This window comes from Oleidesulfovibrio vietnamensis (assembly GCF_055388115.1).
In genome coordinates this window covers 3407226-3521088 of sequence record NZ_AP042419.1, presented here as the reverse complement: position 1 = coordinate 3521088, position 113863 = coordinate 3407226, and the positions used below count along the sequence as shown (strand labels likewise).

At 59.7% G+C, this 113863-nt stretch carries 95 protein-coding genes, 4 tRNA genes and 3 rRNA genes (2 of these 102 only partly in view); 51 read left to right on the top strand and 51 right to left on the bottom strand.

The genetic code is table 11. The annotated features are described in order from the left end of the window. Both ACZ5D1_RS15765 and ACZ5D1_RS15760 read left to right on the top strand, forming a co-directional pair. Positions 1–1575, top strand: the 3' portion of a protein-coding gene (locus ACZ5D1_RS15765; protein WP_027182621.1) for an amino acid kinase family protein. It extends 252 nt beyond the left edge of the window; the window shows 1575 of its 1827 coding nt (coding positions 253–1827); its start codon lies beyond the left edge, outside the window; its stop codon occupies positions 1573–1575. Positions 1576–1686: 111 nt separating this feature from the next. Then, positions 1687–2076 carry a Fur family transcriptional regulator gene (locus tag ACZ5D1_RS15760; RefSeq protein WP_011369338.1) on the top strand — a complete coding sequence of 130 codons (390 nt, stop codon included), beginning with the start codon at positions 1687–1689 and terminating at the stop codon, positions 2074–2076. Between the two features lie 568 nt (positions 2077–2644). Here the strand turns inward: ACZ5D1_RS15760 and ACZ5D1_RS15755 are convergent. The 4 genes from ACZ5D1_RS15755 to potA are packed head-to-tail and all read right to left on the bottom strand — an operon-like array spanning position 2645 to position 6444. Further along, positions 2645–3691, bottom strand: a complete 1047-nt coding sequence (locus tag ACZ5D1_RS15755; protein WP_011369337.1) for an ABC transporter substrate-binding protein — start codon at positions 3689–3691, stop codon at positions 2645–2647. Continuing rightward, on the bottom strand, positions 3688–4458 hold the full coding sequence (gene potC / locus ACZ5D1_RS15750; protein WP_011369336.1) for a spermidine/putrescine ABC transporter permease PotC: 771 nt from the start codon (positions 4456–4458) through the stop codon (positions 3688–3690). Before potC ends, ACZ5D1_RS15755 begins: the two co-directional genes overlap by 4 nt. Beyond that, positions 4458–5336 (bottom strand): spermidine/putrescine ABC transporter permease PotB, encoded by an 879-nt coding sequence (gene potB / locus ACZ5D1_RS15745; protein ID WP_027182619.1) that lies wholly within the window; start codon positions 5334–5336, stop codon positions 4458–4460. The genes potC and potB overlap by 1 nt, the downstream gene beginning before the upstream one ends. Next, positions 5323–6444, bottom strand: a complete 1122-nt coding sequence (potA, locus tag ACZ5D1_RS15740; RefSeq protein WP_011369334.1) for a spermidine/putrescine ABC transporter ATP-binding protein PotA — start codon at positions 6442–6444, stop codon at positions 5323–5325. The genes potB and potA overlap by 14 nt, the downstream gene beginning before the upstream one ends. Positions 6445–7190: 746 nt before the next feature. Between potA and ACZ5D1_RS15735 the strand changes: the two genes are divergently transcribed. Together ACZ5D1_RS15735 and ACZ5D1_RS15730 are read left to right on the top strand one after the other, a co-directional pair. Then, on the top strand, positions 7191–7637 hold the full coding sequence (locus ACZ5D1_RS15735; protein WP_011369333.1) for a flavodoxin: 447 nt from the start codon (positions 7191–7193) through the stop codon (positions 7635–7637). Between the two features lie 25 nt (positions 7638–7662). Continuing rightward, on the top strand, positions 7663–7875 hold the full coding sequence (locus ACZ5D1_RS15730; protein ID WP_464555439.1) for a hypothetical protein: 213 nt from the start codon (positions 7663–7665) through the stop codon (positions 7873–7875). Between the two features lie 554 nt (positions 7876–8429). Here ACZ5D1_RS15730 and ACZ5D1_RS15725 read toward each other — a convergent pair. The 3 genes from ACZ5D1_RS15725 to ACZ5D1_RS15715 form a co-directional block, all read right to left on the bottom strand. After that, positions 8430–8606: a hypothetical protein gene (locus ACZ5D1_RS15725; RefSeq protein ID WP_011369330.1), complete on the bottom strand. Its 177-nt coding sequence runs from the start codon at positions 8604–8606 to the stop codon at positions 8430–8432. Positions 8607–9374: 768 nt separating this feature from the next. After that, entirely contained in the window at positions 9375–9791 is a 417-nt protein-coding gene (locus ACZ5D1_RS15720) for a 2-thiouracil desulfurase family protein (protein WP_464555438.1), read from the bottom strand. A 296-nt stretch (positions 9792–10087) separates the two neighbouring features. After that, on the bottom strand, positions 10088–12019 hold the full coding sequence (locus ACZ5D1_RS15715; protein ID WP_464555436.1) for a lysophospholipid acyltransferase family protein: 1932 nt from the start codon (positions 12017–12019) through the stop codon (positions 10088–10090). Positions 12020–12245: 226 nt separating this feature from the next. On the opposite strand from ACZ5D1_RS15715, the gene ACZ5D1_RS15710 reads away from it, so the two are divergent. Beyond that, positions 12246–12626: a TraR/DksA family transcriptional regulator gene (locus ACZ5D1_RS15710; RefSeq protein ID WP_049753918.1), complete on the top strand. Its 381-nt coding sequence runs from the start codon at positions 12246–12248 to the stop codon at positions 12624–12626. Between the two features lie 327 nt (positions 12627–12953). Here ACZ5D1_RS15710 and ACZ5D1_RS15705 read toward each other — a convergent pair whose 3' ends face one another. The 10 genes from ACZ5D1_RS15705 to ACZ5D1_RS15660 form a co-directional block, all read right to left on the bottom strand. Beyond that, a complete protein-coding gene (locus ACZ5D1_RS15705; RefSeq protein ID WP_011369326.1) occupies positions 12954–13778 on the bottom strand; it encodes a carbohydrate ABC transporter permease in 825 nt (274 codons plus the stop codon). Then, a complete protein-coding gene (locus tag ACZ5D1_RS15700; protein WP_011369325.1) occupies positions 13778–14896 on the bottom strand; it encodes an ABC transporter permease subunit in 1119 nt (372 codons plus the stop codon). Before ACZ5D1_RS15700 ends, ACZ5D1_RS15705 begins: the two co-directional genes overlap by 1 nt. 67 nt (positions 14897–14963) lie before the next feature. Beyond that, entirely contained in the window at positions 14964–16232 is a 1269-nt protein-coding gene (locus tag ACZ5D1_RS15695; RefSeq protein WP_464555434.1) for an ABC transporter substrate-binding protein, read from the bottom strand. Between the two features lie 155 nt (positions 16233–16387). Next, entirely contained in the window at positions 16388–17488 is a 1101-nt protein-coding gene (locus ACZ5D1_RS15690) for an ABC transporter ATP-binding protein (RefSeq protein ID WP_027182617.1), read from the bottom strand. A gap of 44 nt (positions 17489–17532) precedes the next feature. Next, complete coding sequence (locus ACZ5D1_RS15685) at positions 17533–18588, bottom strand: aldose epimerase family protein (protein ID WP_464555433.1); 1056 nt, start codon at positions 18586–18588, stop codon at positions 17533–17535. A gap of 194 nt (positions 18589–18782) precedes the next feature. Then, positions 18783–19787: a LacI family DNA-binding transcriptional regulator gene (locus ACZ5D1_RS15680; protein ID WP_464555432.1), complete on the bottom strand. Its 1005-nt coding sequence runs from the start codon at positions 19785–19787 to the stop codon at positions 18783–18785. 111 nt (positions 19788–19898) lie between these two features. Further along, positions 19899–21203: a galactokinase gene (locus ACZ5D1_RS15675; protein WP_464555431.1), complete on the bottom strand. Its 1305-nt coding sequence runs from the start codon at positions 21201–21203 to the stop codon at positions 19899–19901. Continuing rightward, positions 21200–22276 (bottom strand): UDP-glucose--hexose-1-phosphate uridylyltransferase, encoded by a 1077-nt coding sequence (locus ACZ5D1_RS15670; protein ID WP_464555429.1) that lies wholly within the window; start codon positions 22274–22276, stop codon positions 21200–21202. The genes ACZ5D1_RS15675 and ACZ5D1_RS15670 overlap by 4 nt, the downstream gene beginning before the upstream one ends. Positions 22277–22459: 183 nt before the next feature. Then, the gene (locus ACZ5D1_RS15665) at positions 22460–23716 is read right to left on the bottom strand and encodes a toxin-antitoxin system YwqK family antitoxin (protein WP_464555427.1); all 1257 of its coding nucleotides are present in this window, start codon (positions 23714–23716) and stop codon (positions 22460–22462) included. 55 nt (positions 23717–23771) lie between these two features. After that, complete coding sequence (locus tag ACZ5D1_RS15660) at positions 23772–25358, bottom strand: peptide chain release factor 3 (protein ID WP_011369317.1); 1587 nt, start codon at positions 25356–25358, stop codon at positions 23772–23774. A 281-nt stretch (positions 25359–25639) separates the two neighbouring features. Between ACZ5D1_RS15660 and kdsB the strand changes: the two genes are divergently transcribed. The 10 genes from kdsB (at position 25640) to gltA (ending at position 38523) form a co-directional block, all read left to right on the top strand. Continuing rightward, positions 25640–26389 carry a 3-deoxy-manno-octulosonate cytidylyltransferase gene (gene kdsB, locus ACZ5D1_RS15655; protein ID WP_011369316.1) on the top strand — a complete coding sequence of 250 codons (750 nt, stop codon included), beginning with the start codon at positions 25640–25642 and terminating at the stop codon, positions 26387–26389. Further along, positions 26386–27513, top strand: a complete 1128-nt coding sequence (gene carA, locus ACZ5D1_RS15650; protein ID WP_011369315.1) for a glutamine-hydrolyzing carbamoyl-phosphate synthase small subunit — start codon at positions 26386–26388, stop codon at positions 27511–27513. The genes kdsB and carA overlap by 4 nt, the downstream gene beginning before the upstream one ends. Positions 27514–27534: 21 nt before the next feature. Beyond that, on the top strand, positions 27535–28335 hold the full coding sequence (locus ACZ5D1_RS15645) for a tetratricopeptide repeat protein (RefSeq protein ID WP_027182612.1): 801 nt from the start codon (positions 27535–27537) through the stop codon (positions 28333–28335). Positions 28336–29311: 976 nt separating this feature from the next. After that, complete coding sequence (locus ACZ5D1_RS15640) at positions 29312–31438, top strand: SulP family inorganic anion transporter (protein ID WP_273193056.1); 2127 nt, start codon at positions 29312–29314, stop codon at positions 31436–31438. A 58-nt stretch (positions 31439–31496) separates the two neighbouring features. After that, on the top strand, positions 31497–32930 hold the full coding sequence (locus ACZ5D1_RS15635; RefSeq protein WP_027182608.1) for a transferase: 1434 nt from the start codon (positions 31497–31499) through the stop codon (positions 32928–32930). Between the two features lie 265 nt (positions 32931–33195). Then, entirely contained in the window at positions 33196–34035 is an 840-nt protein-coding gene (locus tag ACZ5D1_RS15630) for a fumarate hydratase (RefSeq protein WP_011369311.1), read from the top strand. Beyond that, entirely contained in the window at positions 34035–34580 is a 546-nt protein-coding gene (locus tag ACZ5D1_RS15625; RefSeq protein WP_464555422.1) for a FumA C-terminus/TtdB family hydratase beta subunit, read from the top strand. The genes ACZ5D1_RS15630 and ACZ5D1_RS15625 overlap by 1 nt, the downstream gene beginning before the upstream one ends. An 18-nt stretch (positions 34581–34598) precedes the next feature. Next, complete coding sequence (locus ACZ5D1_RS15620; RefSeq protein ID WP_464555421.1) at positions 34599–35918, top strand: malic enzyme-like NAD(P)-binding protein; 1320 nt, start codon at positions 34599–34601, stop codon at positions 35916–35918. 339 nt (positions 35919–36257) lie between these two features. Beyond that, positions 36258–37106 carry a sulfide/dihydroorotate dehydrogenase-like FAD/NAD-binding protein gene (locus ACZ5D1_RS15615; RefSeq protein ID WP_011369308.1) on the top strand — a complete coding sequence of 283 codons (849 nt, stop codon included), beginning with the start codon at positions 36258–36260 and terminating at the stop codon, positions 37104–37106. Continuing rightward, positions 37093–38523, top strand: a complete 1431-nt coding sequence (gltA, locus tag ACZ5D1_RS15610) for an NADPH-dependent glutamate synthase (protein ID WP_011369307.1) — start codon at positions 37093–37095, stop codon at positions 38521–38523. The genes ACZ5D1_RS15615 and gltA overlap by 14 nt, the downstream gene beginning before the upstream one ends. 348 nt (positions 38524–38871) lie before the next feature. Here gltA and pal read toward each other — a convergent pair whose 3' ends face one another. The 6 genes from pal to ACZ5D1_RS15580 form a co-directional block, all read right to left on the bottom strand. Continuing rightward, on the bottom strand, positions 38872–39405 hold the full coding sequence (gene pal, locus ACZ5D1_RS15605; protein ID WP_011369306.1) for a peptidoglycan-associated lipoprotein Pal: 534 nt from the start codon (positions 39403–39405) through the stop codon (positions 38872–38874). Positions 39406–39641: 236 nt separating this feature from the next. Next, positions 39642–40967, bottom strand: coding sequence for a PD40 domain-containing protein (locus ACZ5D1_RS15600; protein WP_027182604.1), 1326 nt, complete (start codon positions 40965–40967; stop codon positions 39642–39644). A gap of 83 nt (positions 40968–41050) precedes the next feature. Continuing rightward, complete coding sequence (gene tolA, locus ACZ5D1_RS15595) at positions 41051–42031, bottom strand: cell envelope integrity protein TolA (RefSeq protein ID WP_464555418.1); 981 nt, start codon at positions 42029–42031, stop codon at positions 41051–41053. 18 nt (positions 42032–42049) lie between these two features. Then, positions 42050–42490 (bottom strand): protein TolR, encoded by a 441-nt coding sequence (gene tolR, locus ACZ5D1_RS15590; protein ID WP_011369303.1) that lies wholly within the window; start codon positions 42488–42490, stop codon positions 42050–42052. Between the two features lie 11 nt (positions 42491–42501). Next, on the bottom strand, positions 42502–43188 hold the full coding sequence (tolQ, locus tag ACZ5D1_RS15585; protein WP_011369302.1) for a protein TolQ: 687 nt from the start codon (positions 43186–43188) through the stop codon (positions 42502–42504). Between the two features lie 114 nt (positions 43189–43302). Next, positions 43303–44388, bottom strand: coding sequence for an efflux RND transporter periplasmic adaptor subunit (locus ACZ5D1_RS15580; protein WP_011369301.1), 1086 nt, complete (start codon positions 44386–44388; stop codon positions 43303–43305). Positions 44389–44548: 160 nt separating this feature from the next. Here ACZ5D1_RS15580 and ACZ5D1_RS15575 point away from each other — a divergent pair, with 160 nt between their 5' ends. Further along, entirely contained in the window at positions 44549–45910 is a 1362-nt protein-coding gene (locus ACZ5D1_RS15575; protein WP_011369300.1) for a TolC family protein, read from the top strand. A 199-nt stretch (positions 45911–46109) separates the two neighbouring features. Here the strand turns inward: ACZ5D1_RS15575 and ACZ5D1_RS15570 are convergent, their stop codons facing one another. From ACZ5D1_RS15570 to ACZ5D1_RS15555, 4 genes are all read right to left on the bottom strand, one after another. Next, on the bottom strand, positions 46110–47459 hold the full coding sequence (locus tag ACZ5D1_RS15570; protein ID WP_011369299.1) for a cyclic 2,3-diphosphoglycerate synthase: 1350 nt from the start codon (positions 47457–47459) through the stop codon (positions 46110–46112). 25 nt (positions 47460–47484) lie between these two features. After that, positions 47485–51540, bottom strand: coding sequence for an AAA family ATPase (locus tag ACZ5D1_RS15565; RefSeq protein ID WP_464555415.1), 4056 nt, complete (start codon positions 51538–51540; stop codon positions 47485–47487). Then, positions 51540–52877: a metallophosphoesterase family protein gene (locus tag ACZ5D1_RS15560; RefSeq protein ID WP_027182599.1), complete on the bottom strand. Its 1338-nt coding sequence runs from the start codon at positions 52875–52877 to the stop codon at positions 51540–51542. Before ACZ5D1_RS15560 ends, ACZ5D1_RS15565 begins: the two co-directional genes overlap by 1 nt. Before the next feature lie 150 nt (positions 52878–53027). Further along, entirely contained in the window at positions 53028–53453 is a 426-nt protein-coding gene (locus ACZ5D1_RS15555; RefSeq protein WP_011369296.1) for a DUF3568 family protein, read from the bottom strand. 183 nt (positions 53454–53636) lie between these two features. Here ACZ5D1_RS15555 and ACZ5D1_RS15550 point away from each other — a divergent pair, with 183 nt between their 5' ends. Further along, positions 53637–54818 carry a DNA polymerase IV gene (locus ACZ5D1_RS15550; RefSeq protein WP_464555413.1) on the top strand — a complete coding sequence of 394 codons (1182 nt, stop codon included), beginning with the start codon at positions 53637–53639 and terminating at the stop codon, positions 54816–54818. Positions 54819–54823: 5 nt separating this feature from the next. On the opposite strand, the gene ACZ5D1_RS15545 is transcribed toward ACZ5D1_RS15550, so the two are convergent. Genes ACZ5D1_RS15545 through ACZ5D1_RS15520 form a run of 6 tightly spaced genes read right to left on the bottom strand, consistent with a single transcriptional unit; the run spans position 54824 to position 59713 of the window. Beyond that, a complete protein-coding gene (locus ACZ5D1_RS15545) occupies positions 54824–55660 on the bottom strand; it encodes a substrate-binding periplasmic protein (RefSeq protein WP_464555412.1) in 837 nt (278 codons plus the stop codon). Then, positions 55657–56457, bottom strand: coding sequence for an aminotransferase class IV (locus ACZ5D1_RS15540; RefSeq protein ID WP_455696595.1), 801 nt, complete (start codon positions 56455–56457; stop codon positions 55657–55659). Before ACZ5D1_RS15540 ends, ACZ5D1_RS15545 begins: the two co-directional genes overlap by 4 nt. Continuing rightward, positions 56454–57722, bottom strand: coding sequence for a chorismate-binding protein (locus tag ACZ5D1_RS15535; RefSeq protein WP_464555410.1), 1269 nt, complete (start codon positions 57720–57722; stop codon positions 56454–56456). The genes ACZ5D1_RS15540 and ACZ5D1_RS15535 overlap by 4 nt, the downstream gene beginning before the upstream one ends. Positions 57723–57777: 55 nt before the next feature. Further along, positions 57778–58326, bottom strand: a complete 549-nt coding sequence (locus tag ACZ5D1_RS15530; RefSeq protein WP_011369291.1) for an aminodeoxychorismate/anthranilate synthase component II — start codon at positions 58324–58326, stop codon at positions 57778–57780. Between the two features lie 8 nt (positions 58327–58334). Continuing rightward, complete coding sequence (locus tag ACZ5D1_RS15525) at positions 58335–59096, bottom strand: purine nucleoside phosphorylase YfiH/LACC1 family protein (protein WP_011369290.1); 762 nt, start codon at positions 59094–59096, stop codon at positions 58335–58337. Next, entirely contained in the window at positions 59087–59713 is a 627-nt protein-coding gene (locus ACZ5D1_RS15520) for a 5-formyltetrahydrofolate cyclo-ligase (protein ID WP_464555409.1), read from the bottom strand. Before ACZ5D1_RS15520 ends, ACZ5D1_RS15525 begins: the two co-directional genes overlap by 10 nt. 91 nt (positions 59714–59804) lie before the next feature. Here ACZ5D1_RS15520 and ACZ5D1_RS15515 point away from each other — a divergent pair, with 91 nt between their 5' ends. The 3 genes from ACZ5D1_RS15515 (at position 59805) to infA (ending at position 60973) form a co-directional block, all read left to right on the top strand. Then, a complete protein-coding gene (locus ACZ5D1_RS15515) occupies positions 59805–60476 on the top strand; it encodes a metallophosphoesterase (protein WP_027182594.1) in 672 nt (223 codons plus the stop codon). A 121-nt stretch (positions 60477–60597) separates the two neighbouring features. After that, positions 60598–60674: transfer RNA gene (locus ACZ5D1_RS15510), tRNA-Met, on the top strand. Between the two features lie 80 nt (positions 60675–60754). Further along, positions 60755–60973, top strand: a complete 219-nt coding sequence (infA, locus tag ACZ5D1_RS15505) for a translation initiation factor IF-1 (RefSeq protein WP_011369287.1) — start codon at positions 60755–60757, stop codon at positions 60971–60973. A gap of 124 nt (positions 60974–61097) precedes the next feature. On the opposite strand, the gene ACZ5D1_RS15500 is transcribed toward infA, so the two are convergent. From ACZ5D1_RS15500 to ACZ5D1_RS15485, 4 genes are all read right to left on the bottom strand, one after another. Continuing rightward, complete coding sequence (locus ACZ5D1_RS15500; protein ID WP_464555407.1) at positions 61098–63548, bottom strand: glycosyltransferase; 2451 nt, start codon at positions 63546–63548, stop codon at positions 61098–61100. Between the two features lie 227 nt (positions 63549–63775). Then, positions 63776–64825 (bottom strand): glycosyltransferase, encoded by a 1050-nt coding sequence (locus ACZ5D1_RS15495; RefSeq protein WP_455696600.1) that lies wholly within the window; start codon positions 64823–64825, stop codon positions 63776–63778. A 160-nt stretch (positions 64826–64985) separates the two neighbouring features. Continuing rightward, a complete protein-coding gene (locus ACZ5D1_RS15490) occupies positions 64986–65894 on the bottom strand; it encodes a TIGR00269 family protein (RefSeq protein ID WP_011369284.1) in 909 nt (302 codons plus the stop codon). 78 nt (positions 65895–65972) lie between these two features. Next, entirely contained in the window at positions 65973–66194 is a 222-nt protein-coding gene (locus ACZ5D1_RS15485) for a ubiquitin family protein (RefSeq protein ID WP_011369283.1), read from the bottom strand. Positions 66195–66772: 578 nt separating this feature from the next. On the opposite strand from ACZ5D1_RS15485, the gene ACZ5D1_RS15480 reads away from it, so the two are divergent. The 5 genes from ACZ5D1_RS15480 to rfaE2 all read left to right on the top strand — a co-directional run bounded on the left by ACZ5D1_RS15480 (position 66773) and on the right by rfaE2 (position 70328). Next, positions 66773–67141 (top strand): response regulator, encoded by a 369-nt coding sequence (locus tag ACZ5D1_RS15480; RefSeq protein ID WP_011369282.1) that lies wholly within the window; start codon positions 66773–66775, stop codon positions 67139–67141. A gap of 146 nt (positions 67142–67287) precedes the next feature. Then, on the top strand, positions 67288–67962 hold the full coding sequence (locus tag ACZ5D1_RS15475) for a site-2 protease family protein (RefSeq protein ID WP_011369281.1): 675 nt from the start codon (positions 67288–67290) through the stop codon (positions 67960–67962). Positions 67963–67987: 25 nt separating this feature from the next. After that, positions 67988–68977, top strand: coding sequence for a tryptophan--tRNA ligase (gene trpS / locus ACZ5D1_RS15470; RefSeq protein WP_011369280.1), 990 nt, complete (start codon positions 67988–67990; stop codon positions 68975–68977). Between the two features lie 59 nt (positions 68978–69036). Then, positions 69037–69822 carry a YkgJ family cysteine cluster protein gene (locus ACZ5D1_RS15465; protein ID WP_011369279.1) on the top strand — a complete coding sequence of 262 codons (786 nt, stop codon included), beginning with the start codon at positions 69037–69039 and terminating at the stop codon, positions 69820–69822. After that, the gene (rfaE2, locus tag ACZ5D1_RS15460; protein ID WP_011369278.1) at positions 69822–70328 is read left to right on the top strand and encodes a D-glycero-beta-D-manno-heptose 1-phosphate adenylyltransferase; all 507 of its coding nucleotides are present in this window, start codon (positions 69822–69824) and stop codon (positions 70326–70328) included. Before ACZ5D1_RS15465 ends, rfaE2 begins: the two co-directional genes overlap by 1 nt. 144 nt (positions 70329–70472) lie before the next feature. On the opposite strand, the gene ACZ5D1_RS15455 is transcribed toward rfaE2, so the two are convergent. Continuing rightward, a complete protein-coding gene (locus tag ACZ5D1_RS15455; RefSeq protein WP_464555405.1) occupies positions 70473–73304 on the bottom strand; it encodes an FAD-binding and (Fe-S)-binding domain-containing protein in 2832 nt (943 codons plus the stop codon). A gap of 177 nt (positions 73305–73481) precedes the next feature. After that, the gene (locus ACZ5D1_RS15450; RefSeq protein WP_464555403.1) at positions 73482–76442 is read right to left on the bottom strand and encodes a DEAD/DEAH box helicase; all 2961 of its coding nucleotides are present in this window, start codon (positions 76440–76442) and stop codon (positions 73482–73484) included. A gap of 173 nt (positions 76443–76615) precedes the next feature. Between ACZ5D1_RS15450 and ACZ5D1_RS15445 the strand changes: the two genes are divergently transcribed. Further along, positions 76616–77422 carry a type 2 periplasmic-binding domain-containing protein gene (locus ACZ5D1_RS15445; RefSeq protein ID WP_011369275.1) on the top strand — a complete coding sequence of 269 codons (807 nt, stop codon included), beginning with the start codon at positions 76616–76618 and terminating at the stop codon, positions 77420–77422. Positions 77423–77496: 74 nt separating this feature from the next. Here the strand turns inward: ACZ5D1_RS15445 and ACZ5D1_RS15440 are convergent, their stop codons facing one another. The 6 genes from ACZ5D1_RS15440 to ACZ5D1_RS15415 form a co-directional block, all read right to left on the bottom strand. After that, on the bottom strand, positions 77497–77841 hold the full coding sequence (locus tag ACZ5D1_RS15440) for an amphi-Trp domain-containing protein (protein ID WP_464555401.1): 345 nt from the start codon (positions 77839–77841) through the stop codon (positions 77497–77499). 22 nt (positions 77842–77863) lie between these two features. Next, positions 77864–79039, bottom strand: a complete 1176-nt coding sequence (locus ACZ5D1_RS15435) for a GAK system CofD-like protein (protein WP_273193130.1) — start codon at positions 79037–79039, stop codon at positions 77864–77866. Positions 79040–79249: 210 nt separating this feature from the next. Then, positions 79250–80629, bottom strand: coding sequence for a sigma-54-dependent transcriptional regulator (locus ACZ5D1_RS15430; RefSeq protein WP_011369272.1), 1380 nt, complete (start codon positions 80627–80629; stop codon positions 79250–79252). Between the two features lie 12 nt (positions 80630–80641). Beyond that, positions 80642–82081, bottom strand: a complete 1440-nt coding sequence (locus ACZ5D1_RS15425) for a sensor histidine kinase (RefSeq protein WP_011369271.1) — start codon at positions 82079–82081, stop codon at positions 80642–80644. Positions 82082–82084: 3 nt separating this feature from the next. Beyond that, the gene (locus ACZ5D1_RS15420; protein ID WP_464555398.1) at positions 82085–83437 is read right to left on the bottom strand and encodes a glucose-6-phosphate isomerase; all 1353 of its coding nucleotides are present in this window, start codon (positions 83435–83437) and stop codon (positions 82085–82087) included. Positions 83438–83534: 97 nt separating this feature from the next. Continuing rightward, the gene (locus ACZ5D1_RS15415; protein WP_464555396.1) at positions 83535–84707 is read right to left on the bottom strand and encodes a pyridoxal phosphate-dependent aminotransferase; all 1173 of its coding nucleotides are present in this window, start codon (positions 84705–84707) and stop codon (positions 83535–83537) included. Between the two features lie 192 nt (positions 84708–84899). Between ACZ5D1_RS15415 and sfsA the strand changes: the two genes are divergently transcribed. Beyond that, the gene (gene sfsA / locus ACZ5D1_RS15410; protein ID WP_011369268.1) at positions 84900–85643 is read left to right on the top strand and encodes a DNA/RNA nuclease SfsA; all 744 of its coding nucleotides are present in this window, start codon (positions 84900–84902) and stop codon (positions 85641–85643) included. 105 nt (positions 85644–85748) lie between these two features. On the opposite strand, the gene ACZ5D1_RS15405 is transcribed toward sfsA, so the two are convergent. After that, positions 85749–86018 (bottom strand): hypothetical protein, encoded by a 270-nt coding sequence (locus ACZ5D1_RS15405; protein WP_011369267.1) that lies wholly within the window; start codon positions 86016–86018, stop codon positions 85749–85751. Positions 86019–86173: 155 nt separating this feature from the next. Between ACZ5D1_RS15405 and era the strand changes: the two genes are divergently transcribed. The 10 genes from era to fliQ all read left to right on the top strand — a co-directional run bounded on the left by era (position 86174) and on the right by fliQ (position 93211). After that, entirely contained in the window at positions 86174–87100 is a 927-nt protein-coding gene (gene era, locus ACZ5D1_RS15400) for a GTPase Era (protein WP_011369266.1), read from the top strand. 168 nt (positions 87101–87268) lie between these two features. Beyond that, entirely contained in the window at positions 87269–88015 is a 747-nt protein-coding gene (locus ACZ5D1_RS15395; RefSeq protein ID WP_049753966.1) for a YggS family pyridoxal phosphate-dependent enzyme, read from the top strand. A gap of 22 nt (positions 88016–88037) precedes the next feature. Further along, a complete protein-coding gene (locus ACZ5D1_RS15390; RefSeq protein ID WP_464555393.1) occupies positions 88038–88802 on the top strand; it encodes a flagellar motor protein in 765 nt (254 codons plus the stop codon). A gap of 71 nt (positions 88803–88873) precedes the next feature. Continuing rightward, the gene (locus ACZ5D1_RS15385) at positions 88874–89794 is read left to right on the top strand and encodes an OmpA/MotB family protein (RefSeq protein ID WP_011369263.1); all 921 of its coding nucleotides are present in this window, start codon (positions 88874–88876) and stop codon (positions 89792–89794) included. 2 nt (positions 89795–89796) lie between these two features. After that, complete coding sequence (locus ACZ5D1_RS15380) at positions 89797–90525, top strand: OmpA/MotB family protein (protein ID WP_027182583.1); 729 nt, start codon at positions 89797–89799, stop codon at positions 90523–90525. A gap of 27 nt (positions 90526–90552) precedes the next feature. Beyond that, entirely contained in the window at positions 90553–91029 is a 477-nt protein-coding gene (locus tag ACZ5D1_RS15375) for a flagellar basal body-associated FliL family protein (RefSeq protein ID WP_011369261.1), read from the top strand. Between the two features lie 55 nt (positions 91030–91084). Continuing rightward, positions 91085–91612 carry a flagellar motor switch protein FliN gene (gene fliN, locus ACZ5D1_RS15370; protein ID WP_027182582.1) on the top strand — a complete coding sequence of 176 codons (528 nt, stop codon included), beginning with the start codon at positions 91085–91087 and terminating at the stop codon, positions 91610–91612. 13 nt (positions 91613–91625) lie between these two features. Then, positions 91626–92132, top strand: coding sequence for a flagellar biosynthetic protein FliO (gene fliO, locus ACZ5D1_RS15365; RefSeq protein WP_464555389.1), 507 nt, complete (start codon positions 91626–91628; stop codon positions 92130–92132). 76 nt (positions 92133–92208) lie between these two features. After that, positions 92209–92907 carry a flagellar type III secretion system pore protein FliP gene (gene fliP / locus ACZ5D1_RS15360; protein WP_464556562.1) on the top strand — a complete coding sequence of 233 codons (699 nt, stop codon included), beginning with the start codon at positions 92209–92211 and terminating at the stop codon, positions 92905–92907. Positions 92908–92941: 34 nt separating this feature from the next. Next, on the top strand, positions 92942–93211 hold the full coding sequence (fliQ, locus tag ACZ5D1_RS15355; RefSeq protein WP_011369257.1) for a flagellar biosynthesis protein FliQ: 270 nt from the start codon (positions 92942–92944) through the stop codon (positions 93209–93211). A 79-nt stretch (positions 93212–93290) separates the two neighbouring features. Here fliQ and rlmB read toward each other — a convergent pair whose 3' ends face one another. Next, a complete protein-coding gene (gene rlmB / locus ACZ5D1_RS15350; RefSeq protein WP_148204183.1) occupies positions 93291–94043 on the bottom strand; it encodes a 23S rRNA (guanosine(2251)-2'-O)-methyltransferase RlmB in 753 nt (250 codons plus the stop codon). A 181-nt stretch (positions 94044–94224) separates the two neighbouring features. Between rlmB and ACZ5D1_RS15345 the strand changes: the two genes are divergently transcribed. From ACZ5D1_RS15345 to ACZ5D1_RS15315, 7 genes are all read left to right on the top strand, one after another. Next, positions 94225–95859 (top strand): LysM peptidoglycan-binding domain-containing protein, encoded by a 1635-nt coding sequence (locus ACZ5D1_RS15345; protein WP_011369255.1) that lies wholly within the window; start codon positions 94225–94227, stop codon positions 95857–95859. Between the two features lie 523 nt (positions 95860–96382). Then, positions 96383–97924 (top strand): 16S ribosomal RNA (locus ACZ5D1_RS15340). Positions 97925–97990: 66 nt separating this feature from the next. After that, positions 97991–98067, top strand: a tRNA-Ile gene (locus ACZ5D1_RS15335). Between the two features lie 14 nt (positions 98068–98081). Further along, positions 98082–98157, top strand: a tRNA-Ala gene (locus ACZ5D1_RS15330). A 205-nt stretch (positions 98158–98362) separates the two neighbouring features. Next, a 23S ribosomal RNA gene (locus tag ACZ5D1_RS15325) occupies positions 98363–101293 on the top strand. Between the two features lie 119 nt (positions 101294–101412). Then, positions 101413–101527: ribosomal RNA gene (rrf, locus tag ACZ5D1_RS15320) — 5S ribosomal RNA — on the top strand. Together the 16S, 23S and 5S rRNA genes with 2 tRNA genes alongside form the textbook arrangement of a ribosomal RNA operon. A 1320-nt stretch (positions 101528–102847) precedes the next feature. Continuing rightward, a tRNA-Leu gene (locus ACZ5D1_RS15315) sits at positions 102848–102934 on the top strand. 584 nt (positions 102935–103518) lie between these two features. Here ACZ5D1_RS15315 and ACZ5D1_RS15310 read toward each other — a convergent pair. Next, positions 103519–103884: a hypothetical protein gene (locus tag ACZ5D1_RS15310; RefSeq protein WP_455697007.1), complete on the bottom strand. Its 366-nt coding sequence runs from the start codon at positions 103882–103884 to the stop codon at positions 103519–103521. A 190-nt stretch (positions 103885–104074) separates the two neighbouring features. Here ACZ5D1_RS15310 and ACZ5D1_RS15305 point away from each other — a divergent pair, with 190 nt between their 5' ends. The 7 genes from ACZ5D1_RS15305 to aroE all read left to right on the top strand — a co-directional run bounded on the left by ACZ5D1_RS15305 (position 104075) and on the right by aroE (position 112187). Next, positions 104075–105466 carry an alkaline phosphatase family protein gene (locus ACZ5D1_RS15305; RefSeq protein ID WP_049753964.1) on the top strand — a complete coding sequence of 464 codons (1392 nt, stop codon included), beginning with the start codon at positions 104075–104077 and terminating at the stop codon, positions 105464–105466. A gap of 13 nt (positions 105467–105479) precedes the next feature. Beyond that, a complete protein-coding gene (locus ACZ5D1_RS15300) occupies positions 105480–107639 on the top strand; it encodes an ATP-dependent helicase (protein ID WP_011369252.1) in 2160 nt (719 codons plus the stop codon). Between the two features lie 57 nt (positions 107640–107696). Continuing rightward, positions 107697–108716 carry a thiamine-phosphate kinase gene (locus ACZ5D1_RS15295; protein ID WP_011369251.1) on the top strand — a complete coding sequence of 340 codons (1020 nt, stop codon included), beginning with the start codon at positions 107697–107699 and terminating at the stop codon, positions 108714–108716. A gap of 26 nt (positions 108717–108742) precedes the next feature. Then, positions 108743–109741, top strand: a complete 999-nt coding sequence (gene tsaA / locus ACZ5D1_RS15290; RefSeq protein ID WP_011369250.1) for a tRNA (N6-threonylcarbamoyladenosine(37)-N6)-methyltransferase TrmO — start codon at positions 108743–108745, stop codon at positions 109739–109741. A gap of 166 nt (positions 109742–109907) precedes the next feature. Further along, complete coding sequence (gene hisI, locus ACZ5D1_RS15285; protein ID WP_011369249.1) at positions 109908–110300, top strand: phosphoribosyl-AMP cyclohydrolase; 393 nt, start codon at positions 109908–109910, stop codon at positions 110298–110300. After that, positions 110300–111184 carry an ATP phosphoribosyltransferase gene (gene hisG / locus ACZ5D1_RS15280; RefSeq protein ID WP_011369248.1) on the top strand — a complete coding sequence of 295 codons (885 nt, stop codon included), beginning with the start codon at positions 110300–110302 and terminating at the stop codon, positions 111182–111184. Before hisI ends, hisG begins: the two co-directional genes overlap by 1 nt. A gap of 163 nt (positions 111185–111347) precedes the next feature. Then, entirely contained in the window at positions 111348–112187 is an 840-nt protein-coding gene (aroE, locus tag ACZ5D1_RS15275) for a shikimate dehydrogenase (RefSeq protein WP_455697011.1), read from the top strand. Positions 112188–112272: 85 nt separating this feature from the next. Here aroE and ACZ5D1_RS15270 read toward each other — a convergent pair whose 3' ends face one another. From ACZ5D1_RS15270 to ACZ5D1_RS15260, 3 genes are all read right to left on the bottom strand, one after another. Further along, the gene (locus ACZ5D1_RS15270; protein ID WP_011369246.1) at positions 112273–112716 is read right to left on the bottom strand and encodes a copper resistance protein NlpE; all 444 of its coding nucleotides are present in this window, start codon (positions 112714–112716) and stop codon (positions 112273–112275) included. A gap of 15 nt (positions 112717–112731) precedes the next feature. Further along, positions 112732–113184 carry a DUF302 domain-containing protein gene (locus ACZ5D1_RS15265; RefSeq protein ID WP_011369245.1) on the bottom strand — a complete coding sequence of 151 codons (453 nt, stop codon included), beginning with the start codon at positions 113182–113184 and terminating at the stop codon, positions 112732–112734. 272 nt (positions 113185–113456) lie between these two features. Then, positions 113457–113863 carry the 3' portion of a methyl-accepting chemotaxis protein gene (locus ACZ5D1_RS15260; protein WP_464555385.1) on the bottom strand. Its footprint extends 1615 nt past the window's final position, so only the last 407 of its 2022 coding nucleotides appear in the window; its start codon lies off the right edge, out of view — the gene reads right to left on this strand; its stop codon occupies positions 113457–113459.

Sequence of the window (113863 nt, the reverse complement as noted above, 5' to 3'; positions counted from 1 at the left end):
GGGTTGTGCCGTATGCTCGGCCTGCCAGAAATGGACGTGTTCGACCTGCTCTACCGTTATCACGGGCAGTATCACCTGACGGGGGCGCGTCTGCTTTCGCACTGGGCCGATGCTGCTTTTGTGCCGCACGGCACGGCCGTCGTGCATTACTGGCATCAGCGCGAAGCTGCGGCCCATCCTGTTTTTTCTTTTCTGGGTATTTTGCGCAGTGCGGCATATATGCACGGCGCCCGGCTGCTGGAGCATCCCGTCACGTCACATGGCTCCGTGCTGGAACACGGCTGGAAGCGGGCTTTGCGTCTGGCTCTTGCACCGCGCAGGACTTTGCAGCGCCTGAGGGCCGCCGCCGAAGGGCGGCGGGGGGTGCGGCTGCACCGCGGTCGCTCGCTGGCTGTGGTCTTTCAGCCTGAAAAGCAGCTTGGCGGCATGTTTGCCCGCCATGCCGATACTGTTCTTGTGTGGCCGCGCGAAGGAGTGCGTCCGGTGCGGGGAATACCTGCCACCGGCCGCACGTTGTGGGCGGACGCCGCGGAGTATGTGCGCAGGTCGGCCCCGGGGGTGCCCGGCGGATCGGCCGGCGGGCCTGTGTTTACGGGTACGGACAGGCAGGCGCTGCAGGATCGCCTTGTTGCCGATTTTACCGCACGGCTGGCTTATTTCATGGCGCCTGCGGTGCACATGCAGCGGATTCATGACTGCTACGGGGTGACCGCGGCCGGCTGGACAGTGCCGCTGGTAGGCACTCCCTCGCGGCTTGCCTCGGAAGCTCTTATGCGGCAGGGCGTTCCTGTGGCGGGGCTGCAGCACGGCGGCTGTTACCTTTCGCAGCATCTGGGCGAAAAACATTTTATGACCGATTTTGCCGCCTGCACCCATTTTATCAGTTATGCCGCCGATCAAGAATGTTTTGAAGACGCCTACAGCGCCGGTGAACGTCGTGCTTACGGCGCGGTAAGGTGCTGCACGGTACTGCCGGGGGGCAATGCCGATCATGCATCGCCCCGTCAGGGCGCCGAGCCTGTGGATGTGGTCTTTCCCGTCACTAACGCGGTGGATCTTTTCTGGACGTGCCGTACCGGAGCGGACAGGCTTGCCCGTGCGCAGTGTGCCGTGCTTGAAGCACTTGAAGCGCGCACCGACCTGCGCAGTATCGTCAAACCTTTTCCCCATGCTTCACGCGACAGCATTGCCGTGACATCCGCACTGCGCGGGCTGCGTCATGCTCAGGTGGTGCAGATGGGCTGGCGCGATTTTCTGGAGCGCTACCGGCCCTCTCTGGCGGTCATTGAATTTCCTTCCACGCCGCTGTATGAGGCTCTGGCGTATGACATGGATATTTTTCTGCTGACAGACCCTACGGCACCGTTCACCGAACGGGCGCTGCGGCTGCTGGAGCGCAGAGTTCACGTGTTTCATACGGCGGATGAGCTGACACAGGCTCTGTTGCGATATTCTCCGCAGCAGGGCGGCAAGCTGCGCGATACGGCATTCAGCCGCGCCTATGTGAACACCGCTTGCCCGCTGTCAGGCATAGAAAGCCATCTGGCGGCCATGATGGCGGGGCAGGGGCGCTGAAGAGCTTTTGTGGCGGACAGTATTTTCTGCGGTCGCGAGACCGCCGGTCCTTGACATTGCAGCGGCACTACTTTAGGAATGGTTATTATTAATTAGTTGCTGGAGGCTTCCATGGCTGCACAGACAAGAATGACAAGGCAACGCAAGGTGATCCTTGACGAGTTGCGTAAAGTGACGAGCCACCCCACCGCAGATGAGATTTATGAGATGGTCCGCCCCATTCTGCCGCGTATCAGCCTGGGTACGGTATACCGCAATCTGGATCTGCTGGCGGAAACCGGTGAGATTCTGCGGCTTGAGCACGCAGGCGCCCAGAAACGCTTTGACGGCAACACGGCGCCGCATCAGCATGTACGCTGCACAAAATGCGGCCGTGTGGGTGATGTGATGAAGCCGCTTGACGTGCCTGCTTTCAACCGCCTTGATGTGCCCGGTTTTACCGTGACCACAGCGCGGGTGGAGTTTGAGGGTATCTGCGACGAATGCATGACGAAAAACTGATGCCGCGGCTGCGCTGCAGCCGGCTGTGAACGGCTGCTGCGCAGCCCCGCGGTCATTGTCGTTTTCCGCACACCGGTCACGGCTTTTTGCCGTATAAGGCCGCACAGTGCCGGTTTCCCGCAATGGCAGACCGGTGCCGCCTAAACGGCGGTGAACGGCCGTGACTCCGCTGCATACCGCCCACATGTCCGGACCACTGGGCTGCAGGGCTGCGGCGTATGGTGCATACGAGCGCCATCCTTTTTCCGCCTTCCGGCGGTCTTTCTGACAACTTGCACATGCCGGTTTTGTGTTGCTCCGTCCGGGTGCTGCTTCCGGACCGTGTACCGGCCCGCCTTTTCTGCCGCCGGAACGGCTGTGTCTCTGCTCCGGCGGGGTGCGGTTCCGGCAGGCGCTTTTGCACCCGCGGCGGACCGTGCTCCGGCTTTGTGCGTGCGCGCGGCAGCGCGCCTGTTCCGGCTTAGTACCGTCCTGCGGAGAGCCTCCGCAGGTTTTTTTGTCAATGCGCGTATGAAAAAAAGCCCGCAGGCTTATGCCTGCGGGCTTTATGTGCGGGTGGCGCAATGCGTTAACTTCTGGTTTTCAGCATCTGCCAGTATTTTTCATATATCTGCAGTGCGGGGCCCACTGAGTCGCAGAATTCGCTTTTTTCGAGATCCTGCGCTGTGGGGGAAACCGCCCGGCTGTTTTTCAGGTCTTCGGGCAGCAGTTCCCACGCGGCTTTGTTGGGGGTGGAATACAGATATTCTTCCACTATGCGCTTGGCAATGTCGGGCCGCAGCAGAAAGTTGATGAACGTATGGGCGTTGTCTTTGTGCTCGGCATTTTTGGGAATGCACAGGCTGTCCAGCCACAGGGGGGCGCCTTCTCGGGGATAGATGTACTGCAGATTGGGCATTTCCTGCGTCAGCACGGTGGCATCGCCGTTCCATGACATGCCGATGATGACTTCCTCGCTGGCGAACGCCTGCTTGGTGGCAGTCACATCAAACACGCGTACGGAAGGGTAGAGCTGTTTCAGAAACTCGTACGCTTCTTTGAGCTCTGCATCGCTGCGGCTGTTCACCGAATGGCCGGTGGCCAGCAGAGCCATGCCCATGGTGTCGCGCAGATCGTCCGACAGAATGATCTTGCCCTTGAATTCCGGACGCAGCAGGTCGTGCCAGCTGGTTACGGATGCGGGATCGACATGATCGGTATTTACCAGCAGGCTGGTGGAACCCCACATGTACGGCACGGAATATTCGTTTTTCGGGTCAAAGGGCTGGTGCAGGACAAACGGGTCAATATGCTTGAAGTTATCCAGCTTGCCGGTGTCTATTCTGGCCAGCAGGCCCTGTTCGCGCATCAGCGTGACAAAATAGGTAGAAGGCACCACCACATCGTAGCCTTTGCCGTCCAGCAGTTTGAGCTTGGCGTACATGGCTTCGTTGGATTCAAACGTGGTGTAGTTGATTTCGATGCCGGTTTCTTCCGTGAACTGCGTCAGCACATCCTGCGGAATGTATTCCGACCAGTTGTACACATTGAGGATTTTTTCATCCTGCGCCAGAGCGTTCTGGGCAAAAAACGGACACAGCATGACCGTCAGGATGACGGCGAAGAGCTTTTTCATGGGCGTCTCCTTGCCTTGCTAAGGGTGTGGGCCAGCAGTACCAGTACGATTGTCAGGCAGAACAGAACCGCGCTCAGCGCGTTGATGTCGGGCTTTACGCCCAGCCTGACCATGGAATAGATGCGCAGGGGCAGAATATCAAAGTTCGGCCCCGTTACAAAGAAGCTGATGAGCACGTCGTCCATGGAAAGTGTGAAACTGAGCAGCCAGCCTGCCATGACGGCAGGCATGATAAGCGGCAGAATGACATGGCGGAAGGCCTGTCCTTCTGATGCGCCGAGGTCTTTGGCTGCAGCCACCACATCTTCATCGAATTCCGAAAAGCGGCCCAGTACCGTCACCGTGACAAAAGGCAGGCACAGCGTGATGTGCGCTGCCAGCAGCGTGCCGAAACCAAGCTCGATATGAAAGAAAATGAAAAAGATGAGAAGCGAGATGCCCATGACGATATCGGGCGACACCGTAAGCACATACGTGAGGCCGTGCAGCACCTTGCGTCCGGTAAAGCGGTAGCGGTGTATGCACAGGGCGGCCAGCGTGCCCAGCACGGTGGCGCAGGTGGCGGCAACGGTGGCCACCATGAGCGAGTTTGCGGCGGCGTCCATCAGCTGCTGGTTGCTGAACAGCTGCTGATACCACTTCCATGTAAAGCCTTTCCAGTCTGTGGTGTATTTCGCGTTGTTGACGGAATAGGCAATGACCACCAGAATGGGAATGTACAGAAAGGCGTAGACCGCCCACATGTAGGTCCGGCGCAGGATTTTCATCACATGCCCTCCCCGTACAGTTCATCATCCTTGTGATGCGTGGCGCTGCGTTTTTTTGCCATATAGTACAGCAGAATAAGTACCACGAGAATAAGAGTCATCACTATGCTGGCAGCGGAACCCAGCGGCCAGTCGCGGGCCACCAGAAACTGGTTTTTGATAAAGCTGCCCATGACCAGCGTTTTGGAACCGCCCAGTATTTCCGGCACATAAAAACAGCCCAGCGCAGGCAGAAAAACCAGCATGCAGCCGGCCACTATGCCCGGCATGGTCAGGGGCAGCGTGACGGAAAAAAATGTCTGCCGCGTGCTGGCGCCAAGGTCGCGTGCGGCATCCAGCAGGCGCATGTCCAGCTTTTCGATGGAAGCGAACAGCGGCAGAATCATGAACGGAAGCGACGTGTAGGCAAAACCGGCCACCACGGCTATTTCGCTGTACATGAGCGATATGGGGGCATCAATAAGCCCCGCCGCCATGAGCACTTTGCTCAGCACCCCGTTGGATTTCAGGATAATGATCATGGCGTAGGTGCGGATGAGCGAGTTTGTCCAGAAAGGAATGATGACAAGCAGCAGCAGCCACGGGCGCAGGTGTTCGCGGGCTGTGGCCAGCAGAAAGGCGAACGGATAGCCCATCAGCAGGCAGAAAGCCGTGGTGATGCCCGCCAGCCTGAACGATTCCAGAAATATTCTGACGAACATGGGATCGAACAGACGGATAAAGTTGTCCAGAGTGAGTTGCGGCGCAACAAAGCTGCCGGGGTCGCGCGTCAGAAAAGACGCTCCCACCAGCATAAGGTGCGGTACCAGCGCAAAAAGCCCCAGCCACAGCGCAACGGCGGTGATGCTGAACCGGCGGAAAAACTTACTCCCCATCATCTCCCAGCACTACCTCCCAGCCGTTTACCCAGGTGACGGCCACGCGTTCGCCCGGAGTGTAGTTGATTTCTTCGTCATCCTCGTTGAAGAATTCTGCAACCAGCAGCTGTTTGCCGGGCTGTCCTTCGCTGGGGCTGTCCAGCCGCACCACAATATCAACGGTGGCGCCTTTGTACACGGTTTCTTCAATGGCGCCGGTAAAGTATTCACCATCCGGCAGGTCGTGCATCATGTGCAGGCGGATGTCTTCGGGACGCAGCAGAACCTTGACGCGGTCGCCGGTTTCAAACTGCTTTCCGGTCTGCACGGGAAAAGGCACGCCTTCCAGCGTGGCGTCATACAGCACGCCGTTGCGGCGGGCGGTTATGGTACCGTCCAGTATGTTTATGTCGCCCACAAAACGGGCCACATACAGGTTGGCCGGTTCTTCGTATATTTCCTGCGGCGAGCCTATCTGTTCAATGCGGCCGTCATTCATCACCACCACACGGTCGGACATGGCAAACGCCTCTTCCTGATCGTGTGTCACAAAGACAAAGGTGATGCCCAGCTGACGCTGCAGATGCTTGATTTCCAGCTGCATTTTTTTGCGCAGCTTAAAATCAAGGGCGCTGAAGGGCTCGTCCAGCAGCAGCACATAGGGGTTGTTCACCACTGCGCGGGCAATGGCCACACGTTGCTGCTGCCCGCCGGAAAGCCGCGCGGGCTTGCGGTCGCCGAACTGCTCCAGATGCACCATCTTCAGTGCTTCGCGCACACGTCTGGCTATTTCATCCTTCGGACGTTTCTGCATTTTCAGCCCGAAGCCCACGTTATCACGCACCGTCATATGCGGAAAAAGCGCATAATTCTGAAACACGGTGTTTACCTGACGCTGCTCGGGCGGAACGTCGTTCACCACACGGCCGCTCAGGATGACATCGCCCGATGAGGGCGTTTCGAATCCGGAAAGAAGACGCAGAATGGTTGTTTTTCCGCAGCCCGAAGGGCCCAGCAGCGTAAGGAACTCGCCGTTTCTGATCTGCAGATCTATATTTTCGAGCGCACAGGTGTCGTCGAAGTATTTTGATACTCCGCGCAGCTCGAATATGTAATCCTGTTCAGCCATCGTCGCACCCCCGATAAAAAAACATGATGCCAACCCGTCGGACGGGCCGGTACGCGCGGCCAGTGCAGGAGCATGTCCTGCGATGGTACTCGATTTTACTGGATTTGGGAAAGTTTGGGCAGAACCTGCCCAAGACAACAAGAGGCCGGTAACACTGCGGAAGTCCGGCCGGGGCTACCCCCTGCCGGTTAAACCGCAGCCCGGCGTTCGGGCATCGCCCGCGTAGTGTACGCGGTGCAGCGCATGATAAGAAGGGGCGCTGCTGCAGTGGTGGAGGGTTTGCATAGTCCCGCCGCTCCCTTGCGATGATCTGACGCGTGTACGCGCCGCTGCAAAATGCAACGCGCGTTACTTGCCATGATCTTTCTGTCTTCACAAGAAAAAAAACACCCCTTTAAAGGGTAATATACTGCGGCAACCATAACATATCGCGGTTGCGATGCAAATTGTGACGGGCCCCGGCAATATTTTTTTGAGAATAGAATTGACAATGAATTTCATTTTCACATACAAGAGGGGCAACCGAGAAAGGAACGACACGCATACCGAAATGAAACGCATGCTCCTTACCAGACCGGCGGCGCGCAGGGCGCCCGAACTGACAGGCTCCGTGGCACAGCAATCAGCCCGTCATGTCCTGCGCGCGCGGCCGGCACCTTTGTTCATCTGTTCCGCCGTTGTGCACAGCCACTGTAGCATGCCCCCGATTGGCGGGGGCGTACAAACTGTCACACGAGGTTTGCGAGATGGCTAAAGTGCTTATCGTTTACGGTTCCACAACCGGAAACACCCAGACCACAGCCGAGATTGTGGGCACCGAACTGAAAAATGCAGGCCATGATGCCGTGGTAAACGATGTTACCGCAGTTGAGGCGGAAGGTCTGTGCGAGGGCTACGACGCTGTGCTCTTCGGCTGCTCCACATGGGGTGACGAGGAGATTGAACTGCAGGACGATTTCATCGACCTGTATGATGAACTGGACAAGGCCGGCCTGAGCGGCGTCAAGGTGGGCTGCTTCGGGTGCGGCGACTCCAGTTATCAGTGGTTCTGCGGCGCGGTGGACGCCATTGAAGAACGTGCAAAGGAAAACGGCGCGCGCATTATCTGCGATTCACTGAAGATTGACGGCGATCCCGGTTCGTGCCGCAGCGAGATAGCAGACTGGGCGTCGGCCGTCGGCGCAGCCCTGTAACAGATACCACAGCACAGGAGGCATCATGCAGCCCAAGTTGAGCATTCATTCCCGGGGAACCGCAAAAGGCTTTTTGCGGAGCGTTCTGCGCGGCGTTCTGACCGATGATTCCGGCCATCTTGCCCGCGCCATGGCCGAACAGGAGCATGCGGCCGGAGTTCTTTCCGAAGGTGCCGCCCCGTCCGGCGCCGCTGCCGGTTCTTCCGCAGGAGATGCCCGTAGTGCCGCAGGCCGGTAATTCCCCCCGGAAACTGCAGGCACCCGTCGGCAGAAAAAAGGGAATGTTCCGCAAAGGCTCGGAAGTGCGTGATGTGATGCTGTGCCTTGTCACTGTTCTGCTGCTGGAAATGCTGCTGGGCACTCTTGCCGGTTAGCGGCAGCAGATGAAAAGGCGCCATGCGGCGTATTCTGCGGCAGGGTCTGCCGTGTTGCGCTGTTCCGGCAGCCGGAAAATATCTGAACCGCCCTGTAGCCGGCACACAGCCGAAAGCTGCGTTGCGCAGTTGCAGGGCAGCAGGCCGCCGTATCGGGCTGGCATGTATCCGTAAGGGCGCTCCGGCGCCCTTTTTGTGTGCGGCTATGTGTGTTTTGGTTTCTGCCCGTACACGGCATGCCCGTCTGCCGGTCACGTCTGCCGATTACGCCCGCCGATTACGCCCGCCGATTACCTCAGGCATAACTTTGCACGGGGCTGACGGCGGGTAAAACAGACCGCGGCTGACGGACCGCCTGAAGCGGCCCGCCGGGCTGCTTTTTTTATACCCCGTCTGCAGCACCGCCCCAAGCGCAGTGCTATTTAGTGTTGTTCTGCTTTTTTGCGTGCTTGCGGGCCAGCGTGAGACCGGCAAAAAAACCGCCGACCATGCCGATGGCAACGGCGCGGGGCAGATTGTCGCTCAATCCCAGCATACCGCCGAATGCGCCCAGAGCGCCGCCTATAAGAATGCCGCGTACAAGAAAGTTGGACATGATGCTTCCTGTGTGCGGCAGGGCCGCATGAGGGTTGTACGTTGTGCCCGGTGCACGGGAAGGTAGGTAAATGTAAGGGCTGCTGTCAACAGCCATACCCGTGTGCGGGGTACAAAAAAGGCCCCCGGCCGCACAATGCGGCCGGGGGAAGAGCAAAGGAGGTATTGACGGGTTCGTCTGCCATTGGTCACGGCTTCGGGCGTTGCCGCGACCGGCGTATGCAGCAGAGGAGGAGTGTCCTCATGGCAAGTTGTCTATGTCATCCCGCATGAGCGGGGTTGTAAGCTGGGCAAGGCCTTGCGGCCTTGCCACGTCGCCATCTTTCGCAGTGCGGCCGCCGACGGGGAGGAGGAAGCCGGGCGGCCACGGGGTACATGACCCCGATATATTCAGTCGGTCAAAAAGCGTGACCGTTAGCGCTTGGGCTTGTCGCCCCGTAATCGGCGATGTTTCGGGCCGGGCAACCTCCAGAGCGCCACACTCTCGGAATCGGGGTTGTCCGGCGGAAGGGAAACTGCCGGTAAAAGTGCCGGAGAACCGTGTGCGGGGATGCCGCAAGTGGTTCGGTAACGGTCTCCGGTGGTGTTCAAGATGCGTCTGTTTCAGAGGAAACTCATTGCCAATGCTTTCTTTAAAGCACATGTCGTGCCAAATAAAAATAGCATGTCATAACAGAATGTTATAAAATAGGTCGTTTTTTTATATGCCAGCATGTGCAGCGTAGTGCACATGGTTGTGCAGAATATGTGTGCAGATGTGCAAGTCAGGTCACAGGGCGGTATCTTCGGTAACGGGTATGCCGTTGCGCTGCAGCAGAGCCGCAAAAATGCCGGAACCTGCCACCAGCCTGCCGCTGAATGTTCCGTCGTAAACCTGTGTGGCTCCGCATGAAGGAGAGCGCGCCTGCAGTATGGCCGCACCGGCGCCGAACAGACGGGCAAGCTCCAGAGCCTGCTGCGCACCCAGTACAAACTGCGCAGTGACGTCGGTTCCGTTGCGGGTTAGCACCCGGCCGTGGCAAAGTTCCGCGCCGTCACGCGGTGTGGGCAGGCCGCCCAGCTGTTCGGGACATACGGGTATGGCCCTGCCCTGACGGATGAGCTCCAGCACCTGCGGGTGCGGTTTTGCCTGTGCATCGTAACGGCAGCATACTCCGGCCAGACAGGCACTGACAATGTAACGCATGGTCGTCTCCTTTTATGTTCAGGCAAGACCAGAAAGACCCCGTGCGGACTGTATCCGCACGGGGTGTGTTGTCAAGGCGCCGCCGCGGCTCCGGCGGTGATGCCGGCAGCAGGAGGCGGGTGCGGGCATCTGCCGCGGTGTAAACCGCCCGCGGGGGGCGGGACGCCTTTGTATCCGGCACGGCGGGGCGAAGCGCGGAAGCCCCCAGCGCCGGACCTGTCAAATGTGACTTGTCAGGCGTGACCTGTGAGGCGTGACCTGTGAGGCGTGACCTGTGAGGCGTTACCTGCCAGACCTTATCTGCCAGAACTTATCTGGCAGGCGCTGTGCTGGCAGCGGCGCAGAAAGGTCACCGCCTGTTCTCTGCCCATGTACCGCTGCAGCATGGCGGGCGGGGCATCGGCCAGATCAATGCACAGAAAGGCATCAAGAGTCCTGAACGCCGTATCCACGTGAAAGCCGCCTATCCGCCCGCCCAGTTTGAGATAATGCTTGAAAAGAACCGGCACGGTGCGTCCGCCCTCGATATCTTTCACCAGATTGCACAAGCCGTTGAAGTGCATGCCCTGCATGTTGAGCATGTCGGGGGCGCGTTTGTCCATTTTATAACGGGGAGGCTTGCGCCCGCTGACCATGGCGGCCAGCGTGTTGTCCTGATGGTGCAGGCGCAGAAACTCTGTAAGGGCGCTCAGTGAATACCGGCTGTATTCCAGACTGATGCTGACAGGGCCGAACAGCCGCCGGACGCCGGGGCGGCGCAGCACAAAGTGCGCTATGCCCTTCCACAGCAGCATCAGCGGCGCATAGTCACGCTGATAGGGTGCGGTCACAAAGGCCCGTCCAAGTTCCAGCGCATTGTCATCCTGTGCAAAAAAGCGCGGGCTGAAGCGGAACAGCGTGGACGAATAGAGTCCCTTCACTCCGAATTCCGGAAGGACTGTCCCTGTCTGCCCGATGCGGTAGGCACCGGCAAGCCGCCTGTCGTTTTCATGCCACAGAATGATATGGTCGTAACGGTTGTCAAACACGTCCGTGTCCAGCGCTTCTCCGCTGCCTTCGCCCACCTCGCGGAAGGTAAGTTCCCGCTGTCTGCCTATTTCATGCAGAAAGCACGGTGCCTGCCATGCGCGGGCTTCAAAAACAAGGTACCCGTTTTCGCGCAGCAGCAGCTGTTCAGGCGGCAGGTCTGCAATCTCGGCCAGCAGCCGCGCCACGGGAAACGGCCCGGCCACGGGGGCCGCGCGGCGTGTAACGGCTGTTGCCGTCTGCCGGTCTTGCGGCCCGCGCGAAAGAGCGTAGCTGCGGGCGCGCAGATACGCGGTGATGTCGGTTTCACGGGGCAGGTCGCGGAATATCTGTGGCGGAATGATGCGTCCCACATTGAGCGTTACCGTGGAAGAGCGCTTTTTCAGCAGTTCTGCCGGCAGCATGGCGGTACGGGCAAAAGGATGCACAAGGCCCATCAGGTTGAAAAGCATGCTGTTGCGCCCCTCGAAATGCAGGGGCAGCACCGCGGCGCCGGTGCGGCGTATGAGACCGGCAACGTTACTGTTCCACACCGGATCGGTTATGGCTCGCCGGCGTGGCTGCAGATGCGCCACCTCTCCGGCGGGAAAGACACACAGACAGCCGCCCTGACGCAGGTGCCCCACGGCCGCACGCAGCCCGCTGATATTTTCGCGACGGGCCTGCCGTGTGGAAAACGGGTTGACCGGCAGAATGAGCTCGCGGATTTCCGGAATGCTGCGCAGCAGATAATTAGCCAGAAAAAGGGTGTCGGGCCGCACCGGCAGCAGTGCAGCCATCAGGGCCAGTCCCTCTAATACACCGAACGGATGGTTGGATACCACCACCAGCGGCTGGTCGGGGGGCAGCGATTCAAGACCTGCCTGTGTTTCCGGCCGGATATCCAGCGTGATGTCCAGCAGCTGCAGCGCGTCACGGGCAAATATATGCGGGGCTTTCAGTTCTCCGGCATCGTGTGTGCGTGCGGCCAGCAGGGCCAGCACGTCCGCCGTGCGGCCGGACGGTTTGAGACCTTCGCCACAGGCGCTGCCGCCGGTGGAAACCTGCCTGTACATGGAAAGCAGCTGGGGCAGCTTGAGGGCGTGCATCAGCGGGGTGCGCAGCGGCGCGGGAATGGCCCGTGCCGCAGGCGGCATGAAACCGGACGGCTGGACTGCTGACGATGGCTGACGGCCGGGGCTGCCGGTGCGGGTACTCTGCATGGGTTACCTCCCTCCGGCTGGTACCGGAGTATGATTGTCGCTGCATTGTAGTACGGCGGCGGTGTGGAGATATGGTGAACGGCGGGTGACTGTTTGGTGAAGAAACACGCCGGCAGAGCGTGTCATATGATTGTCTGCTGCGCGTAACCGGACTGCCGTGCAGTATGCCGGCATGCGGGGCATAACCCTGAAGCATCGGAAAACCGCAACCAACGGAGTTATGTTTATGAATGATCAGCAGCTTGGCACCATTGCGGATTCCCTGCGCGACAGGGTGGTTTTTCTTAAACAGCAGTGCGGACTGGCGCCGGAAACCGCGGCAGCGGTTATTGCCTGCCCCGATGAAAACGAGCAGGCTTCGCGGCTGGCGGAACTGACGCTGGATGTGGCATTGCGCGGGCGGCTGGCTCGGCAGCTGGCGGCTGTGGAATCGGCGTTGCACCGTATTGCCACGGGTGGCTTCGGCCGGTGCGAAGAATGCGGTGACGAAATAGGCGAAGCCCGGCTGAAGGCCAATCCGACCACGACGCTTTGTATTCATTGTCAGGAAGACAGAGAGGCCGAGGCCGCCCGCAGGTATCTGCTGCGCGATCCGGTCTGCGCGTAAGCGCGGATACGGTTGCACAGCGACCGCCGCATGGCGTGTGTGCACTGCGGTGTGCTCTGGGCGGGGCTTTTATGCGGCCTGCACAGGGTAACGGGCACCGGCGTGGTGCTTTTGTTCCGGACCTGTTTCCGGGCCCGCTTCCGGGCCTGTTTTCCGGGTCTGTCGCGTAGCTCTGCTGCACGGGCTGCACCGCGGCGTGTTTTTCCGGCAGCAGGTCGTCTGCTGCATGCCGCCGCACTGAGGCGTATTTTCAGCGGGTTTCTGCACGGCATAAAAACAGACGGGCATCTTTGGCGGAAATGCCCGTCTGTTTTTATGCCGGTGACGTTATTCTTTGACGGAACCCGCCAGCAGTCCGCGGATGAAATAGCGGCCCAGCAGAATGTACATCATCAGCACAGGCAGTGCGGCAATGGCAGAACCGGCCATGGGCAGGTTCCAGCTGACGGCCTGTCCGCCTGCCAGCTGTGCCAGTCCCACGGTCATGGGGGCGGAGGTGTGCTTTGTCAGGCAGATACCCCACAGAAATTCGTTCCATACCTGCGTGCACTGCCACAGGCTGGTCACCACAAAGCCCGGAATGGACAGCGGAAAGATGATATGCCGGTATATGGAAAAGAATCCCGCGCCGTCCAGCTGGGCGGATTCCACAAGCGTTGTCGGTATCTGGCTGTAAAAATTCCGGAAGATCAGCGTGGTGATGGGCAGACCGTAGACAACGTGTGCCAGAATCAGCCCCGGCAGGCCGCCGTACAGGTTCATGTCGCGCAGCAGCTGAAAAAGCGGAATGAGAATGATCTGGTACGGAATGAACATGCCGAACAGAAACAGGGTGAAAACCACTTCGCTGCCCTTGAACTTCCATTTGGAAAAAACATAGCCGTTCAGCGAGCCGAGCACCGTGGAGCCGATGGTGGCGCACACGGTCAGGATTATGCTGTTCATGAAGTTGGGGCCCAGCTTGCGTGCGGCTTCGGCAAAGCTGCTCCAGTTGGCCGTGGCGGGAAGTTCCCATGCTGTGGTCAGGCTGATTTCGGCCGGATGCTTGAGCGCGGTGATAAGGGCCATGTATGCCGGAGTGATATAGACGGCCGCCAGCAGAAACAGCACTGCATACAGCAGCACCCGCGCCGGTGAAAACGTGCGGTGCATCAGTAGCCCCTCCTTTTGCGGCGGTACGAACTGACAAGGTACGGAATGATGAACATGGCCGCCAGCAGAAACAGCACCACGGCAATGGCAGCACCCTTGGCAAAGTCGTTGGCCCTGAATGTGGTCAGATACATGAGCAGCGCGGGATGTCCTGTGGCACCGTTGTCCGGGCCGGTCATGGCAAAGATGAGGTCGAACATCTTGAGCGAGATGTGCGACAGAATGATGATGGCGCTGATGGTTATGGGGCGCAGCATGGGGATGGCCACATGCCGGTAGTAGGCGAACTGTGAGGCACCGTCCAGCTGGGCGGCGTCGGCGAGGTCCTGCGATATGCCGTGCAGTCCCGCAAGATACAGGGCCATGGTGTAACCCGAATACTGCCATACGGTGGCAATGATGATGCCCGTCGTGGCCAGATTGAAGCCGTGTGTTTCTTCCATGAACAGAGCCTGCGGCAGGCTGCTGCCCGCAACGGCCACAAACAGGCCAAGCAGGGCGCCGCAGCCCATAAACCATGCGGCACGCCGCGGCCTGCTGCGCAGACAGCCGAACCCGGACAGGACGAGCACCGCAGCCATGATACAGAGAAGCAGCGGCAGCAGGTTCTGCCAGTTGAACTGCAGCACGGTCTGCTTGCTGGTAAGCCATGTGAACTGCAGTCTGTCGAATCCGAAATAGGTCGGCAGCACGTTGACCCCGCCCTGCGGGGCGAGCAGCCAGCGCCAGATGGTGCCGGAGACGATGAAAGACAGCGCCATGGGATACAGGAATATGGTGCGCAGCACGGCCTCGCCCGCGGGTTTTCTGTCCAGCAGCACGGCGATGAACAGCCCCAGACCGATGGCCCCGGCCAGCAGCAGCACCGAGTAGAACATGGCGTTGACCATGTCCTGCCGGAAGCGGCCGTCGATGAAACCGGTGAACAGTTCGGTATAATTTTCAAAACCGATGTAATTGATCTGCGGATCAAGTGCCAGCGCGGCGCCTCTTCCCCAGTCCGTCAGCGAAATATAAATGGTGTCGCCGATAAACCCGTAAACGAACACCGCAATGAGCACGACGGACGGCATGAGCGTGATGAGTGCTTTCCATCTGTCCCGTGATAAGTCGGCCATTATTGTGCAAACCCCGTCTGTGGCGCCGGAGACCTGCCGGTCTCCGGCGCGGTGAATGGTCAGTATGCTATCGTTTGGCTATGCCGTTTTTTACGGCAATGGCGTGGCAGGCCATGGCGGCCTGACCGGCGTTGCGGTTTTTCAGGTACATCTCCATAACGGATGCGAAATCGCTCATGAAGCCTTCGTTGGCGGTGACTCCGTGAGCCAGACTGCCCACGATGCGGTCGCGGCCCCAGTCGCCTGCGGCGGATTTTGAATAGTCATTGTACAGGTTCAGGTCGGTATCAAGCCGGGGCGAGATGGAACCCTTGAGCGGGTTGAAGGCGTCGCTGCCGCTGCGCGAACCCACAAGTGCCAGCCACGCGAGGCTGTTGTCGCGGTTTGCGGCGCCCACGGGCAGGCCGAACGAATCGGAAAGGAACATGAACACGCCGCCGGTGCCCGGCGATGCGGACCAGCCGAAGTCTTTACCGGGTGCCATGCCCAGCGTGGTGTTCATGTAGCCGGCAGCCCAGTCGCCCATGACGTTGAAGGCGGCGCGGCCGTCCACAACCATGTCTGTGGCCTGCTGCCATGAAAGCGATGTGGCGTCGTCATTGGTGTATTGCAGCACCTTGCCGAAAAGCTCCCATGCTTTGACCACTTCAGGATCGGTCCACGGAATTTCGCCGCGCCAGAGGGCGTCCCACCGGTCGGCCCCCATGGAGGCCAGCGCCACGGATTCCCAGAGGTGGTTGGCAGTCCAGTTGGTGGCCAGAGCAAGCGGCACCACGCCCTGTTCCTGCAGCCGCGGGGCTATTTCCAGAAACTCGTTCCAGTCGGCAGGAGCCTGTATTCCCCATTTTTTCAGGTTGGCGGGTACAAACCACATGACGTTGGAGCGGTGAACCGTCACCGGTACCGACCATATGCCGTTCTCCGTGCCGATCAGCTTGATGAGGTCGGCGGGAAACGCTTCCATCCAGCCCTGCTGTTTGTACAGAAAGGTCAGGTCTTCCATACGGCCCGAGGCAACCCACGTACCGATGAGTTCCTGTCCTGCATGCACCTGAAAGCTGTCAGGAGGATTGCCGCCCAGCATACGGGTTTTAAGCACTGCACGGGCGTTGATGCCCGATCCGCCCGTGACGGCGGCGTTTTCCACGCTGACGCCGGGGTGCTGCTTGTTGTACAGCTTTATCATGGCCTCAAGCGCGGGGCCTTCGTCACCGGCCCACCACGAAAAAATTTCCAGAGTTCCGCCAAGCTTGTCCTGCGCCGCCATGGCGGGCGCCGTGATCATCAGGCAGAATGCGGCGGCCGCAACGGCCGCTTTTGCCAGGAATCTGTTCATACCCTTCCTCCTGCGTTGTGCGGTGCGGGCGGTTGTGGCGCCCTGAGCCGCAATGCGCCGGCAGACGTTGTCCGGCAATCCCGTTTGCCGCTGTGCGCGGCCATGAGCCTATGGTCTGCACGGCTTCCGTCAGGGGGGCCGTGCTCTTCCGCGTTTCAGTCGACGGCGTTCTGGGTCTGCGCGTCAAAAAGCAGAACCCGTGCAGGGTCAACGCCTATGCGTATGGAGTCTCCGGGGCGCACCAGCACGCGGCCTGCCACTTCCGCTATGAGCGGAACACCCGCCGCCGATACTTCCAGCAGCGACTGACCGCCCAGAATTTCGGCCACTTCCACACGCGCATCCATATGGCAGTGTTCCGGCAGATGCATAAGCGCGTCGCCGGTTTTGACGGCATCGGGCCGTATGCCCACGGTTACCGGCGTACCGTGGGGCAACGCGGCGCCTACCGTGTCTGCCACTGCAATGCGCAGGCCCTCTGCGGCCACATGGCGCCCCGCATCGTCCGCGCCTTTATGCAGCACCGCCTGCAGCACGTTCATGGGCGGGTTGCCGATAAAACGCCCGGTGAACACATTGGCCGGACGTTCAAAGACATCCACAGGGGCTCCCACCTGCTGTATATGTCCGTCTTTCAGCAGTACAATGCGGTCGGCCAGCGTCATGGCCTCCACCTGATCGTGGGTGACGTAGATGGTGGTGGTGTTCAGCTTCAGGTGCAGTTTTTTCAGTTCCATGCGCATCTGGGTGCGCAGCTGGGCGTCCAGATTTGAAAGAGGCTCGTCGAACAGAAAGACCTGCGGTTTGCGCACAATGGCGCGGCCCATGGCCACGCGCTGCCGTTGCCCGCCGGAAAGAGCCGCGGGTTTGCGGTGCAGATATTCGGTCAACCCCAGAACGGCTGCGGCCTCCTGCACTTTCGACTCGATTTCGGCTCCGGGGCGTTTCTGCATTTTAAGACTGAACCCCATGTTTTCTCCCACGGTCATGTGCGGATACAGGGCGTAGTTCTGAAACACCATGGCCACATCGCGTTCCTTGGGCGGCACGTCATTGACTACGCGGCCCCCTATGCGTATTTCGCCGCCGCTCACGCTCTCCAGCCCCGCTATCATGCGCAGTATGGTGGATTTTCCGCAGCCGGAAGGCCCCACCAGCACGATGAATTCATTTTCTCTGATGGACAGGCTGACATCGTGAATGACCCGTACGTCGCCGAAGCGCTTGCTTATACCGTTGAGCGAAACTTTTTCCATGGCGTTTCCGTGATCCTGTTGCTGCTTGCGGACGGCGGGGCTTGTTACGCCTGCTGTCCTGTAAAAAAACGGTACTCCGTTGTCTGGGTGTACGGTGCCTGCGGCCCGATGATGCATGAGGGAAAGTGTGCATTGTTCACCGCATCGGGAAAGCCGTGTGGTTCCAGACAGATAGCTGTCTGAGGGCCGTAGCAGGTTCCGTACTTGCCCCGTGTGCGGGGGGCGATGAAATTGGCTGAATATATATGCAGCCCCGGCTGATCGGTGTGTACCTGCATGCTGCGGCCGGTGGGCACATGGTGCAGTGTGGCGGCATGGCGCAGCGCGGGGTGTTGCGGTTCGCTTGCGGATGCTGCGGCGTCCAGCACGGCATAGTGGTCAAAGCCCTGCGGAGTTTGCCGCAGGGCCTGTGTCAGATCGCGCGGCGTTGTGAAGTCCAGCGCGGTACCTGCCACAGGCGCGGTGTGACCGGCAGGAATGCCGTAGCCGTTTTTCTGTGCTGCGGTACAGGGCAGATAACGGGATGCGTGAACGGTAAGCCGGTGCCCGTGCAGGCTGCCCGCCGGATGACCGCTCAGGTTGAAGTAGGGATGCGCTGTCAGTGAGACGGGCGTGGGAACGTCGGCCTGCGCGTGCATGGTCAGACGCAGCGTGTTGCCGTCTGTCAGCGTGCAGCTGACGGTGAACTGCACGGTGCCGGGGTATCCCTGTTCTCCGTGCGGGCTGGCATACCGCAATATGATTGTTGCGTTTTCGGCGTAATCGCCTGCCTGCACCTGCCACATGCGGCTGTGCAGACCGTGCGGGCCGCCGTGCAGATGATGCGGCCCGTCGTTGGCTTTCAGGCAGTGGCGCTGCCCGTCCAGTGAAAAACATGCTCCGGAGGTCCGGTTGGCCAGCCTGCCGATAATTGCGCCCATGTAATACGGATCGTCCATGTACATGTATGGTGAATCATACCCCGTTATGACATCGCGCCGGGAATCCGGTGCGCCGGTACTGCCGGAGCAAGGCGGTTTGCTTTGCGGCCAGAGAACGGAAACGAGCCGTGCTCCGTAATCGGTAATACAAACCGTCATGTCATTTGTATTGCGCAGCATGAACAGGGAGGGTGTCGCAGAAGGAGACCGGCCGTCTGGCTGAGGGGCGGGACGTGCGGCGCGGCCGGGCCACGGAATACGCCGGAAAGCAGGGCCGGAGCAGTGCGGTATTGTTGCGCAGGGTTGCGGTCTGACAGTATGCGCACCTGACAGGTGCGTAAAACATGTATCCTGCGTGCTGCTCATGTCTGCCTCTACGCCGATTCGCGCACAACCACACGGGTGGGCAATGACACGGTTGCTGTGCTTTGTGCCGCGGTGCCGCGTATCTGTTCCAGCAGCAGGCCGGCGGCGCGTCTGCCCATTTCAAAGGCTGGCTGGTATACTGTTGTCAGGCGCGGGGTGATCAGTTCGCCCACGGGGTTGCCGCTGAATCCGGTGACCGCTATATCCTGCGGTATGCGCAAACCCCGCTGCCGCGCGGCGCTGTACACTCCCAGTGCCACAGGGTCGGTGACGGCCATGATGGCGTCAGGCGGCTGCGCAAGGTCAAAAAGCTGCATGGCGCCGCGTCTGCCGTCTTCTTCGTCAAAGCCGCCCTGAATATGGTATCCGGAAAACTGCGGCATTCCCGCCGCGGCAAGGGCTTTTGCATACCCTGCGTACCGTCGGCGGCTTATGGCCAGATGCGGGGGGCCTCCTATGTGGGCTATGCGCCGGTAGCCTTTTTGCAGCAGCAGCGCTGTGATGTCACAGGCTCCCTGCTCGTCGTCGGTGGTGACTGTGCTGCCTGCAAATCCTTCGGGCACTCTGTCGAAAACCACCAGAGGCGTGCGGCTGCGCAGCACCGGAGCAAGATGCCGTGCGTCGTGCGTGCGGCACGAGACGGAAAGCAGCAGGCCCGCTATGCGCTGTCCCAGCAGTGCGGCTATGTTGGTTGTTTCGCGGTCGGGTGTTTCATGGCTCTGGCAGACCATGATGGCGTATCCTGCCGTGTAGGCCACCTCTTCGATGCCGCTGATGGTGGCGGCAAAAAAGTCATGGCGGATCTCCGGCACAATGACGCCGATGGTGCTGGAATGTTTCTGCTGCAGACTTTTAGCGAGCAGGTTGGGCTGGTAGTTGTGCAGGCGGGCCAGTTCCTGAACCCTGCTGCGGGTCCGGGCGCTGATGCCGGGGTGTCCGCTGAGCGCACGCGACACCGTCGAGGGTGAAACCCCCAGTTCTCTGGCGATGTCTTTAATGGTGTACTGGCGCATGCGCTGTCCGTTTTGCGGCGGGTGCCGCAGTTGCTGCAAACGTTTGCAGTTTGACCTCATTTACATGGTTTTGTCAAAAGCGGCACGGCTTTTTTTGTCTGCGGAGCTGACTTACGGGAGCAGCCGGTGCAGGCCGCTGCCGCGGATATCCAGCGGGATGACACACCCGGCGCCGAAAAGCTGTTCCATGCACTTTGTGTAGCCGGCCATGAGCCGCTGCGGCACATAGACCTGTATGGTACCGGCAAATCCTCCGCCGTGCACACGCCATGCCCCTTGTCCGTCCAGTTGCAGGCGGGTCGTTTCCAGCGCCACGGGCAGGGGCTGGGCGGACGCACCGGCGGGGTAGCAGTTTTGCAGCAGCCGCCACGAAGAATCGCCGCTGGCATTGACCAGCCGCAGCAATTCCTGCGTGCGGTTGTGGCGCAGCGCCTGTGCCACGGCTTCGGCACGCTGTGTCTCTTCGGCAAAATGAAGCAGCCGCAGCAGAGCCCGGTCTCCGGCCGCATTGCGGATGGCTGCGGCGTGGCGCAGCACCTCTGCGGCGGTGATGCCGTGGGCCTGCTGCTTGCCCAGTACGGCCGCGGCGCGGCGCATCTCTGCGGGTATGGCGGCGTATTCCGCCGTCAGGTCGGCGTGGCTGCCCCCCGTGTTTACAACCGCAAGCTGATAGCCGGCTTCCGCAATATTGACGGGCACGGCTTCAACGTTTTTGCCCTGCGGCATGCCGAAGCGGATGACCGAAGCTCCGCTGCCCGCACAGGCCAGTTGATCCATTTCGCCGCATGGCTTGCCGAAATAACGGGATTCTGCGGTATGGGCCAGTGCCGCCAGCGTTTGCTGAGTGAGGACGTAACCGGAATGCCAGCCTGAAAAAATGCGGCCGCAGAGCACCTCGAATGCTGCGGAGGAGCTGAGTCCCGCACCCACGGGAACCGTACTGTGCACACAGGCATCGAACCCGCAGAGGGGCATCAGGCCGTGTATGCCGGCAGCCATGCCTCTGACGATGGCCGCGGGGGTTTCTTTTTCGTCCGCGCGCGGCTGCAGGTCATCCAGTGTCAGGTCCACCGGACGGGCAAATCCGGCGGAAACCAGATGCACGCGCAGGTCGGCGCGGGCAGAAGCCACGGCCAGACAGTCCAGTGTGACTGCTGCCGCCACCACCACACCCCTGTTGTGGTCGGTATGGTTGCCTGCCAGCTCCGTACGGCCGGGCGCGCTGAAAATACCCACAGGCCGCGGGCCGTAGCGGTGCAGATGTTCATGCAGCAGGTTTTCCAGCCGGATGCGTGCCGCAGCGGCTGTGTGCCCGCTGTCGCTGTCCGGCGCGTACAGGGCGCGCAGCCCCGCGTCCAGTGCCCCCCTATGCAGGGCGTTCAGCATTTCCTGCTGCGTATGCAGCGCGGGTATCATGTTGCAGACCCCTGCCGCAGGTCCGTGTAATGCACGTCGGAAAGGGCGCGCAGCCTGTCCGCCGCGCTCTCTGCAGTCAGGTCGCGCTGCGGGCTGCCCAGCATTTCATAGCCCACCATGAATTTGCGTACCGATGCGGAACGCAGCAGCGGCGGATAGAAGTGAAAATGGTAATGCCACGCCTGCGGAGAAGCGCCCTTGCAGGGCTGCTGGTGTATGCCCATGGAATAGGGGAAAGGCGTGCGGAACAGGTTGTCGTATCTGGTGGTCAGCCGTATGAGCGCATGCGCGAGATCGGTTTTTTCCGCCGGGGTCATGTCTGTGATGTCGGCGGCATGCCTGCGCGGCAGAAGCATGGTTTCAAAGGGCCACACCGCCCAGTAGGGTACCACCGCGCAGAACGAGTCATTGCTGAAGACCACACGCTCTTTGTATTCTTCTTCCAGAGCGGTGTATCTGCAGAGCAGGCAGCCGCCGTGTTGCTGCAGGTGGCGGCGCTGCATGGTGTCTTCCTGCGCGGCGATGTGCGGCACGGAGCTGCTGGCCCATATCTGCCCGTGGGGATGCGGGTTGGAGCAGCCCATCATGGCGCCTCTGTTTTCAAAAATCTGGACATACCCGATATCCTGTCGTGAGCACAGTGCGGCATACTCGTGCTGCCACGCGGTGATGACGGCCTCTGCCTGTGCGGGCTGCATGCGGGCCATGGTCAGGTCGTGGCGGGGAGAGTAACATACGACACGGCAGATGCCTGTCTCGGGTCTGGCGGCAAACAGGTCGTCGTTTTTGCGGGGGGGGCTTTGCGTGGTGCGGCTGCCGGGCGTTTTCAGTGCCTGAAAGTCGTTGTCGAAGACGAATACGCCGCTGTAGTGCGGGTTGCGGGCACCGCCTGTGCGCAGGTTGCCCGGACACAGATAACACTGCGGGTCATAGGCGGGCATGACGGTGGTGTCGGGTGCGTCCTGCTGCCCCTGCCAGGGGCGCATTGCCCTGTGGGGCGACACCAGCACCCATTCGCCTGTCAGCGCGTTGCGCCGTGTGTGCGGAATGTCCTTGTACGGTTGCAGGCCCATGGCATGTCTCCGGAAGACACCGGTCTGAGTGCCGGGTTGTTTTCCGGGTAACCCTAACGGACTTCCGTTGCTGATGCAAACGTTTGCAATTTGCGGATACAAAAAACGTGGGGGGCCTGTGTCTGACAGGCATGCGGGCGCCCGCAGCCGCAGCCGCAGCGCGGGGTAAAAGGGCGGTGGCGGCTAGGGTTGTTCTTCCAGCCAGAGGTCCTTGGGGGTCACGTGCAGAACGCGGCCGTCTTCCAGCGGGTGGGCCAGATGGTCGGGCCTGCCCATAAAGTGCACTTCTCCTGCGGTTTTGCCGTCCACGGAAACCTGTGTGATGATGGATTCCTGATCGGGGCGCAGGTCGTAACGCTGGTCGAGGACCACGGTATGCCCGTACAGGCGCAGCCAGTGCACGATACGCTTGTCGCGGCTGAGCATGAGGTCCGCAAGTTCTTCCCGCTCGTCGAATTCCATGGAGACTGCCGACGTGTAGTACTGCACAAGCCGGTACGGGCAGAGACTCTGTCCTTCTCCGGCCTGTCCGGTGTCAGGCCACGGCGTGCGCAGCTTGAAAAAGATACTCCGCTCCGTGGTGCCGAATATGCCCTTTTTTTTGTAGAGCACCGCCTGAATATCATCATAGGCGTATAATGTGACGTACTTGCTGTGGCTTTGCGCCGGTTCCAGCGTGGCCAGTGCCGAACCGTCGGAGTCGAGCACTGTTGTCAGCGTACCGCCCGATGGGAGCTGTTCCGTGCGCAGGCTGAAAAACGGGGTGACCAGCAGGCGCGTGCTGCCCGAGCAGGTGATTGTCTGAAACACATCGTCACCCGCTGCCGTGGTCACGCGGCGGTCCAGCGCGGAACAGAACCGCGGCGGGGGGCCGGGCTGCATAAGCAGGTGTACCGGAATCAGGCTGTCATTGGCCTTGTAATGGCTGCGGCGTATGGTCATCGTTCCGTCAGGGCTGAATTCTTCGGACAGCACCTTGTACCCTTCGCGGTACAGGGCTCTGGTTTTCAGCGTTCCGTCGGGGCGGTAAACAAACGAGTCGCCGGTGGCGCGGGTCGTGCGGAATTTGCCTTCGCCGACGGCTTCCCTCGTCCTTTCCCAGTGCGGGGTCACCCCGTCAGGATGGAAGGATGTCTGCCGCTGCAGGCCGTGGCCCAGCTCTTCCGTCACGTTGCGGAGCTTGCCGTCAGTATACTCCGTGGTGGATACCAGCGTGCCGTTGCGGCTGTAGCGGTATTCCGTTTCAAACATGTCGGAAAAGCTTGTGGTGCGCCGCAGTTTGAGTGTTCCGTCGGGGTAGTGTTCTTCATGCAGCACACGTGCCGCGGGCCATGACTCGTCCTGCTGTGCGGCAAGCGCCCTGTGTCCGGTCGCGGCGCCTGCGCCGATGCAGAAGGCAAGGCAGGTGCAGAAAATAAAAAGAACGCTGTGTGACCGCATGGCGGAGTACCTCGCTGATGTTGCCGCGGCGGAACTGCCCTCGGCGGACGCAGTGCTAGCTGATTTCACGCGTGGTGCGGAATTCCATTTTGGGATAGCGCTCCACTGCGGATTCAAGCCGCCACGGGTTGGGAGCAAGATAGGCAAGGCAGCCTTCCGCGTCCATGGCCAGTTCGCTGCGGTAGTAGTCGCGGAATTCGGCCATGGTTTTGGGGTCGTCGGTGTGCAGCCAGCGTGCCGTGGTTATGTTGCAGCCTTCATACAGGGCGTTGACGTTGTATTCGTCTTTTAGCCGGGCCACGATGACTTCAAACTGCAGCACACCCACGGCGCCGAGAATATAGTCATTGCCGAGAAGCGGCCGGAAAAGCTGTACGGCGCCTTCTTCGGCCAGCTGCTCCAGACCTTTTTGCAGTTGTTTGGCCTTCATGGGGTCGCGCAGCACCACCCTGCGGAAATGTTCGGGGGCAAAGTTGGGTATGCCGACAAATTTCAGCGGTTCGCGAAGGGAAAAAGTGTCCCCTATCTTGATGGTGCCGTGATTGTGTATGCCTATGATGTCGCCGGGCCATGCCTCTTCCACGCCGGTTCTGTCCTGCGCCATGAATATGGTGGCATTGGCCAGTGCCACTTCTTTGCCGATGCGGTGATGACGCACTTTCATGCCGCGTGTGAACTTGCCGGAGCAGATACGCATGAAGGCGATGCGGTCGCGGTGGTTTTTGTCCATGTTTGCCTGAATCTTAAAAACCACACCGGAAAAATCTTCTTCATAGGGTGAAACCGTGCGGGTTGTGGCCGGACGCGGCTGGGGAGCCGGTGCCAGATCCACAAAGGTGTCCAGCATTTCACGCACACCGAAATTGTTGATGGCCGAACCGAAAAACACCGGGGTCAGTTCACCTTTGAGGTACCGTTCCTTATCAAAGGGGTTTCCGGCTTCTGCCAGCAGCGCCAGCTCGTCACGCAGCGTAACGGCCTGTTCGCCCAGCGCTTCGTCCAGTTCCGGGTTGTCCAGTCCTTCAATGATGCGCCCCGAGGCGATGCGCCCGTCGTTGGCGGGGGTGAACATATGCAGCCGTCCGGTGCGTATGTCCCATGTGCCTTTAAAATCCGCTCCCATGCCGATGGGCCAGGTAAGCGGACTGCACTGGATGTTGAGGCGGCTTTCAATGTCATCCATCACTTCCAGCGGATGCAGGCCGTCACGGTCCAGCTTGTTGATGAAGGTGACAATGGGAGTGCTGCGCATGCGGCACACATCCATCAGCTTCAGGGTCTGCGCTTCCACGCCTTTGGCGGAGTCGATGACCAGCAGCGCGCTGTCCACCGCGGTGAGCACCCGGTAGGTGTCTTCCGAGAAATCCTGGTGACCGGGGGTATCGAGAAGATTTATTTCGTAGCCGTTGTGGTGGAACTTCATCACCGAGGTGGTGACGGATATGCCGCGTTCCTGCTCCATGGCCATCCAGTCTGACGTGGCGTGGCGGGCTGCCTTGCGCGACTTGACGGTGCCGGCCATCTGTATGGCCCCGCCGAAAAGCAGCAGCTTTTCGGTAAGGGTCGTCTTGCCTGCGTCGGGGTGGCTGATGATGCCGAACGTGCGGCGTTTGTCTACTTCTCTCTGATGTTCCCTGTTCACGGTGAAACCTCGGCGGGGTGGTTTTGCGGCGCCCTGCAAGGGACACCCGCGAGGGCGGTGTTATGCTATAGATGCGGTGTGTGGTCAACATAAGGCATGAGCGCTGAAAATAATCCGCAGCGGCAGTATGTTGCGTGTCCTGCCGATTTGCGGCAGTCCGTGCGGGTTCCGGTCGGTTGAAAGCTCTTTCCTCCTGCGGCGTTTGCAGGTATAGTCCATCGATTTGGCGCACTGTTACCGGGCGGCACCCGCCGCCACGCAGCTATATTCCGGCAGGACTCATGACCGCAACAGCATGTTACGGAATAATCCCGGCACGATACGATTCTTCCCGTTTTCCCGGCAAACCGTTGGCAGATATTCAGGGCCGTCCCATGTTCTGGCATGTGTGGCACAGGGCAAGCCTGTGTCCGCAGCTGCAGCAGGTGGTGCTGGCCACGGACGACGGACGGATTGCGGAAGCGGCGCACGCGCTGGACGTGCCGTATGTGATGACCCGTTCCGACCACCCCAGCGGCACCGACCGCGTTTTTGAAGCGGCAACGCTGCTGCAGCTGGACGAGGACGCCGTGGTGGTTAATATTCAGGGTGACGAGCCCGCACTGGAGCCGCGCATGCTTTCCGAGCTGGTGCGGCCTTTTGCTGAAGATGCCGCCGTGCAGGTAACCACTCTGGCGCGGGCCATCAGCCCGCAGCAGGCCGCCTGTCCCGATGTGGTCAAGGTGGTGTGCACGGCGGGGGGGGACGCTCTGTATTTTTCGCGGGCAGCCATACCGTACTGCCGCGACGGGCAGTCCGGTGCGCCCTGCATGGGGCACGTGGGGCTGTATGCTTTCCGGTATCAGGCTCTGCGGCGTTTTACGCAGCTGGAACAGTCCGTGCTTGAGCGTACGGAAAAACTGGAGCAGCTGCGGCTTCTGGAAAACAATATACCCATACGGGTGGTGGAAACGGCATACCGGACGCACGGTGTGGACCGCCCCGGGGATATCGACGTAATTATCAACATGATACGGGAGAACGAAGGATGAGAGCGCTGCTGGCCCTTGAAGACGGCTTCGTACTGGAAGGCCGTTCCTTTACCGGCCCCGGAGAGACGGGTGGTGAGGTGATTTTCAACACCGGCATGACCGGCTATCAGGAAGTGCTGACGGATCCTTCGTATGCGGGGCAGATGGTCTGCATGACCTATCCGCTTATCGGCAACTACGGAGTGACCCGCGAAGACGTGGAATCCGGCAAGGTGCACGTTGAGGCGTTCATTGTTAAGGAATGCTGCAAGGTGCCCTCCAACTGGCGTTCCGTGGCGTCGCTTCCCGATTATCTCAAGCGTAACGGAATTATGGGCATCGAAGGCATAGACACCCGCGCCCTTACCCGTCATCTGCGCATGCACGGAGCCATGCGGGGCATTATCTCCACTGCGGAGACCGACCCCGCGGCGCTGGTGCAGCGGGCAAAAGACCTGCCGTCCATGGAAGGCCAGAATCTGGTTGTGCGCGTGGCACCCGAAAGCCCTTACCGCTGGGACGGCGAGCGCCCTCAGAAAGTGACTCTGCAGGACGGGGTGTACGCATGGCCGGGCAAGGGGCCGCGTGTGGTGGTCTATGACTTCGGCATCAAATGGAATATTCTGCGCCTGCTTGCCGCAGAAGGACTGGACCTGCTTGTGGTGCCGCCTTCTTTTACCGCGCAGGACGTGCAGCGTTGCGGTGCCGAGGCCGTGTTCCTTTCCAACGGTCCCGGAGACCCGGCAACGCTGAAGGCTGAAATAGCCGAAATCGCAAAACTGACCGACATGATGCCCGTGGCCGGCATCTGTCTGGGGCATCAGCTGCTCGGGCATGCGCTGGGCGGTACCACGCGCAAGCTTAAATTCGGGCACCACGGCTGCAACAGCCCGGTGAAGGACCTGACAACGGGGCGCATAGAAGTCTCTTCGCAAAACCACGGGTTCTGTGTAGAGTTGGATGCAGTTCCCGATGTGCGTGTGACCCATGTGAACCTGAATGACAATACGCTTGAGGGTTTCGAGCATACCGTCAAACCGGTCATTTCGGTGCAGCACCACCCCGAAGCCAGCCCGGGACCCAACGACAGCCACTACTTCTTCGGCAGGTTCCGCAAACTGCTGCGCGAACATCTGGGAAAGTAGCCGTGCCGACCGGAGAAAAGAATGTCTGCTGAACTGACCAGAGCGCGGAAACAGCTTACGCAGGTGCGTTCGCTGCTGCGGCAGGGCAAGGTTATGCCCGCTGCGCAGTCGTATCACACTGCTTTGCTGGCTGTTCTTAAAAACCCGCTGATGAAGGCGGAGAAAGAGGAATTCGAGCGTCTGCTGGATGATGCGGCGCATCATCTGAATAATGACGCCGAACTGCGCAGGGTTTTTCCGTTGACCATTTCTTACAAACCCGGTGCGGAACGTGAAGTGCTGGATGTGGTGGCATCGCTGGTCAAGGCGCTGGAAGAGGCCGCCGTGTCCGAAGCGCAGGAACAGCTCAGGCAGTTTGAAGCGTCGAAAGAGGCTGAGATGCGGCGCGGGCAGCAGATGCTGGACGACCGTCAGTTTGAGGATGCGCAGAAACACTTCCGCGGACTGGTTGCCCGGTTTGAAGACGATGCCGAGCTGAAGGGCGAGATTGGCGACCGCTTTCTGAAAGCGGGCCGCTACGAAGAAGCTTTTGAATACCTTGCGCAGGCGCTGGATGAAAGCCCCGAGTCGGTGCATCTGTACAACCGTATCGGCATTGCCCTGCGCAAGCTGGGCAAGTTCGACGTGGCCGAAAAGTATTACTTCAAGGCTGCCAAGTACACGGGGCATGACCCGCATCTGTTTTTTAACCTCGGCCGGCTGTATGTGGACTGGGGCAAGTGGGACAGAGTAGCCAAGGCTGCGGGTATGGCTCTGAAATTAAAACCCGACTTTGTGGAAGCGGAAAAGATGCTCAACTTCGCACTGAAAAAAATCCAGTGACGCCGGTTTGATATATTCCGGTCTGCATGAAAATGATAATAAATGAAACGGCCCCCGTTGCGGGGCCGTTTTTTTTTGATGCGCGAAAAAAATCACAGGAAATACGCATATGGACATCATGCAACATGGCGGGTGTTGACACACTGCCCATAATCAGGTTTTAGGCTTTGATTGGAATAACGCATGCGGCGCTAATGCGGCATGCATAAAGAAATATTTCATGGCGGGGCAATCTGTCTTTCGTGAACACCTCTTTCAGGCACGGTGTGTGCAGAATGCCCTGTGCACCTGCGGCCGCTTGTTTGACTCGGGAACGAGCAGATGTCTCATGGTGGTGCACTGCTGCATTTTGCTGCAGCCTGCTGCGGAAAAGGTGTGCGCCGCTTTGAACCGTTGTGCGACGGGGCAATGTTCTGCCGCCTGCGGCATACCCTGTACGGGTTGGCTGTCAAAGCGCTTCGGGTGCGGGGTCCGTGGTCCATGCCTGATGCGGGGTAGGGGTGTTCAAAGCCGTACGGCATGCAGGCCTGTGCGGGGGGCACGTGTGTGCCGGCGGCCCGGGGGCAGGCGTCCTGTGTAAAAAATCACATCCCAGAAAGAGGTTGACAAAACTTTCAAGTCTGTCGAAATGACTTCTATGTCTTTGTTTTGACATATATTATAGCTTGTGAAATTTTTACCTTGTGTTTTGGGAGAAAAATTTTTAAGGGTCACAATTGGTCATATGCATTGAACATATGCTTTCCGGCGGGCAGCCGGAAGCGCCGGTGGGCAGCCGGTATGCATCTGGCCGGAGTGTTTGCAGTTATGACGGTGCGGCAGGGTTCCGCATGGCAGCGCGCAGTGGCCCGCGCGGGTGCCGGGAATCCTTGTGCATCGCTGCCGGTTTTTTCCGGCATGTTCAGGCAGTTTCCGCGTCGGGCAGGGCAGGATTATTCCGTCCGGCTGCGGAAGATACAAAGCGACGGGTGAACGAATGCTGACGAGAGTCTTCCCTTTCCTCGGATGGTTCAAAGGGTATACCGGCGAAAGCCTGAGAGCGGATCTGATTTCCGGTCTCACGGTGGCGCTGGTCCTAATTCCGCAGTCCATGGCCTATGCGCAGCTTGCGGGATTGCCTCCATATTACGGTCTGTACGCCTCTTTTCTTCCTCCGCTGGTAGCGGCGCTGTTCGGTTCCAGCCGTCAGCTTGCCACCGGCCCGGTGGCTGTGGTCTCACTGATGACCTCGGCCTCGCTTGCTCCTCTCGCCACGCAGGGCAGCGAGGCGTACATAGCATACGCCATCATGCTGGCTCTGATGGTGGGACTTTTTCAGCTGGCGCTGGGTGTACTGCGGCTGGGGCTGGTGGTTAACTTTCTGTCGCACCCCGTGGTCAACGGGTTTACCAACGCGGCGGCCATCATCATTGCCACCTCGCAGCTTTCCAAGCTGTTCGGCGTGTATGTGGACAAAGCCGAGCATCACTACGAAACCATTATCCGCGTCATTGAAAGCGCAATGAATTTCACGCACTGGCCGACCCTTGTCATGGGGGTGCTGGCCTTTGCCATCATGTATCTGCTCAAACGGTACATGCCCAAGGTGCCCAACGTGCTGGTGGCCGTGGCGCTGACCACCACCATATCGTGGGGTATCGGGTTTCAGCACGATGCCAAGGCTCCCGTTACCGCGCTCAAGGCCCCCGCTGCCTCGGAGCTGATCGCCGCCTTTAACCAGAAGGTGAACGCCATTCCCGCACTGGGAGAAAAACGCGCGGAGCTGGGCAGAAAGCTTGAAGAAGCAAAAGGCATGGCCGATGACAATGCCCACCTTGAGCTGGAATACCGCATCAAGGAAGTGGGGCTGGCCATGGACCGCCTGAAAGGCGGCATTCATAACGACAGAGCCGCGCTGCGCGACATGCTGTTTGACGGTGTGGTCATGGCCGACGGCTCCATGCTTTTTTATCAGCAGGGGCAGACTCCCGACGGTATGCAGACCGACGGACGCGTGTGGCGCCTGAAGGTGGGTAACAGACCTCTTGACGTGAACGCACTGCCCATGATGGGCGGCGGTGCGGTGGTGGGCACCGTGCCCAGCGGTCTGCCCACGCTTTCCATTCCGACCCTTGATATCAGCGTCATGCTGCAGCTGCTTCCCTATGCTGCCATTATTTCGCTGCTGGGCTTTATGGAAGCCATTTCCATTGCCAAGGCCATGGCCGCCAAAACAGGTCAGCGTCTTGACCCCAACCAGGAACTTGTGGGGCAGGGGCTTGCCAACATTCTGGGCGCGGTGGGCAAAAGCTATCCCGCATCCGGTTCGTTTTCGCGTTCGGCGGTCAACCTGGCTTCCGGTGCCGTAAGCGGGCTTTCCAGCGTGTTCACATCCATGGCTGTGGTCATTGTGCTGCTGTTTTTCACCCCGCTGCTGTATCATCTCCCGCAGTCGGTGCTGGCAGCGGTCATCATGATGGCGGTTATCGGGCTGATCAACGCGCAGGGCTTCCGCCATGCATGGAAGGCCCAGTGGTACGACGGTGCCATTTCCATTGTATCTTTTCTGTGCACGCTGGCGTTTGCGCCGCATCTGGACAAAGGCATCTTTGTGGGCGTGGTGCTGTCGCTGGGTGTGTTCCTGTATAAATCCATGCGTCCCCGCGTGGCGAACCTGTCGCGCGACGAAAATCTGGATATGCGCGATGCGGAGGCCAGAGGGCTGCGTCAGTGCGAGTATATGGCCGTTGTCCGTTTTGACGGGCCGCTGTTTTTCGCCAACGCCAGCTTTCTGGAAGACCAGATAATGGAACGCATGGAGGCCATGCCCCGCCTGCGCCACATTCTGATAGTGTGCAACGGCATCAACGATATTGACGCATCGGGCGAAGAAGCACTGGGACTGCTTATCGACCGTGTACGCAGCGCCGGCATCGATCTGTCTTTTTCGGGCATGAACGAGGCTGTCACTGCGGTGCTCAAGCGTACCCACGTGTGGGAACGCATCGGAGAAGACCACATATACGCGACCATGGACGCTGCCTTGTGCGAAATCCATGAAAAGGCTCATAAAAACGGAGCCGAGGACAACTGTCCGCTAACAACCTACTGCGCATTGACGTAGGAACAACCGACAACTGCGGTCCCGCGGCAATGGGACCGCGCTGTTACGGAGACAAGCCATGACGCAGCTGGAATTGCTTCTGGAGCGCATCATTGACCGGGTGAACGTCAACCTTCGCCATCAGAAGTTTGACGTGGGCGACTACGTGCGCCGGCAGACGCCGCACCTGCATTACTCGAAGTTCTATGCATTCTACGGCCTTTCGGCCGATGACCCCGTGCATTTCCACTTCAAGAATTCGAGTCTTGCCGGCAGCTACTTTCTGGGCCGTGTCAACGTGCTGCATTCTGCGTTGTACAAGAGCGATATCCGCGGTGACGAACTGAAGCGCAAGGGCCAGCATTTTGTCTGCGACGGCAAGATGATTCCTCTGCATGACGACGAGGTCATCACCATCAAGGACAGCTTTCTGAACAAGACGCTGGTGCATTCCAACTCGCACGATCCGGAATCGCCGGAAGAGTTCACCATCCGCAACACCGTGGCCATGCCTTATGCAAACATCCACGGTTCGCTTACGGAAGGCAGCTTCATCGGTTCCTTTGCCACGGTGGACCTTTCCACCATCCACAACAGCGTGGTGCGCTACTTCTCGTATGTGCAGACAGGCGAACTGGTGGGCAAATGCGTGGAACCCGGACAGATATGGATAAAGAGCGGTGATGAGCTGGAGTTCCACTACAGCTTTGATAAAGCCATTCTTGACAAGTACATATCGCAGGAAGCCGGTTCCTGCCCCACAGGCGTCCTCATGGAGTTTGTGGAAGTGCGGCAGGAGGATTTCGAGGAGGTCTTTGCCTCGGGTCATATGGCCAGCGGCGCCGGTTCGGCTTCCGGTGCGTCCGTCAGCGGATATGCCGTCATAAAAGGCGACACCGTCATCGGCGAAAATGTGCTGGTGTCACAGCGCGCCTATCTGGATAACGCATGGATGGGCAAGGGCAGCAACGCGCAGGAAAACTGCTACATCATCAACAGCCGTCTGGAACGCAACTGCGTCACTGCCCACGGCGGAAAGATCATCAACGCGCATCTGGGCGACATGATCTTCACCGGGTTCAACTCGTTCCTGCAGGGCAGCGAAAGCAGTCCGCTGAAAATCGGTGACGGATGCGTGGTCATGCCGCACACCATCATCGATCTGGAAGAGCCGCTGGAAATTCCGGCCGGTCACCTTGTGTGGGGATATATCCGCAACAAGGCCGATCTGGCTGCCCATTCCATCAGCTTTGAAGAGTTTGCCAAAGTGGACGGTGAAGTGACCATGGGTCGTATGACCTTCCGCGGCAAGGGCGGCCCGTTCCTTGATTCCTTCAAAAAGCGCATCAAACGTATTCTCAGCGAAAACGGTGCATTTTTTGATGGCAGCGAAGGCACAGGACACGCACAGAAGGGTAAGAACTTCACGTTCAACATCATCCAGCCCTATCAGGACGGTGACCCGCGCGGCATGTATCCGACCATTCTCATTCAGCCCAACAACGGCTCCTAGCGGGCTGCGGCCTGTGCGCCGCACCGCCGGAAACCTGAAACATTGACGGCCGCCCCGTAAGGGGCGGCTTTTTTATGTGCGATCTCTGCGGCGGATATGGTGCAAAAAATGAACATGCGGGGCATGTTATGCCACTGTATGGGGGTGACGAACGCAAAGAAGACGTTTAAGACAGGGGTTGCGCGCGCGGACGGGGCCGTGTCCGGTGCCGTATGCCGCCGCGCGGGCCGGTATGTCTGCAATATGTCGGAAAGGGTGTGACCATATGAGGATAATAGAAGCGTCCGCTGTGCACGCTGCGGTACGGCAGATGATTCTGGCCGCCAACAGGGTGTTGGGCGATGATGTGTACGCCGCATTGAAAAGCAGCATGGAGAGTGAGACTTCGGCTTCGGGCAGAGAGGTGCTGCGTCAGCTGCTGGAAAACGCCGACCTTGCCGCATCCGGCGGACTGGCATTGTGTCAGGACACCGGCGCTGCGGTCTTTTTTGTGGAAATGGGCGAAGACGTGCGTCTGGGTGGCGGTTCGCTGCAGCATGTGCTGAACAGCGCCATGGCGCAGGCGTATGAAGAAGGCTGCCTGCGCAAGTCCATGTGCCATCCGCTTACGCGCTGCAACACCGGCGACAACCGTCCCGCCATCGTGCATACGGAACTGGTGGAAGGCGACCGGCTGACCATACGCTATATGGCCAAAGGCGGCGGCAGCGAAAACATGTCGCGCTGCACCATGCTGACCCCCGCGCAGGGCTGGCAGGGTATAAAGGAATTTGTGGTACGCCGCATGGCCGAAGCCGGTCCCAACCCCTGCCCGCCTACCATCGTGGGAGTGGGTATAGGCGGTACGTTCGACCTTGCTCCCGCGCTGGCAAAGCGGGCGCTGTTCCGCAGACTGGACGACGTGCACCCCGATGCGGAAGTGGCCGCCATGGAAACCGAGCTGCTGGATGCGCTCAACGCGCTGGGCATCGGTCCCATGGGCCTTGGCGGACGCACGACATGTCTGGCTGTGAAAATTGCCCTGCATCCCTGCCATATTGCCAGCCTGCCTGTGGCGGTGAATGTGCAGTGCCATTCGGCGCGGCACAGAGAGGTGATTCTCTGATGGCTACCTGGCATCTTACCACACCACTCAGGTCTGAGGATGTGCTGCAACTGCGCGCCGGTGATGTCGTGCTGCTTTCGGGCGATATATATACAGCCCGCGATGCGGCGCACAAACGCATCATGGAACAGCTGGACAGCGGCGGCACCCCGCCTTTTCCGCCGGAAGGAGCGGTCGTGTACTATGTGGGACCGGCACCCGCGCCGCCGGGACGCCCCATCGGGTCGGCTGGGCCCACCACAAGCGGCCGGATGGACAGCTACACTCCCCGCATGCTTGCACTGGGGGTGCGTGCCACCATAGGCAAGGGCAAGCGCAGCGACACGGTGCGCAACGCCATGTGTGAGCATGGCGCTGTGTATCTGGGAGCCACGGGCGGCGCCGGTGCGCTGCTGTCACAGTGTGTTCTGGCCGCCGAGGTTGTGGCCTATGAAGAGCTGGGCCCGGAAGCCGTGCGCAGGCTGACGGTGCGTGATTTTCCGCTGCTGGTGATCAACGATGCCTGCGGCGGCGAGCTGTATGTAACCCCCAAACTTGATCTGTGACCACTCAGGAGGCTGACAATGGCTCTTTTCACAAAAGAAGAAGCACTGAAATATCATGAGGCTCCGCGCCCCGGTAAGCTGGAAGTCGTTCCCGCAAAGCCCTGCAGAAACCAGAAAGATCTTTCAATGGCGTATTCGCCCGGCGTGGCCGAAGCCTGCAAAGCCATCCGCGAAGATCCGGCAAAGGCCGCGCTGTATACCGGCCGTTCCAACCTTGTGGGCGTGGTTTCAGACGGTTCCGCGGTTCTGGGGCTGGGTAACATCGGCCCGCTGGCAGGAAAGCCGGTAATGGAAGGCAAAGGCGTGCTGTTCAAAACCTTTGCCGACATCGACGTGTTTGACATCAATCTGGACGTGCGCAGCGCCGATCAGCTTATCGAGGTGGTGAAAACGCTGGAGCCCACCTTCGGCGGGATCAATCTGGAAGACATCAAGGCTCCGGAATGCTTTTACATCGAAGAGACGCTCAAGCGCGAGATGAATATTCCCGTGTTTCATGATGACCAGCACGGCACCGCCGTGATTTCCGGAGCGGGGCTGCTCAACGCGCTGGATATAACCAACCGCAGGGCCGAAGACATGAAGGTTGTGGTTGTGGGAGCCGGAGCTGCAGGCATTGCCTGTGCCACATTCTATGTTGCACTCGGCGTCGATCCTGCAAATATCTACATGTTCGACTCGCGGGGGCTTATCCATGCCGGACGCAGCGATCTGAACAGCTACAAGAAACGGTTTGCTCAGAAAAAAGATGCCGGAAGTCTTGAAGATGTGATGAAAGGGGCGGACATGTTCCTTGGTCTGTCCACAAAAGACCTTGTTTCCAAAGACATGGTGCGGGCCATGGCAAAGGATCCGGTGCTGTTCGCCATGGCAAATCCCGATCCGGAAATTGCATATCCCGATGCCAAAGAAGCCTGCCCCGGCTGCATCATGGGTACAGGGCGTTCCGATTTTCCCAATCAGGTGAACAATGTTTCCGGTTTTCCGTATATTTTCCGCGGAGCACTGGACGTGGGCGCCACGGAAATCAACGAGGCCATGAAAATCGCCGCTGCCAGATCGCTGGCGGCGCTGGCGCGCGAGCCTGTTCCTGCAGAAATCTGCGCATTGTACGGTGTGGATTCTCTGGAGTTCGGCGTGGACTATGTCATACCGAAGCCGCTGGACCCGCGTGTGCTGGAGTGGGAAACTCCCGCCGTGGCGCAGGCGGCCATGGATTCCGGCGTGGCCACGGTACCTGTGGCTGATATGAAAGCGTATGCCGCTTCGCTGCGGGTCCGCGTGGATGCTGCGGCGCGCCGTGCGGCAGCCGTGGTGGGCAGTTATTCCGGCGTCTGATTTCTGCCGCTGCCTGCATCCTGCGGCGGTCTTGCAGGATGCAGGCAGAAAAATACCGTTGCTTGCGCATCTTCTGCGGCAGCGTAATAATACTCGTTGCAGCGTATCCGGCATACACTGGCGGTCTGCGGATGCAGCCGCAGCCGTTGTCCGCCGGCGGGGCCGTATTCCGCATCTGGCTTGCACCCCGCGGCACAAGGTTGACTTGCATGCCTGTGATGGTGTTTTGTCTATGGTTGTGCGGCTGCACAGTCAGCGCAGCACGCTTTTTCTGCAGGAACGGATGATAAGCTTCATGTCTGTCCGGCATGACCGGAGCAGCAAGCAAACGGATAGCATATGGAAAATACAATTATTTCCAAGGAGCGGCTGATCCCCGGCCAGACCAGCAAGCTGGTCATCGATGCTCCGCATATTGCCGCCAAGGCGCAGCCGGGCAACTTTGTCATTCTGCGCGTGTGCGAACATGGTGAACGTATTCCGCTGACCATCGCGGATGCCGACCCTGAAAAAGGCACCATAACCATCGTGTATCTGGTCATGGGCAAAAGCACGGCCATGCTGGAAGACCTGAACGAGGGCGATGCCATTCTTGACCTGTGCGGTCCTCTGGGACGTGCGACGCATATAGAGCAGGGCGGCACAGTCATCTGTGTGGGCGGCGGCACCGGCATTGCCGCCATGCATCACATTGCCAAGGGGCACCATAAAGCCGGCAACCACGTGGTCGCCATCATCGGCGCCCGCAGCAAAGATCTGCTGCTGTTTGAAAAAGAGCTCAAGGAATTTGCTCCTGAAGTGCTTGTCTCCACCGATGACGGCAGCTACGGACATAAAGGGCTGGTTACCGAACTGCTGCGGCAGCGGCTGGAAGCAGACGACAGTGTAAGCGAAGTGGTGGCCGTGGGCCCTGTGCCCATGATGGAGGCTGTTGCCCGCACCACAGAACCTTTCGGCGTGAAAACCACGGTGAGCCTGAACTCCATAATGGTGGACGGCATAGGCATGTGCGGCGCCTGCCGCGTGACGGTGGACAACGAGACCCGTTTTGCCTGTGTGGACGGACCGGAGTTTGACGGACACAAGGTGGATTTTGCGGAACTGCGGCAGCGGCTGGGCGCATTCCGCCCGCTGGAGCGTGAATCCTACGACCATCACTGCAGGTGCAAGTGTAATGAAAGCAAGTAAAAAGCCCGTACTGCCCCGTGTGCCCATGCCCAACCAGCCGCCCGCGGAACGCGTGCGTAATTTTGACGAAGTGGCGCTGGGGTATACGCCGGAAATGGCGCGGCAGGAGGCCGGGCGCTGTCTGCAGTGCAAAAAGCCCCGCTGCGTCAAGGGCTGCCCTGTGGAAGTGCCCATACCGCAGTTCATCGCCGCGCTGGCGCAGGGCGATGTGGAACATGCCTACCGGATTATCAAAACCACCAACAGCCTGCCTGCCGTGTGCGGGCGGGTGTGCCCTCAGGAATCGCAGTGCGAGGGGGCGTGCATACTGCAGGCAAAAGGGCAGCCGGTGGCCATCGGGCGTCTGGAACGTTTTGTGGCCGACGAATACATGCATCGTGACGCCTGCGGTCTGATAACCGGTAAACCGGAATGCCCTTACATTGACCCGGAAAAAAAGGTCGCCTGTATCGGCAGCGGGCCTGCCAGCCTCACTGCGGCGGGGTATCTGGCCGCGCACGGGTGCAAGGTTACTGTTTTCGAGGCCCTGCACGAACTGGGCGGCGTGCTTGTGTACGGTATTCCCGAATTCCGTCTGCCCAAGGAAAAGATTGTCGCCAAGGAAGTGAACGCCCTGCGTGAACTGCAGGTGGAATTTGTCCGCAACAGAGTGGGCGGCAAAACATTTTCCATAAGTGATCTTTTCGCACAGGGGTACAAGGCGGTCTTTATCGGAGTCGGGGCGGGGCTGCCGCGTTTTCTCGGAGTACCGGGAGAAAATCTCAACGGCGTGTTTTCCGCCAATGAGTATCTTACCCGTGTGAATCTGGGCCGGGCGTATTCTTTTCCGGAATATGACACCCCCATTATCCGCGGCCGCCGCGTGACTGTTTTCGGCGGGGGCAACGTGGCCATGGATGCGGCCCGTACAGCCATGAGGCTGGGCGCCGAATCTGTGCATATCGTCTATCGCCGTACGCAGGCAGAAATGCCTGCACGCCACGAAGAAGTGGAACACGCCATTGAAGAAGGCGTGCAGGTGGCCGAACTGTGCGGTCCTCTGGAATTCCGTGCCGGTGAAAACGGCAGTCTGGCAGCCGTTGTGCTGCAGAAAATGGAGCTGGGGGAACCCGATGAGTCCGGTCGCCGCCGGCCGGTGGCCGTGCAGGGTGCCACCGTGGAACTGCCCACAGACCTTGCCGTCATTGCCGTCGGCACACGGTCCAACCCCGTACTGCTGGAAAATGAACCTGAATTGAAGCTGACGGGCAGGGGTTATGTGTCGGTGGACGAGGAAACCGGCGAAACAAGCATGCCCGGCGTATATGCCGGTGGTGATATAGTGACCGGTGCCGCCACGGTTATTCTGGCCATGGGGGCCGGTCGCAGGGCGGCCAAGCACATTGCCCGTTCACTGGGGTGCGCGGTGGAAGACTAGCGCATCTGTCTGTATCTGCAGCATACTTTCAGCGCCCGCGGCAACGCCGCGGGCGCTTTTGCTGTCTCTGCCGTCCGTTGATCCGGCTGCCGCAGGTGGTGCCGCTGTCCTCGTAAGCTTCCCTGTCTGCGTGCGGTCTGTCCATTCCGGGGCCGGTTGCAGGCTGCCGGACAGGGCTGCACCGGCATGGCCGTGTCCTGCCGCAAATGCCATGCGACTGGCACAGGCGGGCTTTTGCAGGGGGCCGGTCAATGCCGCCCGCAGCGGGTCGGGCGTAGCCTGACGGGGGTGCGGCAATAAAAAAAGCCGCCCTTTCAGGCGGCTTCTCTATTGGCAATGAAGAGCTTACTATTTGATAAGCTTGAATTCTGCGCGGCGGTTTTTGGCCCAGGCAGCTTCGTTGTTGCCGGAAACTGCGGGGCGTTCTTCGCCGTAGCTGACGATTTCAAGCTGGTCGGGACGTACACCCAGCAGCACGAGGTATTCAAACGCGGCGCGTGCGCGGCGTTCGCCCAGTGCAAGGTTGTATTCCTGAGTGCCGCGTTCGTCGCAGTTGCCTTCGATGAGAACGCGCAGCTGGGGGTAGGCCTTCAGAGCTTCAGCCTTGCCCTTCAGCAGTTCTTTGCCTTCGGCCTTCAGGTCGAACTTGTCAAACTCGAAGTAGACCACGTTGCCGGTGACAACGGCTTTGGCCTTTTCGTAGGCGGCAAGGGCTTCTTCACTCATGGCAGAGGAGGAAGAAGAGGAATCTTCGGAAACGACCACGGTTTCGGTGGCAGCCTTTTCGGGGGTTGCCGCGACCTGCTTCTTGGCGCAGCCAAAGCCGGTGGTAAGTGCCAGGGCAAGGATCAGAGCCAAACCCAGACGGTTAACATTGCGCATGCTGTAGCCTCCTGAACAGAAGTAAAAATTCGTTTTTGCGAGAATTGCATACCGGGCGGATAGCGGACACCATTTTCCCTTCTAACCCGATAAAACTAGGACGCAATTCTACGCTGCCTCAATGATTTGTCAAGGGGGGATGGGTGATCCCCTGAACTGACAGACTGTTATAATACGCAACGTACATAAACTGCGGGGGCGTGACAACATTGTCACACCCCCGTTACGCATTGTAATCAGTCAGAAAGTTTGCCCCATGCAGGAAACGAGGCATCGTGAGAGCCTGTATCGACCATTTTGGGGGTGCCTCCGTGGCGTGTTGTCAGATACACTTTATATTTGCCGCTGCGGTTCGAGGCAAAGGCTATAAAGTAGCTGTCCGGTGCAAAGCTGGGCATTTCATCATTGCCCGGCCCGAAGGTTATCTGTTTTTCGCGTCCGGTCACCAGATCGTGCACAAATATGCGGTGCCCGTCGCCGGTGCGGCGCGAATACACTATCAGCGTTCCGTCGGGGCTGATATCCGGCGATGTGTTGTATTTGCCTTCGCGGGATATGCGTCTGACACTGCCGGAGTCCAGATCTTTCAGAAAAATGTTGGGATTACCCAGCCGGCTGGAGACAAATGCCATTTTTTTGCCGGTGGCATCCAGTGATGGCGATACGTCAATGCCCCAGCTCTGCTCAAGCACTTTCTGCTTTTTAAAGATGTGGTTCAGCAGAAAAATGTCGGGGTTGCCGTTGACGGCAAGGCTGACAGCCACTCTGTTGTCCGGCAGAAAAGTCGGCCCGATGACCGTGTTGCCCGGAAACCGGATAAGCTGGGTGCGGTTGTTGATGCGGTCCCACACACCCAGTGCATGACTGCGTTCGCCGATGTGGCTGAAAATGACATAACGCCCGTCGGGCGACCATGAAGGTGACAGGGCAATGCCCTGCACCGCGGTGAGCTGCCGCAGGTCGCGCCCTGTGGGGCGTACTGCCCAGATATCTTTCTGGCCGTTTCTGCTCTGGCTGACAAAAGCCAGCGTGGACAGGAAAAAGTCGCCCCGTCCCGTGAGCATTTTCATGAAGTCGCTGCAGAATTTGTCGGCCACCACGGGCAGCAGTGATTCGGACGTGACGTAGTACGCCTTGCCCAGCAGCATGCTGCCCTGACCTGTTTCATAGACTCGCAGCTCCACTCTGCTGCTCTGCCCCTGCTGTGTCTGCGGCCAGCCGGTGACAATCAGCAGGTCTGTGCCGGCCAGCAGATAACGCCTGAAATCGATACCCGGAGCCTTGTACGCCTGCGGGGTGTTGCCGCCGATAACGGTTTTGCCGTCCACAAAGTCAAGAAACGGCAGAAAACCGAGGTTGTGGCGTATGAGCCTGTGCAGTTCGGGCGCCATGGCGGGCAGCGGGGCGCCGGCATCGGTGACAGGTTCGGACATGGCCACATAGGTCAGATTCTGACCGGGGCCGAAGATGTCTATCTCCACAGGGGCCGCCTGTGCTCTGGCGGTATGCAGCACCAACGCCAGCAGTACCGCGCAGAAAAAGGTAACATTCTGTTTTTTCATTATTCGCGTCTCTTCCGGTTTTATCCGGCAGCATTCTGGTGTTTTCGTGGCCGGTGTTGTCGTGGGTGCCGCGCCCCGCGGCGCTACATCATGTCCTGCAGGTTGAATGTGATGCGCAGGTCCTGCAGTTCCGGCACAGGCGGGGGCGGCAGGTCGTCGGTGGCGTGCACGGCGTTCACGGCGGAACTGTCATAATCGGGGCGGCCCGAAGGTGTTTCGACAGAGACATCAAGCAGCGATCCGTCCGGTGCCAGCCTGATGCGCAGTACGGTTATCAGGTTGACGCGTTCGGCAAGCTGCGGAAAACGCCAGTTCTGCTGCACCCGTTCTTTGACAAGCGCACTGTAGATATCGGCCAGTCCCAGTCCCTGGCCGTCCTGACGGCCGCCCTGTCCGTCGTCGGCAGTGCCGCCGGCCTCGTTGCCGGTGCCTTGTCCGTCGCTGCGCGAAGAAACCTCCGCTCGCAGCGAAGCCAGTTCATCAAGCAGGACTTCACGTTGCCGGGTATCCTGTTTTTTTACCGTGGCGCTGGTTTCTGCCAGCGCCTGTTTTAAAATATCGTCGGCCGAAGGCTGCGCGGGCGCCTTTTTAGGCGGCTGCGGTTTGGGCTTTTCCTGCACCTTTTTTTCCGGTTCGGGTGCGGTTTTTTTCTCCGGTTTCTTTTCCGGCTCCGGCTTCGGCTTTTCTTCAGGCTTTTTGGGTTTTTCAGGTGCCTTGGGCAGGGCGGCGGCATCCTGCGGTGCAGGTGCCGGTTTGGGGGGCGCGGGTTGCGGTTTTTTTACCGGTTCCGGCAGCTTTTGTGTTTTGGGTACGGCTTTGGGCTGCGGAGGAACCGGCTGCGCCACACCGCTGGAAGGTGTTTTGGCAACACTGGACGAAGGTGCCGGTTTGGGGGTGCCGGGTTTGGGCTGGCCGTGTTTTACCGTGGCGGACAGCGAGACAAGGTTCACCTTGTACACGGGAACATCCAGACGCACCTTAAGAGCCGAAGCCGGCCAGTACAGCGCCGCCACTACCACGGCACAGTGCAGCAGCAGCGAAATGAGTGTGCATAGTATGCGCATTGTCAGGTTACGCGCCCGCTATTTCTTTTTTTTGGCGGCGGGGGCGGGCTGTTCTTCCATGCGGTCTGCCACCACACCCAGCTTTTCAATGCCCGCGCCTTTTACAATGCCCATCACCTGAACCACCACGCCATAGGCCACGTCTTTGTCGGCCCGCAGAAAAAGCTGCTTGTTGCGGCTTTTGACCAGCCTGTCCAGATGACCGGGCAGGTCGTCTTGCGTCACCTGATATTCGTCAAGAAACATGCTGCCGTCTTTTCTGATGGTCAGCACCATGTTTTCGCTGTCTGTGGGCAGCACGTCCACGGTGGATGTGGCGGGCAGGTCCACATCCAGCCCCTGCGTAAGCATGGGGGCCGTCACCATGAAAATGATGAGCAGCACCAGCATGACGTCCACAAAAGGCGTGACGTTTATTTCAGAGACAAAGCCCTTGTTGTTGGAAAAAGATACGCCCATGAGGGTCTCCGCTAGGCGGCATCGCCGCGCGAGGGGGCGGCTGCATGCAGTTCGCGCTGAACGCGGTTGAGAAACACACCGGCGAAGTTGACCAGCTGTACCTCTATGCCGTTAAGCATGCCGAGGAACAGGTTGTAGCCCACGGTGGCGGGAATGGCCACGCCAAGGCCGATGGCCGTTGCCACCAGCGCTTCGGATATGCCGGGAGCCACCGCCGCCAGCGAGGCGGTCTTCATCAGGCCGATGGAATGAAACGAGTGCATGATGCCCCATACCGTGCCGAAAAGGCCGATAAAGGGCGCGGCGTTGGCGCAGGTAGCCAGAAAGGCCAGCGAAGAAGACAGTCTGGAAGTCTGCATGCTCACCCCCTGACGCAGGGCGCGGCGCACGTTGTCGGCCACCACGTCTTCGCTGCTTTGCATGTCGCGCAGCCTGTTGTATTCGGCCACGCCTTCCTGCGCCACCTGATACAGCGGCGAAGTATGATCTCCGCTGAGTGACTGCACAGCCTCGCGCAGGTCGCGTGCATGGGTGAATGCGCTCAGTCCCTGAGCCGCCTTGCGTCTGGCAGAGCTCAGCACTATCCATTTCTGCAGCATCAGCGACCAGCTGGCCACCGACATGAGCACCAGAATGCTCAGAACACCTTTAACTACCGGTGTGGCCTGCATAAGCAGGCCGAATATATTCGATTCCATTGGTTTCCACTTTACGGGGTTGATACGTGGGCAAAAAAATATCACGGCCCCGGAGGGCCTGCCTGTACCGGGTCAGGCGCACCATAGCGTAAACAATGCGTTCTGCAAAGACACTCAGCGGGCAGCCGTGACAGGTTGGCCCGGACGCAGCCGTTCGTTACCTTTGATCACCACTTCAGAGCCCTGCACAAGACCTTTGCCGGCCACGGCGGCATCCAGCCCCAGCCATGCGTTGACCACCACATCCACAGGCACGGCGGTGCCGTTCTGCACTGTCCAGACAACCATGCGTCCGGCGGAGCGGATAACGGCATCGCGGGGCACCAGCACGGCGGGACGCGCCTCATCCGTGGGCAGCCCCACGCGGGCCTGCATGCCCTGCGCCAGCCCGTCGGTGCGTTTGAGCCGTACCTTGACGGGGAAGGTTCTTGTGGCCACATCGCCCAGCGGAATGACAGCCGTGACGTGTCCTTCGTATTCCTGCTGGCCCGTGCGCGCAACCACCTTGCGTCCCTCGGTGACAAACGGCAGCACCGCTTCCGGTACGGAAACCCGTACGTCCATGGCATCGGTTCTGGCCAGTCTGGCCACAACGGTTCCCGGCGAAACCCATTCGCCGGGGCTGCTCAGCTTTTCCAGTACAATGCCGTCAAACGGAGCACGTATGACGCATTTTCCTATCTGGATTGCCAGCCGTTCAGCTTCCGCCTTCAGCGATTCAGCTTTACGGCGCAGCCCTGCTTCCTTGAACCTGCCCACATCATACTGCTGTTCCGAGATGGAACGCGATTCGCGCAGGGTTTCCAGTCTCTCCAGTTCCAGCGCGGCGTTTTCCAGATCGGCAAGCACGGTGCGGTGCTGCGCCACGGCCGACTGATAGTCTTTTGACAGCAGCTGGCTGTCGATGACGGCCAGCTGTTCATCGCGCCGCACCTTTCTGCCTTCCTCTATGCTTACAGAGGCAACCCGTCCGCCCACTTCAGATGCCACGGCGGACACTTCGGGAAATTCCACAGTGCCGATGTATTCCGCATGGGGGCTTGCTTCGCCGGAGCGCGCATGGGCCGTGACCACCTGTGCCGGCGGGGGGGCCTGTCTTTTTTCTCCGTCTGCGGCGGCAGCGGCGTTATAGACTTGCAAGAAAACGAGTAAAACCGCTATAAGAGACGGGATACGAATCATGGGTGCAGGCTTGTGCATGGCGACTCCGTGTTGGCGTTTGCTGTGCCATTGATAGCCTAATGCGCTTCGCGAGCCAAGCACACACGGGGCAGAGGACCTACTTTGCCTGTAATTTGTCGGAAAGAACTCCGCGTGACGGGGTCGGTTTTTTATAATGCTCAGGATGCCGGGAGGCCGTATGCATGTTGTGAAGCAAAAATTCCTGCTGCCGCTGACGCTGGCCGCAGTGCTGGTGTGGAGCTCGGCCGCAGCTGCCGCCAACGCCACCATGCCGGATGCCGGCACCGCGGGCGGGTATAATCTGGAGCAGGCGGTGCTCAAGGCCCTGCAGGATAACCCCAGCATCCGTGCCGCCAAAGCAGGCGATCTTGCCGCCGAAGAGTCGCGCAAGGCTGCCCGCGGCGGGTTCGGTCCTTCGCTGACCGGCAGCTACGGATATCTGAAAAGCGACCACGACAAACCCCGCCGTGATTTCGTGCAGTACGAGGACAACCTTTATACGCTCGGGGTCAATCTTACCCAGCCGCTGTTCACGGGATTCAATGTACTGTCCACGTACCAGAAGGCGGCTCTTGAAAAAGAGCAGGCTGCCGCACAGGTGGACAACGCGGAACTGCAGCTCATTTTGCTGGTGCAGGAAAATTTTCTGCAGCTGCTCGCCGCGCGTGAAAACCAGCGCAGCGCCGCAGACCAGCTGGAACGCCTGCAAAGTCAGCTCAAGGTCACGCAGGCATTTTATGATGTGGGGCTGAACCCCCGCATTGACGTGCTGCAGGCCGAGCGCGATGTTTCCGACGCCGAAGACAAGCTGTTGCAGGCGGAAAACAGTGTGCAGACACAGATTGCCCGTCTGAACACGCTGCTCAATCTGCCTCTGGACGCAAGTGCCTCCTATCTTGGCCGGCTGGATTTTGTGCCGTTTTCGCTGACGCTGGAAGAGTGCCTTGAAAGGGCATACCGGCGCCGTCCCGATATTTTCATTGCCCAGAAAGCCATTGAAGTGGCCCGCAAAGACAGAACCATCGCCCAGAGCGGATTTTATCCGCAGATTGGCGCGGAGGCCGATTATTCGAGAAAGGGTGACAACCCCGTGGTGGACGGCAGCAGCGCCATGTCCACGGAGTTCAGTGAATGGTCGGTGGGTGTTTCCGCCAAGTGGAATCTGTTCGATTCCGGCAAGGATTATTATGCACAGAGTGCTGCCGCGCAGGTGGTGAACAGGGTGATGGCGGACGAAGCGAATCTGCGGCAGGAAGTGGCCTTTGAGGTCAAGTCCCGTCATCTTAAACTGTCCGAAGCCGCCAAACGTATCAAGGTGGCCCAGAAAACCGTTGATCAGGCCGCGGAAGCCTATCGCATGGCGGTGGCACGCTATCAGGCTCAGGTGGGTACAAACACCGACGTGCTGGATGCGCAGGCCTCGCTGACCAGTGCCGAAGCCGCGCTGACCAGCGCGCAGGCCGAATATCTCGTGGCCCTTGCCAGCCTGTATGTGTCCATTGGTGACAAAAATCCTTCGCTGCATATGACAGCGCCCTAGGCCGCTGTACTCCGGCAATGCGACAGCGCGCGGCGGTTTTTTCCGCCGCGCGTTTTTTTATATGCCGCCGGGGGTGTGCCGCAGCAGCCGTTGTTGTGCGGTCACATGCGGGCGCAGTCCCTCTGCAGGCATCATTTTTCCGCCTGTCACCCGACAGGATGCGTGGCACCGGCAGGTGCGGGGGCTGCGGGCGGGCGTGTCATGTGCGCAGGTTGTGCGGTATGGCGTCGAGCCGTTGCATCAATGCCTGCTCCAGACTGCCGTCCCCGCGGTCTGCATAGCGGTACCGTACGCGCATGTGCGGTTTGTCTATGTGTATGAGTCTGTCCAGCCTGATGGGGGTGCCGATGAGTACCAGATCGCATTCCGCGGCATTGATGGTGGCTTCCAGATCGGCCAGCTGCCAGCCGGAATATCCCATGGCGGGCAGTGCGGGGCCAAGATGCGGGTAAGTTGCGTAGGCATCGGCGATGGCGCCTCTTGCCACGGGACGCGCGTCTGCGATTTGCGCTGCCCCGAACTGCCGTGCGGCCACTGCGGCAGCTCCGAACGCCATTTCACCGTGGGTCAGTGTCGGACCGTCTTCCACCAGCAGAACCCGTTTTCCTGCAACGGCCCCGGGGGCATCAACGCTGACGACGGAGTCACATTCGATGATTTCCGCCGCATGGCACCCCTCATCGCGGCAATGAAGCAGGGCGTTGCGGACGGCCTGAACCTGTTCCGCCGTGGCGGTGTTGGACTTGTTTATCAACGCGATATCCGCCAGACGCATATTGACTTCACCCGGATGATAGCGGGTTTCGTGACCGGCACGCAGCGGGTCCAGCACGGTTATCTGCACGTCGGGGCGGAAAAATGCCGTGTCGTTGTTACCGCCGTCCCAGACAAGAATATCGGCCTCGGCCGCTGCCGCCTGCATGATGCGTTCATAGTCCACACCGGCGTAGACTGTGAGCCCGTGTTCCACAAGATGTTCGTATTCTTCGCGTTCTTCAACGGTGCATTCGGCGCTGTCCATGTCTTCCAGCGAGGCGAAACGCTGCACGGCCTGACGGGCCAGATCGCCGTACGGCATGGGATGGCGCACCACGACGGGCTTCAGGCCGCGGCTGCGCAGGATATCACATACAGCCAGTGTAACAGGCGATTTGCCGGAGCCGGTGCGCACGGCGCATACCGCCACAACAGGCCGGTGCGCCGCTATCTGCGTGGCAGCCGGTGCCAGCAGCCGGAAGTCGGCTCCCAGCGCCAGTGCCAGCGATGCCCGGTGCATCACGGTTTCGTGCGAAACGTCACTGTAACTGAAGATGACCTCGTCCACCTGTTCTTCGCGTATCAGGCGGGGCAGGTCTTCTTCGGGCAGCACGGGGATGCCCTGCGGATACAGCGGCCCTGCCAGCGCGGCAGGGTATATTCTGCCGTCGATGTCCGGAATCTGCGTGGCGGTGAAAGCCGCCACGCGTACGTCCGCATTGTTTCTGAACTGCACATTGAAATTGTGGAAGTCGCGCCCTGCGGCGCCCATGATAACAATGGTTCTGGCCATGCGGACCTCGCTGCCGGTGACAGGGTTATACGGTGTCCTGCGCGCGTATGGTGCCGTTTTCCACACTGAACAGAGCGCTTTGCGCCGCCTGTGCACGCATCATTACGGCGGTTTGCGGATGACAGGTGAAAAAGAGCACCTGATTGTGTTGCGCCAGCTGCACAAAAGCGCGGGCGGTGCACGCGGCCCTGTGCGGATCAAAGTTTACCAGAATATCATCCATGATGACAGGCAGCGGTTCGCCGTGGGCCGCATGGCTGCTGATATACCCCAGCCGCAGCGCCAGATAGAGCTGTTCGGCCGTCCCCCTGCTGAGCTCTTCGGGCAGACGCACATCGCCGCCGGCGGTGACTGCCCGTATGCTGCTGTCTTCCAGCGAGGTCTGTATGTGCGTGTATGCGCCGTCGGTGATGGTTTGCAGAAAGGCCGCGGCAGCTTTGACCACTTCCGGCTGGCGTTCCCGTTCAAAGGTGGCTTTGGCCTGTTCCACAAAGTGCCGCGCCAGTGCCAGCACGGCCCACTGCTGCGCATGTCTGCGCAGTTCTTCGGCCTTGCTTTCACGGGTGGTCAGCAGCGTTGCGGTGTGGTCGGATGTCTGCATGGTGCGCAGGGCGGCTCTGGCTTCGTGCAGGTCGGTATGCACCTGCTCCTGCTGTTCGCGCAGGGTGGCCAGTTCCTGTTCCAGCCGCTGGGCGCGGGCTTCCAGCGTGTCACGGGTGACGGATGCAAAAAGAACCCGCAGCGCGTCGGCATCCGGTGAGGCAGAAGAAGCGCGGTCCGGGTCTGAATCCTGCTGCGCTGTCCGGACGGATGCATCCTGCTCCTGCGGGGTGTCCGCGGGGCTATGCTCTCCGGCGGTAGCGGCAGACGTCTCCGCCGCGGCGGGGGCAGGCAGCAGGGCTGCCACGTCGGCGTGACGCACATCTGCTGTGGCCGCCTGCAGCTGCGCATTCAGATCGTTGATGGTGCGGCGCAGGCGCTCCTGCTCTTCAAATGTCTGTGCCCTGCTGCGGAATGTTTCTTCGTCACCGGCCTGTGCGGTATGCAGCAGCGCCGCCATGCGTTGCCGGGCTTCCTCCAGCTGCAGGGCGGCGGTCTGTGCTTCCTGCTGCAGACCGGGCAGGGTGCGCTGCAGTTCCGACCGCCGTGCCGATGCGGCACGGGCCTGATCCAGCGCCGCGGCAAGCATGTTGATGGCCGCCGGAGCTTCGCCGCGGTGCCATGTGCGCGCCGTGGCCTGACATATTGTATCCAGCGCCTGATGTACGCTCTGTACCTGCTCTTCAAGATTCTGCCGTCTGCGGCGCAACGAGTCCTGTGTACGCAGCTGACGGGTGCATTCCGTTATGGTGTCCAGAGCTCTGCGGGCACCCGCGGGCATGATGGCCGTATCAAGCCCGCGTTCTTCCAGCCACGCTTTCCAGCCCGCGGTCACCTCCTGCAGCGCGGTGTACGCGGCTTCGTGCTGGCGGACGGCTTTGGCATGATTCTCTCCGGCTGCCGAGCTGCGAACGGTGCGTTCTTGCAGCATGTGCCGTGCTTCGGCAGTGCGCCGCCGCAGCTCCTGCTGTCTGCTGTTTTCTTCTATCCAGCGGTCAATGCGCGTCATGGTGTCGGGCGCGCTGTGCAGCCCTGCCAGACCGTCAAGCCGGCCTGCCGCTTCAAGGTATTCCTCCAGATCGTGTGCTGTGCGTCCGGCTGTCTGCTCCAGTTCGTGCAGCCGCTCGGCAATGCCGCGGGCGGCATCCACTCTGCGGAAAAGATCGTCAGCGGCTTGCGGAAGCAGCGTTGAAGGCAGCTGATGTTCTTCCAGAAATCCGTGCCACGCGGCGATACTGCCGGTGCAGCGTTCCTGCGCCTGCGCCAGTGCTGTGTCTGCCTGCCGTGCCAGTGCCTCTGCCTCTTTCAGTTCCTGACGGGCGGTATCGGCTTCCCGCTGGCGGGCGGCACGTTCTTCCACCTGTGCGCGCAGCTGTTCCAGTCCGTTTTCCGCCTCGTCCAGAGTTTCCCTTGCGGTGTCGGGCAGATCAAGCTCTGCTGCCAGCGCCAGCACCTGACGGGCGATATCTGCGGCTTCCGCCTGTGCTTCTGTCAGACGGAGCGCCATGTCGGGGCTGCGGCGGCTGCGTCCTGAAATAAACAGGCAGCCTCCGCAGACAGCCAGCAGTGCGGAAAAAATGTACAGTACCGGGCCATCGGCAGCCGCAGGCAGAACAGACTGCAGCGCCTGCGGGGCCGTATGCCACAGCAGAGGCAGCGCCGCTGCCGCCGCCATGGCCAGCGCGCCGCTGCCCACGGGCACAGGGCGCAGGCCGGGCAGTGCCGCCTGTTTTTCTTCAAGCGTATCGCATCTCTGGGCCGCCAGTTCCTGTCTGTGCAGCGTATCACGCAGGCGGCGCAGCACTGAGCGGCGCGCGGCCAGTCCTTCCGCCGTGGCATGGGCGGGCAGTCTGTCCAGCACTGCCGTTTGTTCTTCATACCGCCGGCGCATGCGGGCGGCCTGTTTTGCTGCGTCTTCCTGCTGGCGGCGGGCCTGGTCCTGATCATTTTCGCTTTGCAGCACCTGTGCGGCCAGCGTGGCGGCGTGCTGCCGCGCCGGCAGCGACGTGTCAAACTGCTGCAGCAGGTCCGGTGTCCAGCGGGGGCTTATATCTGCCACGGCGGTCTGCAGACGCTTTGCTTCAGTACCGGCGGCTTCACGGGTCAGGGGCAGCTCGCGCAGCATGGCCTCCGCGCGGTCACGGCCGGTTATCAGGCGTGATACGACTGCCTGCGGGGCTTCCGGAAGGGCCTGCGGCAACGCGGCAAGTGCCGCTGCGGCCTCCCGCTGCTGTCTGTCGGCGTCTTCCATGGCCTCGCGGGCGCGTCCGGCTTCGCGTTCTGCATCGCGCTGACGGTCGCGTGCGTCCGCCAGCGCACTGTCAAAGCGGTCTATGCGTTCGCGCGTGAACAGGGAAAGGTCAAATGCCGCCACGCGCTCCGGTGTCCATGCCGGTCCCAGCGTGGCCAGCAGGCGTTCCAGTTCATCAGCGCTGTCCTGTGTCTCTGCCCGCAGTGCGGCAAGGCCGCGCTCTGCTTCGATGTACGCTGTTTTCTTTTCAACAAGAGCCTGAATGCCCGATGCATTTTCCAGAATGGCAGTATCCGGTTCTGTCTCTGCGCAGGCTTCGTTTGCAAGCTGCAGCTGCCTGTCAGCGGTGCGTATCCGTTCCGTGCGTTCTTCCAGTTCCCTGATAAGAGCATCAAGCCGTGCCGTGCCGTCGGCGGGAAAGGTTTCAATGCGCGGCCCCGCTGCGGCAAGCAGCGCTTCTGCCTGCTGCAGCTGCGTCCAGTGTTCCCACAAAGCCAGTGTACGGCGGCACAGGTGCAGGTTTGCGCCGGTGTTTTCCGTCTGCGAACGCAGTGATTCCAGCTGCTGTTCCAGTTTTTCGGCATGTATCTGGGTTTCGTCGTAGCGGGCGGCCGCCGCCGAAAGGGTCCGCAGCTCGCCACGCACCTCTCCCAGCTCGCGCAGCAGCGTGTTGATGGCCGGCTTCTGTGCGCGCGGCTTGAACAGTTCATCCATGCCTCTGGCACATTCTTTCAGCACTTCGCCCACCGGCCGCGAACCGGCCCCGAAACTGGCGCTGTGCAGCACATGGCGCACTTTTTCACCGTCCAGCGAGGCAAGGTCCTGCAGTTCGGACAGGCTGAACCCGTACACCGTGCGGAACAGTTCGCGCGTCACGCCGCCCAGCAGTTTGTCCAGCAGGTCCGGCTGCAGCGTCTTGCCGTCTGCAGTGGTCAGCGTGACCGGCCCGCCGTGGGTTCCCGGGCGCCGCTGCAGGCGCAGTGTGCCCATGGTGCGGGTTTCCAGCAGCAGCCCGCCGCCGGGAGCACCTCCGCGCAGTGGCGGATAGGCAGGTTCGGCCTTGTTGTTTTTTACCGGATAGCCGAACAGCATGGTGCGGAAAAAACCCAGCGTGGTTGATTTGCCGGCTTCGTTGCTGCCCAGAAAAAGGTTTATGCCTTCTGACAGTCCGTCGGTCTGCTGTCCGGAAAAAATGCCGAAGCCGTCCATATGAAAAGATCTGATGCGCATCAGCGGGCCTCCAGCAGGTCAAGGCAGGTCATTTCCACGGAGTCGAGCAGGTCGTGCAGGGCGGCTGTATCCGGTTCATCCAGCAGCCGCTTTGCCTGCGGTGCGGCAAAAAGCGGCGCCAGCGGACCTGAAAGCAGCTCCTGTGCCACTGTGGCTGTACTGCCGTTTTCTGCGCTGCAATGTTCCAGCGCATCTCTGGCCTGCTGTACAAGGCGCAGCGTTTCGCCAAGCAGGTTGTCCCCGCTGCGCAGGGCTTCCATGTCCGCTTCGGGGCGGCAGCGCAGGTCGATATCTTTTATCCACACCGTGGGCGAGGCGTCGGCCCAGGCTGTACGCAGGCGCTCGGTCAGCTCTTCGTGGCCGCCGGCAGCCCGCAGCGGCTGGTTGAGAGGCCCGCGGCCTTCCAGCGTCAGGCGCAGCATCCATGCTTCCACCGGCAGCTCTGTGCTGCCGGACTCTTCGTCCTGCGGGGCTTTTTGCACGGCGGTGCAGCATGCCGCAATGCGCCGGTGTATTTCTTCTTCCAGTGCGTCCAGCGTTGCCGGTGTGTCTATGGATACGCTCAGCCGTTCCCATACCACCGGTCCCAGACGGTGAAACCGCAGGGAAAAACCGTCTTCGGGAGCATATGTCACTTCATAGCATCCCCTCGGACCGGTTTCGTTGATGTGCAGTCCCTGAATATTGCCGGGATAGACACTGAGCGGAGTCTGCAGGACGGTCTGCCTTTCGTGCACATGCCCCAGTGCCCAGTAATCCATACCTGCCGCTTTAAGGTCTTCGGCGGTGCACGGGGCGTATCTGTCCGCCGCCGCCACCGACGCCACGGTGCAGTGCAGCAGCCCTATCTGCGGCAGATCCGCGCGGCTTGTGTCGCGCGTGAACCGTCTGGCCATATTGCTTCGCTCGTTGCGGGCGGCGTGGCTGATGCCGTGTATCAGGGCCACTTCTTTGCCGCTGCGCACAACGGGCACTGTTTCCACGTTGTCCGTGCCGAAAATGACCACGTTGGGCGGCCACTGCATGCGTGTGATGCGGCTGCCTGCAAAGTCGTGGTTGCCGTGCACGATAAACACCCCGATACCGGCAGCATGCAGTTTTTCGCAGGCGTCGCGCAGGGCGAACTGGGCCTTCAGGCTGCCTTCTTCGTGGTTGTATATGTCGCCTGCCACCAGCAGAAAATCGGCTCTGCGCGCGATGCACAGGCTGGTAAGGCGTTCAAGCGCCGTGAACGTGGCGGCATGCAGGGTTGTGGCCATATGCGGCGTGCCGGAAAGCCCTTTGAACGGTGTGTCCAGATGCAGGTCTGCAGCGTGAAAAAAGCGTAGTGAATTCATATGCTCGGCATGTTTTGCGGTTGAACGGGACGGCTGTTGAGGCCACCGGAAGGGTAGCATGTTACGCCGCGGAGGCAAACGGCCGGAAGGGTGGTCCTGCGGGCGGCACGCGCGGGGATGCCGGGGCGGGCAGCGTGTGAGGGTGCAGGCCTACTGGTACAGACCTGCTGTCAGCGAACGCCTGATGACATCCTGCACGCCGTTGACAATGGCCTGCCCTGTGGCTGCGTCCAGCTGAAAGACGTTGTTGCCGGCGGAAACGGAAACATTGACAAGCGAGGGGGTTACTTCGCGCAGTTCGATGATGACAGGGTATTTTCTGGTGGTGGCGAAAAACTTGTCGCCTTCGTCGGTGCGTTCGATGGAACTGACAGGTATGGCCATCTCATTGAGGGCCGCATGTGTGGCCCTGTACACGCACCAGTACGGGTAGGGATACGACTGGGAGACTTCTTCATCCATGGCGGAAACGGTGGTGGATACACCGGCGGCAGCCACACCCAGCGCGGCGACGACGCAGCCGGATTGCAAAGAAGCCAGTGCGCACAGCATGATGCAGAGAAAAAATTGTTTCATACACTGTCAGCCGGGTGGGAGTGAAAAAAATGCAGCGGAGTTACAGCTGACAACTTTAGCGGCTGCACCGGCAGCGGTCAACACCAATGCGTGTATTCGCATGGAGAGCCTCGGGCGGTGTTCCGGAGGCGGGCAGCGCGTTCCGCTCTTTTGTGCCGGAAGAGCATCTGGTATGACGGTGGCATGAGTCAGTGGACACGGTGTATCATGCATATTGATATGGATGCCTTTTTCGCATCTGTCGAGCAGCTGGACAATGCTGCGCTGCGCGGCCGTCCTGTGGTTGTGGGCGGGGGCAAGCGCGGGGTTGTTGCCGCCGCCTCGTACGAAGCGCGGCGCTACGGCATCCGTTCGGCCATGCCTTCGGGGCAGGCGCGCAGGCTGTGTCCGCATGCGGTGTTTGTCAAAGGCCGTATGCACCGGTACAAAGAGATATCCGCACAGGTCATGCAGGTGCTGCATGAATTTTCGCCGCTGGTGGAGCAGGCCTCGGTGGATGAGGCGTATCTGGACGCCACCGGCAGCGCACGGTTGTTCGGTCCGCCGGAAGAAATGGCCCGGCGCATACGCGCTGCCGTGCGTGAGGCTGTTTCGCTTACCTGTTCGGTAGGGGTTGCGCCGGTCAAGTTTCTGGCAAAAATCGCTTCGGACGTGAACAAGCCGGACGGGCTGTTTGTGCTGCAACCTGATGAGGTTGCCGGTTTTCTGGCGGTGCTGCCTGTGGGCGACATTCCCGGTGTGGGGCGGCATTTTGCCGGTCAGTTGCAGGCACTGGGGGTGCGTACTGCCGGTGACGTGCTGCGTTATCCCGAAACATTCTGGCAGCGCCGTTTCGGCAAGGGCGGGCTGGGGCTTTTTGCCAGGGCGCAGGGCATTGACCCCCGCGTGGTGGAACCGTACACGCAGGCCAAGTCGGAAAGTGCCGAAAACACCTTTGAGGAAGATACGGATGACCGGGAACTGCTGAAGACCTGGCTTTTGAAGCAGGCGGAACGGGTGGGGCGGAATCAGCGGCGCATGGGGCTTTCCGGCCGTACTGTGACGCTGAAAGTGAAGTTTGCCGACTTCAGAACGGTGACCCGCAGCAGAACGCTTGCCGCACCCACAAGCAGCACAAGGGTCATCTATGATACCGCCGCAGCGCTGCTGGACGAGATGGACCTGCCGCAGAAGGTCCGGCTTATCGGGGTGGGCCTGTCACATTACGCCGAAGGACCGCAGCAGCTGGCATTGCCGCTGTGTTTTCCCGCCGCTGTGCGTGACGAAAAAAGCGAGCAGCTGGAAAAGACCATGGATGCCGTGCGCGACAGGTTCGGTTCCGCTGCCATCGTGCGGGGCAGATTGTTCGGCTTCGGCAAAGATTAGCCCGGCTACATGTCGGGACTGCGCGGGTACGGTCTTTTTTCCGGTTTTCTTTTGTAGCAGTCCCGGGTTTTACACAGTGTCGGGTAGCGGCTTGTAATTTTTTTGTATGTGCCGTCCGAGACTATCTGCTGCAGGCCTTTGTTAAACGCGTTGCGCAGTGCCGCGTCTGCGAACGCCACATGGTTGCGTGTTTCGGGAAATATTGTGTGAATGACGTAATCATCTGTCATTTCTGCCGGAATTTTATGTACAAAATGCCTGAAGATGCGTTCGTCCAGCACGATGACCCTGTCCTGTCGTGTGAAAAAGGCCAGTACCTGCCCCGCCTGATCGGGCGTTTCCATATATCGCGGCGACTGCCGCACCGCATTCAGATATTCCGACCCCAGAAACCGGCTGGCATTCTGAAAAGCCTGAACAACGTATTTTTTCAGATCGGCCACAGCGCTGATGCTGCAGTTGTTCGCACGCAGCGACACTGCAATGTTGCGGTAGCTGATGTGGTTTGCCGACAGAAAGACGTTCTGCATGCCCGCCATGCGTGAAACCGGCGTGATGGCGTCCACCCTGCCTTCATGCAGCAGCTGCCCCATGCGCAGCTGCGATGCGTACAGCAGACGCACGTCCACGCCCTGCGTTTTCAGCGCGGCCCGCACGATGTCCACTTCAAGACCGGAACCGGATTCTTCCAGCACATAGGGCGGTGTGGCGCTGTTCACCGCCAGAGTGACCGTCCGTGGCAGCGGGAGCGCGGACTGCCCTGCCACTGCCGCTGCGGCGGTACAGAAGCATATGGCGCAGAGCAGCAGAGCAACCCGTGCGGCGGCAGGCAGGAATGTCATGCCGCTTTCTGTATGAGAACTGTCATTTCGTTGCATAGGTCCGTATCGGGGTTGAATTCTGCCGTGTCTATGCTGCGGACGGGGCGCATGCCCATAAGGGCATTGAGTACATATGCATGCTGCATGCATCCCAGCCTGTCCGCAGTTATCTTTTCGTATGTTATGCCGAGCACGTCCTTTACAAGGGCTTCGGCCGTGCTGCTGAGTCTAAAGCGGGGAAAGGGCGCTGTAAACCGTGAGCCGTTATAGAATATCAGCGCTGCGGTGGTGGTTTCCAGAATGGCTCCGTCGGGAAGATGCAGTACAGCGTCATCGTATCCGGCCGCCTGCGCATGCGTGCGTTCCATCAAATGCCCCATGTGGGCGGTTGTTTTGTGCTCATGCCACCACGACTGCACACCGTGCAGCGCCCGGCACAGCCGGAAAGCCTTGTCCGCAGGGGGGGGCGTATAGGGTGCGGCCGTCACTGCGGGCACAAGCGGAGGACACAGACCGGAAGCATCTGCTGCCGGCGCGCTTTCCAGCGTGTAGAAAAGGTTGATGCGCGCCATGCTGCCGCACAGTCCCAGATGGTCGAGCAGCATCTGCGCCGCGGCGTGCAGGTCCACGGGCAGCAGGTGCAGGCCGCATGCGCGGGCGGAGCGTGTGATGCGCTCCATGTGGGCGTCGGCATTGACCAGCCTGCAGCCGTTGTACAGCAGGGTTTCGTAAAAACCTGTTCCCGAACGGAATGAAGGGGCGGTCACATGTTGCGGCAGCGGGCCGCAATGCAACGCATTGTTGCGTACATAGGTCACGGGCAGAGCGCCTCCTGAAATTTCCGGGCTTTGGCCATGGTTTCGGCGTATTCGTTTTCCGGTACGGAATCTGTCACCAGACCGCTGCCGGCAAACCATGAAAACACGCCGGTACGGGCGTCGTGCCAGCCTGTCCGTATGGCGACGGATGCGTCCAGATGGTCAGGGCCGTTGAAGCAGAAAATACTGCCGCAGTACAGGTCGCGGCTGTGCGGTTCCAGCCTGTCGATTATCTGCATGGTGCGCAGCTTGGGACAGCCGGTGACGGAACCGCCCGGAAATGCGTCCAGCAGCAGGTCCAGCGGGGTGCTGTCCGGGCGCAGTATGCCGTGCACGTTGCTGTACATCTGAATGAGCCTGTCCACGACAAAGGTGCTGCAGTGGTCTGTCACCCGCACGGAGCCGAACCGGCAGCGGGTGGAGATGTCGTTGCGCAGCAGATCGACGATCATGGACAGTTCGGCGCGTTCTTTGGGTGACGAGGTCAGTGTGTGCACCAGTTGCGGCTGCCATGTGTCAAAGGCGAGCGTGCCCTTGATGGGCTGGGTTAGCACCGTGCCCCGGCTGATGCGCAGATACCGCTCCGGCGAGGTGGACACAATGGTCAGGGGCCCGTCGTGCAGCAGTGCGTAAAACGGTGCCGGACGGTTGAGCCACAGGTGCAGGAACAGTGCGGTGGTATCCGGCGGGGTTGCCAGCGGCAGGTCGAATCTGATGGACAGGTTCAGCTGATATGTGTCGCCTGCCGCGATGTGCCGCTGTGTCTGCCTTACGCCCTCCTGATATTCTTCCCTCGTGAGGGACTGGCGCAGCGGTCCGGCTGCGGTTACGGGGGTGTGGGGGCGCGGCGGTTCGGGACTGCCTGCCTGCAGCAGCCGGCACAGGCTGTCCACCAGACCGCTGTCGGCGTGTCTGTCGGCCAGCAGGCGCAGCCTGCCGGTGCGGGTGCAGCCGGTAACGACGCACTGGTAGCGGCGCAGCAGCCCGGCGGGAAAAGAGTGCTCCCGCGCCGCAATGCCGTACTGTTCCATGCCGTAGGTATATGAAAGATATCCGATGACGGGCGTATGCCGGTTGCTGCAGAAGCGCTGCATGTGTTCCCGCGGCGTGGCTGCGGTGATGTGCAGCGATTCCAGAGGCTCGATGCCCGCCATGAATTCCGATTCGTGCATGGGGTGCAGGGGGACGGCCTGCCGTGGCGCGGGAGAGCCTGCGCAGACGTTTGTACAGGATTCTGCGCGGGCCGGAGGTGCCGAAAGAAGCATGTCGGCATGATGCCTCCGGGCCAGAAAATCCAGCAGCGGAGGAATGCACCGCGGATCACAGGATATGCAGAGAACGCAGCGCATGGCGGATGCACCAGACTCCTTCAGCTGTCAGAAACGATTCGGGGTGGAACTGATACCCGTACAGGGGCAGGGAATTATGCCGCAGCGCCATGACAAGCCCCTGAGGCGTACGCCCCGTGACCTGCAGTCCCGCTCCGGTTGTGGCGCAGTGCAGTGAGTGATAGCGCCCCACGGTCAGGGTCTTGTCCGCATCGGTCATCACAACGGTGTCGGATTTTCCGTGCACGCACCCTGCCAGCGCTTTCACCGTGCCGCCGAAGTGGCAGTTGATAATCTGCATGCCCAGACATATGCCCAGTACCGGCCTGCCGCTTTGCAGCACCGGCCCGTAGCACGGGTATTCATCGGGATGCCCCGGACCGGGAGATATGACCACAAGGTCCTGCTCTGCTGCGGGGGCACGGGCAGCCAGCGCCGTATGGTTGACCACCTGCGGGGTGCTGCCTGTAGCGGCGTGCAGCAGGTGCGCCAGATTCATGGTGAAGCTGTCGTCGTTGTCGGAAAGCAGTATGCGGAGCATGTTGTTTTTCAGCGCTCGATCCAGATGAAGGCTGCCTGCCTGCCCGAAGCCTTGGCACGGCGGTATGAAAAGAACATGTCGGGCAGCGACCACGTGCACAGGTCCAGACTGAATATCTGTTCACGGGGCAGGCCGGCTTCATGCAGCTGGTGGCGTGTGAGCGACCACAGATCCATGGTCATATGCTCTTTATGAAACCAGTGCTGCCATGCGGGGCCCCATTCCGTGTCAAAGTTGACAAACTGTGCTGCTGCAGGGCCCAGACTCGGCCCGCGCACGGCCATGACATCGGCCGGGGATATGCCGTATCTGCTGCAGAACCGCGCGACGGCGGAGCCGATGAAGCCCGCGCGGTTGCCGCGCCATCCTGCATGCAGGGCGGCGATGTACCGGCCCGACGTGTGCGCCAGCAGTATGGGCTGGCAGTCTGCTGTCTTGATGATGAGGGCGTCTCCGGGCCGGTCGGTCGTGTGTCCGTCCGCTTCTGTCCGGGGGCGTTCGTCCACGGCGGTCACGGGGCGTGAATCCGTCACCAGCACGTCGCCGTGCACCTGCCGCAGCTCCACCCAGCGGTCAAAACCAAGCTGCCTGTGCAGCATCCGGCGGTTGGCGGTGACATGTTCCGCGTTGTCGCCCACGTCATATGATATGTTTCCCCCGCAGTATTCCGGCCCTGCGGCGTCTTTGTCCGTGCCGCCCTGACGGGTCTGGAAGGCGCAGCGCACGGCCGGTATGCCGGGAAAGCGGAACGGGATAACATTTACAGCCATAAGAGGCCCTCCTCGGTGCATAATGCGTTCACGGGCCTGTCCCACGGGTCGCTGGGCAGTGAATCCGTGATCTGAAACGGATAGGCAAGCCCCACCAGCACTGCGGACTGCATGGCAGGCAGCGCCAGAAACCGGTCGTAATATCCCGCGCCGAAGCCGAGCCTGTTGCCTGCACGGTCAAAACCCACTCCGGGGATGACGGCCACCTGCGGGGCAAAGGAGGGGCCGGTCACATCCACAGCCGGACAGGTGGCGGGGTCCGGTTCGGCAATGCCGTACTGTCCGGTGACAAGGTCGGCCGCACAGGCGCACGGGGCCAGACACATTTCGCCGGGGCAGTCCGGTATGCAGCGCGGCAGCAGTACGCTTTTGCCCTGTTGCCATGCGTCGTGCAGCAGCAGGTCCGTGGCTGTTTCGTTGCGGACGGGCATATACAGCAGTACCTGTTTTGCCGACTGCCATACGGGGTGCCGCAGCAGGTGGCGTTGTGCCGCGGCTGCAGACTGTGCGGCCTGTTGCGGCTCCAATGCGTCGCGCCGGGCGCGCAGCAGACGGCGCAGCGCTGTTTTGTCGCCGGGGGGGCACCCGCTGCCGGTGTGTGTCTGGTGCTTGGTCATTACGGTAATCTTGTATAAACTGAGTGTGTACGGGCGGGCATTGTCAATGCGCCCGTCCGGTGAGGCGAACTTTAGCAGGGAACAGGATGCCATGCAAAGCAATGACGTATACTGGATAGGCATAGGCGACGTGCACGAAAGCACGGCCCGGCTGGCCGATGTGGCCGGCATCGGCGGTGCTCAGGGAGTGATCATCAGCGGCGACCTGACGCTGGCAGACGGTACCGCCGTGGCCCGTCGCGTGGTGGAGGCTGTACGGGCCAGCAACCCCGCGGTGCTTGCCCAGATAGGCAACATGGACCGTCAGGAAGTGGACGACTGGCTGAGCAGCGAAGGCATAAACCTGCATGCCCGCGGCCGGGAACTGGCGCCCGGAGTGGGGGTCATGGGGGTGGGCTGTTCCACGTTCACCCCGTTCGGCACACCCAGCGAGTATTCTGACGAACAGCTCGGCCTGTGGCTGGAAGAAGCATGGGAGCAGGTGAAACATCTCAGGCATCTGTTGCTGGTGGTGCACAACCCGCCAGCGGATACCGTGTGTGACCGCCTGCCCAACGGAACTCATGTGGGCAGCGCCGCTGTGCGGGCTTTTATCGAGCGTGTGCAGCCCGATGTGTGCCTGACGGGGCATATTCATGAAGCCATGGGGACTGACCGCATAGGCCGCACGGTTGTGGTTAACCCCGGGGCGTTCTCTACCGGCGGGTATGCCGTTATCCGCATGAATTCCGGCGGGTTGACGGCTGAACTTGTGCGGTTCTGACCGCAGTGTGTAAAATTTTTTTAAAATTATGTTGACAGGCAGGGGGGCTAAGAGTATTTCTTACGTCCCTTGACTGAGACGCCTTCAGGGCGCTTCGGAAAAGGTCAATACCTGAGAGTGACGCGGGGTGGAGCAGCTCGGTAGCTCGTCGGGCTCATAACCCGAAGGTCGTAGGTTCAAATCCTGCCCCCGCTACCAAATTCCGGCCCCCTGCATAAGCAGGGGGCCGCGTTTTTTTATGGCAGTCTGTCACTGCCGCAAGTGATTCTGGAGGATCTATGGCCAAAGAAGAAGCCATTACAGTTACCGGTGTCGTGCAGGAAGCGCTGCCCAACGCCATGTTCCGTGTGGAACTGGAAAACGGGCACGAAGTTCTTGCGCATATTTCCGGCAAGATGCGCAAATTCCATATCCGTGTTCTTCCCGGAGACAAGGTGAGCGTTGAATTGTCTCCTTACGACCTGACCCGCGGGCGCATCACCTTCCGTCCCCGGTAGCGCCGGCGCGGCGCAGTGCCGGATGGTTCCGGTGCATCGGCAAGGCCCGTTCTGCCATGGCAGAACGGGCCTTGCTGCGTCGTACGGGGAGCGGATGCGTTGTGATATATGCAGCGGCGGGGTGTCAGGCGACGTTCTGCAGCCTGTACATGTTCCATTGCTTCAGAAAGGCCGCCTCAAATGATCTGCTCTGGGCATAGGCCCGCGCTTCGCGGCTCATGCGTGTCCGCATGGCGCTGTCGGCGCACAGGGCGTGCATGGCTGCGGCCAGAGCCTGTGCATCTCCGTCGGGCACCATGAGTCCTGTTTCGTCGGGCAGCATGTTTTCCGCGGGACCGCCCTTGTCCGTGACGATGACGGGCAGGGCCGAAGCCTGTGCTTCCAGCACCACATTGCCGAAGGTGTCGGTGCCCGAAGGAAAGACAAACACATCGGCCGAGGCGTAGGCCGCGCTCAGGTCGCCGTCTGTCAGGTAGCCGGTGAAGAGTACCGGCAGCCCTGACAACTGTGCTTTCATGGCATCTGTCCACGGGCCGTCGCCCACCACTGCCAGCTCGACGTCGGAGCGCCTGCGCAGCAGCTGCGTAAATGCGTTTGCAAGCACATGCATGTTCTTTTCACGCGATATGCGCCCCACATACAGCAGGCGGGTTTTTCCGGCATGGGCGCCGTACCGGCCGTAAAAGCCGTTGCGGTGGGCCGGGCTGAATTTTTCCGTATCGATGCCGCGCGGATAAAAGACCACCCGCGAGGGGTGTATGCCGCGTGCCACCAGTTCTTCACCCGTGGCGTGCGACGGCACGTAAACACGGTCCATCTGATTGTAATACCATACCATATACCGCCACATGGCATCCTCAAGCCCTGCATCTTCCGTGAGCATGCTGACATATTGGGGAAACGCCGTGTGGTAGGTGGCGTGCACGGGCAGTTTGAGTATGCGTGCCACGGCCAGCGCCACAAGCCCGATGGGGCCGGGGGTGGCCGAGTGGATGTGTGTGAAGTTCTGCGTGTAGCAGTGGTGTATCATGCGCAGTACCGGCGGGTAAAAAAGGGTCAGCTCGGGATATTCCGGCATGGTGCATGAACCGACGGGGGTGAAGTTCACCACGCCGGGACGGCGGGCCGCCTCGCCTTCACTGGGACCGCAGGTGATGACCTTGAGCTGCTTGTTGTTTTTAAAGGCCATGTCCAGCTGCATCTGCAGAGTCAGCGCCACGCCGTTCACATCATAGAATGTATCGGTGAAATGCCCCACATGCAGCCGTGCGGCATGGTCCGTCTGTCCGGTAAAGGCGTCGCGGCAGGTGCGGCAGAATTCCCTGTCTCTGGTGAACAGGGTGTATGCCACGAAATAGGGGGCCAGCATGGCGTACAGCGAGCCTGCCGAACCCATGGCGTTGAACACGCTGAACAGGTCGGCGCCCTTGACGTTGTCCAGCAGGCTTGTGCCGAACTGGGTCATGACCTTTTCCGTGGCGCGGTTGACAAAGCGGAACCATGTATCCTCGCCGGCGGGGTCGTTTTTTGTCTGGGCGGCGGCTATTTCACGCAGTTCCGTATCGTTCCAGATAATGTCTTCGGCTTCCTTCTGCAGCAGTCCCTGCACGGAACGCGGCGGGCCGGAAAAAAAATGCGCGGGCCGGCGGTAGCCTATGAGCCCGTGCAGTTTTGCCATAAAGCCGCTTTCCGGCTCGGGCGAAGAGCACAGCGACCGGTCGACAAAACGCAGCAGCAGGTCGCGGTGCACGTGGGCGCCCAGACCGAACTTCTGTTTATAAAACTGGTAGGCGATGGAGTACAGATTGTGCGCCATGGTTTCGGGGGTGGCGTCGCGCCCTGCCGGTTGTGACCGGCCGTCCATGATGCCGCGCAGAAAGTCCTGCACCCTGCCGGAACCGCTGCCTGTTACAGGCCCCACCACGGTATGGCTGCGGGCAATGTTCAAGGACGAGTGGTCGTCCGAACCCGCGGTGAGCGTTTTTTCCCAGGGTCTGTCCATGCGCGGGGTCATACCGTGTTTGTCCGCCAGACGGCTTACCGCGGCTTCGTCCAGGCTTTGCAGCATCTGGCGCAGCAGGGCGTTCTGGTAGGCATCGCGCGAACCGTTCAGCTCGAAGGCCCTGAACAGCAGCACCATGCGCTCCATATGATCCACCGTAAGCTTGTCGTTAAGTGAATACATGGGATGGGCAATGGCATGGGCGATATCCTGCTGTATCAGATAGTCCACAAGGTCGTAGACATTTTCGCGCAGTCTGGTGATGTCATCGTGGTGGGCTTCGGTGATGTTCCATGCAAGCACATGCAGTTTGCAGCGGTCTTCGGGAAAATAAGCCGTTATTTCTTCACTGACAAAGGTGTGGGGCAGGTGAGCTATTTCAAGGCTTCCGGCGATGGTGTTGTGATCGGTTATGGTGACAAGATCCATGCCCCGTTTCAGAGCCGTGCGGTAGAGAGCCTGCGGGTCGGTATAGCTTTCGGCGCAGCCGAGTTTCTGCAGAATCCATTGTGACGGCCGGGTGGAATGGCGAGAGTGGACATGCAGATCGGCCTTCAGGACATTGGTGTCCATGGGTGCCTCCCGGGGCGGTGCCCCATGCCGTGGCGGCATTTTGTTTTCGGCAGATGCTGCACGCCGTACGTTGCATGCGCGTGGCGGAGGCGTGGACTTTGGTTGTCTGTTTGATGGCGGAAGTATGACCGCGGCGGCGGGTATGGCTTTGCCGGATTCCGCGGCGGTGCCCGAGCCTGATGAAGGGGCTGAGGCAGGGTGCGGCTGACCGGCGGGGATGGCGGGGTTCAGGATGCCAGCAGGAAGTCTGTGCCGTTGCGGCGGCCCGTGCTTTCCAGAAAGGGCACCAGCTCTTCCGCGGCGCCGTGTCCGGCGAGATAGGCAAGGCTGAACCCTCTGCCGGCTTCCGGCAGGGCGTCTCTGCCGTGCACGCGGGCACCGTCCACCACATTGCCGATTTTGCGCGGGTCCACATCAATCCAGCGGTCGATGACAATGCCGTGTTCGCGCAGCAGGGCTGCCCTGCGACGGCTTGTCCTGCCGGCGCCGATGACGGTCACATGCGGGTGGTGCGGATTGCGGGCCGCCAGCCAGCGGGCGAGATACCGTGTTTTCAGCCGGTAGAAGTTGTCGGTGCCGTAGTTGCCGTGGGTGCGCGAAAGCCGGGTGGGCGGGTCGTACCAGTCCAGCAGGGTCTGGGGCAGTTTGGCCATGCGTACGCCGCATTCAAGCCAGCGCAGCCATAGCTCGTAGTCTTCTGGAAAAGGGCCGTCCGCATAGGCGCCGTGGGCATGCACCGTTGACGCGCGGAACATGACGGAAGGATGGGCGAAGGGCGATTCGCGGAAGCGCCCCAGCGCGATGTCCTGCGGTGAGAGCAGGGTATTTGTCCAGTCTACATAGCGGGCATACCCGCCGCAGGCTGCACGGTCGCCCGCAAAGCGGACGCGGCAGGCCACAAGGCCTGTTTCCGGATGACTGTCCAGATGCGCCGCCTGCAGTGCCAGCCTGTGGGGGTGGCAGATGTCGTCCGCGTCCATGCGGGCGATGTACCTGCCGCGCGCTGCGGCAAGTCCGGCGTTGAGGGCGGACACAATGCCGCCATGGCTCACATGCAGTACCCGCATGCGCTGATCCTGCGCGGCCAGACGGTGCAGAACCCCGGCCGTGCCGTCTGTGGAACCGTCATCCACGGCCAGCAGCTCAAAGCTGTGAAACTGCTGGCACAGCACGCTGTGCACCGCTGCTTCCAGAGCGCTGGCGCCCTGACGCAGCAGGCCCGCCGCATTGTATACGGGCATGAGAACGGTGACTGCCGGCGGGGAGTCTGAAAACATGGTGTGTGCTCTTTTTCTGCCGGATTGCGTGGCCGGCTGTGTTGTCCGGGGTGTCTGCCGGTTGCCGCATATATATGCCGCGGACCGCCGGATGCGGCCCGCGGCAGGGGTGTTTTTCTGCGCGCCGGTGTGACCGGTCTGCTCCGTTCAGGCCGGAAGATCAGCCGTCGTCGCGGCTGACAGCCTCTCTGATGCGGCATACGCCGCAGACCTCTGCCGAGGTCGGGTAGCCGCAGCGCTCGCAGGGTTGCAGCTGGTCGCCGTGGGTCTGCTCATGACGGGCAAAGATTTCTTTGCCGCGCTCAAGAAAGCCCAGATAAAAATCCAGCTTGCGGCCGGGCATCTGGTCTTCCAGATCGGCCCACAGTTTTTTGTACTGGGTAAAACTGGCCCCCTGCGAATAGGGACAGGGCGCATAGTGGTATTCGATACCCTGCAGAAAGCTGTAGTTTGCGGTTTCAAATTCCGAAAGGCGGTACAGGGGCTTTATTTTGCGTGCGAAACCGCCTTCGGCGGGCAGGGCGGGGCCCTGATCGCTCAGGTAGGCAATATCCCAGCGCAGCGTGTTGGAAAACAGCCGGGCGATTTCGTCATCCAGATTATGGCCGGTGGCCAGAACCGTGTACCCTTCGTCCAGCGCGGTCTTGTTGAAAAAATACCGTTTTATCTTGCCGCAGGCGGAACATACCGGCCGGTTGAGGCGTGCCTTGACCAGCGGTATGGCCAGACCTTCTTCGGCCATTTCCTTGACTATCAGCTTGAAGCCGTGCTTGTGGCAGAACCGTTCCACCACACCGCGCGCCACCGGTGACGAACCGGGAATGGCAAGGTCGATATGCAGACCTGTCACATTGTAGCCCAGCTTGCTGAGCACAAGCATGAGCGCCAGAGAATCTTTACCGCCGGAAAGCGCCACGAGAACGCGGTCTTCAAAAGTGAGCAGCTTTTGCCTGCGGATGCCTTTTTCCACCTGCCGCGTAAAGAAAAGATCGTAGCATTCTTCGCAGAAGCCGGCATGGTGGCTGGGCAAAGCCACAGCTGCCGTGGCTTTGCAGCGTTTGCATTTCATGGATGTTGTTCCTGTTGTTGGAGTTGGAGCGGCCCCCGATGTGAAGGGATGCCGTGGCAGCGCGTGCGCGGTGCCGTATCAGCCTGCGGAAACCACTGTGCGGACGATGATTTCGTCGCCGGGAAAAAGCTTGCGGTCGGGGGTGAGCAGCTTGCCGTCGCGGATGACAAGCACGGTGCCCCTGCGGGCGCCCACCTTGTTGAGCAGTTGCAGCACGCTTTTCACATAGGGCAGTTCAAGCCGTTTGCCCGAAGGCTGCAGCTCGACAGTGGTACCGTATCGTGAACGTTGTTCGGTCATGACTGGCCGGTCCGTAAAGTAAAAGGTTGTATATGAAAACGGACGTACCCGCGTATCCGGTGCGGCCATGTCCGTGCCTGCCGCTGCCTTACGGCCTTTTGACGGGCTGTCCGGCAGATGCCGCCCGCGGCAGATTTTTGTCCGGCGTGCGGCACAGGCAATGTGCCTCCATCGGGCTTGGTTGGCAAGGCGCGGCGGTGCAAGCGCTTACCGGCAGAGTTTTGCCGGATTCGGATACGGCTGTGTACTGCTCTGCCAAAAAACAGGCCTGGCCGCTTTTCCGGTGTGTGCGGCAGCGGCAGGATACATGCCGCGTGGCGCAGGCAGCGCGGCGGATGGTATGCAGTATTCTCTTCTGCGGCAGCGGCATGTCTTTGTCCGGTGTACATTTTTTTTGCGGGCCGCCGTTTTTTTATACTTTGTGCCGAAGAACGTTGCCTGTTAGGTGGATAGTGGTGTAATTTTGTATCCGAAACCGCATGCGGCGGGCCGGAGTGCGCCGCAGCAAACCGTGTCAGCCCCGTCGCCTTCTGCCTGTTATGACATGTTGCGGACGGGCGCGGATAAGGAGGCACATCATGCCAGCAAAGACAATCCTTGTGGTGGACGATGAAAAACACATAAGGATGCTGTACAAGGAAGAACTGGAGGCCGAAGGCTACACCATTGCCACCTCGGACGGACAGGAACCCATTCTGCAGGTGGTGGCCCGTGAAAAACCGCACCTTGTCATTCTGGACATCAAGCTTGCGCCGGATGTTTCGGGTCTTGACCTGCTGCAGCAGATACGCAGTCAGGACCAGCAGCTGCCCGTTATTCTGAGTACCGCGTATGACAGTTTTCAGCACGATCTCAAATCCATTGCCGCGGACTACTATGTGGTGAAATCCGTGGACCTGACGGAACTGAAGAGCAAGGTGGCTCAGGCTCTTGCCGACCGCGGGTAGCACCTTTTTCCGCCTGCCGTGCACCGGGCGTCCCGCAGTCTGCGCCGCGGGGCGCCTGTTTTTGTGGCGTGGTGCCGCCGCAGGCCGCCGTATGCGCGGCCTTTTTCTTGCTCTCCCTGTCGCTTCGTGATAGCCGCAAGACGCATATGTTTGACATTGATTTCGCACAGAGCGTTCAGCGCATCGCCGTGGCCTTCGTGCCCATGATGCTCGGCATGGTCTGCCATGAGGTGGCCCACGGATGGGCAGCGTGGCGCATGGGTGACCCCACGGCCAGAGCGCAGGGGCGGCTTACCCTCAATCCGCTGGTGCACCTTGATCCCATGGGTTCGCTCATGTTTGTGATCACGGCGCTCACCAGCCCCTTTGTGCTGGGCTGGGCACGTCCGGTGCCCGTCGATGCACGCTGGTTCCGCAAGCCTTCCAGAGATATGATGCTGGTCTCCTTTGCGGGTCCGTGTACCAATTTCATACTGGCGGTCATGTTTGCCGTGCTGCTCAAGGTGCTGGTGCATGTACTGCCCCACCAGATGCAGCAGGGAATTTTCTTTGAGTTTTTTCTGAACATGTCGGCCATAGGCATATGGATAAATTTCACGCTTGGATGGTTTAACCTGATTCCCGTACCGCCGCTGGACGGAAGTCATATCCTTGCGGGACTGCTGCCGCCCGCGCTGGCCCGGCAGTACCATCAGATAGGCCGTTACGGCATCATCGTGGTTTTGATTCTGCTTGCAAGCGGCATACTGGGCCGCGTGCTGTGGCCGCTTGTGGATGGTTCCGCCCGTGTGGTCACTTCCATGCTCGGGCTTGCCATCTGATCATCTTATCCGGAGGAACATTGAAATGAGCAATAATCGCACTGTTTCGGGCATGCGTCCCACCGGCGCACTGCACCTTGGCCACTACTTCGGCGTGCTGAAAAACTGGGTGGAAATGCAGCACGAAATGGAAGCATTTTTCTTTGTGGCCGACTGGCACGCCCTGACAAGCGACTTCGCCGATCCTACCCGCATCAAGGGCTTTGTGCCCGAACTGGTGATGGACTGGGTAGCCTCCGGTCTTGATCCTCAGAAGTGTACCATTTTTCAGCAGTCGCAGGTCAAACAGCACGCCGAGCTGCACCTGCTGCTTTCCATGATAACTCCGCTGGGCTGGCTGGAACGCTGTCCCACGTACAAGGAACAGCAGCAGCAGATAACCAACAAAGATCTGGGTAACTACGGTTTTCTGGGGTACCCCGTGCTGATGGCTTCCGATATTCTCATCTACCGGCCTCAGTGGGTTCCGGTGGGACAGGACCAGCTGCCGCACCTTGAAATGACCCGTGAAATCTGCCGCCGCTTCAACCATTTCTACGGTGAATATCTTGTGGAACCTCAGGCCCGCCTGACCCCCGCCGCCAAATGTCCCGGCCTTGACGGGCGCAAGATGTCCAAAAGCTACGGCAACGCCATTCATCTGGGTGAGCCCATGGAAGACATCATACCCAAGGTGCGCGGCATGAAGACGGATGAAAACCGTCTGCGGCGCAATGATCCGGGCAATCCTGAGGTGTGCAACCTGTTCCCCTACCACGTGCTGATGACCGCGGAAGACAGACAGGCCGAAATACGTCAGGGCTGCACTTCTGCCGGGCTGGGCTGTGTGGACTGCAAAAAAATTCTTCTTGAAAGCCTTGAGCGTTTTCTGACGCCCATCCACGAGCGCCGCAGAGAGCTGGAAAGCCGTCCCGACACGGTGTGGGACATTCTGCGCGACGGCAACGCCCGCGCCCGTGAAGAGGCCGAGCGCACCATGGAAGGCGTGCGTCAGCGTCTAAGCTTTGATTTTTAACAACCAACCATAATGACAGCGGGCGCACCATGTGCGCCCGTCGTTTTTCAGGAGACGCCATGACCGCACCGCATACGGAAACAGACAGCACTCAGCAGTTTCTGGACAGCATGCCCGAGCTGAAGCCGGGCGAAAAATTCCAGTTTGCCTGCCATCCCGGCGTGGCCTGTTTCAACGCCTGCTGTTCCGATCTCACCATGCCGCTGTCACCGTATGACGTGCTGCGCCTGCGGCAGGAAACAGGTCAGGACAGCGAAGGCTTCATTTCCACTTTTGCCCGTGTGGAAACATATCCGGACACCAATTTTCCCATTCTGTACATGAAGATGACGGATGGCCCCGTGCGGCCCTGTCCTTTTGTTTCACAGGCCGGCTGTCAGGTATATCCCAACCGTCCGGCCGCGTGCCGCACCTACCCGCTGGGCCGCGGTACCCGTGTGGATGCTCAGGGACGGCTGGTGGAACAGTATTTCATCATTGCCGAACAGCACTGTCACGGATTTGCCGAAGAACCTGTCTGGACCAGTGAAGAATGGCTTCAGGATCAGGGGCTGGCGCGGTATAATTATTTCGGCGACAGATACACCCGTCTTATGGGGCGCGCCATGGAAACGGGCCTTGTGCTTACGCAGAAGCAGCTTACCCTGTGCCTGCTGGCATTGTACGAGGCAGACCGTTTCGGCGCCTTTATCAGCGGTGTGAACCTGTTTGCCCGGCTCAACGTTTCCGCGCAGGAGCAGGCCCGCATCCTTGAGGATGAGGAAGCCCGGCTGGAATTCGGCTTTGACTGGACCGAGCTGGTGCTTTTCGGCGACAATGAACGTCTTCAGGTGGTTAACCCGTAATGAATGCAGAGCAGGCGGCGTCTTGTCTGGCGCATCCTAAAGTGGTCACCTCCGAAGAACTGCAGCGGCGGCTTGCCGGGCGCCGCGGTGAAAAGGTGGTCTTTACCAACGGCTGTTACGACATCCTGCACCCCGGCCATGTGGACCTGCTGGCGCGAGCCCGTGCACAGGGTGACCTGCTGGTGCTGGGACTGAACAGTGACGCTTCCGTGCGCCGTCAGGGCAAGGGCGCGGACAGGCCGGTAAACACGTTTGCCGTGCGCGCTTTTGTGCTGGCCCATCTGGAAAGTGTGGATTACGTCGTCATGTTCGAGGAGGACACCCCCTATAACCTTATCAGTGCCGTGCGGCCGCAGGTGCTGGTGAAAGGCGGTGACTGGACGCCGGACAGAATAGTGGGGCGTGATATAGTGGAGGCTGACGGCGGCAGGGTGCTTTCGTTGCCGCTGCTGGAGGGATATTCCACAACGGCGCTTATCAGCAGGATACGTACTGCTTTGCGGTAACGGTCTGCTGTCTTGATTTTTTTGCGGCGGCGTCGGCAAGGCGCCGCCTTTTTTACGGCATTGCCGTGGCAGCCGGAAAAAAAGCGCAGTAATGCTTACATGATAAAGCGGGTGCCGTAGCACCCGCTTTGTTTGTGATACCGGCTAGCCGCGCGGCAGCGGCTTTGTGGCTTCATCCACCAGATACAGGATGGAACGGTATGAAAGCCCGCCATGCAGGGACAGGCCTATTTCACATGTGCGTGATGTGGAATAGCCGTCGTCGCAGCGTTCCACCTGCGGGCGCAGTTCCTTCAGTGCCGAAGCATTCAGCTCGGGAAAGCTGAATCCCCGGTCTCCGGCGAACCCGCAGCAGAACACGTCTTCGGGTACCACCACTTCTTCGGCGCACAGTTCCGCCAGTTTTTTAAACTTGGCATCCAGACCCATTTTGCGTGCGGTGCAGGTGGAATGGATGGCCACCCTGCGCGGCAGTCGGGTGAACTCCAGCTTGTCGGTAAGGTGTTCCAGCACAAAGTCGATGGGTTCCCACAGGGTGAGGCGCTTATCGAGGGTTTCTTTCATGCGGTACAGGCAGGGGCTGGTGTCGCACAGTACCGGCAGCTCTCCGTTGCCGGAAGCTTTCAGCAGTGCGTCGCCCAGTTCCTTGGATTTTGCATCGGCCTGCGCCATATAGCCTTTGGATTCAAACGCCTGCCCGCAGCACAGGTTTTCCATGCCTTCGGGGAAGATGACTTCGTAACCGGCTTTTGCCAGCAGCGATACGGTTTTTGCCGGCAGCGGGTCGCGGTCGCGGTCATTTTTTGCCGGTCCCATGGTGCGGCTGACGCAGCTGGGAAAGTACACAGCCTTAAGGGGGTTTGCCTGATTAACCGGCACCGGTTTGACGGGGGAAAGCCCGCCGGGCATCTCTTTGTTCCACATGGGAATTTTTTTCAGTGAAACCACGCGCAGCGTTCTGGAAGCCCCGTCCATGAATGTGGTGCCGAAAAGCCGGTGTGCCAGACTTACCCCTTTGAGCCCGGTGGCCACTGTTTTTGCCACGGTGCCGAAATGGTCGCCCACCCATGTGGCGGCCTTGTGCGCCCGCGGTCCCACTTTGGTGGAACGCAGATGCTTGATGAACGAGCCTGTGTTGATTCCCACGGGACAGCGGGTGGCGCACAGCCCGTCCGCCGCACAGGTGTCTTCGCCCAGATAATTGTATCCCTTCAGCAGGGTTTTAAGCAGCTTGTTCTTCTCTTCTTCGTTTTCCATGCGGCAAACTTCGCGCCAGCTTACAATGCGCTGGCGGGGGGTGAATGTCACATCGCGCGAAGGGCAGATGGGTTCGCAGAAGCCGCATTCGATGCATTTGTCCACAATGGAGTGGGCGGCGGGCAGGGGCTTCAGGTTTTTGATGTGGGCTTCGGCATCCTCGTTGATGATGACGCCGGGATTGAGCAGCCCGTGCGGGTCGAAGATGTTCTTGATTTCCTTCATCAGCATGTAGGCGTCGCGGCCCCATTCCATTTCCACAAAAGGCGCCATGTTGCGGCCTGTGCCGTGTTCCGCCTTCAGCGAACCCTTATAGGCTCCGGCCACCATGGCACACACGTCGTCCATGAACGCCTGATACCGGCTTACTTCGGCACGGTCGCCGAAGTCCTGAGTGAACACGAAATGCAGGTTGCCTTCCAGCGCATGGCCGAAAATGATGGCTTCGTCGTAGCCGTGTTTTTTGAACAGACTCTGCAGTTCCAGTGTTGCCTGTGCCAGTGATTCGATGGGAAAGGCCACGTCTTCGATGATGACGGTGGTGCCGATGCGCCGGACGGCTCCCACTGCAGGGAACAGGCCTTTGCGCACCGCCCACAGCTTGCCGAATTCTTCGGGCACATCGGTGAATACATGGGGGTGCACGCAGGGAATATGCTCGATGGAGGCAAGAATTTCAGCTATCTGCCTGTTCAGTGTGTCTTTTTCGTTTGAGCGGGTTTCCACCAGCAGCGCTGCGGCTTCTTCACCCAGATCGGTCAGGCCGCCGGGCATGCCCGGTTTGTCCTGCACGCTGCGCAGACCGGCGCGGTCTATAAGCTCCACTGCGGCCACGGGCTGCTGTTTGAGCACAATGGTTGCTTCGCACGCGGACTTGATGTCGGGGAAGAGCATCAGCGCCGAAGCCTTGTGCCTGTGTTCTATTACCGTGCGGTAGGTCACTTCGGATATGAAGCCCAGCGTACCTTCCGAGCCGATCATCAGGTGCTGCAGAATGTCAAAGGGGTCTTCAAAGTCCACCAGCGCGTTCAGGCTGTACCCTGTGGTGTTTTTTATCTTGAATTTTCTGGTGATAAGTTCGGCCAGGCTGTTGTCTGCCATGACCTTCTGACGCAGCAGACGCAGTCTTTCCAGCACATTAGGGTGCCTGCGGGCAAATTCGGCCCGGCTTTTGTCGTCCGATGTGTCCAGCGTGGTGCCGTCGTACATGACAACCCGCATGCTGTGCAGGGTTTTATAGCTGTTTTCCGCCACACCGCAGCACATGCCGGAAGCGTTGTTAGCCACAATGCCGCCTATTTTGGCGCTGTCGATGGATGCGGGGTCGGGGCCGATTTTTTTACCGAACTCCGCCAGCAGGCGGTTGGCATGGCTGCCTATGATGCCCGGTTGCAGCTGCACCTTGGAAGCTTCATCAAAAATTTTGAATTTGCGCCAGCCGTCACCCAGCCGGATGAGCACGGAATCGGAAACCGCCTGTCCGGACAGGCTGGTGCCTGCGGCGCGGAATGTGACCGGCAGTTTGTGGCTGCTTGCCAGCTTGAGTATGCCCACCACCTCGTCTTCCACATTGGTGTCCACGACGATTTTGGGGATGAGACGGTAAAAGCTGGCATCCGTGCCGTAGGCAAGAGTGCGCAGGGGGTCGGTGTAGATATTGTCTGCGGGAATGAATTCCAGCAGTTCCTTGTGAAATTGCCTGTACCGTTCGGGAAGCATGGCTCCTCCTCGCTATGGGTGTGTCACCGTGCGGGCTTGCCGCACAGCTGGTATATGCCGGAAAAAACAGAAATCTCCGCCCGCGGTGCAGACGGGCGGGGGAATGGACACCATACCACAACCGGAATGATTTGGAAAAGGGGAAAAAGCTTTGAAACGGTATGTGGCGGGACGTGTTCAGGCCTGCCAGCTGGCCGGAACGCGCACTTTCTGTCCTGCCTTGTTGGTAAACAGCAGATATCCGTTCCGGCGGCCGAAGAGATACAGGTCACGCGTGATGCGTACATCCTGTTCACAATAGGCAGCTATTTCATCAATGCGGCCCTGTTTCCACCATGCCAGCGCCTGCAGCCCGTCGGCAGATTTGGGCGCATCCAGTGTGGCACTGGCCAGATTGTCGAGCGATATCCGGTAACTGAGGCGTTTTTTTACTTCATCCAGCATGTCCAGCGTCGGCAGTGCGTCTAGTCGCCACGAGGTGTCCGGCGGCAACAGCGGGGCCAGCACCTTGTAATCAAATTTGATGATGTTGAAGCCGATGACAAGGTCGAACTCCGCAAGGCGCAGGAGCATCTCCGGCACGTTGTCCTGCGTGTAGGCGGTGAAGGCGTCGGTACGCGAATCGTACAGCACTGCAACGCTTACGCCCATGGCGTGGGCTTTGTGCCAGCCTCCGGCTTCCTGCGCCGAACGGCGGGTTTCCACGTCGAGCACGGCGTAGGATTGCGGGGTGAGGATGGAAAAGCGGTTGTTCATACGGGGCTCCGGTACGGGCTGTGCCTTGGCGGCCGTGGCCTGTTGCTGTGTTTCGGCGTGCCGGCTGTGCGGCTGCACGGGCACGATGCCGGTTGCTTCATGCGGGGGCGGTGCGCAGCGGCGCATGGCGTCCAGCAGAAAAAGCGCCCCGTCTTTGTCTATGGGGCGGTTGCCGGAGCCGCACTTGGGCGACTGCACGCACGAAGGACATCCGGTTTCGCAGGGGCATCCGGCTATGACCTCACGCGTGCTGGCAAAAAGTTCTCCGGCTTTTTCATACGCCGAACGGCTCAGCCCCGCACCGCCGGGCATACCGTCGTATATGAATACGCACGGCCTGCCCACCTGCGGATGCATGGGTGTTGATATGCCGCCCAGATCGTTTCTGTCTGTCATGACCAGCAAGGGCAGAATGCCGATGGCGGCATGTTCCAGCGCGTGGATGGACCCCATGAAATGCATGAAAGCGTCTTCCACCTCGCGGCGTGCAGCATCCTGCACCTCAAACCACAGGCCTTCCGTCTCGAAAATGTTGGGCGGCAGATCCAGCGGGGTTATGCCCAGCATCTGACCGCTGCGCGCGTGTCTTTTTTCGTAACCGGTTATCTGGTCTGTCACGCGCAGGCGGGCAAGGCACACCCGGGTGTTCCATGCTGTTTTTGTGTCCAGCACCTGCAGAATTTCAGTGGATTTGTTACCGCGTACCCGCGTGTAGTATTCCACATTGGCGGCTACGGCGGTGATGGTGCGTGCCGCGGTGTCCAGACCGGTTATGACAAAAGACCGCCCGCGGTGCAGGTATACCGCCCCGGGGTGGGTTTCGCGGAAGGCTCTGTGTCCGTCCACACTGCCGATGACCGCTCCTGTTTCCATGTCCTGAATATGAAACGAGGGGCCTGCACCGCGCAGTTCCACATGGCGCTGGGGGCGCTTGCGTGCCGCCAGCAGGCGGGTGCCGTCTTCATTGCGCAGCAGCAGGCCGGTATTTTCCAGCTCTGCCGCCGCCTGCCGCACAGCGGTGTCGGTCAGCCACGGTTCATGTACATCCAGCGGAAATTCAGCCGCCGCACATTCCAGATGCCGTTCCAGAATGACCGGATTGTGCGGGTTGAGCACTGCATTTTCCGGCGGGCGTTCAAAAAAATCGTCGGGGTGCCGCATGAAGTACTGATCCAGCGCATCTTCACCGGCCACCAGCACCACGGCGGACTCCTGCTGTGCCCGTCCCACTCTGCCGCCGCGTTGCAGTGTGGACATTACAGTTCCCGGATAGCCTACCAGAATGCACAGGTCCAGCGAACCGATGTCTATGCCCAGCTCCAGCGCGCTGGTGGTTATGACGGCCAGCAACTGCCCGCTGTGCATGCGGGCTTCTATGTCGCGGCGCTCTTCGGGCAGAAATCCGGCACGGTAGGCGCTTATTCTGTCGGCGTACCCTCCCGCTTTGCTGCCCGCCCACAGGCTGATTAGTTCTGTCATGCGGCGCGACTGGCAGTACACAATGGTGCGCAGACCGCGCGCCAGAGCTGCCTTCAGCAACAGGATGGCAGTAGATGCCGGGCTTTCGGGCGGGTCGATGAAGACAACGTGACGCCGCCCCTGCGGTGCTCCGCTTTCCAGCACGGGCACAGGGCGTATGCCGGTAAGATTTGCGGCCAGTTCTGCCGGATTGCCCACCGTGGCGGAAGAAAACACAAACGAAGGAGCAGCGCCGTAACGGGTGCAGATGCGTTCCAGCCTGCGGAACAGCTGCGCCATATGCGAACCGAGCACTCCCCTGTAGGTGTGGGCTTCATCCACCACCACAAACGAAAGTCCGGCCAGAAAACGTGTCCATTGTTCGTGGTGCGGCAGGATGGACAGGTGCAGCATTTCGGGGTTTGTCAGCAGGACGTTGGGCGGCTGGCGGCGGATTTTTTTGCGGAACCATGCCGTGGTGTCGCCGTCGTAGATGGCTGCCGCAGGGCGGGCATCAGCCGCCCAGTGTGCCGTCAGGGCGTTCAGGGTTGCCAGTTGGTCCTGCGCCAGCGCCTTGAGCGGAAAAAGATAGAGCGCCCTTGTTTCCGGGTTGTGCAGAAACTGTTCTATGACCGGCAGGTTATAGATAAGTGTCTTGCCGCTGGCCGTGGGGGTGGCCACCACCACATGCCGGCCGGCGCGGATATGGTCGGTGGCAAGGGCCTGATGGGTGTACAGGCTGCCGACACCTGCATGGAGCATCACCTCCTGCACCGCGCGGGGCCACGGGCGCGTCGCGGGCGCTGTGCGCGCGGGAATCTCCGGCAGAATTCGGTGGCATGTCACAAAACTGCCCGGCCTGTCCGAAGCCTTGAGGGCGGCTATGTATTCCGCCACGGTATCTGTGGTGAGGTGCTGTGTCATGTGGTTGGAGCCGCATCAGGGGCCAGCCTGATGAGTATGACGGGGGTGCCTGCTTGTCAATGAATGCCGCCGGGCGGCACAGCCGGATATCCGCATGCGGATAATCATGCCTGTTATACAGGCGGTGCGGTATTTGCTGTTGCATTGAGACGGGCGCGGGGTATGCTGTATCCATGTATGCAGCCGCAGGTCATGACGCTGGACAGCGCAGCCGGATTTATGCGGGACTGGCGGCAGCCGTTGTGCTGGCGCTGTGTCTCGGACTGTCAGTGCGCGCTGCCGCCGGGCCTGTGGTGGTGTGGTCATATTACGATTCTCCCCCGTTTGTGACAGGAGAAAGCACGGGGCTGGCATATGACTTTGTGGAGATGCTCAATGCCGCGGCGGGGGGCAGATATGTCTTTACGCTCAAGGTCGTGCCCCGCAAACGTGTGGACTGCGCGCTGGAGCAGGGCGGAAGCGGGTTGGTGCTGTTTGTGAATCCGGCGTGGATGAACCGGCCGGAGCGGTACCGCTGGTCGTCGCCGCTGATGCATGACCGCAACGGCGTGCTTTCCGGTGCGGCTTTGCGTCTGGACTACAGCGGTGTGGAATCTGTACGGGGGCTGATACTGGGCGGAGTTTACGGGCGCCGGTATCAGCAGCTTGACGAGGCCGTGGAACGCGGGGTGCTGCGGCGTGAAGATGCTCCGAGCGTGTATCAGAATGTGCAGAAACTGGCCGGCGGGCGGGTTGATTTCATCATCGCACCGGAATCGGTGCTGCGGTGTCTGGTGCGCGAACTCGGCCTGTCGGACAGAGTGTACTTTTCGCCCCGTCCCCATGCCGCGTACACCCGTCACATTATGCTTGCCGCACCTGAAGCCGGACTGGAAGAATTTATCGAGCAGTTCATAGCCGGCTTGCCGCGGAATCCGCGCTGGAAGGAGCTGCACGGGCTGTATCTGGACCGTTGCGGCATGAGACCGGCAGTGCCGTGAAGAGTATCGGGTGTTGTATACGGTGTTCCGCACCATGGTGCGGAACACCTTTGCATACATGTGCCGGTTGCGGATTATGCCCCGTCGTCCGCGGGTTCTTCGTCGTATCCTGCCGGCCTGTTTTCCTCCGTGCGGGCAGGCTGTCCGCAGGGGGCATCGTCTGAGCAGGGGCTCTGCCACGAAATCTCCATTTCCAGTTTGCTGTGCTGCCCCTTGCGTTTGGCCGTTATCTCCAGTTCCAGCCGGTCCGGCACCGTCAGTGCGATGGTGCGGTCCTGATGTTCCAGACGCACGGTGCCGTCACGCAGCCCGGCCAGCATGCATTCCAGATAGCCGATAACCTGCCGGCGGGTCATAGCTCCTTCCACGGAGACTTTTTCCTTCTGCGGCTGTGCGTGGTCTTTGTCTGTCTTTTTCATGCCGTACCTCCCGGTGATGCTTTCAGCATAATGAAAGCAGTATGGGGTTAAGACGTTCTGGGTCTATGGGGCCGTCCGCGGCGGCTGTCAGCGGCACACGGAGAATCCGGATGCCCCGTGCTTCCAGAGCTGTTTCTCCGGAAAAGCGGGGGCATGCGGTATCAAGCAGTATGAAATTCAGCACATCTGTGTCCGTTATGGCGCTGTCGTCACGCTTCAGCTGGTCAAGCAGCATGCGTACCTGCGAACCCGTGTCGTGCCCTGTCAGCTCCGGATCGTGGCCGGTGTTGGGTACAAAGACTTTGGGGCAGTGGTTGGCGGCCACGGCCCTGCCCACACCGCGGGGCAGCAGGTTGGCCATGACGCTGGAAAAAAAGCTGCCCATGGGGTAGCAGACAAGCTCTGCGGAACAGATCAGATCGCGGGTTTTTTCGCGGATGGAAACTGATACGGGTGAGGGGTCATGTTCGTTTGCGGCCAGCCAGATATCGCTGATGGGGGCAGTGACAGGAGCTTCGCTTTTGCCTGTGAACCGGTGCTGCCCGCATATGATGCGGCCGTCCTGCAGCCGGACGCACAGATGGGCATTACTGTTGACGATGGGCCTTACGGTGCCGAGCACCTGCACCATTTTGGAAAAAATGTAGATGACCGGATCAAGATGGCGCCTGTTGGCAAGGTAGCCCGCGGCAAGAACCAGATTGCCTATGCTGGCGCCGCGCAGGTCAAAGTCGTCGGGCATCATTTTTATGAACTGGTGCAGGTGGTTGCGTACGATGGCCCGCAGGGGGTCCGGCACATGGACCACCAGCGGATGCTCGCCGTAGGCAATGGTTGCCAGTTCGTCCAGCAGGCTGTCCTGAACGGCATTGCGGGGCAGCCGGTACGAGAACAGTTCGAACATTTCCGGATTGCCCTGAATGGTCTGGTCGGCCAGCGCCATGAGCCGGTTGCGGATATCGCCCACGGCGGGAATGTTGAATGTTTTGCGCAGGGTTGCCGAACTGCCTCCCGAATCAAAGGGCGTGATGAGATGTATGGAGTTGTGCGTGTAACGGGTTATGTCCGCCGACAGCGCGCGCAGCGCCGTGCCGCCGCTGAAAAAAAGAATGCGCGGCCCCAGATGGGGGCTGTGGCGGAACCGTTCCAGCTTGACGGCGTCCGGCAGGGTGATGTCTCTGGTTATGGTGATGCGCATATTGTCTCCGGGTGATGGTGGTTCCGTGCGCTGTGGCGCGGGCAGGCACGGCATGCATGCTATCTATCCCATGAAGTGCCGGCTTTATCCATATGTTTTCAAAAAGCAGCACTGCCGCGGCATGACGGCACCGGCAGTGACGACCGCCATAACAGTCAGGGCCGGAACCCCGTGCGGAGTTCCGGCCCTGATATGACGGAATATGACAGATCAATGGCCTGTGATGCCGTATTTTTTCAGTTTGTATTGCAGCAGACTTTTAGAAATGCCCAGCAGTTCCGCAGCCTTTACCTGCACGAATTCGGACCGCACCAGCGCGCGGCGGATGAGTGCCGCTTCCAGCTTGTCCAGTGTGTCGGCAAGATCCAGCTTGACGGGAAGCAGGTCCACGGCGCTTTTCAGCTGGGTTTCCTCGTCGCGTATTTCATGGGGCAGGTCTTCCACGCCGATGGTGGCCGAAGGCGTAAGCACCATGCAGCGTTCCACGATGTTTTCCAGCTGCCTGATGTTGCCGGGCCATTCATAGCCGGTCAGGTAGTCCAGTGCTTCAGGAGAAAAGTTCTTCTGCGGCAGTTCGTTGTCCTCGGCATATTTGTGCACGAAATGCGCGGCCAGCAGCGGAATGTCTTCGCGGCGTTCGCGCAGCGGCGGCAGTTCCACCTGCACCACGTTGAGCCTGTAGTACAGGTCTTCGCGGAAGCTGCCTTTGCCCACCTCTTCAAGCAGGTTTTTGTTGGTGGCGGCCACCACGCGTATGTCCACTTCTATGGGGGCGCTGCCGCCCACCCGCTCAAATGTGCGCTCCTGCAGCACGCGCAGCAGCTTTACCTGCATGTCGTGCGAAAGCTCGCCTATTTCATCCAGAAAAAGCGTTCCCCCGTGCGCCATTTCAAAGCGGCCGCGTTTCATGGCCGTGGCGCCGGTGAACGAGCCTTTTTCGTGGCCGAACAGTTCGCTTTCCAGTACGCCGGCGTTCAGCGCCATGCAGTTGACGCTGATGAAGGGGCCGTCCTTGCGCGGTGATGAATAATGTATGGCACGGGCCACCAGTTCTTTGCCGGTGCCGGATTCTCCGGTGATGAGCACCGTTGATTTGCTGGGCGCGGCTCTTTCCACCATGGTCAGTACGTCGCGTATGGCGCGGCTGTTGCCCACTATCTGGCGCGGGCCGAAGCGTTGCTCCATGGCTTCGGCCAGCAGGCGGTAGCGGCGGTGCGCCAGGGCCAGTTCTGCTGCGTTCTGCACAGAAAGCAGCAGTTCATCGTTGGAAAAGGGTTTGGTGATGTAGTCGAAGGCCCCTGTTTTCATCACTTCCACCGCGCCCTCTATGGAGCCGAAGGCAGTCATGATGAGCACCGGAATGTGCGCAAACCGTTTTTTTACATGGTCAAGCACGTTCTGGCCGGTGATTTTGGGCATTTTCATGTCGGTGACGATGACATCGACATCCGATTCATCCAGAAACGCCAGACCGGTTTCAGGGTCGTTGATGGCTGTGACCTTGTATCCGGCGTCGGTCAGCAGCGCTTCCAGCACCAGAAGATAGTTTTTTTCGTCGTCAAGAAGCAGAATATGCGTGTCGTTGGTCATAGCATCCGTCGCTTATGCCGCGGGCAGGGTAACGCGCACTTCGGCGCCGCCTTCCGGGGCATCGGTCAGTTCCATGGAGCCTTCATGGCTTGTGATTATGTTGTTGACGATGGCAAGCCCCAGTCCGGTGCCTTCATCGCGCGTGGTGTAAAAGGGGTCGAGCAGCTTTTCCCGTCCCTGACGGGGAAAACCGGGACCGTTGTCGGCTATGCGTACTTCCACCTGCCCGTCCCGCGTCATGCGGGTGCACAGGGTCAGGGTGGCATCCTGCACCGTACCGCCCTGCATGGCCTGCAGACTGTTGGCCATCAGGTTGTAAAAAGCGCGGTACAGCAGGTCTTTGTCGCCCGCCACCAGCAGGCCTTCCTGCAGGTCGGCATGCAAAGCCACCTGCGAGCGGGCAAATTCCCCTTCCATGAAGCCCGTGGCCTGACGCAGTACGGCTGCAATGTCCACGGGGTCGCGGCCGGGGCGTCTCGGGCGCGCGTAATCCAGAAAGTCGTTCACAGTCTGCCCCAGACGCTTTGCTTCGTCAAAGATGGCCTGCAGTATCCTGCCGGTCAGCGGGTCGGCATCGCCGGTGCGGCGCAGCAGCAGTTCGGCGCTGGAGCTGATGATGCCCAGCGGGTTGCGTATTTCATGGGCAATGCTGGCAACCATGCGGCCCATACTGGCCAGTTTTTCACTCTGATGCAGGTCGCGCTCCAGCCGTTCCTTTTCAAGCAGCCGCTCGTTAAGGGCGCGTTCCGCCCTGCGGATAATGGTCACCAGCAGTACAAAAAGTGTCAGCGACGAAGCCAGCGAGGCACCCACCACAAGCCATAGAAAATTGACGGCGGCCTTGTAGTCATTGGTGATGTCCTGCGCGAACTCCATAACGCCTATGATTTCCTGCTCGTCTTCGTCCAGGCGGTCTTCCATGGTTTTGAGTACAAAGGTGGTGCGCAGGATGAATGTTTCCGGCTCCATGTCAAAGCTGAACATGGCCCGCAGCAGCGACATGCGCGAAAGAATGGAAAAACTGTGTTCGCCTTTTTCAAAAGCTCTGGTCACGGTTCTGTCGGCCAGATCTTTCATGCCCACTTCTTCCAGCCGCGAAGAGTACGAAACCGTGCCCGAGTGGTCGAAGATGCGCAGATAATCCACCTGCAGTCCGTGGATGGTTGTCTGTATGACCTGATCAAGGCCGCGGTACTGGAATGGCTTGATAAGCTCGACCCTGCCGAAGGCAAGGCGCGTGGGCTTCACAAAGCGTTTGTATATGTGGCTGTTAAGGTTTTCACCCAGCAGCATGGCGTATTCTTTCTGCTTCATCAGCAGTGTTTTGCGGGCGTTGTTGGCAACCACAAAAGAAAACGCCGTGCTGGTGACCAGAATGAGCACGAGTGAGACCCACGAAAGAAAGCGGGCGAACCGGAGCGGGCGCTCACCCGTGCTGTATAATGCTGGCAATGGTTAGAACTCCTGACGCGATCCCTGCGCGGCAAGAAATGCGCCGAGGTCCGCTGTTTCGGTATCATAGCCGGGAGCACCCAGTCTGGCGTTTGCCAGCCGTTTGCCCAGCTCCACTGCGGGCTGGTCCAGCGGATTGATATCCAGCAGCCAGCCTGTGAGCAGTGTGGTTATTTCAAGCAGGGCCATGAGCCTGCCTGCCTGTTCTTCGGATGGCTGCGCCATGCCGATTTCAACCAGCGGGGTGCCGGTTTTGTGCAGGGCCATGCGGGTGCCCAGTGCTTCTGCTTCCAGCAGGTCGCCGAAGCGTCTGCCCCGCAGAAAATCCCACTTGGGCGGCATGTCGCCGGGAAAGGTGCGCCCCTGCGGCAGTGAAGAGCAGGTGAGGAACAGGCACGCCTTGTCGCGGGGACCGTCCAGAAACATCTGCTGGGTGGAATGCTGGTCAGTGACTCCCACTGCGGGCAGCGGCATGGAGCCTTTGCCTTCCTTGCCCAGACTTTCGGCCCACAGCTGGGCGAACCAGAATCCGAAGTGCGCCCACAGCGGCATGTATGAAAAGAAAATGAGCTGGCTGTATCCGGCCTGCATGAGCGCGTGGTTCCATGCGGCCAGATGCCACGCGGGGTGCGCGCCCAGTGTGGCCGCATTGGGGCTGCTGCACAGGGGGGCGCCCACGGTTTTTGCTCCGCGTACAAGCGCCTGCCAGTCCATGCCGGTGAAGGCAGCGGGAATGAGCCCCACGGCGGAAAGTACGGAATACCGTCCGCCCAGATGGTCGGGCACGGGCATGGATGCAAGGCCGTGCGTGTCTGCCTCTTCACGCAGAAAACCGCTGCGTTCGTCGGTGACGGCGATGACATGATTTGTCCATGCGTCGCCGCGCGCCGTCCGCAGCCAGTCGCGTATCAGAAAATACTGCCCGATGGTTTCTATGGTGCCGCCGGATTTACTGATGACCACCACCACGGTTTTTTCGGCGGGCAGCGACTGCAGCCATGCTTCCAGACTGTCGGCGTCCACGTTGTCCGCTATCCACAGCCACGGGCCGGTGTGGGCGGGTCTGTCCTGCGCGGGAAAAAAAGCCTTCTGCAACGCGCGGGCACCCAGCGCGGAACCGCCTATGCCCAGCACCACCATGTGTTCAAAACGGCGCAGCAGCGGTTCCAGCTCCTGCAGGCGGGCGGTCATGCCGTCAGCATACGGCATGTCGATGAACGGCAGCCTGCCCGCGGCCAGTTCAAGGCCCAGCAGGTTGGCGGCTTCACCCAGACGGGGGGTGAGGGACGCAGGGTCTGTGCCGGAGATGCGGCCGTGACGGGCGTGGGTCCAGTTAAGAAAGGCGCTGTTGCTCATGTGCTCGCTCCTTTGGTTGTCGTGGTCGGCATGTGACCGCCTGCCGCGGGAGGCGGACAGGCGGACATATGCCGGCCATTATTCCCTATCGGGAGAGTTATGAAAAGAGCACGTTGCTTATTTTGCTCAGCGCGTCGCGCAGGGTCTGTTCCGAAACCGCATACGAAATGCGCACGCAGCGGTCGTCGCCGAAGGCGGCACCCGGCACCAGCGCCACACCTGCCGACTCCATGAGGCGGGTGCACAGCGTGGCGGAATCCGGCGTGGCATCGGTGTACAGCCTGTGCACGTCGGGGAACAGATAAAAAGCGCCGTCGGGACGCGGGCAGACCACGTTTTTCCAGCCGGATATGATATCCAGAGCGATGTCGCGGCGGCGGGCATAGGATTCGCGCAGGGTGTCCAGCGCGTCAAACGGGCCTGTCAGTGCGGCCAGTGCCGCCTTCTGGGCAATGGAGCATACGTTGGACGTGGACTGCCCCTGAATTTTGCCCAGTGCTTTGATCAGGTCGGGATGCGCCAGCACATATCCCACGCGCCAGCCTGTCATGGAAAAGCTTTTGGCCAGCCCGTTGACCACGCACACCTGTTCCGGATTGCTCTGCCACCACGGGGCAAGCCCTGCGGGGCTGGCGGGGGCGTAAACAAGCTGGTCGTATATTTCGTCGGAAACGATGAACAGCCCGTTTTCGATGGCCCATGCGGCGATGGTGTCGATTTCGTGGCGGGTATAGCATGCGCCTGTGGGGTTTGAGGGTGAATTGAGCAGCAGCACCCGCGTGCGCGGGGTCATATGGCGCTGCAATTCCTCCACACAGGTTTTAAAGCCCGTTTCCGGCCCTGAAGCCACAGGCACGGGCGTACCGCCGGCCAGCTGCACCATGGCGGGGTAGCTTACCCAGTACGGAGCGGGTATAAGCACTTCGTCGCCGGGGTTGAGCAGTGCCTGAAAAAGATTGTACAGTGCCTGCTTGCCGCCGTTGGTCACAATGGTGTGTTCTGCCGCGGCGTCCACACCGTAAAACCGCCGGAAATATCCGGCGACCGCGTCGCGCAGTTCGGGAATGCCCGGCACGGCGGTGTAGCGGGTGAAATTTTCGTCGATGGCCTTTTTGGCGGCGGCGCCGATGTGGGCCGGCGGCGGCACATCCGGCTCGCCCACGGAAAGGCTGATGATTTCACGCCCCTGCGCTTTCAGCTCCAGCGCTTTGGCGTTGACGGCCAGAGTGGCCGACGGTTTGACCTGCATAAGACGGTCGGAGATCTTCATCGGGGGGTTCTCCCATGCTGGTATTGGAATAGTGCTCGTACCGGCGTGGTTATCAGGTTAGCGACCGGCTGTAAATTTGACTTTACGCCGCAGTGCCATTTTCAGGCGGTGCGGTCCGGTTGCCGCTTGAGCGTACAGCTGCTGCCCCGCGCGGTACTGCGTTCCTGTGCGGCACTATAAAGGATAAACGCAATGAGTGACAGTCCCTTGATTGCCTTTCCCCGCGGCTGCATAACCGGCACATTCATACGGCGGGTCAAGCGCTTCAGTGTGGAGATGGAAACGGCCGGTGCCGGAGCGCCCGAGCGGGTGTGGATACACAGCAATAACTCCGGTTCCATGCTGGGGTTGCTGCGCGCCGGTGCGCCTGTGCTGGCATCGCCGGCGGCCAACCCCGCCCGCAAGCTTAAATGGACGCAGGAACTGGCCGGACTGGACGGCATGTGGGTGGGCGTTAATACGCAGACCCCCAACAGACTGCTGGAAGCTGCTTTTCATGCCGGCAGATTGCCGTGGGCAGCGGGGTACACCATGTTCCGGCGTGAGGCCCGCTGCGGCGCCAGCAGGCTTGATGCGCGCATGGATGCGCCGCAGGACAGCGGTCTGCCGCCTTTGTGGGTGGAGTGCAAAAACGTCACCATGGTGGAGGACGACGTGGCCGCTTTTCCCGATGCGGCCACCGAGCGCGGGCAGAAGCACCTGCGGGAGATGATGGAGATTGTGCGGCAGGGGCAGCGGGCCGCCATGTTTTATCTGGTGCAGCGTGCGGACGGGCATTGCTTCGGGCCTGCTGATTATGTGGACCCTGTATACGCCGGACTTTTTTATGAAGCTGCAGCCGCGGGCGTGGAAATGTACCCGCACAGGGCACTGGTGAGCGAACACGGCATCGATCTGGGGCCGCTGTTGCCCGTTGTGCCGCCGCCCGGCGTCTGAATAAAGCACCCGGCGTCTGCACGGGCATTCTGCCGGCAGACGGAAGAACCCCCTGACCGGCATGCAGAGCCGGCGCCGTCGCCCGTGGCTGTTGTACGGCCTGCTTCAGGCGCGTTCTTCGCCGTTCTGCATTGCCTTCAGGCGCTGTTGTCCGTACTGTTTGCGCGCCTCCCACACCTTCAGCCCCACTTTGCGGCCCAGATCGGCCTCGCGGGCGCGCAGCAGTGCTTCAGCCGCCTCTTTATCGCCCTGCTGTTTCAGCAGAGTCGCCGATTCGAGATCGCGCAGAAATTTTTCGCACTCGCCGATGACGGCGGAAAGATCGAGCGATGCCAGCTCTTCCGGAACACGGACGGATTTCACCTTTCGCGGCATGGTTATCTCCTTTGCTGCATCCATGTAATACAGATTGAAGACAAAAGGTCAACGGCGCACGGCAAAATACCGTGGCGCGCTGCTTGACTTTGCGGTAAGGGGATGAAAGAAGGTTCGGTTTATTTACGACCACTACATCAGGAGATGATTTTTATATGACGCATTCTTCAGAACACCGTTGCGGCTGGGTAGCGCTGATGGGCCCGCCCAACGCGGGCAAATCCACAATGATGAACAGCCTGCTGGGGCAGAAGGTAGCCATTGTGACGCCCAAACCGCAGACCACCCGTAACCAGATTGTGGGCATTCTTACACAGCCCGACGCTCAGGTGGTTTTCATGGATACGCCGGGTATCCACCAGCTGCGCGGCAAGATGAACCGGCTGCTGCTGCAGGCCGCATGGCAGAGCATGGACGGCGCCGATGTGATTATGGTGGTGCTGGACAGCAATCTGTACGTCCGCAAGCCGGATTTTCTGGATAACGACATTGAGCCGCTTATCGAGGTCATCCGGCACGAAAAACGTCCGGTGGTTGTGGCGCTGAACAAGGTCGACATGTTTGCCGACAAGTCGCGCATGCTGCCGCTGCTGGAAAAGCTGGCCGAAATGTGGCCCGCTGCCGAGATTTTTCCCGTTTCAGCATTGAATGACGACGGCCTGCGCCAGATGCTTGCCTTTATCAAGGGGCACCTGCCCGTGGCCGACCCCGTGTTTCCCGACGATCAGGTTTCCACTGCGCCGCTGCGGTTCATGGCTGCGGAAATCATCCGCGAGAAGCTGTTTCTGGAACTGCGTCAGGAGCTGCCCTACAACAGCGCCGTAAGCGTGGAAAAGTGGGAAGATCTGGAAGAGGAAGGCCGTGTGGTCATTCACGCCGTGATTCACGTTGCCCGCAAGAACCACAAAGGCATGGTCATCGGCAGGCAGGGGCAGACGCTGAAAAAAATAGGCACCGATGCGCGTAAGGAAATCGAGGCGCTGGTTGACCGCAAGGTGTTTCTTGACCTGTGGGTGCGCGTCACCGACGACTGGATGGACAACGAACAGTTTATGGTTGAAATCGGCATGGGGGCCCGCTAGCCCCGCCGGTTACGGCCTGCTGCCGGTATTGTCTGCGCCGCGATGCCCTGCCTGACGGCGGGGCATTGCTGTTTGGGGCGGTGGCGGCTGTCAAAAAAACGTACGGGAAAACAGGAAGTGCCGGAAGGGATTGCCGCAGGGCGGTCCGCCGTCACTGTCCGTGAAAGGATGAATACTGTGCTTGAGCAAGAGGAAAAAGCTTTGTGCGGGCGGCTGGAGTCTGTCCGCCGCCGTCTGGATGACGCAGTGCGCGCATCGGGGAGAAAGCAGGAAGATGTGACACTGGTGGCGGTATCAAAATTTCATCCGGCGGCCGCGGTGGAAGCACTGGCGCGGCTTGCCGGACATGCCGTCTTTGGCGAAAGCTATGTGCAGGAAGCGCAGGAAAAACAGCAGGCGCTGGCCGGTCTTGCGCTTTCATGGCATTTTATAGGCCATGTGCAGTCACGCAAGGCGCGCGATGTGGCCGGACGTTTTGCTCTGGTGCACACGGTGGATAGTGAGAAGCTGGCCTGCAAATTGCATCAGGCAGTCCAGCCCCCGGACGGAGAGCAGCCCGAAGGTGCGCGCACCGTGCAGGATGTGCTTGTGCAGGTCAACATAGGGTGCGAGCCGCAGAAGTCGGGTGTTGCCGCCGGTGACGGGTTGCTGCGTCTGGCCGATGCCGTTGCCGGCATGAGCGGGCTGCGGTTGCGGGGCCTTATGTGCATGCCGCCGCTGACGTGTCAGGGCGAAGAAGCCAGACCGTATTTCGCCCAGCTGCGCGGGCTGCGCGACAGTCTGGAACAGCGGCTGGGCATGCGGCTGCCGCATCTTTCCATGGGCATGTCGCATGATTTTGAACAGGCCGTGGCAGAAGGTGCCACGCTGGTGAGAGTGGGTACAGACATCTTCGGCGAACGTTCCCCCCGCTGACAGGGAAAAAAGAGAACTCCATATGGATCTGGCAACCATACTCGGCATTGTGATTTCCTTCGGGCTGGTGCTTGCGGGCATTCTCGAAGGCGGCAGTATAATGATCTTCGTGTCCATCCCTTCGCTGCTCATCGTGGTGGGCGGCACCATAGGAGCCACGCTGGTCAACTACCCGCTGGCCACGGTGCTGGGTGTTATGGGGGTCATCAAAAAAACCTTCAATGCTTCGGCGCAAAGCCCGTCCTCCATCATCGAGCAGTTCATGGACTTTGCCAACCGCGCCCGCCGCGAAGGTATCCTGTCGCTGGAACCCGTGATTAAAGAAGTGGAGGACGCCTACCTGCGCAAAGGGCTGCAGCTTACGGTGGACGGTCTGGAACCGCGGGCCATACAGGAGATTCTGGAAACCGAGATAAGCAGCCTTGAGTCGCGGCATGAAACAGGGGTGGAAATCATCAACGCCATGGGCGCCTATGCTCCGGCACTGGGTATGATCGGAACGGTTATCGGACTTGTGCAGATGCTGCAGACCATGAGTGACCCCAGCTCCATCGGTCCGGCCATGGCCGTGGCACTCATTACCACGTTTTACGGCGCTGTGCTGGCGAACCTGGTTTTTATACCCATGGCAGGCAAGCTGAAAATGCGTTCGCGTGAAGAGGTGACCATGCGCGAAATGCAGATGGAAGGCATTCTGGCGATTTCTCGCGGAGAAAACCCCAGAATAATTCAGGAAAAGCTGTCAAGCTATCAGCCGCCCAAAGAACGCAAGGCGGATGCCGGTTAGTCCGGCACCAGTGACCGCCGCAGGGCCGGCAGTGCTGCACCCGGTGCGGCAGCACAACAAGGAAGCAGGGCATGGCGCGCAAGAAGAACAAAAAAGGCGGCGGGGGCGGCGCCCCCAAATGGCTCATCACGTTTTCGGACATGATGACCCTGATGCTGACTTTTTTCGTGCTGCTGGTAAGTATGTCCGTGCTGGATGAACGCCGCAAACTGGTTGTGCTGGCTTCTGTCACCGGAGCATTCGGCATCGGTTCCGGCAGTTTTAACCCGCATGCTGAAGATGGTGCCAACCGCATAGTGGAACCGGGCCCCATGCAGATGGGCAGCGTGAACGATCTGCAGCCGCTCAAGGATCTCATATGGGAAGATCCCGACAGCGATTTGAATTTTCAGCAGAACAGCATGGTGCAGATACTGTCCATCAACGATGCCGTGCTGTTCAGGCCCGGCTCCTTTGTTCTGCTGCCGGGCGGCATCAAGGTGCTGGACAGAATTCTGCCGTGGCTGCTGCGGGTTGAGCATCCGCTGCTTCTGGCAGGACACACGGCGACCCAGCGTGCCGAAGAAGGGCAGGAGTACAAGGTTGTTTTTGATGAAAAGCAGCTGGCTCCCACCTGGCGGCTTTCCTTTATGCGGGTAATGGCCGTGTACCGGTACCTTACCGGCAGAGGCATGCCCGCGGAAAACCTCAAGGTTGAGGCTTTTGCCCACTACCGGCCGCGCTTTGACGGCACGACGCCCGACGGACGCAGGCGCAACAGCAGGGTTGATATCGTGCTCGACAAGCGCAACCGTGAATGGATACGCAAGATGCGCGAGCAGGAACAGCGTGCTTCCGCCGACAGGCGCAATTTTGAGTACAAGGACTTCCGGTTTTCGCTGGATGCTCCGGTGGAAGGCCCTGTGGGCGGCAGGATGAACGACGGCGCACCGCCGCAGAATGATGACGTGCCGCAGGACGCCGGCGGATTTGACAGTCTGGGGAGGCCGTAACCATGGCGCGTGAAAAGAAACCGCCGGAGGAAGAAGGCGTCCCCATGTGGCTGGTGACGTTTTCCGACCTTGTCACGCTGCTGCTTACGTTTTTCGTGCTGCTTCTTTCCATGGCATCCATGGATCAGGTGCTGCTGTCGCGGATCAATCCCTATTCAAGCAGCTTCAGCATCATGGGGTCCATGAGTCCGGGGCGTATTCCGCAGCGTATCCTGATGGTCATGGAATTGCTGGAATCGCCGCGCGATGTCATGCAGAAACCCGAAAGGCTGAAGGATCTGCTGTGGCCCGAAGACATGTTGCCGCCCGAGGTGGATACCGCTACACTGGATGAGAACCTGCGTATTATGCAGGATCCGCAGGGGCTTGCCATTGTGCTGACAGACGGGGTGCTGTTCCGTCCGGGCAGCTGGGAGCTGACAGCCCCCGCGCGCAAGCTGCTTGCACCGCTGGCGGATGTGCTGGAATACAGCTCCGCTGATGTGACCATATCGGGCCATACAGACGACAGTCCCGCTTCGGGTGTGGATAATTATGACCTTTCCGGCCGCAGAGCCATGGCCGTGCTTGATTTTTTTCTGAAGAGCGGGCTTGGTGCGGAACGGTTTTCCGTTTCGGGATACGGCCCTGACAAGCCGCTGGAATCCAACGCCACGCCGCAGGGCAGGGCGCAGAACAGACGGGTGGAAATTTTGCTCAAGACGACGCAGTGGCTGGGGCGCTACAGCTAGCAGCGCAAACCGGCAAGGAGAACAGCCGTGGCAGAAGAAAAAACGCAGGAAAAAAAGGGCGGCAAGCTCAAATGGATCATCATGATCGTCGTGCTGCTGTTGCTCGCGGGCGGCGGAGCGTTTGCCTATTTCACGTTTTTTGCGGGCAGCAGCGACCCCGCGCAGACCGACCAGACAACCAAGGCAGAAGAAGTGCCCAAAGATGTGCAGGTGGTCACTCTGCCCACATTTCTGGTCAACCTGTCCGACCCTCTGGGGCGCCGCTATCTTAAAATGACGCTCGATGTGGAGGTTATAAACCCCAAGGTGGCCGAAGAACTGAACAAGTCGACGGCCCGTGTGCAGGACGCCATGATTCTTCTGCTGTCCAGCAAGTCATACGCGGACCTTGCTCCGCTGGAAAACAAGCTGCTGCTCAAGAATGAGATTGTAGACCGGCTTAACCAGATTCTGGGCGGCTCCAAGGTGCGGCAGGTCTACTTCACCGAGATGGTCATCCAGTAAATGAACGCTGATGCTGACTGTGCCGGCAGGCGCAGCCAGACAAGAGGATAGCGATATGGCAGAAAAAGACGTCGATCAGGATGCATTGGCCGCACAGTGGGCCGCTGCGCTGGAAGAGCAGGAAGGCGACGATTCCGGCGGCGGGGGCGGTGCCAGCGCCGGTGAGGAACAGCTGGCTGCGGAATGGGCTGCCGCTCTGGCAAACGAAGAGCAGGACCAGTTGAAAAAAGAAAAAGAACAGGGATTTTACGCTTCGGCCGCGCGGGATATGGAGTTCAAAGACCTGACCGAAGAAGCCAAATCGCCCCGTCCGGATTCGGGCAAGCGCGAACTCGACTTCATTCTGGATATCCCGCTGGATGTCTCTGCCGAGCTCGGGCGTACCCGTCTGCTGATCAACGAACTGCTCCAGCTGGGGCAGGGTTCGGTGGTTGAACTGAACAAACTGGCCGGTGAACCGCTTGAAATTTATGTCAACGGCAAGCTGGTGGCCCGCGGCGAGGCCGTGGTCATCAACGAAAAATTCGGCGTGCGGCTGACAGACATCATCAGCCCCATTGAACGCGTCAAACAGCTGGGCTAGCGGGTACGGCGGTATGCATAACGCTTCGCTTAGTGCGGCGGAAGCCGTCGGGGGCGCTGTTGCCACACGGCTGAACGCCACTGCGGGAGCAGATGGTGTGCGTGGTGTGGTGGATGCGGTTTCGGCGGCCAATGCCACCGCGGCGCATGCCGTCGCCGGTGCGGCCAACGCCACAGGTTTCGGCACCGGCACGGGCACTCCCTTTGACTGGAGCGGCTATATACAGGCTCTCGGAGTGCTGTGCCTGCTGCTGGCGGCGCTGTACGGTGTGCTCTGGGCGGTACGCCGTTTCGGTGCGGCGGGACGCGGTGCGCGTGTCCGGCCGGGCGATATGAAGATAGAAGGACATCTGGCGCTGGGGCCCAAGCGCTCCGTCATGGTGGTACGCATCTTGAATAGACGACTGGTGTTGGGGGTCACGGACCACAACATCAATCTCTTGACGGAGCTTACTGAACACCATGAACATGGCGGAAATTCTTTTGCGGCGGTGCTGGACGAAGCCGGAGACGGGACGTAGGTCTGCTGTCACTCTGTTGACAGGGGCCGGTGTGCTGGCTGCGGCGCTGGCCCTGCTGTGCATGCCCGACGCGGCCATGGCCGCGCGCGATATTTCTCTGCCCGATATGCAGCTGACCCTTTCCGGCGGGGCCACAGAGCCGGAAAAAGTCACTGTAATTCTTGAAATTCTCTTTCTGCTCACGGTTCTTTCGCTGGCTCCGGCCATCATGCTTACCGTGACCAGCTTCACCCGCATCATCATCGTATTCCACTTTGTGCGTCAGGCCATGGGGCTGCCCACGCTGCCCCCCAACCAGGTGCTGGCCAGTCTTGCCATCTTCATGACGGTGGTCATCATGATGCCCGTGGGCAAGGAAATCAATGACAGAGCGCTTCAGCCGTATCTGGACGAGCGCATCGGCTTCAGGGAAGCCCTCACCGTGGCGCAGGAACCTCTGCGCGAATTCATGTTCAAACATACCCGCGAAAAAGACCTTTCCGTCTTTTACGGCATCACCGGCATGGAGCGTCCGCGCAACAAGGACGACGTGCCCACGGTCATGCTTGCAGCGGGCTATGTCATCAGCGAGCTGAAGACCGGCTTCACCATCGGGTTTCTCATCTATATTCCGTTTCTGGTGCTGGATATGGTGGTGGCCTCCATCCTGCTGGCCATGGGCATGATGATGCTGCCCCCCATGATGGTTTCCATGCCGTTCAAGATTCTGCTTTTTGTCATGGTGGACGGGTGGAGCCTGCTTACAACATCGCTGGTCAACAGCTTCATGCTCTGACGGGTGCAGACGTAAACACAGAGGAGTCGGAATCATGACACCGGAATTTGTCGTCGGATTTGCGCGTCAGGCCATTGAACTGGCATTGACCATATCGTTGCCCATGCTGGGCATAGGGCTTGCGGTGGGGGTTTTTGTTTCCGTCATTCAGGCGGCAACCCAGATTCAGGAAACAACCCTGTCATTCATTCCCAAGATTGTTTCCATCTTTCTTGCGCTGCTGGTTTCTTTTCCGTGGATTATGGACAAGATGCTTGCCTTTACGCGTGAGGTATTCATCAATATACCCAACTATGTGCGTTGACCGCACCCGCGGCAGGAAAAAAACAGAACGCCGCCCCGCGGGCTGCGGGGCGGCGTTGCAAAGCTTCGGGTGCCGGTGACTATGATTGCAGCCGGGCATAGAAGCAGCCCATGAGCATGGCCCCCGCCTGTGCCACGTTCAGCGAGTCGAATTCGCGCTGCATGGGAATATGGATGGAAGCTGTGCAGCGTTTTGCAACGCCGGGCCGTACCCCTTTGTCTTCGTTGCCCAGCACCAGCACGGCGGGTGTATCGAGCCGTGCGGTGAACGCATTGACAGAACCATCGTCAAAGCGGGCTGCATAAATGGAAAAACCCTGATCTGCAGCGGTTTCGAGCGCTCTTGAAAGGTTGGTGGCTCTGGCCACGGGCAACCGCGCAAGGGCGCCGGCACTGGCTTTGACAGCCGCACTGCCCAGTGCAGATGCATTGTGCTTGGGCATGATTATGCCTCCGCCGCCCAGCGCGTACAGCGTGCGCGCCAGCGTACCGGCATTGCCGGGGTCCTGCACCTGATCAAGAGCAAGAACAAGCTTGAGAGGACTTGCAAGCGCCGCTTCAAGCACGTCTTCCACTTCTACGTATCCCGCATTGAACACGCGGGCCACCACCCCCTGATGGTTGCCGGAAAATAATTTATCAAGCGCCGTATCCTGTACAAATGTAAAGCGTATGCCGTGTCTGCGGCACAGCGTCACTATGGCGTCGGTGTCGGCGTTTTTGCGCCCTTTGCGTATGGTCACGGAATCAACACGGTCCGGCGACTGGCGCAGCTGGTCAAGGACGGGCTTTATGCCCGGAAGTATGGTGCTGTCGGTAGTTTCTGGTTTCATGATGAGCATGCCGCACAGCAGAGAGCTGCGCGGGCGTGGTCTGAGGGTTGAAGGCGGAACTGCCGCATTGCCTCCCCTTGGCGTTTAGGGTAACAGGAGGCTACTTCACCCCGCAGTACCCGCGTTTTGCCGCGACTGCAAGGGTAATCAGAAACAAACCATAGGGAGACACCGGAACCTTATGCATATATTCTCACGCGGTTTTGCTCCGGGCCGCGCCGGCGTGCTGGCACTGCTTGTGCTCATGCTCGCGGGTGGCGGCTGCGTGTCCAAAAATTCTCCGCAACCCGAACTGCCCCCCGTAGCCGAAGTGCAGGCCTGCCCCGCACCGCTGCAAGAGCAGGATGCTTCCATCAGCGATGCCGAAGAAGTGGTTGAAATCGAAGTGCCGCCGGCAGACGACAATCAGCCTCTGACCGTGGAAGAAGAGCAGGCTCTGCTGACCCAGCTGGATATTGATATTGAAATGGACGAAAGCGACCGCAGCGTGGTCGAGTCGTACATCAAATATTTCACCCACCGTGCCCGCGGTTCGTTTGAGCGCTACCTTGAGCGCGCCGAAGTGTATCTGCCCGCCGCAAGAGAAGTCTTCCGGCAGAAGGGGCTGCCTGAAGAACTGGTCTATCTTGCATTTGTGGAAAGCGGCTTCAACCCCAACGCGTACTCGCGGGCCGGTGCCGCCGGTGTGTGGCAGTTTATGCCTTTCACCGGCCGCAAATACGGGCTGCGGTACGACTGGTGGATTGATGAACGGCGCGATCCTTATAAGTCGGCAGAGGCTGCGGCCAACTACCTGTCGTGGCTTTATGCAGAATTCGGCGACTGGTATCTGGCTCTTGCCGCGTATAATGCAGGTGAGGGCAAGATAGGCAGAGCCATAGCAGGCACCGGTGCCGAGAGCTTTTTTGAACTTACAAGCCAGAATCATAAACTGAGCCACCGTAAGCAGCTTCGCCGTGAGACGCGTCACTATGTGCCTAAGTTCATAGCCATAGTGAAGATCATGCGTAACCTTGAAGAGCTTGGTTTCAAACCGCTGCGGCTTGATTGCGCTCCCGAGCTGAATCCGCTGCAGGTAAAGGGTGGCACCGATTTGCTGGCACTGGCCGATGCCGCCGGAATGAAATGGGACGACTTTAAGAAATACAACACCGCGTTTCTGCGGTATGTCACGCCTCCCGATGCTGAGACCACTGTATATGTGACTCCCGCGGCAAAGTCCGGTGCTCTGGCGTTTCTGGCAAAGCCGGAATCACGCCCGTATGCCGGATGGGCCGATTACAAGGTGCGCAGCGGTGACTCATGGTATCGTATCAGCCGCAGATACGGGGTGCCTGTGTCTGTGCTGAAAAAGGTCAACCAGAAGAAAAGCAATCTGCTGCGTCCGGGTGAGCGGCTCATGATTCCGCGTACCGGCAGTGGCAGAATTCCTTCTTCGCCCATGCAGGAGACCAGAGCACTGGCGCAGAAGCGCGGTGACTACGTGGTGAGTCAGGGCGACACCCTGTACGATATAGCCCGCAACTACGGGCTGACAGTGGCCACGCTGAAGCAGGCCAACGGTCTGCGCAGCAGCATGCTGCGTCCCGGACAGAAGCTGTACATTCCCGGACAGACCAGAGCGCAGGAAGCCCGTACCCGCAAGGACGCGGAACAGGCACGCAAGGCCGTTGTGTACAGAGTGCGCACCGGTGATTCGCTATGGGCCATCGCCCAGCGGTTCAATGTCTCATATAATGAACTGATGCGCTGGAACAACCTCGGCCGCAGAAGCATCATCCGCCCCGGCGACAAACTGACTCTGTATGTGGACTGATGCGGCTATAAAGCCTGACCCCGCAAGCCCCGCCACCCGGCGGGGCTTTTTGCGTTATGGGCTGATGATATTTATAGTGTTTAAAAACAGAATTTTAGAAGGTATTGATGGAAAAATGAAAAAAAGGTGTTGACGACTGCAGGGGAAACACATAGAACGCCCTTCCTCGCTTCGGTGAGGAAAGTTCTTTGACCGTAAGGCGCATTCACTTTTCATTTTTCGGGTTCCGAAAATAAAATGAAAAAAGGTGTTGACGACGAGATGAAGAGGGCATAGAAAGCCCTTCCGCTTCGGCGGGAAGCTCGTTGAACCACACTGCCGCATCCGTTCAGCGGGTTCGGAAAAAAAAGTGAAAAAAGTTGTTGACAGGCTGACGGATAGAAGGCATAACGCCGACTCCGCAGCGGCAACAGCTGCCGGGGCGGCAGGCTTCAAATGAAGCTCTTTGACAATTAAATAGCGAGTTGGACAGGAAATAAGTTCAGCTTTATTTTGGCCATAGAATTTTATGGCTTCAGTTTTCTAACTGGAGAGTTTGATTCTGGCTCAGATTGAACGCTGGCGGCGTGCTTAACACATGCAAGTCGTACGCGAAAGTTCCTTCGGGGATGAGTAAAGTGGCGCACGGGTGAGTAACGCGTGGATTATCTACCTGCATCACCGGAATAACGGTTGGAAACGACTGCTAATGCCGGATAGTCTTGAAAGGGTAAAGGGGGCCTCTGCTTGCAAGCTTCCGGGTGCTGATGAGTCCGCGTCTGATTAGCTAGTTGGTGAGGTAATGGCTCACCAAGGCAACGATCAGTAGCAGGTTTGAGAGGATGACCTGCCACACTGGGACTGGAACACGGCCCAGACTCCTACGGGAGGCAGCAGTGGGGAATATTGCGCAATGGGCGAAAGCCTGACGCAGCGACGCCGCGTGGAGGATGAAGGCCTTCGGGTCGTAAACTCCTGTCAAGAGGGAAGAACCGTATGCGGAATAATACGCCGCATGCCTGACGGTACCTCTAGAGGAAGCACCGGCTAACTCCGTGCCAGCAGCCGCGGTAATACGGAGGGTGCAAGCGTTAATCGGAATCACTGGGCGTAAAGCGCGCGTAGGCGGCTTGGTAAGTCAGGTGTGAAAGCCCCCGGCCCAACCGGGGAATTGCACTTGATACTGCTAGGCTAGAGTTCAGGAGAGGGTGGCGGAATTCCAGGTGTAGGAGTGAAATCCGTAGATATCTGGAGGAACACCGGTGGCGAAGGCGGCCACCTGGACTGACACTGACGCTGAGGTGCGAAAGCGTGGGTAGCAAACAGGATTAGATACCCTGGTAGTCCACGCCGTAAACGATGGATACTAGGTGTCGGGGACTTGATCCTCGGTGCCGTAGCTAACGCGTTAAGTATCCCGCCTGGGGAGTACGGTCGCAAGGCTGAAACTCAAAGAAATTGACGGGGGCCCGCACAAGCGGTGGAGTATGTGGTTTAATTCGATGCAACGCGAAGAACCTTACCTAGGCTTGACATCCGGAGAATCCCTCCGAAAAGAGGGAGTGCCCTTCGGGGAGCTCCGAGACAGGTGCTGCATGGCTGTCGTCAGCTCGTGCCGTGAGGTGTTGGGTTAAGTCCCGCAACGAGCGCAACCCCTATCTTCAGTTGCCATCAGGTAATGCTGGGCACTCTGGAGAGACTGCCCCGGTTAACGGGGAGGAAGGTGGGGACGACGTCAAGTCATCATGGCCCTTACGCCTAGGGCTACACACGTACTACAATGGCGCATACAAAGGGTTGCGATACCGCGAGGTGGAGCTAATCCCAAAAAGTGCGTCTCAGTCCGGATTGCAGTCTGCAACTCGACTGCATGAAGTCGGAATCGCTAGTAATCCCGTATCATCATGACGGGGTGAATGCGTTCCCGGGCCTTGTACACACCGCCCGTCACACCACGAAAGTTGGTTCTGCCCGACGCCGATGAGCTAACCCGCAAGGGAGGCAGTCGTCTACGGTAGGGCCGATGATTGGGGTGAAGTCGTAACAAGGTAGCCGTAGGGGAACCTGCGGCTGGATCACCTCCTTTAACGATTCCATTTGTCCAACTCGCTATTTAATTTCAAGGAGCTTGACTCTTTGACGCGGGAAGCCTGGGCCTATAGCTCAGCTGGTTAGAGCGCACGCCTGATAAGCGTGAGGTCGGAAGTTCAAGTCTTCCTAGGCCCACCATCACCACGCACCGTGGGGGCGTAGCTCAGCTGGGAGAGCACCTGCCTTGCAAGCAGGGGGTCATCGGTTCAAATCCGTTCGCCTCCACCACTTTACGGTGGCATGGCCCGCGAGTTCTTTTACATAACGGCAAGTCCGACAGCAGCGGCAAAGCATACGGCTTTGCAATTGCAACCCGCACTTGCCGTGCGGCCGGAGCGAAAGCTTCTGCTAAACGCAGTACACTGAACTGCGTAAGAGGAACATATGTTCCTCGCTCTTTGAAAATTGAATAGGGATGGAAAGGAACGAGAATTAATAAGTTATTAAGGGCAACTGGTGGATGCCTAGGCGCCAGAAGGCGATGAAAGACGTGGTAGGCTGCGATATGCTTCGGTTAGGAGCCAAACATCCTGTGATCCGGAGATCTCTGAATGGGGAAACCCAGCGGGAGTCATGTCCCGTTACCGCTTGACTGAATACATAGGTCTTGCGGAGCAAACCCGGGGAAGTGAAACATCTCAGTACCCGGAGGAGAGGAAATCAAACGAGACTCCCTCAGTAGCGGCGAGCGAACGGGGATCAGCCCAAACCGTGTGGATTCGTTCATGCGGGGTTGTAGGACCTTCATAAGAGATCCGTAAGTACGCAGGGGAACAGGCTGGGAAGCCTGGCCATAGAGGGTGAAAGCCCCGTACCTGAAACGGAACACGGCTCGGAAGGCACCTGAGTACCGCGAGGCACGTGAAACCTCGTGGGAATCCGGGAGGACCATCTTCCAAGGCTAAGTACTCTCTGGCGACCGATAGTGAACCAGTACCGTGAGGGAAAGGTGAAAAGAACCCCTGTTAGGGGAGTGCAATAGAACCTGAAACCAGTTGCCTACAAGCTGTGGGAGCATCTTTAAGATGTGACCGCGTGCCTTTTGCATAATGAGTCAGCGAGTTATTCTGCTGTGCAAGGTTAAGCGCAAGTGTAGCCGTAGCGAAAGCGAGTCTGAACAGGGCGACAAGTACAGCGGAGTAGACCCGAAACCGAGTGATCTATCCATGAGCAGGTTGAAGCCAAGGTGAAACTTGGTGGAGGACCGAACCAGTATCAGCTGAAAATGATTTGGATGACTTGTGGATAGGGGTGAAAGGCCAATCAAACTCGGTGATAGCTGGTTCTCCCCGAAATATATTGAGGTATAGCCTCAGGGATTGTCTTACGGAGGTAGAGCACTGACAGGGCTAGGGGGCCTACCAGCTTACCAAACCCTATCAAACTCCGAATGCCGTAAGATGTACCCTGGGAGTCAGACTGCGGGTGCGAAGGTCCGTAGTCGAAAGGGAAACAGCCCAGACCGACAGCTAAGGTCTCCAAATCCATGCTCAGTGGCAAAGGTGGTGGGATTTCCTAGACAGCCAGGAGGTTGGCTTAGAAGCAGCCATCCTTTAAAGAAAGCGTAATAGCTCACTGGTCTAGAGATCCTGCGCCGAAAATGTAACGGGGCTAAGCATGGTACCGAAGCTTCGGGCTCGTCTTTGACGAGCGGTAGGGGAGCGTTCTCTATGGGTCGAAGGTGCGCCGTAAGGCCAGCTGGACTGTAGAGAAGTGATTATGCTGACATAAGTAACGATAAAACAGGTGAGAAACCTGTTCGCCGTAAACCCAAGGTTTTCCGGGTAAAGGTAATCTGCCCGGAGTTAGTCGGCCCCTAAGGCGAGGGCGAAAGCCGTAGTCGATGGGAAACGGGTTAATATTCCCGTACCTGTGTGATCGCGCGATGGAGGGACGCAGAAAGGTAGGCCAGCCGGCTGTTGGATTAGCCGGTGCAAGTGTGTAGGCTTGGAAGACAGGCAAATCCGTCTTCCTCTAAGGCCGAGGCACGATGCGGTGTCCGCAAGGACGTAAGTGGTTGAGCCTATGCTGCCTAGAAAAGCTCCTAAGTATAGTTCATGCAGACCGTACCGTAAACCGACTCAGGTGGGTGGGGTGAGTAACCCAAGGCGCTCGAGAGAACACTAGTTAAGGAACTCGGCAAAATGACCCCGTAACTTCGGAATAAGGGGTGCTCTTCCGGGTGAATGATTTACTCAATAAGCCCAGGAGAGCCGCAGAGAAATGGCGGTGGCGACTGTTTACTAAAAACATAGGTCTCTGCTAAGTCGTAAGACGACGTATAGGGACTGACGCCTGCCCGGTGCCGGAAGGTTAAGGGGAGAGGTTAGCGCAAGCGAAGCTTCGAACCGAAGCCCCGGTAAACGGCGGCCGTAACTATAACGGTCCTAAGGTAGCGAAATTCCTTGTCGGGTAAGTTCCGACCTGCACGAATGGCGTAACGATCTCCGCGCTGTCTCAACTAGTGACTCGGTGAAATTGAAGTCGCGGTGAAAATGCCGTGTACCCGCAGCAAGACGGAAAGACCCTGTGCACCTTTACTATAGCTTGACATTGGGTTTTGGGCTGACATGTGTAGGATAGGTGGGAGGCTTTGAAGCCGGTACGCCAGTATCGGTGGAGCCAACCTTGAAATACCACCCTTGTCAGTCTAAGGCTCTAATTCCTCGCCGTTAGCCGGCAGGAAGACAGTGTCTGGTGGGTAGTTTGACTGGGGCGGTCGCCTCCCAAAATGTAACGGAGGCATGCAAAGGTTCCCTCAGGCTGATTGGAAACCAGCCGTCGAGTGCAAACGCATAAGGGAGCTTGACTGCAAGACAGACATGTCGAGCAGGAACGAAAGTTGGTGTTAGTGATCCGGTGGTTCCGCATGGAAGGGCCATCGCTCATTGGATAAAAGGTACGCCGGGGATAACAGGCTGATCGCGCCCAAGAGTTCATATCGACGGCGCGGTTTGGCACCTCGATGTCGGCTCATCACATCCTGGGGCTGAAGCAGGTCCCAAGGGTACGGCTGTTCGCCGTTTAAAGTGGTACGCGAGCTGGGTTTAAAACGTCGTGAGACAGTTTGGTCCCTATCTGCTGTGGGCGTAGGAGATTTGAGAGGACCTGTCCCTAGTACGAGAGGACCGGGATGGACGAACCACTGGTGTTCCTGTTGTCTCGCCAGAGGCACCGCAGGGTAGCTATGTTCGGAAGGGATAACCGCTGAAAGCATCTAAGCGGGAAGCCTGCCTCAAGATAAGATCTCCCTCTCTTTTAAGAGCTGAAGGGCCCGGGTAGACTACCCGGTTGATAGGCTGGAGGTGTACGCATGGCGACATGCTCAGCTGACCAGTACTAATAGCCCGTGCGGCTTATTGATTCTCATAAATTCCTTTCCACCCTATTTAATTAAAATTTCGGCCAGGCAGTCGTCGACGTGGCGCGGGGAGATATACCCGCCGCCTTACCGGTGACCACCAAGCCCGGCCACGAATTTGCCTTGGTGACCATGGAGGCTGGGGTACACCCGATCCCATTCCGAACTCGGAAGTTAAGCCAGCCATCGCCGATGATACTGCAAGGGAGCTTGTGGGAAAGTAGGCCGTCGCCAAGGCTTTTTCTTTAAAAAGCGCAACAGGCTCTGATCCAAAACGGATCAGAGCCTGTTGTCGTTTCTGAACCCCTCCATCTTCCTCCGCACGCGCACTAGCTCCGTATCTGCCGCCTTGCTCCCTGCCATCCGGAAAGGCTGTAGGGGGTTAACTGATACTCCACTGTTGTGTGGCAGGATCAGAACAACCATCTCCCCGCCCGCCGGAGGCAGACACTGAACAACCCTAAATACGCCTCCGGCGGGCAAGGGGAATGATTCCCCCTTGCATCCCCCGTTGCGCCCGCCCTGCACCGGTCAGCCCCACTGCTTCGGGCGTACGGCTGCGGCATACGTTGGGCCTTAGGGTGCCTCTTCCGTGCAACGCTGCTTTATGGACCAGCTCATCGGGCGATTGACGGGATTCGGCAAGCCATGAGGTGATTCGGGAGAGCAAACACAGCTCGCCGCGCCGGAGCCTTTTCTCTGCCGCCTGCCAACGCCACGCATTGCGGGTGCAGGGAGATCATCTCCCTGCCCGCCGGAGGCAGTTACTGAACAATCCTAAATATGCCTCTGGCGGGCAAGAGGAGTGATTCCCCTTGCATCCCCCGTTGCGCCCGTCCTGCGCCGGTCAGCCGGACTGCTTCGGGCGTACGGCTGCGGCATACGTTGGGCCTTAGGGTGCCTTCCGTGCAACGCTGCTTTATGGACCAGCTCATCGGGCGATTGACGGGATTCGGCAAGCCATGAGGTGATTCGGGAGAGCAAACACAGCTCGCCGCGCCGGAGCCATTTCTCTGCCGCCCGCCGACCCCGCGCATTGCGGGTGCAGGGAGATCATCTCCCTGCCCGCCGGAGGCAGATATTAAGCAACCCTAAATACGCCTCCGGCGGGCAAGGAGAATGATTCCCCTTGCATCCCCCGTTGCGCCCGCCCTGCACCGGTCAGCCGGACTGCTTCGGGCGTACGGCTGCGGCATACGTTGGCCCTTAGGGAGCCTTCCGTGCAACGATGCTTTATGGACCAGCTCATCGGGCGATTATTGATGGGCATTCGGCAAGCCATGACGTAATTTGCAGAGCAAACACAGCCCGCCGCGCCGGAGCCTTTTCTTTGCCGCCTGCCAACGCCGCGCATTGCGGGTGCAGGGAGATCATCTCCCTGCCCGCCGGAGGCAGATATTAAGCAACCCTAAATACGCCTCCGGCGGGCAAGGGGAAAGACTTCCCTTGCATCCCCCGTTGCGCCCGTCCTGCATCGGTCAGCCCGACTGCTTCGGGCGCACGGCTGCGAGGACAGCTTGACGGAAAGCGTATGTCATACTAGAGAAACCGCCACATGCCCGAGTGGTGGAAGTGGTAGACACAAGGGATTTAAAATCCCTCGGCTTACGAGCTGTGCCGGTTCAAGTCCGGCCTCGGGTACCACGCAAGAAAGGCGGCTATGGCTTTTGCTGTAGTCGCCTTTGCTGTTTCACATAGAATTTTGGGGGATTACGCGTGGCTGTGTAGCCGCTGTCCGGCGTTTGGGCATGCAGCTCCGGTGTCGCCGTGCGATCAGGCCAAACGGTATGTGCGGGGCTGCGCCGGATTGGGCGCTTCTCGGGCGATGATCGGGCATAGTTTTGAGGGGGGCGCTTACAGGCAGCAGGGATTGTTCTGTGATGATTTTGCCGGAAGCAATGCCCGTGACTTTGCGCAGAACGGTATCTGCTTGTTCCGGTGGAAATTGACCTTGAGTATATAAAGGCGCAGTCCGGTATGCCTGCCAGTCGCAGGAAAGTTTGGACAGGCAGTGACGGCAGGATATGTGTGCGCATGCCCGTGTTGTATCCGGTTGCCATATGACAGTACGGCGGGCCTGCATTCGGGCTGTTTACCTTTGTGCAGGTACAGACAGGTTGTGCCCGATGTAATGCCGTGACTGTCCGCCGGAAGGGAAAAGCCGGTGTTGATATGCCATGCAAGGCGGCGCGCGGGGAAGCGTTGCCAGTTTCGGGCGGGTGCCGGGTTCAGATGCTGTCAAGCCCGAGCAGAGACACGGCGGCTTCGGACCAGCCTGTGTGCTGCAGCCGGTATACAAGCAGCTCCTGCAGATTTTTATTCACAAAAAGCAGTCTGCCGTGCACATGGCCCGACATACTCCGTACCACAGTATCGCACACGGCATGAAAGACTTCTTCTTCACATCCGGCAAATACACACTGTACGCGCAGCGCGTCACCTTCCGGTTCATATTGCATATAGTCAGCTCCGTGTGCGGCCAGCGCATCATGCAGCGTACTGCGGAAAGATTCTTCCAGCGCATACAGTTCGTTGTAGCTCAGTTCCGGGCTGTACGAGAAAAAACCGAACATTTCACAGTCATACTTGGCCATGTGTTCCCTCCTGCAACACTGTTGTCAGCATACGGCAGTCTGACAGGTGGTTGTGTGCGCCATGGCGGCACCTGTCGAGCATACCGTAAAACGAGGCAGGTTTCCACGGCTGTGCCCGGTTCCGCTTCCGGCCCTTCCTTGGTGGTGGCCGATGCTGGCTTGCCGGCGCATGTTCTGGTACACCTTCGCCATGTCGCAGAAAACGCAAACAGACCTGCACAAGGTTTCTCACCGGCGGCGCATGGTTATTCTGGGACTGGACGGACTGTCTTTGTCCATGGCTGTCAAACTGTGCGCCACCGGCCGCTTTCCGCACCTTTCGCGCCTTGCGCTTGCACCGGAGTGCGGCACAGTGCGGGCCGAGCTGCCGGAACTGTCTCCTGTCAACTGGACGTCTTTTTATACCGGCTGCGGGCCGGAAGATCACGGAATTTTCGGATTCACCCGCATCAGTCCCGCCAGCTATCAGATGGCACTTGCGGATTTTTCTCAGGTGGCTGTTCCCACAATTTTTGACCGGTTGGGTGATGCCGGTTATGCAAGCAGACTGGTGAACCTGCCCAACACGTATCCGGTGCGTCCGGTCAAAGGTGCCATGACGGTGGCTGGATTTGTGGCACCGGAACTATCCCGTGCCGTGCATCCGCCTTTTCTTGCGCACCGGCTGCGCGAGGCCGGATACCTGCTGGAGGCGGATACCACCCGCGGTGCTGCTGACCTGCCGTATCTGCTTGCGCAGCTGCGTGCCACACTGCAGTCGCGCAGATACGCTCTGGAGCTTTTGTGGCCGGACCTCGGCTGGGATGTGTTCACCATAGTGCTCACAGAAACAGACCGCCTTTTTCATTTCTTTTACGATGCGGTGACTGAGCCTGACCACCCGCAGCATGAAGCCTGCATGGTTTTGCTGCAGGAGTGGGACGCACTGATCGGCCGCGTGCTGGAACTGTACGACGCCCTGCCTGTTCCGGGGCGCCTGATGGCGCTGGCAGATCACGGGTTCACACGTCTGATCACAGAGGTGGACATTAACGCATGGCTGCGGCAAAACGGGTACCTGTATACACAGCATCATGACGGTGCGACGGCAGAGCTGGACGCCACGGGTATTCTGCCGGAGACCAGAGCGTTTGCGCTGGACCCGGGCCGTATCTATCTGCATACGGCACAGCGGTTCGGCAGGGGCAGGCTGACCCCCGCGCAGGCCGGACAGACCATGCAGGCCGTCACTGAAGGATTGTTGCGGCTCACATACAACGGTCAGCCGGTCATCAAGGCGGTGCACACGGCCGACAGCCTGTACAACGGTCCCTTGCGTGACAGGGCGCCGGATATTGTCTGCGAACCGCATGACGGCTTTGATCTCAAGGCCAAGTTCGACAGGACGGAAGTTTTCGGCTTTTTCGGCAGAACGGGTACGCACACTGCGGACGGAGCTTTTTTTTACGATTCGATGCACGCGGCACCGCAGATAATGCGTCATACGGGCAGGCTGGTGCTGGAGCATTTCGGTCTGGCCCCTGTCGCACAATCAGGCCGCCCCGCGGCGACGGGGCTTATCCACCCGCCCGGCAACAAGTAACGATACCATATATATGATTGATTATAAAAAAGAACTGAACGCGGCTCAGTACGAAGCCGCCACCACCCTCGAAGGCCCCATGCTGGTCATAGCCGGAGCAGGCAGCGGTAAAACCCGCACAGTGGTGTACCGGCTGGCAAACATGGTGCAGCAGGGCATTGCCGCGTCCAATATTCTTCTGCTTACGTTCACCCGCAAGGCCGCACAGGAAATGCAGCACAGAGCGGCCCAGCTGCTGGGCCAGTCCGCGGGCATGGTGGGCGGAGTGCAGGGAGGTACGTTCCATGCCTTTGCCTATTCCATTTTGCGCATGCACAAACCGCAGGGGTACGAAGGCGATCTGTCCGTCATGGATTCCGCCGATGCCGCCGGTGCGCTGAAACACTGCAAGGATACGCTGGGACTGGGCAAAGGGGACCGGAGTTTTCCCAAAACGCAGACCGTCATGGGGCTGCTGTCCAAAGCGCGCAACAAGGAACTGACGGTGGAGGATGTCCTGCGGCGCGAAGCCTTTCACCTGGCATCCTACGCGGGCGATCTTACGCGCATCAGCGACACCTACAGGGCGTTCAAGCGCAGACATGCGCTTATGGATTATGATGACCTGCTGTTTGAGCTGGAAAGGCTGCTGCAGTCCGATGCCGACCTGCTGGCGTACTACCGCGACCGGTTCAGATATATCATGGTGGACGAATTTCAGGACACCAACCTGGTACAGGCGCGGTTGGTGCGTTTGCTGGGCAGCGGCCACAACAACGTGATGGCTGTGGGCGACGACGCGCAGTCCATCTATGCGTTCCGCGGTGCCAATGTGCAGAATATTCTTGATTTTCCTGACATGTTTCCCGGAACGCGTATCATCAAGCTGGAAGAGAATTACCGTTCGGTACAGCCTGTGCTTGATCTGACCAACGCCATTCTGGACGATGCGCCGCAGGCGTTCCGCAAAAAGCTGTTCACCCGGCGCGAAGGAGGTCCTACCCCTCATGTGCTGCGCCCGCTTTCAGACCTGACTCAGGCGTCCATGGTCACATCAAAAATAACCGAGCTGCTGCGTACATACCCGCCGGATGAAATCGCCGTGCTGTTCCGCGCCGGATACCAGTCCTACCATGTGGAGATGCAGCTGGGAAAGCTGGGCGTCAAATTCAAGAAGTACGGCGGGGTTCGTTATTCTGACGCCGCTCATGTCAAGGACGTTCTTTCCTACATACGGCTGGTGGTCAACCCGCTGGATCTGCCGGCGTTTCAGCGGATGGCTTCGCTGGTAAAGGGCATAGGGGCAAAAACCTGCCTGAAGCTGTACGATGCGGCCCAGAAAGCGGACAGAAGTGTTTTGAAAAAGGCCTGTGCACGGTTTCCCGACCTGCAGCACGATCTGGACATGCTGGATGCACTGCGGGCAAAGCCGCTTACTCCGGCCGGTCTGACGCAGGCCGTTATTGAGCATTACCAGCCGCGGCTCGAAGCCAACTATCCTGACGACTACCCCCGCAGACAGCACGGGCTGGAACAGCTTGTCCAGATTGCGGCATCGTACAACGATGTGGATCTGATGCTTTCGGACCTGTGTCTGGAGGACCCCGCAACGGACAAAGGTGAAGACATCAGCGCGGTCACGTTGTCCACCGTGCATTCCGCCAAGGGGCTGGAATGGTCGGCGGTGCTGCTCATTGATCTGGTGGAAGACCGTTTTCCCTCGCGCCATGCCCTGAACAAGGCAGAGGACTTTGAGGAAGAGCGGCGGCTTATGTATGTGGCGTGCACGCGGGCCCGTGATTATCTGGCGCTGTTTGTGCCTGCCACCATCTACGACCGCAGCGGAGGCGGCAATACACCGGCCAATCCCAGCCCCTTTGTGCGTGACCTGCCCGCCCATCTTTATGAAGACTGGCGCGAAAACTTTACCGGCACGCTTACCCGCAGGCAGGATGCCCGTCCGGTTACTGTTTCTGCCGCGCGCACGTCCGGCCCTGCGTCCGGCGGTGGCCGGCAGGCGGAACAGGGCGGCGGCGCGCTGGGCAACGGCGGCAGACCGGCTTCGGGGTATTGCACGCACAAGATTTTCGGCAGGGGCAAAATTATTCAGCATGTGCCGCCCGACAAGTACCGCGTCAATTTTCCGGGATTCGGTCTCAAGGTCATTATGGCCCAGTATCTTACTCTGGAATGATAACGGCCCGCTGCCGCGGCCGCCGCAAAATTCACCGGAACCCACACGGATGCGCATATGAGCACCATGACTTCCGAAGATGCGTTTCTTGCCTGTATTGACAGGCACTTCTGTAACGAGCACCCGCATATGCTGCGGGGCAGAGGCGATGACTGCTGCGAACTGGCATGTCCGCCGCGTATGACGCTGAGTACAGACCTGTTCATGCAGGACACCCATTTCCGGCTGAGCTATTTTTCCGCAGCGGACATAGGGCACAAGGCGCTGGCTGTGAATATCAGCGATATTGCCGCCGCGGGCGCCCGGCCGCTGGGATTCAGCATGGGGCTTATGGTGCCGGAAAAGCAGCCGGGGCCGCACCGGCTTACCGGGGCGTTCTGGGACAGCTTGTTTGACGGCATGGCGCAGCTAGCCCGCAGTCACGGCATGGCACTGACCGGAGGCGACCTGACCCGTGCGGGTACGTTTGGCCTGTGTGTGACGGTGTGGGGCGGCCCCTGCGGCGATGCGCCTTTTTTGCGGCGCACAGGGTGCAGACCCGGCGATGCCGTTTTTCTGGCGGGCGAAGCCGGACTGGCCCGCACCGGCCTGATGGCGCTGGAAGCCATGGGGGCGGAGGCTGCCGGCGAGTATCCGCATGCTGTGGCGGCTCATCTGAGGCCGGTGCCGCTGGTGCGCAGCGGGCAGCGTCTTGCTGCTTTGCAGGGGGCACGGCCGCAGTCACGCATCACGTTGATGGATCTTTCCGACGGACTGGCCCGTGACCTGCCGCGTCTTTTTGCTGCCGGTGAGGGCACCTGCGGTGCCTCGCTGGTTCTGCCCGATGCTTCATTGCATCCCGATGTGCGCCGCTGGGCCGCAGAGCAGGGTACTGATGCCGCCGTGCATGCGTTCTGCGGCGGAGAAGATTATGCACTGCTGGGCACCTGTGCGCCCGAAGCCGTGGCCGATGTCATTGAGGCCGCGGCATGCGACGGGGTGCCCGTGCGGGTGCTGGGCACGGTACACGGCGAGCCGGTTGTCATGCTTAACGGCGTACCGGTTACCGGCGGCGGGTTTGATCATTTTTCCGGTTAAGATGCGTCATACAGGAGGCTTGCCCCATGACGGCAGAACTGCGCTTTATAGGTGTTGTCCGTTCTTCTCTTAAAGATATCGGCGATTGCCCCAAACAGGGGGATGAAGGCGGCGTGGAGGCATGGGTGGACATCCATGAAGAGTACCGCGCCGGACTTGATTCGCTGCGGGCGGGGCAGGGGCTGACGCTGCTCACATGGCTGCACGAGGCCGACAGGTCGGTTCTTTCCGTTCATCCGAGAGGCGATACCGGTCGTCCGCGGCGCGGGGTGTTCAATACCCGTTCGCCTGCACGGCCCAACCCTGTGGGGCTGCACGAGGTACGCCTGACGGCAGTGGAAGACGGCAGGCTGAAAGTCGCCCCGCTGGAAGCGCTGGACGGTACGCCTGTCATTGATATCAAAACAAGTTTTGACCAGCGCAGCGGTACTGGCGGCGCAGCGTCGCATGCCGCGCCGCAGGGGGCAGCCGCCGTGCTGCGGCATGCCTGCCGTACCGCGTGGGAGCGCGGACTGCTTTCCGGTTTTAACGGCAACATCAGTCTGCGCATTGACAGCGACACCTGTCTTGTGACCTGTACCGGCTCTGTAAAGGGCGATCTGCATGCCGAAGATACGGCGCTGGTACGTATAGATTCCGGCGAACGGCTGGCGGGAGGCGTACCTTCTTCGGAGACGGCCATGCATCTGGCCATCTACCGCAGCCAGCCGCAGGCGCAGGCGGTGGTGCACACGCATCCGCCCTGCCTGCTGGCGCTGGGCATCCGCGTGGCAGCGGACGAACTGCTGCGTATTCCGGTGTACGAGTCGGACCTGATACGCAGGCGCATGACATCCGTTCCCGCGCATGCACCGGGCTCTCAGGAACTGGCACAGGCAGCGGGTGAGGCTGCGCGGACGCACGAAGCGGTGTACATGGAGCGGCACGGACTGGTGTGCTGGGCCGGTACCGTGCGTCAGGCGCTGGCGCTGAGTGAAGAAATAGAGCATCTTGCCGGAATGCACCTGCATGCGTCAGGCATATAGTGCGTTCCTGCGGGTTGCACATTGTATACAAAAACGGTATTTCGGGCGATTCAGAGCCAGAGCTTCTGAACCTGCTCCGGCCGCGTGGTGTACGCGGCCGCACCTTCTGTGTCCGGACACGCGCCGCGGAAATCCGCCATGCGCATAACCAAGAGGATCACATGGAATGACCGCAGACCTTCCCGATTTTGTTCCCGACTTTGAAAAAACGGGCGGCCTTGTTCCCGCCATCGCACAGGACGCCGTAAGCGGCGAAGTGCTGATGATGGCATGGATGAACGAGGAAGCATGGCACCGGACGCTTACCACCGGTGAAGCCCATTACTTCAGCCGCAGCCGTGGTTCGCTGTGGCATAAAGGCGGAACTTCGGGACATACCCAGCATATCAGGGCCGTGCGTCTTGACTGCGACAGCGACACCATTCTGCTGCTCGTGGACCAGATAGGCGGCGCGGCCTGCCATAAAGGGTACAAAAGCTGTTTTTTCCGTGAACTGAAGGATGGCGAGATTTCCGTATGCTCGCCCTTGGTGTTCGACCCTGAAGAGGTATATAAATAATGTCTGCAGATACACATATCATCAAGCTCGGCCTGCCCAAAGGCTCTCTGGAACAGTCCACCATCAATCTGTTTGCCAAATCCGGCTGGAAGATACGCCAGCATCACAGAAACTACTTTCCCGAAATCAACGACCCCGAGATCACTGCGCGTCTGTGCCGTGTGCAGGAGATTCCCGGATATATCGAGGAAGGCATTCTTGACGTGGGGCTGACCGGCAAGGACTGGCTGCTGGAACAGGGCTCGGACGTTGTGGTGGTTTCGGATCTTGTCTACTCTAAAACGTCCAACCGCCCCGCAAGCTGGGTGCTGGCCGTGGCAGGAGATGCTCCGTACCAGCGCCCCGAGGATCTGGCAGGCAAACGTATTGCCACCGAACTGCTGGGCGTGACCAGACGCTATTTTGAAGATGCGGGTATCCCCGTCAATGTGTTTTATTCATGGGGAGCCACAGAGGCCAAGGTTGTCGAAGGACTTGCCGACGCCATTGTGGAGGTGACCGAGACAGGCACCACCATAAAAGCGCACGGGTTGCGGGTTATTGCTGAAGTGCTGCTGACGAACACTGTGCTTATTGCCAACCGGCAGGCATGGGAAGACCCGGCCAAGCGGCAGAAAATCGAACAGCTGGACCTGCTGCTGCAGGGCGCATTGCGGGCCGAATCGCTGGTGGGGCTTAAGATGAACGTGCCCACAGGCAAACTTGATGCAGTGCTGGACAAGCTGCCCAGCCTCAATTCACCTACGGTGGCCAGCCTGCGCGACGGCAAATGGGTGGCGGTTGAAATCGTGGTGGATGAAGGCGTGGTGCGCGACCTGATTCCCGAGCTGAAAGACGCAGGGGCAGAAGGCATCATCGAATACGCCCTGAATAAAGTCATCTGACGCATGGCGCAGCCGTGCCTGCGGCGTTTGCGGCCTTCCGGCCGGAGCCGCAGTTCTTTGCTATATGCCGGAGGCTGCCCCATGTCACAGGGGCAGCCTTTTTTCGTTCAGCAACCGTCTACCGCACAGGCCCGGCCGCGCCGGTCTGTTTTCAGGAACCGCTATGACTACTCCGCGCATTCCACGGCAGCTTTACGGCATCATCGGATATCCTCTGGGCCACTCCATGAGCCCCTTGCTGCATAATTGGGGCTTTGAACTGCTGGGTGAGCAGGCCGCCTATATGGCTTTTCCCGTGGTGCCTGAAAAACTGGCGGAATTCATCTGCTGTGCACGTATGCTTCCTGTATCCGGGCTCAGTGTGACCATACCGCATAAGCAGGCGGTCATGCCGCTGCTGGACGCGGTGACCCCCCGTGCGCAGGCTGCCGGCGCGGTGAACACGCTTTTTTATGATGATGGAAAACTGACCGGCGATAATACGGATGTGTACGGCTTTCTGCATCCGCTGGATTCGTGCGGTACGGCGCATGCTGCCGCGCTGGTGCTGGGAGCCGGCGGGGCGGCCAATGCCGTGCTGGCCGCGCTGACTGCGCGGGGCATGTGCAATGTGACAGTGACCAACCGCAACGGCGACCGCGCCCGTATTCTGGCAGAGCGTTTCGGGGTGCGCTGTGTGGCGTGGGAGGAACGCCATGCCGTGGATGCGGATCTTGTGGTAAACACCACACCGCTGGGCATGGCCGGAGACCGGCAGGCGCAGACGCCGCTTGATCCGGCATTTTTCAGCTCCCGGCCCGCGGGGCTGGCCTATGATCTTATATACAATCCTGCACAGACGTTTTTTCTGGCATCGGCACAGGCGGCAGGCTGGCGGGTGTTGAACGGGCTGGACATGTTTGTCGCACAGGGGGCGGAACAATTCCGCATCTGGCGCGGCCGTGAGCTGCCCTTTGCGCAGGCACGCGCGCTTATCGCAGACGCGCTGGCTTCAGGCTGCTGATTGTACCGGTTTCTGCCGCGTACGCGGAGCGCAACGGAGCGGTATGTGCGCCCCGCCGTCGCGTGGAGGCGGGGCGCACGGGGTATTACGGGTACTGTGTTTTTTTCAGTATGTAGTGGGGGGCAAGGACTCCTTGCACCCTGTTTCCTTCGCGGTCCAGCAGAAAAAGCTGATTTTCGCCAACAAAGAACATCTGGTGATCCGCGGCGGCGTCCAGTTCCACACGGAAGCCGTCAACCCAGCGGAAGGTGCCTTCTATCATGGTGCCGGGGTCTTCTTCTTCCTGATATTGCTGCCACCATGAATAGGTTCCGTTTGCTGCCAGTGTTACGCGCATTTCGATGCCGGGGCAGCTGGCACAGGGGATGACCCCCGCGTAAATTCCTTCCCAGTCCAGCGCGGTGCGGGCTGTATGTCCGGCGTCGGCATAGCCGGAACTTTCTGTCCGGTGTCCTTCCGGCTGCGCGGCTGCGCAGCCTCCCAGCAGAACCACCAGCAAGGTCAGGCAGAGCAAGGGTATTCTGTTCATCGTATCAATCCGTAGTTATCTGGTTATGGCGGAGCCGCACGCCTGTTGTACCAGACCGGCAAGCAGCCGGTCTACGGCATCAATGGCTTGCGCGATGGCCGTAGTATCCTGAGTGTCCGGAGCATTCGGGGCTGCATGACCGGCGGAAAGCCCGTGGCGTGCCGCAGTGACGGAAAACGGCGTGTAGACTATTTCACAGCCGGAACGCGTCTCGCGCACAAGAACCTTCAGCGGCAGTTCCAGCGCCAGTGTGGGGGCCTGATTCATAAGCGGTGTGCCCGCGGCAGGGTTGCCGAACACCACTACTTTTGTCTCCGGCATGGTCAGACCGGCGTCTTCCGCGTTCTGTTTGTGGTCAAACACGGCAAAGACGCTCATGTTACTGTCGCTGAGGGCGCTCAGAAACGCTTTCCAGACGGCAAGAGTGTCTGCGCTGCACGGAATCTGCACAATCTCTCTGGTGTCCATGGTTGTTTTTCCTCGCGTTGCCGTTGGTATACCGGCATTTGCAGGTTGCGGGCCCCCCGCTGTACAGAGCGATCTTTATCCACCTTGCTGCAATATACCCCCCCGTTATAAAAAAAGAAACATGTAAAGCAGTTTTTACGGCACTGTCGTACCCGCATGCTGCATACGCCGCCGGTGCGGGTACAGGTAATAATTATTTACAGTATGACCCCGCATACAAAACAGGCCGCAGGGCAAACGTCCTCCGGCCTGTTGTCTGCTGTGTGGCGCGGTTATGATTTTTTCAGATTTTCCACGATAACCTGCAGCTCGCCGGACATTTTGGCAAGCTCTTCCAGAGCCGCAGTGGATTCGGCCATGCTCTGCGTCGTTTCTGCAGTAATGTGTGCCACCTCGTCCACAGCCTGATTTATCTGTTCCGACGCTGCGGACTGTTCTTCCGCCGCTGTGGCGATGGACTGCACCTGCGTGGCGTTGGCCTCGGCATAGGCGAGAATCCGCTTGATGGCTTCGCCGGATTCTCCGGCCAGTGTTGCGGCGTCTTCCACTGCATCCGAAGCGGATTCCATGGAGCGGATACTTTTTCTGGAAGAGTTCTGGATGGCGTGAATCTTGTCACCCACCTCTTTGGTGGCCCCGATGGTTTTTTCGGCCAGTTTGCGGACTTCATCGGCCACCA

Bases quoted from the DNA above. Each gene is read 5' to 3' on its own strand.
- ACZ5D1_RS15520 (WP_464555409.1), bottom strand. From the start codon at position 59,713: ATGACCAAGCACCAGACACACACCGGCAGCGGGTGCCCCCCCGGCGAC.
- ACZ5D1_RS15550 (WP_464555413.1), top strand. From the start codon at position 53,637: ATGAGTCAGTGGACACGGTGTATCATGCATATTGATATGGATGCCTTT.
- fliN (WP_027182582.1), top strand. From the start codon at position 91,085: ATGGCAGAAAAAGACGTCGATCAGGATGCATTGGCCGCACAGTGGGCC.
- ACZ5D1_RS15620 (WP_464555421.1), top strand. From the start codon at position 34,599: ATGGCTCTTTTCACAAAAGAAGAAGCACTGAAATATCATGAGGCTCCG.
- sfsA (WP_011369268.1), top strand. From the start codon at position 84,900: ATGAGTGACAGTCCCTTGATTGCCTTTCCCCGCGGCTGCATAACCGGC.
- ACZ5D1_RS15725 (WP_011369330.1), bottom strand. From the start codon at position 8,606: ATGTCCAACTTTCTTGTACGCGGCATTCTTATAGGCGGCGCTCTGGGC.
- ACZ5D1_RS15465 (WP_011369279.1), top strand. From the start codon at position 69,037: ATGACCGCACCGCATACGGAAACAGACAGCACTCAGCAGTTTCTGGAC.
- ACZ5D1_RS15600 (WP_027182604.1), bottom strand. From the start codon at position 40,967: ATGAAAAAACAGAATGTTACCTTTTTCTGCGCGGTACTGCTGGCGTTG.
- ACZ5D1_RS15630 (WP_011369311.1), top strand. From the start codon at position 33,196: ATGAGGATAATAGAAGCGTCCGCTGTGCACGCTGCGGTACGGCAGATG.
- ACZ5D1_RS15415 (WP_464555396.1), bottom strand. From the start codon at position 84,707: ATGAAGATCTCCGACCGTCTTATGCAGGTCAAACCGTCGGCCACTCTG.
- ACZ5D1_RS15445 (WP_011369275.1), top strand. From the start codon at position 76,616: ATGTATGCAGCCGCAGGTCATGACGCTGGACAGCGCAGCCGGATTTAT.
- ACZ5D1_RS15535 (WP_464555410.1), bottom strand. From the start codon at position 57,722: ATGCTTCTTTCGGCACCTCCGGCCCGCGCAGAATCCTGTACAAACGTC.
- ACZ5D1_RS15730 (WP_464555439.1), top strand. From the start codon at position 7,663: ATGCAGCCCAAGTTGAGCATTCATTCCCGGGGAACCGCAAAAGGCTTT.
- era (WP_011369266.1), top strand. From the start codon at position 86,174: ATGACGCATTCTTCAGAACACCGTTGCGGCTGGGTAGCGCTGATGGGC.
- ACZ5D1_RS15760 (WP_011369338.1), top strand. From the start codon at position 1,687: ATGGCTGCACAGACAAGAATGACAAGGCAACGCAAGGTGATCCTTGAC.
- ACZ5D1_RS15695 (WP_464555434.1), bottom strand. From the start codon at position 16,232: ATGAACAGATTCCTGGCAAAAGCGGCCGTTGCGGCCGCCGCATTCTGC.
- ACZ5D1_RS15430 (WP_011369272.1), bottom strand. From the start codon at position 80,629: ATGACCAACGACACGCATATTCTGCTTCTTGACGACGAAAAAAACTAT.
- ACZ5D1_RS15680 (WP_464555432.1), bottom strand. From the start codon at position 19,787: ATGCGCCAGTACACCATTAAAGACATCGCCAGAGAACTGGGGGTTTCA.
- tolA (WP_464555418.1), bottom strand. From the start codon at position 42,031: ATGCGCATACTATGCACACTCATTTCGCTGCTGCTGCACTGTGCCGTG.
- pal (WP_011369306.1), bottom strand. From the start codon at position 39,405: ATGCGCAATGTTAACCGTCTGGGTTTGGCTCTGATCCTTGCCCTGGCA.
- ACZ5D1_RS15455 (WP_464555405.1), bottom strand. From the start codon at position 73,304: ATGCTTCCCGAACGGTACAGGCAATTTCACAAGGAACTGCTGGAATTC.
- ACZ5D1_RS15475 (WP_011369281.1), top strand. From the start codon at position 67,288: ATGTTTGACATTGATTTCGCACAGAGCGTTCAGCGCATCGCCGTGGCC.
- tsaA (WP_011369250.1), top strand. From the start codon at position 108,743: ATGACGGCAGAACTGCGCTTTATAGGTGTTGTCCGTTCTTCTCTTAAA.
- trpS (WP_011369280.1), top strand. From the start codon at position 67,988: ATGAGCAATAATCGCACTGTTTCGGGCATGCGTCCCACCGGCGCACTG.
- ACZ5D1_RS15500 (WP_464555407.1), bottom strand. From the start codon at position 63,548: ATGGACACCAATGTCCTGAAGGCCGATCTGCATGTCCACTCTCGCCAT.
- ACZ5D1_RS15635 (WP_027182608.1), top strand. From the start codon at position 31,497: ATGACGCAGCTGGAATTGCTTCTGGAGCGCATCATTGACCGGGTGAAC.
- ACZ5D1_RS15310 (WP_455697007.1), bottom strand. From the start codon at position 103,884: ATGGCCAAGTATGACTGTGAAATGTTCGGTTTTTTCTCGTACAGCCCG.
- ACZ5D1_RS15565 (WP_464555415.1), bottom strand. From the start codon at position 51,540: ATGCGCATCAGATCTTTTCATATGGACGGCTTCGGCATTTTTTCCGGA.
- aroE (WP_455697011.1), top strand. From the start codon at position 111,348: ATGACTACTCCGCGCATTCCACGGCAGCTTTACGGCATCATCGGATAT.
- ACZ5D1_RS15705 (WP_011369326.1), bottom strand. From the start codon at position 13,778: ATGCACCGCACGTTTTCACCGGCGCGGGTGCTGCTGTATGCAGTGCTG.
- ACZ5D1_RS15305 (WP_049753964.1), top strand. From the start codon at position 104,075: ATGTCGCAGAAAACGCAAACAGACCTGCACAAGGTTTCTCACCGGCGG.
- infA (WP_011369287.1), top strand. From the start codon at position 60,755: ATGGCCAAAGAAGAAGCCATTACAGTTACCGGTGTCGTGCAGGAAGCG.
- hisG (WP_011369248.1), top strand. From the start codon at position 110,300: ATGTCTGCAGATACACATATCATCAAGCTCGGCCTGCCCAAAGGCTCT.
- ACZ5D1_RS15495 (WP_455696600.1), bottom strand. From the start codon at position 64,825: ATGTTTTCAGACTCCCCGCCGGCAGTCACCGTTCTCATGCCCGTATAC.
- ACZ5D1_RS15615 (WP_011369308.1), top strand. From the start codon at position 36,258: ATGGAAAATACAATTATTTCCAAGGAGCGGCTGATCCCCGGCCAGACC.
- fliQ (WP_011369257.1), top strand. From the start codon at position 92,942: ATGACACCGGAATTTGTCGTCGGATTTGCGCGTCAGGCCATTGAACTG.
- ACZ5D1_RS15440 (WP_464555401.1), bottom strand. From the start codon at position 77,841: ATGAAAAAGACAGACAAAGACCACGCACAGCCGCAGAAGGAAAAAGTC.
- hisI (WP_011369249.1), top strand. From the start codon at position 109,908: ATGACCGCAGACCTTCCCGATTTTGTTCCCGACTTTGAAAAAACGGGC.
- ACZ5D1_RS15485 (WP_011369283.1), bottom strand. From the start codon at position 66,194: ATGACCGAACAACGTTCACGATACGGTACCACTGTCGAGCTGCAGCCT.
- ACZ5D1_RS15570 (WP_011369299.1), bottom strand. From the start codon at position 47,459: ATGGCCAGAACCATTGTTATCATGGGCGCCGCAGGGCGCGACTTCCAC.
- ACZ5D1_RS15545 (WP_464555412.1), bottom strand. From the start codon at position 55,660: ATGACATTCCTGCCTGCCGCCGCACGGGTTGCTCTGCTGCTCTGCGCC.
- ACZ5D1_RS15645 (WP_027182612.1), top strand. From the start codon at position 27,535: ATGTCTGCTGAACTGACCAGAGCGCGGAAACAGCTTACGCAGGTGCGT.
- potA (WP_011369334.1), bottom strand. From the start codon at position 6,444: ATGGCTGAACAGGATTACATATTCGAGCTGCGCGGAGTATCAAAATAC.
- ACZ5D1_RS15525 (WP_011369290.1), bottom strand. From the start codon at position 59,096: ATGGCTGTAAATGTTATCCCGTTCCGCTTTCCCGGCATACCGGCCGTG.
- ACZ5D1_RS15675 (WP_464555431.1), bottom strand. From the start codon at position 21,203: ATGATACCCGCGCTGCATACGCAGCAGGAAATGCTGAACGCCCTGCAT.
- ACZ5D1_RS15580 (WP_011369301.1), bottom strand. From the start codon at position 44,388: ATGCACAAGCCTGCACCCATGATTCGTATCCCGTCTCTTATAGCGGTT.
- ACZ5D1_RS15575 (WP_011369300.1), top strand. From the start codon at position 44,549: ATGCATGTTGTGAAGCAAAAATTCCTGCTGCCGCTGACGCTGGCCGCA.
- ACZ5D1_RS15690 (WP_027182617.1), bottom strand. From the start codon at position 17,488: ATGGAAAAAGTTTCGCTCAACGGTATAAGCAAGCGCTTCGGCGACGTA.
- ACZ5D1_RS15385 (WP_011369263.1), top strand. From the start codon at position 88,874: ATGGCGCGCAAGAAGAACAAAAAAGGCGGCGGGGGCGGCGCCCCCAAA.
- tolQ (WP_011369302.1), bottom strand. From the start codon at position 43,188: ATGGAATCGAATATATTCGGCCTGCTTATGCAGGCCACACCGGTAGTT.
- carA (WP_011369315.1), top strand. From the start codon at position 26,386: ATGAGAGCGCTGCTGGCCCTTGAAGACGGCTTCGTACTGGAAGGCCGT.
- ACZ5D1_RS15435 (WP_273193130.1), bottom strand. From the start codon at position 79,039: ATGCGCATCACCATAACCAGAGACATCACCCTGCCGGACGCCGTCAAG.
- ACZ5D1_RS15405 (WP_011369267.1), bottom strand. From the start codon at position 86,018: ATGCCGCGAAAGGTGAAATCCGTCCGTGTTCCGGAAGAGCTGGCATCG.
- tolR (WP_011369303.1), bottom strand. From the start codon at position 42,490: ATGGGCGTATCTTTTTCCAACAACAAGGGCTTTGTCTCTGAAATAAAC.
- potC (WP_011369336.1), bottom strand. From the start codon at position 4,458: ATGAAAATCCTGCGCCGGACCTACATGTGGGCGGTCTACGCCTTTCTG.
- fliP (WP_464556562.1), top strand. From the start codon at position 92,209: ATGGCCGCGCGCGATATTTCTCTGCCCGATATGCAGCTGACCCTTTCC.
- ACZ5D1_RS15715 (WP_464555436.1), bottom strand. From the start codon at position 12,019: ATGCAGAGTACCCGCACCGGCAGCCCCGGCCGTCAGCCATCGTCAGCA.
- ACZ5D1_RS15390 (WP_464555393.1), top strand. From the start codon at position 88,038: ATGGATCTGGCAACCATACTCGGCATTGTGATTTCCTTCGGGCTGGTG.
- gltA (WP_011369307.1), top strand. From the start codon at position 37,093: ATGAAAGCAAGTAAAAAGCCCGTACTGCCCCGTGTGCCCATGCCCAAC.
- ACZ5D1_RS15490 (WP_011369284.1), bottom strand. From the start codon at position 65,894: ATGAAATGCAAACGCTGCAAAGCCACGGCAGCTGTGGCTTTGCCCAGC.
- ACZ5D1_RS15265 (WP_011369245.1), bottom strand. From the start codon at position 113,184: ATGGACACCAGAGAGATTGTGCAGATTCCGTGCAGCGCAGACACTCTT.
- ACZ5D1_RS15700 (WP_011369325.1), bottom strand. From the start codon at position 14,896: ATGGCCGACTTATCACGGGACAGATGGAAAGCACTCATCACGCTCATG.
- ACZ5D1_RS15515 (WP_027182594.1), top strand. From the start codon at position 59,805: ATGCAAAGCAATGACGTATACTGGATAGGCATAGGCGACGTGCACGAA.
- ACZ5D1_RS15300 (WP_011369252.1), top strand. From the start codon at position 105,480: ATGATTGATTATAAAAAAGAACTGAACGCGGCTCAGTACGAAGCCGCC.
- ACZ5D1_RS15345 (WP_011369255.1), top strand. From the start codon at position 94,225: ATGCATATATTCTCACGCGGTTTTGCTCCGGGCCGCGCCGGCGTGCTG.
- ACZ5D1_RS15755 (WP_011369337.1), bottom strand. From the start codon at position 3,691: ATGAAAAAGCTCTTCGCCGTCATCCTGACGGTCATGCTGTGTCCGTTT.
- ACZ5D1_RS15450 (WP_464555403.1), bottom strand. From the start codon at position 76,442: ATGACACAGCACCTCACCACAGATACCGTGGCGGAATACATAGCCGCC.
- kdsB (WP_011369316.1), top strand. From the start codon at position 25,640: ATGACCGCAACAGCATGTTACGGAATAATCCCGGCACGATACGATTCT.
- ACZ5D1_RS15710 (WP_049753918.1), top strand. From the start codon at position 12,246: ATGAATGATCAGCAGCTTGGCACCATTGCGGATTCCCTGCGCGACAGG.
- ACZ5D1_RS15530 (WP_011369291.1), bottom strand. From the start codon at position 58,326: ATGCTCCGCATACTGCTTTCCGACAACGACGACAGCTTCACCATGAAT.
- ACZ5D1_RS15380 (WP_027182583.1), top strand. From the start codon at position 89,797: ATGGCGCGTGAAAAGAAACCGCCGGAGGAAGAAGGCGTCCCCATGTGG.
- ACZ5D1_RS15420 (WP_464555398.1), bottom strand. From the start codon at position 83,437: ATGAGCAACAGCGCCTTTCTTAACTGGACCCACGCCCGTCACGGCCGC.
- ACZ5D1_RS15640 (WP_273193056.1), top strand. From the start codon at position 29,312: ATGCTGACGAGAGTCTTCCCTTTCCTCGGATGGTTCAAAGGGTATACC.
- ACZ5D1_RS15665 (WP_464555427.1), bottom strand. From the start codon at position 23,716: ATGCGGTCACACAGCGTTCTTTTTATTTTCTGCACCTGCCTTGCCTTC.
- ACZ5D1_RS15480 (WP_011369282.1), top strand. From the start codon at position 66,773: ATGCCAGCAAAGACAATCCTTGTGGTGGACGATGAAAAACACATAAGG.
- ACZ5D1_RS15295 (WP_011369251.1), top strand. From the start codon at position 107,697: ATGAGCACCATGACTTCCGAAGATGCGTTTCTTGCCTGTATTGACAGG.
- rlmB (WP_148204183.1), bottom strand. From the start codon at position 94,043: ATGAAACCAGAAACTACCGACAGCACCATACTTCCGGGCATAAAGCCC.
- ACZ5D1_RS15395 (WP_049753966.1), top strand. From the start codon at position 87,269: ATGAATACTGTGCTTGAGCAAGAGGAAAAAGCTTTGTGCGGGCGGCTG.
- ACZ5D1_RS15735 (WP_011369333.1), top strand. From the start codon at position 7,191: ATGGCTAAAGTGCTTATCGTTTACGGTTCCACAACCGGAAACACCCAG.
- ACZ5D1_RS15685 (WP_464555433.1), bottom strand. From the start codon at position 18,588: ATGCTGCGCAATACAAATGACATGACGGTTTGTATTACCGATTACGGA.
- ACZ5D1_RS15270 (WP_011369246.1), bottom strand. From the start codon at position 112,716: ATGAACAGAATACCCTTGCTCTGCCTGACCTTGCTGGTGGTTCTGCTG.
- ACZ5D1_RS15555 (WP_011369296.1), bottom strand. From the start codon at position 53,453: ATGAAACAATTTTTTCTCTGCATCATGCTGTGCGCACTGGCTTCTTTG.
- ACZ5D1_RS15670 (WP_464555429.1), bottom strand. From the start codon at position 22,276: ATGGGCCTGCAACCGTACAAGGACATTCCGCACACACGGCGCAACGCG.
- ACZ5D1_RS15560 (WP_027182599.1), bottom strand. From the start codon at position 52,877: ATGAATTCACTACGCTTTTTTCACGCTGCAGACCTGCATCTGGACACA.
- rfaE2 (WP_011369278.1), top strand. From the start codon at position 69,822: ATGAATGCAGAGCAGGCGGCGTCTTGTCTGGCGCATCCTAAAGTGGTC.
- ACZ5D1_RS15625 (WP_464555422.1), top strand. From the start codon at position 34,035: ATGGCTACCTGGCATCTTACCACACCACTCAGGTCTGAGGATGTGCTG.
- ACZ5D1_RS15720 (WP_464555438.1), bottom strand. From the start codon at position 9,791: ATGCGTTACATTGTCAGTGCCTGTCTGGCCGGAGTATGCTGCCGTTAC.
- fliO (WP_464555389.1), top strand. From the start codon at position 91,626: ATGCATAACGCTTCGCTTAGTGCGGCGGAAGCCGTCGGGGGCGCTGTT.
- potB (WP_027182619.1), bottom strand. From the start codon at position 5,336: ATGATGGGGAGTAAGTTTTTCCGCCGGTTCAGCATCACCGCCGTTGCG.